A 112,222-nucleotide genomic window follows, 5' to 3' on the forward strand; every position below is an offset into this window, starting at 1 on the left:
CCTGGGTGTGTTTCGACGGTCGTCGGAGGGCGGGGGGCCATAGAGTCAGCAAACTGCGTTGCGATCGGCCCTGACTCAACATGTCATTGATTCAACCCGCACAAAATAACAAATGTTGTGGTTCTCTCCAAAGCCTGTCGACACACGGCGGACTTTACCCGACGCCCCCTTCTCGCGAGCGGCGGTATCTCAACAGCCGGCGTTGAAAGAGCGCCGCCCCTCTCACACGGCTCCACCAGACATAACCTCAGTCCTGAGGCGCTTCATTGCTTCCCGACCTTAGAGGAGATCTTCTCGCACCTTTTTCTCGCGAGTGGCGGCAATATCGAAGCGCGGCCCTAAATGCCTCGGCTGCCAAGTCGCATTTGCGCTTGGATGGACCATTGCTCTGAATGACAATTTCGGCCTGCTTGGTTGTCAAACCGTGCTTTGCCGCGAACTCGTCTGGGTCGTAGGTTTCCGTCCAGCGCGACCGCTTCACACCTTGCATCTTACCTCCGCGGTAACGAAATCGTGAGAAGCAAACGCGAGGCCGTTCATAAGGTTTCAGATGGATGTCGGAAGCCTCAACCCGGCTGGGCACCAGAGCCGTCTTTCTCCTCGGCATATAGGGAGGTCACCACGCTCTTGGTCTCTTTTCGTTCTGCACTCTCGAATGGCGGGCAACTTACATAGCCAGGGCTATGGCCTCGGCTAAAACCCTGCCGCGCTCACGAGCCTGGAGGCTGTAGAACGGCCCGGCAGCCATCTTGCTTCGGGGGGAAGTGGTGACGCAGCGCCGGGCCGAGGTGGTCCGGGAGTGGGTAGCCAAAACCCCGGACAGCGTTAACCATAGCGTCACGGCGGGCGATGGCAATTGTTAATTGGATCAGTCGAGCCACACTATCCGCAACTCGGGAGCGGCTCTGGGACCCAAACAGATGCCTGTCACCCCAGGCAACGGGATGGCGGGCATCTATCTAGCTGCTACCGACGAGGAAGGTGACGCATTTCCTCGCCGCACTGAGCGGTGATCATCGCTGGGGCCCTTGGCCATTTACGCGGTACTCATTTACTCACGAGAGATGCCCGTCACCCCGGCAACAGGGATGGCGGGCATCTATTCACTCTGCACTGCCGACGATGAAGGGACATTGCTCGCCGGCTCTATCAAATGATGCAGCGAGGCGAAAGTTTCAGCACAGGGACCAAAGCATCAGCCTATCCGACTTCGGTCGCATCGGCCTGAGGGAACCTTCCTACAGTGTCCCGGTTGAGTGTCGCGGCGTGTGTCTCCGGCACGAGGTTCACCCGCCGCGCTGGGGCGCTCCCCCACGGGAGCCCGTTCGACCCCCTCAGGCGAGCGGGCTCTTGCTTTCGCCCGACACCAGCCCGAAAGACCTCTGCAAGCGGACTAACTTCCTGGAACCTTTGTCCCTTGCCTAAGTTCGGTACCTTGGCGCCGCTATTATAAGCGACGCGTCGGGACGGCTTGTCGGCCTCCCATTCGGGAGAATTGGAGCTGCTGACGCCCCCAGCGGAGCCCCCGGCAAAGAGCCCGTCCCCTCACACCGGGCGGGCTCTTCAATGTACTGACGGCTTATATTGAAGAGCTTTTCAAATGAACAACTATACCGTTGAAACCATGTCGGGGATGGACGTGGTCTCACCGAAAGCAGCCGCTGAATGGGTGACCGGCCGAAACGTACAGGACAGGCGAGACGAGTCCGAATGGGTTCGCGTCACCGACGACACCAACCGAGCGGTCTACAAATTTGCCTTCAAATAGGGGAGACCTTCACCGCCAGAAGACAACGGAGCCGGCCAGCGCAGCCATGAGAGCGCACTATGATGCTGTGTTTTTCCGCTTCTGGACGGGTTTCCTTGGAGTGACGGCAGGCGCTTGGGATGCCTGCGCCAGCCTGGCAGCGCGCAACCGCTCTGTCTTGGCAGACCTTGCCGTCGCTTCAAGATCGACAATCTGCCGGGCGATGCGCGTGGTCGCATCGGTCTTGGCTTCTGTTCGGGATGGAACCGGCTTAAAGATACCAGCGGGAAGGGACTTCATTTTTCTCCTTAACCGAAAAGGCCGGGCAAAGCCCGACCTTCTCAAACGCGCCTCTGCGGCCAATGCCAGTACATCCGTGGTCAAAGGCCCCTAAGGCGCTGTGACTAGGCGGCTTGCAGGTTGTCGGCGGAGCTCTTGCCGGTGCGAGCATCCTTCACCACGTCAAAGCTAACCTTCTGGCCTTCGACGAGAGAACGCATTCCTGCGCGCTCCACGGCCGTTATATGAACGAACACGTCGGGCTGGCCATTGCCCTGCTCGATGAAGCCGAAGCCTTTCGTGGAATTGAAGAACTTTACCGTTCCAGTGGTCATTGCGATCTCCTTTCAAATCGACGCAAAATTAGGCTCGCTCGGCAAATGCCAAACGATGCAATTTCGAAATTGAGATGGAAGATCGTAGGAGCGCAGATTGCGCCAGAACAACGTTCGTTCAGCAAGATCGATTTAGAAGATATAACGCTCAATCCCGTCGGAGGCAAGGGCAGCGATTTAATACTGCCCGCGAAGCGCCTGCGATACGGTCGGGGACGCTCTGTTCGTGCGGGACATCGGTCACGCTTCCTACAGGAATCTCTCGCCCTCAGCCCGATGTTCAAAACAGAACCAGTGCGCCGCCTGCGCGGCGCTCAAAGCCTCATTGGCGTGTTAAGGAATTACCACTACGCGGTGCACAAGGCATTCTCGCCATCGATGAGTATGCAGGTTGTTCGGGTGATTTGATCCCAAACGGTGTATCCTAAGCTACGGGCCGGACCGGGACAAACGGAACGCCTCGCTCGAGATGCCGTTACGATCTATGGCACTTGCTGATGACATCGAGATGGTGCGTGGGCATGTCAGACTGGGCAGACGGCACATCGCCCAGCAGCGGGGACGCATAACCGAATTGGAACGGCTCGAACTGCCCACCGCCAAAGCGCTCGAATTCTTGGAACTTCTCGAAAGCATGCAGGACTTTCACGAACTGCACTTGTCGCGCCTGCTAGAGAAGGCGGCGCGTCCAGTCTAGACCTTGCCGATCGGTCCTTAACCAGGGGCTGGGACCAGTAAGAAGTAAGCGATTGCGGGACAGTTCGCGTGCACACCTCGACGGCTCGACCGCCCACTTTCCCCCTTCCACTTTCACGCGGCTGCGACCGATCAAACGGCGAGCGTTCTCGACAAGATGCTGGTCGTTTATCCAAGTAGGCATGACACCATTTAGTGCAGACGATTTTGGCTTCGCCTATATGGCCGGGACGAGCGACGGCTGGACGCTCCAAGGGCTGATGGACGCGGGCATGTCCGTCACGGGCGGCTGCTCGATTGCTATACATCAGAAACTCGATCTGGAGGCGCTACGCGACCGCTTCGGCGCTGATGCTCGGCTATGGAATGCCATCTTCAACCAAGAGAAAAAACACCCCGCCGCATTCACAGGGCAGCGGGTGTCGAATTTGGCAACAATGACTGGCGACAAAGGGATTAATCGCCAGTCCGAAAGCCAATGCGACAGCGGGCTATATGTTTCACGGTATGGACCTATGCGCGCGGTGACAGGGCTTCGGTCGTACCTAGCGGTCGGCTGTGTGCCCGAACTCGGAACGAATGGATAGAGGCACCGTTGAAAGGGTGCCGGCAGCTCCCGCTAAGAGCGGTTGAGCGCAAGCATCGGCTCCAGCGCTTGGCGGGTATGCGCTGGAGCCGTCTTGGTAGGAGTGAAGGAAATGCAAGACCCTCGCAACAGTGTCCTGGAAGCTCGTTGGCTTCTCGCCGTGCCCGCTTCGCTTGCCCTGACTGTGCTGCTGGCAGGGCTGTTGCTTTCCTGACCGACGCGGCTGCCTGCCCCTTGCCGTGGGGAGTTCAGCAAGCCTGGATTCAAGGGCCCAACTGGCAGGGTGGCGCACTCGCTACGCCGGCAACCTTCAGGTGCTGTGGGATCAGAGCAGCTTCTTTCGTCTCAGGAGCGTTCCAGCACCGTCCGCATGGCATCGGCATCAGCGGACCGACCTGCGACCGCCCCGCGGCCGCTCAGAATTTTCAATCCAAGCCTGAACCTGTTGGCTTTTCGGTAGTTTGGAAGCAGGAGGTTCCATGAACGAAGACACTGGCGATGGGGAGTTGGGCGACGGCCCCGACGAGATCCTAGACGATTGGCTAGAGAGGCAGATATTGCCGAAGAGCAAGCCCGCGAACTGATGGAGTTGAACGGGATCGACTGGAATGCCCTGCTTCGAGAGGCTCATTTCCTGAAGGCGCGGCATTGAGCGAACGCGGGGCAGAATTCTTTGGCGAATGGATTACCGACAACGTGTTGCGCGGCAGCGTCGGCGCTGACATCATTTCCGTCGCGGAATTGACGACTAAGCTATTCACCGATGCAAGGGTTGCCGGGATTTCTGAGCGCGAGATCGAGGAGGAAACCGGGAGCGCTTACGAGGCGATCCTGGCCGCGATCGTCGGCACCGAAGAAGTCAAGAAGACGGATTGACCCTTGGCAGCTAAGCGCTGTGCCAAGGCACGCCCCTCAACCGGCGTGCAGCGCTCGGTCTCCACGGGCCTAGGGGGCGCGGTTTGCCTGCCGCCGCCGCCACGTTCTATTGTCGGGATCGCGAGTCCGATGCTGAGCTTCAGAGCGGGTAAGTGATGGGCTCCCTTCAAGACGAAAGACGATCCCCCTCCGGGGCCCGGCCTATGGCGGAACATTGCGGGGATTCGGTGTTCTAAACCCGTTCTCGAATTCGCTGATCGTCGCTTCGCTGAGATTGGCCCTGGCGGCGAGCCGCACTCGCGACCAGTTCAATAGAACTCGTGCGGCTTTTAATTGTTGTCCTGAGAGTATTTCACGGCTGTCCATAGGCGTGGAACATTCAATGGGGCTAAAATGTTCCAGCCGCAAATGCTCTGTGTGCTTCCCGGCTAGAAACTCCTGGCGACCGTTGCAGCGGAAATTTCGGTGACCCGTACTGCGCTTCAAGAAGTTCGAAAGAGGGGATCAGCTTCGGACCTCAGTCGGATGCTAATTGACTCGAAGCTGACTTTTATCAGGTGTATCCTCTTCCCGTTGTTGGGTATCGGGGGTAGAGGGTAAACGATGCGTGGAAGCGAGCATTATGCTGCCCCGCTCAGGACAGCGGTATACGGAATAGTCGAACCAGCCGAGGTCAGCATTCTTGCAAAGGCCGTGAGTGATTACTGCTCAAGTCACAATATTGGACGCGTGGATGAGCGCGAAAACGTCGCGATCAAAGTCATGTGCTTGTTCGGACGCGGTGTGACTGACGCTGACCAGCTATTGGCAGAGCTCGAAAGGGTAGGCTAGGGCAACCTGGCGCTACTGGGCGCGCCCGGCCGCCAAATCCTGTGTCACCATGATAGCGGTCGGGGCGCCTAGACGGCTTCATCATTTTGCGAAGTCTGTGCGCAACGGCGGCTCTTCGACGCCGAACTCGTGGACGCTGGCGTGTCTTTCGTCGACGACGCGAAACCAGCGCTGGTGGTCAGTTCGGGCAGAAATTTGGCCCCCGGTGACTGCTCTGACGGCGCTCAGCGCGTCGGCAGCACGGGTCACGTGTCTCGCGATGACAGTTTCACCGGCCATCTCTTCAACATGAAATTGTGGCATGCTCGGCTCCGTTTCTGGAGCAACCGTGCCCAGTCGGGAAGGTTCCAGCCAAGCTCACGAAAATGTGACAGCCTGGCTCGGCAGGCCGCGCAAGGCGGCTCAATGCCACCAGACGCCGCTCAGGATGTTTCCCTCGTGGCTCTGATTGGCAAAAAGCCCGTCGCCGAGAGGGGGGAACAGACGCCGGGCTGAGCGGCAATCCCCAGTGACAGCTGGATAGGACCGCCTGCAGCTTCAAACTGGCAGCAAGAGCGCCCGTTTCATTAGGAACTGCAAATATGCTGACCCGCGAAGCCGCCTGGGAACGTTCGGTTCGGACAAAGCGTTCCCGCGTGAAGGGGAGGTCCAAAGTTCCTGCGAGACCGGTATGTGCAACGATTACGAGCAGCACATTGCTTGGGCTGAATACTGCCGCATGATGGAGTCGCTCGCGTTGCAGATCTCCAGCCATCAGACGGAGCTCGATCTGCCGCAAGCTGACGACATCCGCATAAACGACCCGGCGCCAATAATGCGCGTTGCCGGCGATGCAATCGAGCTGGCCTCAATGACCTTCGGCTTCCCGCCGGCCGGTCCCAAAGGCGGGCCGGTTTTCAATTTCCGCTCCGAGGGCCGACAGTTTGGCAACAGCAAGCGCTGCCTGGTTCCGGCTTCCGCATTCTTCGAATTCACCGGAACGAAATATCCGAAAGCGAAACACCGCTTCACCCTCAACGGCGCGCCGTTCATGGCAATTGCCGGGCTTTGGCGAGAGGCGGTCGGCAACAAGCCGCCCAGCTTCACGATGCTGACGACAGATCCTAGTCCGGATGTGGCGCCGTATCACAACCGACAGGTCGTGGTTCTTGAGCCGGAGAACTGGTCCGCCTGGCTGAATCTGACCAAAGCAGAGAGCGATCTGTTGCGACCGCTTCCTGCCGGGTCCCTCGCAGTTGAGACGGTTCGCCCAGAGCGACCGTAACCTGTTCGTCCAGCATCGGGCCCCAGCAATCGTGTATCTCCAGTTCTACCTCACCGGCATATTCACAGCCGATCTGCATAGGCTCCTGCCTGCCGATCACAGCAGCAACGCGGCCGCCGGACCCGCAACGCAGCCCCATTTCTGCCTGCCCGGTCTGCTCTTGACCCACGACAGGGTTGGCCTGAGATTGCGGCCAACAAGATCACTTTCGTGGGACCAGCTATGGTGAACTTGGAAGACCTCTACCGGATCTTGAGGACCGGGCATGTGCAGGCGCAGGGGATCGTGGATACCGTCCCGGTTCCTCTGCTGGTCCTGGACAGCGCGCTTTGCATCCAAAGCGCCAACCGTGCCTTCTTCCGAACCTTCAAAGTCGAGCGGTATGAAACCATAGGCAAGCACATCTACGAGCTTGGAGATGGTCAGTGGGACATTCCGGAACTGCGTCGCCTGCTCACGGAGGTGATCCCGAAAACCACGGCAGTTATAGATTACAAGGTTGAGCACGATTTCCCCGGGATCGGTCAGCGGACCATGCTGGTCACGGCGCGTACCGTGTTCAGTCCCGACGATGTCAGCACCACCATGCTGCTGTCGTTCGCCGATGCCACGGAGAGGACTCGTAGAGAGGCCGAGGTTGAGGTTCTCTTCGGTGAGCTTCGCCATCGAATGAAGAACTTGCTTGGGCTGGTGCGGGCACTCGCTAACCAGACCAAGGCCGAAGGCGTCTCGGGGGAGGAGTATCGAGACGCGTTTTTAGGCAGGTTGACCGCCATTGTTGACGCAAATGAGCAGGGGTTCATTGGCGGTGGTGATGGCAGCCTTGAAGCTCTGGTGTTGCGCACGCTGGAACCTTTTGCAGTCAGTTCCGACGCCATAGAGATCGATCGCGGACCGCCGGTGCATTTGAATGCCAAGCAACTGATGTCCCTCGGGCTTGCCCTGCATGAGCTGGCGATGAACGCTCTCAAATATGGAGCGCTGTCGAAGGCGGGCGGACAGGTCCACGTGCGCTGGGTTATTGAGCAAGGGGATGACCGGCTGCTGCGGCTCACCTGGTCGGAAAGCGGCGGCCCCGGTGTGGCCCCACCCGTCTCCACAGGCTACGGAACTCAGCTGATTCAGTACGCTGTCGCATACGATCTGGGAGGCAAGGTGGAACCAAGCTATGCGACGACGGGTTTGAACGTGGAGATGGCCATTCCGCTCGCGGGGACAAGGCAACAAAGATTGAAGGCCGGTGGAAAAGACGGTCCTGATCGTGGAAGATGAATACCTGATCGCGATGGACCTCAAATTCATGCTTGAGCGTCGTGGATGGCGTGTCATAGGCCCGGTTGCCACGGTCGCAGAGGCGTCACGCCTATTGGAAGTCGAATTGCCGTCCGTTGCATTGCTCGACGTAAATCTGGGCAACGAGCTGGTCACACCGCTGGCTGAAGAGTTGAGCAGCCTCGATGTCCCGTTCGCGGTGGCGAGCGCCTACGACAGGCCAGAGCTTGTCGGCGGGGCAGTTCTGGGGGATGCGCCCAACGTGGGAAAGCCAACAGCAGAGACGCGCTTGCTGGGCGTGTTGGCTAAATTGCTGGAACACTGATGTCGCCTCCTCGACGACGTGCTCGCCGTCTCTTTGGTCCAAACCTAGAGGTGACGTTCACCCTCTCCACGGTGCTCAAAACAAAACCAGTGCGAAGGCTGTCTCGGGCGGGCAAACCCCCAGCCGGCATCCTTCCCGCAGCCCTGGTGCTCGCAGACATGCCCGAGAGGGCCTCGCTCGCGTGTCTGGACAGGCTCGCCGGGGCGTGTCGGTTCATCGCTCATTTGTCGGATCCGGTTCGAAATACTCGAGGATGATGATGTAGCCGGATTCGACTGAGATCTTGAGGTCGTCAGGGAATTCGCGGTTCGTGACTTCATGCTCTGGCTGCCACATGACATTGACGACACGGCCGCCATTATCTGCGGCCTCGTTGAGTTTCATGTGCAGCACTTTCGCGTCGTCGGGACAGGTCTCGATCGAATAGCGAGTTGGCATGGCATTCTGCTCTGCGTGACCTGTGAGGACATGCTAAAAGATTCCACACGTGGTCTTGACGATCAAGGAAAATGTTCCTTTTTTGTTCTCATGCCTGAGACCTATGGCCCGAAGCGACGCGACTATCCGCTGTCGAACCTGAACGACACAATGCGCCTGGTTCGGGTGCGGTGCCGCTATTGCAAGCGGCAGCACAATTACCATCCGTCAGATCTGATCCAGGTCTTGGGCGATGTCGATGTCGACTCGCTCGCCTACCGTATGAAATGCCGAGAACGGCGCCGATCACGGTATGCTCGATATCGAGGCCTTCGTGCCGACGGGACGCGAGGGCATCGGCCTACGCATCCGGCGCCTGATCGCGATCAAGATTAACCGTGTTCCGGTTTGGAAAGAGGAAGGCCCGAAATGATCACCTACCAAATCGAACGCGCGCTCGAAACTCTGCTTGCCACAAACCCCGGACCGGTCTCGATCGCGGCCGGCATCGCCGCGCTACGCGCGATGGGGATCGAGGAGCCGGACCGCGATCTGCAATCGCTGGTCGGCACGTTCGCCGCCGAGCGCGGCAGGGCGATACGTTTTGACCTCTGAAGCCAGTAGGGCGACGACCATCACCGGCCTGCCCCTGAGTTTCAGGTGGGATATCAGGTGGGAGGCAAAATCGGGAAAAAGCTAACTGCTTGTTTTTTCTGGTCGGAGTGGCAGGATTTGAACCTGCGACCCCATCGTCCCGAACGATGTGCGCTACCAGACTGCGCTACACTCCGTGACCAGACGGCGGGCTTATAGCCGCCACTTTCCGATCCTGCAAGCGTCAATGGCTGCACTTGTGTCGCATTTCTCGGCTTTCACCCAGCTTGCCCGGATGGCATGCGATTTAGCCGTCGGATAAAGACCGGCTTAAAGGCTTTCGTGATAAGCCGCGCCCTTTACAGATCGGCATTCCGGCTCTCTGGAGTTTCGACCATTGACCTTCACGATTGTTGGCGAAGCCCGGCCCAACAGCTTCGAATTCGAGACCTCGGCGCTGATCAAGGCGTCGGGCTTTCGCGAGTACGACGCGCGCTGGTGGGTCGGCCATCCCGGCTCGACCAAGGCGCCGGAGCTCAATTTGATCGGCGTCCAGGCGCTCGGCATGGGTCTGGGCACGCTGATCCGGCGCTTGGGCGTTGGGCCGGATATCGTCACCGGCCATGATTTCCGCTCCTATTCGCTGTCGATCAAGCTGGCGCTGGTCTCCGGCCTGATGGCGGCGGGCGCCCGGGTGAAGGATATCGGCCTGGCTTTGTCCCCCATGGCCTATTTCGCGCAGTTCGCGCTCGATACACCCTCGGTCGCCATGGTCACCGCCTCGCATAACGAGAATGGCTGGACCGGCGTCAAGATGGGGGCGGCGCGGCCGCTCACCTTCGGTCCGGAAGAGATGGGCGCGTTGAAGAAGATCGTGCTCGAAGCCGACTTCGACCTCCGCGGCGACGGTGCCTACGAGTTCATGTCCGGTTTCCGGGAGCTCTATGTCGATGATCTTACCAAGGGCAAACACATCTCGAGAAAACTCAAGGTCGTTTGCGCCTGCGGCAACGGCACGGCTGGCGCCTTCGCGCCGGAAGCGCTGGCGCGTGTCGGCTGCGAGGTGATCCCGCTCGACGTCGAGCTCGACCATACGTTCCCGCGCTACAATCCCAATCCCGAGGACATGCAGATGCTGCGTGCCATCAGCGAGAAGGTGCTGGAGACGGGCGCAGATGTCGGACTGGGCTTCGATGGCGACGGCGACCGCTGCGGCGTCGTCGACAACGAGGGCAACGAGATCTTCGCCGACAAGGTCGGGCTTATTCTCGCGCGCGATATTTCATCGTTCCATCCGGGCTCGGCCTTCGTCGTCGACGTCAAGTCGACGGGGCTTTTTGCCACCGATCATGTGCTCAGGGCGAACGGCGCCACAACTGACTATTGGAAGACCGGCCATTCCTATATTAAGCGCCGCGTTGCCGGGCTCGGTGCCGTCGCCGGCTTCGAGAAATCCGGGCATTTCTTCTTCAACCCGCCTATCGGCCGCGGCTATGACGACGGGCTGATCACCGCGATCGTCGTCTGCCAGATGCTCGACCGCAATCCGCGGAACTCGATGGCCGATCTCTGCCGCGCGTTGCCGCTGACCTACGGTACGCCGACCATGTCATCGCAATGCCCCGACGAGGTGAAGTACGGCGTGGTCGACCGCGTCGTGGCGGATTTTCAGACGATGCACCGCGAAGGTGCTGACTTTGCCGGCCAGAAGATCGTAACGCTCATCACCGTCAACGGTGTGCGCGTCGTTGCGGAGGACGGCACCTGGGGCCTTGTGCGCGCCTCCTCGAACAAGCCCGAGCTTGTCGTGGTGGTGGAGAGCCCGGTATCGTCCGAGCGGCGCCGGCAGATGTTCGAAGCCGTCGACGCCGTGCTGCGCCGCAGTCCCGAAGTCGGCGCCTACAACCAGACCTTCTGACAGGGCAGCCATGAGCCAGCGCATCGTCAGTTTCGTCATGAGCGGCGGCGTCGGCTCGCGGTTATGGCCCCTGTCGCGCGAGGACAATCCCAAGCAATTCCACGACCTTTCCGGCGACGGTTCGATGCTGGCCAAGACCTTGCGCCGGCTGGCCGCGCGGCCTGAAGGGCAGACGCCGATCTTTCTCATCGCATCGGAGCGCCATGCCGACCGCGTCCATGCCGATCTTGCCGGCATTGATCTCGCCGGCGGCGGCCCATTGTTCGAGCCCACGGGGCGCAACACCGCCGCTGCCGTGGCGCTTGCCAGCCTGCGCACCCTCTCCGAATTTGGCGATGAGCTTGTTCTCGTGGTGCCCTCCGACCACGAAATCTCCACCGCGCGGCAGTTCTGGCGGAGCGTTGAAGCGGGTGCTGCGGCGGCGAGAACCGGTCGCTTGGTGGTGTTCGGGATTAAGCCGACGCAGCCCGAAATCGGCTATGGCTATATCGAGGTCGCGGCCGATCGCGACGGCGTGTTCGACGTCTCGCGCTTCGTCGAGAAGCCCGACCTCGCCACCGCGCGGGCTTATCTCGACGCCGGCAGCTTCTATTGGAATACCGGCATTTTCCTGTTTCGCGCCGGCGCCATGCGAGATGCCTTCGCCGCCTTCGAGCCCAGGATCTGGCAGGCGACGGAAGCCGCTTATCACGCGGCGACCAACGATCTTTCCGGGCTCTACATGCCGCTGGAACTTTACTCGGCGATCCCGTCGACCTCGATCGACTACGCTATCATGGAGCGGGCCAAGGACATCGCCATGGTGGCGGCCGGATTCCGCTGGAACGATCTCGGTTCGTGGCAGTCGCTGCTCGATGTCGGCCCGTCCGACAGCCACGGTAACGTCATTCTCGGCGATGTCGTCGCCATCGATTGCGAGAACTCCTACATCCGCGGCGACGGCCGGCTGCTGTCGGCCATCGGCATGAAGGACGTGGCCATCGTCTCGACGGCAGACGCCACCTTCGTGGCGCCGGTCAGCCACAGCCAGCACGTCAAGAAGATCGTCGAGCAGCTGGAGAAATCCGGCCGGCTGGAGACGAGGTTCACGCCGGCGCATGACCGCGTCATCGAGAGCGGCGCCTGGCGGCGCCGCGTTCGGCACTGGCTGTTCGAGGAGACGCTGCCGCTGTGGTCGAGGTCAGGTGTCGATGAGCGCCATGGCGGCTTCCATGAGGCGCTGGGCTTCGACACCGCGCCGTTGATGAAGCCGAAACGCATGCGCACGCAGGCGCGCCAGATCTATGCCTTCGCCGTCGCCAAGGAGCGCGGCTGGGACGGCCCGGCGGATCGGCTGATCGCTCATGGCCTTGACTTCATGGCAGGCCGGGGCCGCACCGACAAAGGCGGCTGGGTGCGCACGCTCAATATCGACGGCTCGGTCGCCGATCCGGTCGAGGATGCCTACGACCATTCCTGCGTGCTGTTGGCGCTTGCGCACGCGCATATGTCGGGTCATCCCGATGCGTTGCGGCTCGCCGAGGAAACGTTTGCTTTCCTCGATGCTCATCTCGAGGACAGCCGCATGACAGGTTTTCTCGAAACCTCCGACGGCGAGGGCGAGCGTCGCTCCAACCCGCACATGCATCTGCTCGAAGCCTTTCTCGCTTGGCACAGAGCCACTGGCGAGCGCGCCTACCTGCGCCGCGCGGCGCGCGTCATAGATCTCTTCCGCAGTCATTTCTTCGATGCCGAAAGCTGGACGCTGGGCGAGTATTTCGACGACGGCTGGAAGCCCGTGGCGGGCGAGAAAGGAACATGGACCGAACCCGGCCACCATTTCGAATGGGCCTCGCTGCTCGCCGATTTCGCCGCCCGCAGCGGCCAGGCCGAACTCACCGGCTTCGCCCGCAAGCTCTATGCCTCGGCTGTCGCCAACGGCCTCAACCGCGCCACCGGCCTTGCCTATGGCGCCGTCTCGCGCCAGGGCCTTCCGCTCGACACGGTCTCGCGCAGCTGGCCGCAGGCCGAGGCGATCAAGGCTGCGACCGCGCTCGACGGCTCGGGTGGGCCGGACCTCAAGCCGGAGATCGAGGCGCGCGTCGGCCACCTGTTCCGCTGGCACATCGACCCGGCGCCGCTCGGCCTCTGGATTGACCGAATCGACGAGCGCGGCCGGTCATTGGCGAGCGACGTGCCAGCCAGCATCTTCTACCATCTGGTTTGCGCGCTGACGCAGTATCTGGACGGGACGGCCGAGAAGGGGTGAGGGGGCAACTGGCGGCAACGCAGAAGCTGCCAATCTACCCTTGCGGGGGAGATTGCTGTCACTGCGGGCTTTTGGCCAATCGCCAAGTCAATACGGGCTCGCCACATCCCCCGTCTCGACATAGACCGCCTTCAGCTGCGAATAGTGCGCGAGCGCCGCCAGCGAGTTCTCGCGGCCGATGCCGGACTGCTTGACGCCGCCGAAGGGCATTTCCACCGGCGTCAGATTGTAGGCGTTGATCCAGCAGGTGCCTGCCTGCAGCTCGGCGATGACCCGATGGGCGCGGGGCAGGTCGCGGGTGAAGACGCCCGCAGCGAGGCCGAATTCGGTATTGTTGGCGCGTTCGATCACCTCGTCCTCGTTATCGAATTTCAGCACGCTCATCACCGGTCCGAAGATTTCCTCGCGCGCGATGCGCATGCCATCGGCCACGCCGGTGAACACGGTGGGTTCGATGAAGAAGCCACTTTCGAAGCCCTGCAGCGACGGCACGTTGCCGCCGCAGGCAAGCGTCGCCCCTTCCTCTCTGCCGGCGGCGATGTAGGAAACAACCTTTTCCTGCTGCGCCTTGTTGACCAGCGGCCCCATTTGCGTTTCCGGATCGAGCGGATCGCCGATTCGGATTTTTTTGGTACGCTCGGTCAGCCGCTCGACGAAGCGGTCATGCAGGCCCTTCTGCACGAAGACGCGCGTGCCGTTGGAGCAGATCTGGCCGGTCGAATAGAAATTGCCGAGCATGGCGCCGCCGATGGCGTTTTCGAGATCGGCATCGTCGAAGACGATCAGCGGCGACTTGCCGCCGAGCTCCATCGTGGCGTGCTTCATTTTCGAACCGGCAAGCGACAGCACCTTGCGGCCGGTCGGCACCGAGCCGGTCACCGAGACCTTGGCCACGACATCATGGCCGACGAGGCCGGCGCCGACATCGCCATAGCCCTGCACGACGTTGAACAGCCCGTCGGGCAGGCCCGCCTCGCTGTAGATTTCGGCCAGCGCCAGTGCCGAGAGCGGCGTGTTCTCCGACGGCTTGAACACCATGGCGTTGCCCATGCCTAAAGCCGGCGCCGACTTCCAGCCGGCGATCTGGATCGGATAGTTCCAGGCGCCGATGCCGACGCACACACCAAGCGGATCGCGCCTTGTGTAAGCAAACGGTCCGCCGAGATCGATCATCTCGCCGTTGAAGGCCGCCACTGCGCCGGCGAAATATTCGAGGCAATCGGCGGCCGAAGGCGCGTCCGCCACCAGCGTCTCCTGGATCGCCTTGCCGGTGTCCAGGGTCTCGATGCGCGCCAGGTCGGCATTGCGGGCGCGCAGGATATCAGCGGCGCGGCGCAGGATGCGGCCGCGCTCGACCGGCTTCATCCGGGCCCAGGCCGGCTGCGCCGCGCGCGCGGCCTCGATCGCCAATTCCAGCACATTCGGCGTCGCCGAGTGCAGCGTGGCGATGGTCTCGCCCGTCGCCGGATAGACCACCGGCAGCGGCGCGCCGCCTTCGTCCTCGATGTAGCGGCCGTTGACGTAGTGCGATGCCGTTGGCTGGGCGCGCATGGTCTTCTCCGTTGGTAATCGCCGGGGCGGGGGAGGGCGCCCGCCGGATCATGCGCTATCTGTCTGCCACCTGCCAGCGCGGATTGATCCAGGGTTCCTGGTTGGATGGCGCGAGCGGCGTGCGGCCAAGGATGTGGTCGGACGCCTTCTCGCCGGTCATGATCGACGGGGCGTTCAGGTTGCCGTTGGTCACCCGCGGGAAGATCGAGGAATCGGCAACGCGCAGCCCCTCGACGCCGATCACCCGGCATTCCGGATCGACGACGCTGGTCAGGTCGTCGGCGCGGCCCATCCTGCAGGTGCCGCAAGGGTGATAGGCGCTCTCGGCGTGATCGCGGATGAAGGCGTCGAGCTCGTCGTCGGTCCGCACATGGGCGCCCGGCGAAATCTCCTTGCCGCGGAAGCCGTCGAAGGCCTTCTGGCCAAAAATCTCGCGCGTCAGCCGGATGCAGTGGCGGAACTCGCTCCAGTCGTCGGGATGCGACATGTAGTTGAAGCGGATCACCGGTTTCGCTTTCGGATCGGGCGAGCGCAGGCTCACCGAGCCGCGCGACTTCGACCGCATCGGCCCGACATGCGCCTGGAAGCCATGCGACTTCGCCGCCGCCTTGCCGTCATAGCGCACCGCCGCTGGGATGAAGTGATACTGGATATCGGGGTAGTCGACACCGGCCTGCGAACGCACGAAGGCCGCCGCCTCGAAATGGTTGGTGGCGCCGAGGCCGGTCTTGAAGAACAGCCACTGCGCGCCGATCATTGCCTTGGAGAACGGGTTGAGCACCGAATTCAGCGTGATCGGTCTGGTCGCTTCCTGCTGGATATAAAGCTCCAGATGGTCCTGCAGATTGCGGCCGACACCCTGCCGGTCGGCAATGACCTCTATGCCGATTTCCTGCAGATGTGCGCCCGGACCGATGCCGGACAGCATAAGGATCTTCGGCGAATTGATCGACGACGCCGCCACAATCACCTCACGTCGCGCCTTAACGACCTGAATCTGTTTGTGAGCTTCGATCTCGACGCCGACGGCACGTTGATTCTCGATCACCACGCGCCGCGCGAAACCTTTGAGCAGGCTAACATTTTTTCGTTTGAGCGCCGGCTTCAGATAGGCATTGGCCGCGGACCAGCGGCGGCCGCGCCAGATGGTCTGCTCCATCGGCCCGAAGCCTTCCTGCTTCGATCCGTTATAGTCGTCGGTGAGCTCGAGGCCGGCCTGCCGGCCCGCCTCGAGGAAGGCGCCGTAAAGCGGGTTCTTGCGCGTGCCGCGCTGCACATGCAGCGGGCCGCCCTGACCGCGCCAGCCGTCCTCACCGCCGTCGGAATCCTCCATGCGCTTGAAATATGGAAGCACGTCGGCGAAGCCCCATCCGGCAGCACCCTGTTCGGCCCAATGGTCGAAGTCGCGCGCATGGCCGCGAACATAGACCATGCCGTTGATGGAGGACGAACCGCCGATCACCTTGCCGCGCGGGGTGGCGAGCACGCGGCCGCCGAGATGCGGCTCCGGCTCGCTGGCGAAGCCCCAGTCGTAAAGGCTCATGTTGAGCGGGATCGACAGCGCCGACGGCATCTGGATCAGCGGCCCCATATCGGTGCCGCCGAACTCGATGACGATCACCGAATGCTTGCCGTCTTCCGACAGCCGGTAGGCCATGGCCGAGCCGGCGGAGCCGGATCCGATGATGACGAAATCCGCTTCAAGCATTGTTCATATGCGCCATAAAGTCGGCGAGCGAGACATTGCCGCCGGTAGCCACCACAAGGACGGTTTTGCCCGCCACATCCACCTTGCCGCCGAGCAGCGCGGCAAGCGAGGCCGCGCCCGAAGGCTCCAGCACCAGCTTCAGCCGCTCGAAGGCGATCTTCATTGCATTCCGCACCGCGGCATCTTCGACGGTGACGCCGCGAACGCCGGCAGCACTCACCGCCGCGAAGGGCGCCTCGCCTGGCTTGCGCGCCATCAGCCCGTCGCAGATCGATCTCGGCCCGATCGGCATCGTCTCGATCGCGCCATGCGCCAGCGACAAGCCCATGCCGTTGAAGCCTTCCGGTTCGACGGCGATGATCTCGGTGTTCGGTGACAGATAATGGAAGGCGAGCGAAACGCCGCCGATCAGCCCGCCGCCGCCAACCGAGCAGAACACCAGATCGGCGTGGGCCTGCTTCGCCGCCAACTGGTCGAGCGCTTCCAGCCCGGCCCCTGCCTGGCCGGCGACGATCTCGGGATCGTCGAAGGGGTGGAGCAAGGTGAGGTGCTCGGTCTCGGCGATCTCGCGCGCCTTGGCGGCGGCAACTTCCTCGCGGGCACGCTCCCCATGATCGGTCAGCACCACGCGCGCGCCATAGCCGGCGGTCGCGTCGCGCTTGGCGGCAGGCGCGTCGATCGGCATGACGATGGTGACGGGAATGCCGAGCGCCTGGCCGGCAGCCGCAAGCCCTTGCGCGAAATTGCCGGAGGAATAGGCGACCACGCCCTTCCTCGCTTCGTCCGGTGACAGCCGCTTAAGGCGCCAATAGGCGCCGCGCACCTTGAAGGACCCCGCCCATTGCAGCGATTCCGGCTTGACGAACACCCGCGCGGCGCCGGCTTCCCTCGCAAGTGCGGGCGACTCCAACAGCGGCGTGACTTGCGTCGCCGTCGAGGTCACCGCATAGGCCTGCTTCAGGCGGTCGAGGGTGGGAACCAGAACGTCTGCCATCATTCGCCTCGCGGATATCGTTTGCTCTCTTCGAGGTTGTCGAGATTCATGTGATTGCGCATGTAGCGCTCCGAGGCTTTCTGCAGCGGCTGGAAATCCCAGGGGTAATAGGCGCCGTTGCGCAGCGCCGGGTAGACGACCCAGCGGCGTGCCTGGCTTTCGCGCACCGCGGCATCGAACGCGGCCATGTCCCAGCGCGCCCGGACCTTTTCCATGAACGCCGCCACCAGGGCAGCGTTCGCCGGATCCTCAGCGAGGTTGTTCCGTTCGAGCGGGTCGGCCTCCAGGTCGAACAGCTGCGGCGCGTCGAGCTCGCAATGGACGAATTTGTATTTGCCGTCGCGGATCGCGGCCAGCGGCGCATAGGAGCCTTCGGCGGCATATTCCATGACAACGGGTGCGGTGCGCGGCTTGCCGCCGAGCAGCGGCAGCAGCGACTGACCGTCGGTCCACGGCGCGATTGCAGCGATATCAATGCCGGCGAGGTCACAGAGCGTCGGCGTCACGTCGAGATTGGAGACGGGCGCCTCGATGAGGCCGGCTGGCACGCCGTTGCCGGCGATCATCAGCGGCACGCGCGCCGAGCCCTCGAAGAAGCTCATTTTGAACCACAGGCCGCGCTCGCCCAGCATGTCGCCGTGATCCGAGCAGAACAGGATGATGGTGTCGTCAAGCATGCGAGTGCGCTTGAGGACGTCCAGAAGCTCGCCGAGCTTATCGTCGACATAGGAAATGTTGGCGAAATAGCCGCGCCGGGAACGGCGCACCTGCTCGGACGTGATCTCGAAGGACTGATAGTCGCTTGCCCGGTAAAGGCGCTGCGAATGCGTGTCCTGTTCGTCATGCGGGATGAACGGCGTTTCGGGATCGAGCGTCTGGCAGTTCTCGTAAAGATCCCAGTACTGCCTGCGCGCGACATAGGGATCGTGCGGGTGCGATAGCGAAACGGTAAGGCACCAGGGCCGATGTCCCGCATCGTCCTGCTCGCGCGAAAGCTGGTACAGCTTTTGCTCGGCCAGAAACACCACCTCGTCGTCATACTCCATCTGGTTGGTGGTCTCGGCAACGCCGGCGCCGGTGACCGAGCCGAGATTGTGATACCACCAGTCGATGCGCTCGCCGGGCTTGCGGTAATCCGGCGTCCAGCCGAAATCGGCCGGATAGATATCGGTGGTCAGCCGCTCCTCGAAGCCGTGCAACTGGTCCGGTCCGACGAAATGCATCTTGCCGGACAGGCAGGTGTAATAGCCGGCGGAGCGCAGATGATGCGCGAAGGTCGGGATCGAGGAGGAGAATTCGGCGGCGTTGTCATAGACCCCGGTGCGCGACGGCAGCTGGCCGCTCATGAACGAGGCCCGGCCGGGCGCGCAAAGCGGCGAGGCGGTGTAGTTGTTGGCGAAACGCGCCGAGCGAGCGGCGAGCGCCTTGAGATGCGGCACGTGCAGGAAATCCGCCGGGCCGTCGGGGAAGAGCGTGCCGCTGAGCTGATCGACCATGACGATCAGGAAATTGGGTCGTTCGGTGGTCAAGGCAGGCTCCGTCCGCTGAGCTTGGTTTCGAGATAATCTTCGACGAGCGCGATCGCTGTCTGCGCATCGGGCACGCCGTCCTTCAGCGCGCGCCGAATGTAGAGTCCGTCGATCAGCGCCGCCGTCGCTTCCGCAGCGCGGTCCGCTTCGGCCCTCGGCAGAATGCCGGTCAGCCCGCTCATCAGGTTGGAATTGAGCCGCCGCGCATAGATACGAAGCAGCCGCCGCAACTCGGTCGATTTCTGCGCCTCGACATAGAAGGCGAGCCAGGCCGCGATGATCTCCGGCTGGAACTGCTCGTCGGAGAAACTGACCGCAACGACCGCCGAGACGCGCTGGCGCGGTGTCGCGGCGACGCGAAGCGCTCGTCTTGTATCGATGTTGAGCTCGGCAAGGATGTGCCGCATCGTGGCGAAGAGCAGCTCGTCCTTGGCGCCGAAATAGTGATGGGCGAGCGCCGACGACACGCCGGCGCGGCCGGCGATCTCCGACATGGTGACGTCCAGCGAACCGCGCTCGCCGATTGCCGAGATCGTCGCGTCGATCAGCGCCTTGCGGCGCAGCGGTTCCATTCCGATTTTCGGCATGCGATGGGTCCGGTTCGAAGCGAGATTATTTTTTATTGACGCATCAATCAATAAAAAATCGGCATCGGATCAATCGATCGTATCGCTCTGGCCCCATCCCTTCGGCTGGAAAACGGTTCACTACTGAACAATATTGAATGTCATGCCGCGACCGGACGTGGTAGGCTGCGCGGCAGATGGAGGCTGTCATGACCGCATGCATCGTCGGCTGGGCGCATTCGCGTTTCGGCAAGCTCGAAGGCGAGACGCTGGAGGGCTTGATCACCAAGGTCGCCGTGGACGCGCTCGATCATGCCGGCATCGGCCCTGACGATGTCGACGAGATCGTGCTCGGCCATTTCAACGCCGGCTTCTCACCGCAGGATTTCACCGCGAGCCTGGTGCTGCAGGCCGACGATCGGCTGCGCTTCAAGTCGGCGACGCGCGTGGAGAATGCCTGCGCCACCGGTTCGGCTGCGGTGAGACAAGGCGTCCGCGCCATCGATTCCAACGCCGCCCGCGTCGTGTTGGTGGTCGGCGCCGAGCAGATGACCACCACACCTGGGCCCGAGATCGGCAAGAACCTGCTGAAAGCCTCCTACCTGCCCGAGGATGGCGAAACGCCGGCCGGCTTTGCCGGCGTCTTCGGCAAGATCGCGCAGGCCTATTTTCAGCGCTATGGCGACCAGTCGGATGCGCTCGCCATGATTGCCGCCAAGAACCACAAAAACGGCGTCGACAATCCCTATGCCCAAATGCGCAAGGATTTCGGCTACGAGTTCTGCCGTCAGGAAAGTGAGAAGAACCCCTTCGTCGCCGGTCCGCTGAAGCGCACCGACTGCTCGCTGGTCTCGGATGGCGCCGCCGCGCTCGTGCTCACCGACACCGCGACGGCGCTGAAGATGCGCCGCGCCGTGACCTTCCGCGCCAATGAGCACGTCCAGGATTTCCTGCCGATGTCGAAGCGCGACATCCTTTCCTTCGAGGGCTGCGAGCGGGCTTGGGGCCAGGCGCTGAAGAAGGCCGGCGTCACGCTCGACGACCTCTCCTTCGTCGAGACGCATGACTGCTTCACCATCGCCGAGCTTATCGAATACGAGGCGATGGGCCTGGCGAAGCCCGGCGGAGGCGCGAAGCTCGCACTGGAAGGCGTGACGGCCAAGGACGGCCGGCTGCCGGTCAATCCGTCCGGCGGGCTGAAGGCCAAGGGCCATCCGATCGGAGCCACCGGCGTCTCCATGCATGTGCTCACCGCCATGCAACTGACCGGCGAGGCCGGCGGCATTCAGGTGCCTGGGGCAAAACTCGGCGGCATCTTCAACATGGGCGGTGCTGCGGTGGCCAACTACGTTTCCATCCTCGATCGGATCAGGTAGAAGCGGCCCGCATTGAAGCGGCGCCCGGCGCGCGCTTGCGGGAGGCAGCATGGCAAATCCGGTTCTGGTCGAAGTCACGCGCGGCGCGGTGGTCGAAAGCGCCCATCGCGGCGCGGTTTCTGTCTTCGACGCCGACGGCAAGCCTGTCTGGGAGATCGGCGATACGGCGCGACCGGTGTTTCCGCGCTCGGCGGTGAAGGCGATCCAGGCGCTGCCGCTGCTCGAATCCGGTGCTGCCGACGCCTACGGCTTCGGCGATCGCGAATTGGCGCTGGCCTGCGCCTCGCATTCAGGCGAGCCGGCGCATGTCGAACTGGCGCAAGCAATGCTCGCCAAGGCCGGTCTCGATAAGACGGCGCTCGAATGCGGCGCGCACTGGCCGTCGAGCCACGTTGCGACGATCGCGATGGCCCGCACCGGCAGCGCGCCCAACCCGCTCCACAACAATTGCTCCGGCAAGCATGCCGGTTTCCTCTGTACCTGCGTGCATTCCGGCATTGCCCATGGCGGCTACGTCAAGGCCGGCCATGCGCTGCAGGAGATGGTGCGCGACGCGATGCAATCGGTGACCGGCGCCGCGCATGATGTCGACCATTGCGGCACCGACGGCTGCTCGATCCCGACCTATGCAGTGCCACTGAAGAGCTTTGCGCTGGGCTTTGCGCGTATGGCGACGGGCAGGGGCTTTGCGCCCGAACGCGCCAAGGCGGCGAAGCGCCTGCTCTCGGCCTGCATGGCCGAACCGTTCCTGGTGGCCGGCACCGGTAAGGCGGACCTCGCGCTGATGCGGGCCGCGCCCGGCCGCATCTTCGTCAAGACCGGCGCCGAGGGTGTTTATTGCGCGGCCTTGCCCGAGCACGGTCTCGGCATCGCCTTGAAATGCGATGACGGCGCCAGCCGCGCCTCCGAGGTGATGATCGCCGCCGTGCTGGCCAAGCTGCTGCGCAGCGACGAAGCGCTCGCGGCAAAGCTTGCCGAACTCGCCAATCCGCCGGTCGAAAGCCGTATCGGCGCCAAGGTGGGCTTGCTGCGGCCGACGGCGGCGCTGGCCTAACTGACCTTGTTCCGCTCGACGGTCAGATGCGCGTAGCCGGTAAAGGTTGATCTTGCCAGATCGCCCGTCACCGGATTGGCCCAGCGCTGGCCGATGATGGCGCCGTTCTGCGCGGCGTCGATGATATTGTCCGAAATGACCGCGCTGCCGGAACCCTCGACGACGCTGACGACGATGCCCGTGCCGGACTTGCGGATGATGTTGCCCGTTGCAACCACATTGCGCAGATAAGGACCCCAGCCGAGCTGCATGCCGTAGAGGGGCGCGTTCTCCACGACATTGCCGCAGACGGAGGTTTCGGCCTCGGCGCTGATGCCGACGCCGAAGCCCGGCGGGTCGGCGGTGTAGGGGCCGACGGTCGAGAGGTTGCGCACGATATTGTTCGAGCACACGGCCATGCGGCCGCCTTCGTTGAAGTTTACGATCGAGATGCCGTTGGCGGCACCGTCGACCAGATTGTTGCTGAGGATCGCACCCTCGAAGGAGAATTCCGAATAAATCCCCGTCTCGCCCGAGCGCGAGCAGGTGTTGCCGGTGATCTGCAGATTGCTGGAGCTGTTGGCGCGGATCGCCGAGAAGGCGCAGTCCGACACGACGTTGGCGGAGATAATGACATTGCCGGCGCGGAAGGCGTTGATACCGTTGCCGTTCTGGCCGGTGCCGCCGCTCCTCGCGCCGATGCGCTGAACGCGGTTGCCGCTGACGATGGTGCCGTCCTCCGCCTGCTGCCAGCGATGCACCAGAATGCCGCCATTGGCGCAATCTGAGACGGTATTGCCCGAGATCTCCAGCCCGCCGGCCTCGACCGAATAGATGCCGGCGTCTGCCGCACCCGAAACATCGCAGCGCCCGATGCGGCCTGAAACATGTTCCAGCGCCAGCCCGTTCTTGCCGCTGCCTGTGACCTGGCAATTGTCGATGGCGAGATGCGCGACGCGGCGCAGATCGAGCAGCCCTTGCGTATAGTCGGCCAGCCAGCGGTTGCTGCCGTCCAGCACCAGCCCGCTGAGCTCGACATGCTCGGCCTGTTCGGCCATCATCAGGTGGCCGTTACCGCCATAGACGATGCGGGTCGCGCCCGGGACGCCCGAAAGGCGCACGCGGGCAGGCAGCTTCAGGTTGGAGACAAGATAGGTGCCGGGCGGAAGAAACACCGGCGCATCGCGGTCGCTGGCGTCGCCGAGCATCTTGGCGAAGGCCTTGCTCTGGTCGTCCAGCGCGCCCGGCTGCACGCCGATTTCGATGGCGTTGATCGAGCCGCGCATCGTGGCCTTCTCGATGCCGGGCAGCATCTTCGCCGATGCCTTGCCGGCAAGGAGGCCGGCAGCGGCGAGGCCGGTGGTGTGGGCAAGCAGCGTTCGTCTGTTCAACATCGGCACAGGTCCTGGCGTTTCGACCGCTCCATCGCAGGAATCGTGCCAAGGCAGGCTCGCAGGCAAACCGCTTGTGCAGTTGCCTCACCAAGCTTAAGTTCATGTTATGAGTAGAGCTTTCACCCGCGAGGAAGACAGTGAAAACGCCATTGCCGGGGTCGGCGAACGGCCGATCAGTCCGCACCGCAATCTGGTAACGGAGCGGGGACTCGCGATGATCGAAGAGAATCTCTCCGAATTGCGAGATCAGATGGCCAAGGCCGAAAGACGCGGCGATCGCGAGCGCCTCGCAATAGTGTCCCGCGACCTGCGCTACTGGACCGCGCGGCGCGAGAGCGCGGAGCTTTCGGTGCCGGAGTCCGGCAGTAATGTGGTCCGCTTCGGCATGGGCGTCACGTTGGAAAACGGCGACGGCAAGAAGGTCCACTGGCGCATCGTCGGCGAGGACGAGGCCAACCCGTCGAAAGGCAGCATCTCCCATGTCTCGCCGATGGCGATGGCCCTGTTCGGCAAGAAGGTCGGCGAGGTCGTTGCCGTCAACGGCAAGGAGTGGGAGATCGTCAAGCTGTCGGACAAGGCCGAGAACTAGGCCTTGAGCTTGACTGTATGGTCGCGGAAAAACGCCGCGGCTCCGGTCTCATCGATTTCGCCGGCGGCGACCATCATCACCAACTGGATAACATCCTGCTGTTCGGCTTCTACGCTTAACCCGTTGAAATAGAGAACCAAATCGGCCGCGGCAAAAGCCGTGCGCTTGTTCCCGTCAACGAAGGGGTGGTTCTTCGCAATGCCGAAGAGGTAGGCCGCCGCGAGTTCACAAAGATCGGGCTCGCCGTACGCTTCCTTCTGTTGGGGGCGGGCGAGGGCAGATTCCAGCATGCCCTGGTCGCGTATACCGGAGGCTCCGCCATGGAGGCGCAACTGCTCAGCGTGCATCGCCTCCACGAATTCTCGCGAATGATGCTCGGTCATTTAGCGAGCGCGCGGTAGGCAACCTCGTATTTCTTCATCCGTTCGCGCGCGATCTTCATCTTACGCTCGAATTCTTCGGCAGAGTCTTCAAGACGGCGCAAGCGCAGCTCCTGGCCCTCCTGAACGACGATGACGTTGTCGCCCGCCTTCAGGTTTAGCCGGTCGAGAAGCTCTTTCGGCAAAATCAGACCTTCGGAGTTGCCAATCTTTCGAATGGTGATGTTCATGGTAGGTCGTCCTGTTGCAACGGCAATTATAACTGGAGGGCCTGTTGTTGCAACGGAAATTATAACAACCGATTGGGATCTACTGACATGGTCGCCATCAAGAAGCGGGTTGAGGACGGGATCCTCTTCCTCTCTCGATTGGCGCATTAGCTGTGCCGACAAGCCTTAGCAATGAGTTGCGTTTGACCAGTTCCCGACACAGGGCATTCACTCGACCGACAGCAGCCTGTCCATCAGCCTGTCCGCCGCTTGCGGGATGACGGTCCCCGGCGGGAAGATTTCGGCCGCCCCAGCCTTCAGCACCGCGTCGTAATCCTGTGGCGGGATGACGCCGCCGGCGACGATCAGCATGTCGCCATGGCCGAGCTTCCTCAGCGCCTCCTTGAGCTCGGGGATCAGCGTCAGATGTCCGGCCGCGAGCGAGGACGCGCCGATGATGTCGACATCATGCTGCACCGCTAGCTTTGCGATCTCCTCGGGCGTCTGGAACATCGGTCCGACGGTGACGTCGAAGCCGAGATCGGCAAAGGCGCTGGCGATCACCTTCTGGCCGCGATCATGGCCGTCCTGGCCCATCTTGGCGACCAGGATGCGCGGCTTTGCACCGGACTTCTTCTCGAAGGCTTCGAGCTTGTCCTTGAGCCGATCGACCGCCGGATTGTCGCCGAGCGCGTCGCGATAGACGCCGGAGATGGTCTGCACGGTGGCTGCATGGCGCCCGAACACCTTCTCCAGCGCCAGCGAGATCTCGCCGACGGTCGCATTGGCCCGCGCCGCGCGGATCGCGAATTCGAGCAGGTTCTCGCCGCTTTCAGCCGCGCGGGTGAGGGCGGTTAGCGCATCCTCCAGGGCCGCGACGTCGCGCGTGCCTTTGAGCCGCTGCAGCTTCGCCAATTGCCGGGCCTTGACCTCGGCATTATCGATCTTCAGCACATCGACCTCGATGTCGGCTTCCGGGCGATGCGCATTGACTCCGACCAGCACCTGCTCGCCGGAATCGATGCGTGCCTGGGTGCGCGCCGCCGCTTCCTCGATGCGCAGCTTCGGAATGCCTTTCTCGATTGCCGCCGCCATGCCGCCGAGGTTTTCGACCTCCTCGATATGGGCGAGCGCGCGGGCCGCCAGATCATGTGTCAGCCGCTCGACATAGGCCGAGCCGCCCCACGGGTCGATCATGCGCGTGGTGCCGGATTCCTTTTGCAGGATGAGCTGCGTGTTGCGGGCAATGCGGGCCGAATGGTCGGTCGGCAGCGCCATCGCCTCGTCGAAGGAATTGGTGTGCAGCGACTGGGTATGTCCCTGCGTTGCCGCCATCGCCTCGATCATCGTGCGCGTGATGTTGTTGTAGGGATCCTGCGCCGTCAGCGACCAGCCCGATGTCTGGCAATGGGTGCGCAGCGACAGCGAGCGCTCGTCCTTCGGCGCAAAATTCTTCTTCATCAGGCTCGACCAGAGCAGCCGCGCGGCCCTGAGCTTGGCGACCTCCATGAAGAAGTTCATGCCGATCGCCCAGAAGAAGGAAAGGCGCGGCGCGAACCGGTCGATGTCGAGACCCGCGGTGACGCCGGCGCGCGCATATTCGATACCGTCGGCAATCGTGTAGGCGAGTTCGAGGTCGGCCGTCGCGCCCGCCTCCTGCATATGATAGCCGGAGATCGAGATTGAATTGAATTTCGGCATGTGCCGCGAGGTATAGGCGAAGATGTCCGACACGATCCGCATCGAAGGCTTCGGCGGATAGATGTAGGTGTTGCGGACCATGAACTCCTTCAGAATATCGTTCTGAATGGTCCCGGCGAGGTCCTTCTGCGCGACACCCTGTTCCTCCGCCGCCACGATATAGAGCGCCATGATCGGCAGCACGGCGCCGTTCATGGTCATCGACACCGTCATCTCGTTGAGCGGAATGCCGTCGAACAGCTGGCGCATGTCGAGGATGGAATCGATCGCCACGCCCGCCATGCCGACATCGCCGGCGACGCGCGGATGGTCGCTGTCATAGCCGCGATGGGTCGCGAGGTCGAAGGCGACCGACAGGCCCTTCTGGCCGGCCGCGAGGTTGCGCCGGTAGAAAGCGTTGGATTCCTCCGCCGTCGAGAAGCCGGCATATTGCCGGATCGTCCAGGGCTGCTGGACATACATGGTCGGGTAGGGGCCGCGCACGAAGGGCGGCAGGCCCGGATAGGTGTCGAGATTGGCCAGGCCCTTGAGGTCGCCCTGCGTGTAGAGGTGTTTCACGGCGATGCCTTCCGGCGTCATCCGCTGGCCCTTGAGCTCGACCGGCCCGCGGCGCGGCGCCGACCAGCCGATCTGGCTGAAATCCGGGATCATGAGCCGGCTCCGATCGACTGATCGATGCGAACTGGAAACAGCGGCTCACAGGTCGCCACACCCTCTGTCAGCGCGGGCCGGCGTTCGGCTTTCAATGTCTCGACGCGGCGCTCGCTGCCGGTGCGGAACAAGGTGGTGCCGATGATGCCGCGTTCACCGGCCCGATAGGCGACATTGCGCTTCGCGGCGGCCGTCTGCACACGGTTCTGGATATAGCCCTGCTGCAGGCTGTTGAGCACGCCGCCCTCGGCCTCGATGCGCTGGAATTCTTCCCAGGCCGCCGCGCAAAGACCGTCGGTCAGCGCCTCGACCGCTCCGGAGCCGCTGGCCGGATCGGCCACGTGATGGAGATGGCTCTCATGCGCCAGGATCAGCTGCGCGTTGCGGGCGACGCGGCGCGCAAAACCGGCCGGCAGTCCATGCGCGATGGTGTGCGGCAGGATCGAGACGGAATCAGCCCCGCCGGTCGCCGCGGCAAAAGCGGCAATCGTGGTGCGCAGGATGTTGGTTTCCGGATCCGCCATCGCCATCATGCGATAGGAGGTCTCGGCGTGGACGTTCGCCGTCGAGGCCGGGATCGAGCAGGCTTCCTGGATCCGCGCCCAGAGCTTGCGCAACGCCCGCACCTTGGCCATCGACAGGAACTGGTCCTGGTCCACGCTGAGGGCAAAGCCGATATAGGGCGCGGCATAGACCAGCGGCTGGCGCGCCTTCTCGAACATCCTGAGATAGGACACGGCGGAAGCCATCATCGTGCCGAGCTCCTGCGCCTCGGTGGCGCCGGCATTGTGGAAGACGCGGCCGTCCGCTTCGAGCAGCACGCCGGGCACGCCCATCGAGAAGAAATGCGCCAGCGATTGCGGCATTGACTCCTGCAGCGCCTCGATTGAGGTGCGCAGCCGTCCGGTGCCGGCGAAGATCGCCGCCGGGTCGATGCCGAAGGAAAGGTTGAGCTTCGCCGGATCGGAGCGGCGCCGGGTCAGGAAGGCGAGCAGCCAATCCGCCACGGCGCGGCTCCACGGATGCGCATCGATGCGCACCTGGACCCGGTTGAGCGGCACGCCGTCTAGCACCGTTTCCAGCGCCTCCGCGGTTCTCGGCAGGCCAAAGCCGAAGGCATTCGGCGCACCCTCGAAAACCAGCGACAGGCCGGTCGCGCCCTCAGCGATGTCCTGCAGCGCCTGGGCGCTGGCGCGGGCGATATCGGGATCGTCGATGCGCTGGCTGACGATCCATGGCGACTTCGGATTGGTGCGCACCAGCGGCTCGGCTGTCGTCGAACGCTCGCTGAGCGGCTCGATGCGGATGCCGTCATCGGTGTGCGAAACAAGCTTCTGTTCGAAAGCGCCGCCGGCAAGCGCTTTTTCCGCCAGCGCCAGCCAGCGTTTGGCGTCCGGGTCTGGAAGGTCGACATCCCTAGTCAAGGCGCCGGCGCCCATCGCACTCCTCGTCTATCGGCCGCATCAGCCACCAGTCTATGGTCCCCCGCCGCATATCACAATGCGACATCCGTCGCGGTTGTTCCGGCAGCCGCTAACCGATTGCCAAACATGCGCAAAATCCGCAAGCTAAGTAAGGTGGTTTCGCTGCCAGGGTCAAATTCGAATAGCGCCAAATTTGATGGTGGGCATTGTCGCCCGCCGATCGCGTTATTATCCTCCATGAGACCGGGCGTTTTTGGCGGAAGAGATTGCGGAGACCGGACATATGGCTGACCACACCAGCATCTTCATCGGCGCCAGCCGCAAGCCTGATGATTCCTACCAGCGCGCCGAGGAACTCCTGCTGCGCTACGGCAACCGCCACGGCCTGATTACCGGCGCCACAGGCACCGGCAAGACGGTCAGCCTGCAGGTCTTGGCCGAGGGCTTTTCAAATGCCGGCGTCCCGGTCTTCTGCGCCGACATCAAGGGCGACCTTTCCGGCATCGCCATGATGGGCGAGGCCAAGGATTTCCTGGTCAAGCGTGCAGAGCAGGTGAAGCTCGATCCCTATCAGTTTCAGGAATACCCGGTCATCTTCTGGGATCTGTTCGGCGAGCAGGGTCACCCAATCCGTGCCACCATCTCGGAAATGGGGCCGCTGCTTTTGTCGCGGCTGATGAACCTCACCGAAGCGCAGGAAGGTGTCATGAACATCGCCTTCCGCATCGCTGACGAAGAGGGCCTGCTGCTGCTTGATCTCAAAGACCTGCAGGCGCTGCTCGCCAACATCGCCGAGCGAGCCGACGAGCTCAGCGCACGCTACGGCAATGTCACCAAGCCTTCCGTCGGCGCCATCCAGCGCACGCTTCTGGTGCTTGAGCAGCAGGGCGCCGCGAACTTCTTCGGCGAGCCGGCGCTGCGCATCGCCGATTTGATGCGCACCACCCGCGACGGCCGCGGCGCGATCAGCGTTCTGGCCGCCGATAAGCTGATGATGAATCCCAGGCTCTACGCAACTTTCCTGCTCTGGCTGATGTCGGAGCTGTTTGAGGAACTGCCCGAGGTCGGCGATCTCGAGCGGCCGAAGCTGGTCTTCTTCTTCGACGAGGCGCATCTTTTGTTCGAGGACGCGCCGAAGGTGCTGGTTGATCGCGTCGAGCAGGTGGTGCGGCTGATCCGCTCCAAGGGTGTCGGCGTATATTTCGTCACCCAGAACCCGCTCGACATTCCGGAAAAGGTTTTGGCCCAGCTCGGCAACCGCGTGCAGCACGCGTTGCGCGCCTATACGCCGCGCGAGCAGCAGGCGGTGCGGACGGCGGCCGACACCTTCCGGCCCAACCCGGATTTCGACTGCGCCACCGCGATTACCCAGCTCGCCACCGGCGAGGCGCTGGTCTCGATGCTGGAGGATAAGGGCGTGCCGGCCATGGTACAGCGCACATTGATTCGCCCGCCGTCGTCGCGGCTCGGGCCGATCACACCCGACGAGCGCCGCAAGGTCCTTGCCGAGAGCCCGGTCGCCGGGCAGTACGATCAAGCGGTCGAGCGCGACTCGGCCTTCGAGATACTGCAGAAGAAGACCAGGGAGGCGCAGGAAGCCGAAGCGCAGGCGCAGCAGGCGGGCACCGGCGGCTCGCGCTGGACAATTCCGGGCTTCGACGATGTGTTGGGAGGGTCGGGCCGCCGGTCCTCCAACCGTCAGACAGTGGCCGAAGCCGCGATCAAGTCGGTGGTGCGTTCGGTGGGCTCTTCCGTCGGCCGCGCGATAGTGCGCGGGATACTAGGCAGCCTGGCGCGCGGGCGGTAGCGCCCAACTGAGGCGCGGCAATCAGAGGGCAGGGCGCTTGGCTACGGCAAGGCCGATGCCCAGCGCGATCATCGCGCCGCCGGACGCCTCCCGGAGCCGACGTATCATGCCGGACCGGCCTGCCGCGCCATCCCTGATGCGGCCGGCCGCGAAGGCGACCACGATATCGGCCAGCGTGTTGAGCGTCACCGACACGAAGCCGAGCACCATGAACTGCAAGGCGACGTGGCCGGCGCCGAAATCCAGGAATTGCGGAATGAAGGCCAGGAAGAAGGCGGCCGTCTTCGGGTTCAACGCCTCGACCAGCACCCCTTCGCGAAACGCTCGGCCAGCGCCGACCGCAGGCGTCGGCGCGCCACCTTCCAGCATTGTCTTTGCCTCGCGGCGGGCGGACTGGAAGGTGCGCAAGCCGAGCCAGACGAGGTAGACGGCGCCGATCAGCTTCAGCGCCGTAAAGAGTTCGGCGCTCGCGAGCACGAGGGCGGAAACGCCCAGGCTTCCGGCAAGCACATGAACCATGCCGCCCAGGCCTGTCCCGAAACTGGGGGCGATGCCTTCAGCGCGGCCTCCGGCCAGGGTGCGCGCGGCGACATAGAAGATGCCCGGTCCGGGCGTGATGGCGAGCAGCAGCGCCGCGGCGAAGTACAAGGCGAATTGTGTCAGGTCCGGCATGATCGGCTCGCTGGCAATTGGACTGGGTCGGATGTCAAGACGGGATCAGTTGGGCGACGTCGCGATCCGAAGGCCGGTCGCTCGCTGCTAGACCAGTGGCGACACCGGCGCGATCGGCCGCGTTTCGGTTCTGGCTCATCTTGCGCTTGCCTTGGAGCCGCGTGATCGGCATGCGCAAGCCGACAATGCCTTTGAGTTGCGCCTGGATGAAATCCGGCGGCGCATCCGATACGGACCAAGGCGAGGGGCGTCCGCCTTCATGGAGATTGGTCAGGCGCGTGACGATCTCGAGCAGCCTGTCGGCGTCCTCGAAGAAGTCGATCGGCCCATAGGCATGAACGGCCAGGTAGTTCCAAGTCGGCACTACCTTTCCGGTCTCCTGCTTGGTCTGGTACCAGGCCGGCGTCACGTAGGCGTCGGGGCCCATGAAGATCGCCAGGCCATCGCCCAGCACCGGTGCGCGCCACTGCCGATTTGCCTTCGCGACATGGCCGTAGATCGTGCCATGCTCGCCCTCGCTCTCGTTGAGCAAGAGCGGCAATGGCGTCGCCTGCGGTCCTTCCGCCGTGGCGGTGACCAGCGTCGCCAGCCGTGCCGCGCGGATCGTCGCCATGAGGCTCTCCCTGTCGTTATCGCGGAAGGCGGGCGGAATGTACATGGCGAAAACTCCTTGCATTGCATTTAAAGATGCCGGCAAGCTGGTTTGCTTGGAACATCCAGTTTTGAAGGTTTTCGGTGGTCCAGTTGGAACAGGAAGGCGTGGCGCGCCGGATCATCGCGGCGATCAAGGCGCAGATCCACAGCGGCGTTTACCGGCCCGGCGATCGGCTGCCGTCGTCGCGGGCCTTTGCCGCCGAATGGGGCGCGTCGCGAACCACGGTGACGGCGGCCTACAACCAGCTCGACGCCGAAGGCTATCTGATCATCCGGCAGGGCGCGCGTGCCATCGTGGCTCCGGGACTGGAGAGGCCGTCAGGGGCGGCTTCCATCGCGGCTGCCTCGCCACGCAACCTCTCGACGTTCGCGCGCAGGCTGCTGGCTCTGCCTTCGCCGGTGGAACAGCAGCCGGCCAAGGTTGCGGATTTCCGCTATGGCGACCTGTCCGGGGCGGACTTCCCGGTCCTGGCTTGGCGACGGGCCTCGAACAAAGCCATTCTGCGGCGCGGCGCGCGGCTGCGTTATGGCGACCCACAGGGATCGCTTGTTCTTCGCGGCGCCCTGCAAACCTATCTCTGGCGCGCTCGCGGCATCAGCTGCGCGCCGGACCAGATCGCCATCGTCAACGGCTCCCAGCAAGGGCTCGACCTCTGCGCGCGGCTGCTGCTCGACTCCGGCGACCCGTTCGTGATCGAGAATCCGGGCTATCTGCTGGCCCGCCATGCCTTCACGGCCGCGGGCGGCGTCGCCGTGCCAGTTGCGGTCGACGCTGACGGGCTAAGGACGGATGCGCTGCCGCCGGCCCGTCTGGCTTACGTCACGCCATCGCACCAGTTTCCGCTCGGCGGCGTGCTTTCGGCGACGCGGCGCCATTCCCTCCTAGCCTGGGCCACGGCATCAGGCGCCTATGTCGTCGAAGACGATTACGACGGCGAATACCGCCACGACATAGCCCCCATCCCGCCTCTGCAGACGCTCGATCCAGGCTCGGTCATCTATGTCGGCACGCTGTCCAAAACGCTCTCGCCCACCTTGCGGCTCGGTTATCTCGTCGTCCCCGCCGGCCTGCGTCGGGCCTTCAGCGAGGCAAAGCGCCTGACCGACCGGCATGCTCCGATGCTGGAGCAGGATGTGTTGGCCGACCTGCTGACGGGCGGCGCTTACGAGCGCCACGTCCGCAGCATCCGCAGGAAAAATGCCGAGCGCAGAGAGGTCTTGCTGCGGGCGCTCGCCGATCATATCGGGCCAAAGGTGACTGTTGCTGGGGCCGACACGGGCCTGCACGTCGTGGCCTGGTTGAACGGCTTCGATCCTGCGTGCGAGCCGGCGATCGTCGCCGACGCACGTGCTGCGGGGATCGGCCTCTATCCGGTATCGCCGCTCTATGATCCGGCCGAGCCGCGGCCCGAAACGGCGGGCTTCATCATGGGATATGCTGGTCTCGACGCGGAGGCGTTGCGCCGCGGCGTTGCGGTGCTGGCGGACATCCTCGCCAAGCACCGCTGACGAACGCCGGATCAAAAGATCTCGTCACTCTCCTGCGGCACCGGCCCCAGCAGGACAGAGTCGTCCGGCACGCCGTTGTCGATCGGAATGGCCCGGCGCTCGGGCATATCGGCCATCGGCTGGCCGACATCTGCTGTGACAACGACCGGCGTCTTGTTGGGCACGCGGTCATAGAGGTCGATGATGTCCTGGTTGATCAGGCGCACGCAGCCCGACGAGACCGACTTGCCGATCGACCACCATTCCGGCGACCCGTGCAGACGATAGAGCGTGTCCTGGTTGCCTTTGAAGAGGTAGAGCGCACGCGCCCCGAGCGGGTTCTTGAGTCCGCCGGGCATACCGCCGTTCTTGGCGCTGTATTCCGTCAGTTCCGGCTGGCGGGCGACCATCTCGTCCGGCGGCGTCCATTTCGGCCACTTCTGCTTCCATTGCACCACCGCATCGCCCGACCATTCGAAGCCGGCGCGGCCGAGACCGACGCCGTAGCGGATCGCCTGGCCACCCTCACGCACCAGATAGAGGAAGTGGTTGGTGGTATCGACGACGATGGTGCCCGGGCGCTGTCCGGTCGGATCTGGAACGATCTGGCGCAAATATCTGTGATCGATCTTGTTTACCGGGATGGCCGGCAGGTCGAAGCCGTTGTCGGACATCGGCCCATATATGGTGGCGTAGTCGCCGAGCGGCGGCTCGACAGAGGCCGGCGGTGGCGGCTGCACGGCTGCCGGGCGAGGACCGGTGGTGGAGCAGGCGGAAATCGCCGAAGCAGCGCCAAGGGCCGTGAGATTGAGGAAGCCACGGCGGCTGATGCGGAAGGAAGCGTCTGACATGGTTGCCTTTTCTAGGTCTTGAATTCGCAAGAATGCATGAATCCGCTGGCCGGCGCCGACAGCTGCAATAACAGTCGGCGGTGATAGGCGGTTCCAATTCTGGCCTCAGGGTGGACAAACAAAGGCGAAGCTGTGACCGCGACACATCTGTTGCGCTGCAGCAACAGCACCCTCAAACGCCTGCCAGAAGGCCTTCGAGCGAGGGCAGGATCAGCCCCGGCGGAAAATCCCGGTATTCGTCGGGCTGATTGGCGCGATTGATCCAGACGGTGCGGAAGCCGAACCTGGCGGCGCCCGCGACGTCCCAGCGGTTGGAGGACTGGAACGACACCGCCCCCGGATAGAGCCGCCAGCCAGTGACCACCATGTCGTAGACCGAAGGATCGGTCTTGAAGCGCTTGATCTCGTCGACCGAGAAGACGTCGTCCAGGATCTGGTCGAGGGCGGCCGATTTCACCGCCGCCCGCAGCATTTCCGGCGAGCCGTTGGACAGGATCGCGAGCTTCGCTCCCGCTGCTTTCAGCGCCTTCAATACCGCCGGCACTTCCGGATAGCAGTCGAGCCGCCAATAGGCTTCCAGCAGCCTTGCCCTGAGCGCCGGATCGGCCGACGGCACCTTGCGCAGCGCGAAGTCCAGCGCCTGCTCGGTCAGTTGCCAGAAATCGGCATAGGCGCCCATCAGCGTCCGCACCCAGGAATATTCGAGCTGCTTGGCGCGCCAGATTTCGGAGAGAAGCTGGCCGTCCGGCCCGATCTCGCCCGCATGGCGGCGCACGGCGGCGTGCACGTCGAACAACGTGCCATAGGCGTCGAAGACATAGGCTGCATGGTGCATAGGAAGAGTTTTGCGGCGCCCGGCCCTGCCGCGCAAGCGCTGATTGCGGTTAATGCATGTCGCCCAAAAGTGGGCAGCGGTTTTCGGAAAGGATCGCATAACACAAAACCCAACACACATGGCCCATCCCTTTCCGTGCCCCGTGCTTTAAGTGCCTCTGGCCTCAAGGATTTTTTCCGATGTCGGTTGACGCCGGCCGTCAAAGCGTCGTCCTATGGCGGCCGGAACTTATCCATACGGACGGCAAACGATGACACTAGCGGCGGCGGCGCAGTCCGCGACATGGACCTATGTGGACGGCGACTGGTACGAGGGCAATGTTGCCATTCTGGGACCGCGCAGCCACGCCATGTGGCTGGGCACCAGCGTGTTCGACGGCGCCCGCTGGTTCGAAGGCGTGGCGCCCGATCTCGATCGTCACGCCGGCCGCGTCAACGCCTCGGCGATCGCGCTCGGCCTGAAGCCTTCCATGACGACGGAGCAGATCGTCGGGCTGACCTGGGACGGCCTGAAGAAATTCGACGGCAAGACCGCCGTCTATATCAGGCCGATGTACTGGGCCGAGCATGGCGGCTATATGGGCGTGCCGGCCGACCCGTCCTCGACCCGCTTCTGTCTCTGCCTTTACGAGTCACCGATGATTCCGCCTTCGGGCTTTTCGATCGGCGTCTCGCCGTTCCGGCGGCCGACCATCGAGACCATGCCGACCAACGCCAAGGCCGGCTGCCTCTATCCCAACAATGGCCGCGCCATCCTCGAGGCCAAGATGCGCGGCTTCGACAACGCGCTGGTGCTCGATATGCTGGGCAATGTCGCCGAGACCGGCACCTCCAACATCTTCCTGGTTAAGGACGGCCATGTGATGACGCCCGCCGCGAACGGCACCTTCCTCTCCGGCATCACCCGCTCGCGCACGATCAACCTGCTCGGCGACTATGGTTTCAGGACCACCGAGAAGACGCTGTCGATCCGCGATTTCCTCGAGGCGGACGAGATCTTCTCGACCGGCAACCATTCGAAGGTGGTGCCGATCACGCGCATCGAGGACCGTAGCATTCAGCCTGGACCGGTCGCCAAGAAGGCGCGCGAGCTCTATTGGGATTGGGCGCATTCGACTTCCGCCGCCTGAGCGGATAAAAAGGCGTTCGGCGCTTCGTTCCGGAGTTGTCCCAACCCATTCCAGACCTATCTTAGTCCGGTAGTTTCACCGGACTTTTCCTGAGGGAGTACCATCCATGGCTTTTGAGTTGCCCGCTTTGCCCTACGACTACGAGGCCCTGCAGCCTTACATGTCGAAGGAGACGCTGGAGTATCACCACGACAAGCACCACAAAGCCTATGTCGACAACGGCAACAAGCTGGCCGCCGAGGCCGGAATGGGCGACCTGTCGGTCGAAGAGGTCGTGAAACAGTCCTTCGGCAAGAATGCCGGGCTCTTCAACAATGCCGCCCAGCACTACAACCATATCCATTTCTGGAAATGGATGAAGAAGGGCGGCGGCGGCAACAAGCTGCCGGGCGCGCTGCAGAAGGCCGTCGATGCCGATCTCGGCGGCTACGACAAGTTCAAGGCGGACTTCGTCGCCGCCGGCACCACCCAGTTCGGCTCCGGCTGGGCATGGCTTTCGGTCAAGGACGGCAAGCTCGCGATCTCGAAGACCCCCAATGGCGAGAACCCGCTGGTTCATGGCGCTTCGCCGATCCTCGGCGTCGACGTGTGGGAGCACTCCTATTACATCGACTACCGCAACGCGCGGCCGAAATATCTCGAAGCCTTCGTCGACAGCCTGATCAACTGGGATTATGTCCTGGAACTCTACGAGAAGGCGAAAGCTTGATCGACCCTTCCGAAAAGCCCCGGCATGACCGGGGCTTTTCTTTTGCCGGTGCAGGAGGGCAATTCCAGTCAAGAAAATCGTTGCGGCGCGGAGGGAATAATTCCACTGCATCGCCCGTTAACGTCTAGTCGCGAACTCTCTTCACCATGGAGCCAATTGAATGAGAAAGCTTGTCATCGCCATCTCTTTGCTCGCTTTTGCCGGCTCGGCCGCTTATGCCGACCCGATCAAGGATCGCCAGGCCCTGATGAAGGAACGCGGCAAGCTCGCCGGCCAGTTGTCCAAGGTCGTCAAAGGCGAGGAGGCTTTCGACGCCGCCGCTGTGCTGACGGCGCTAAAGGCGCTGGAGGCGAACGCCGAAAAATTCGATGCCGAGAAACTTTTCCCGGCCGGCAGCGACAAGGGCGACACCACGGCGGCGCCGAAGATCTGGGAAGACATGCCAGGCTTCAAGGCGGCCGGGGACAAGTTCCTGGCCGACGTCAAGGCGGCAGTGGCTTCGCCGCCGGCCGATGTCGATGCGCTCAAGGCGCAGCTCAACACCATCGGCGGCGACTGCGGCACCTGTCATGAGACCTACAGGATCAAGAAGGGCTGATCGCCTGATATGGCGTGGCTGAAGAAGCTCGTCGGCGCTGTCATCGTGCTGGGCGGCGCCGGCGCGGTCGCCGGCTGGGCGTTGTCAGCGCCCGTCAGGCTTGATGCCGCGACGGTCGCGCAGCTTGGCCCCGGTGATGCTGCGAAAGGCAAGCGCATCTTCTTTGCTGGCGGCTGCACATCCTGCCACGCCAAACCGGGATCCAAGGGTGATGCCCGCCTGGAGCTTGCCGGCGGGCTGGAGCTGAAGACGCCGTTCGGCACCTTCGTACCGCCCAACATCTCGCAGGATCAAAAGGACGGCATCGGCGCCTGGAGCGAGGAGGACTTCGCCAATGCGATGCTGAAAGGCGTTTCGCCCTCCGGCGAGCATTTTTATCCGGCCTTCCCTTATGCCTCTTATGCTCGCATGAAGCCGGCCGATATCGCCGACCTCTATGCTTTTATGAAGACGCTGCCGGCGGTCGCCGGCAAGGCGCCCGGCCACAAACTCTCCTTCCCCTTCAACATCCGTCGCGGCATTGGTCTTTGGAAGCGGCTCTATGTCAGCCCTGAACCGGTCATTGCCTTGCCCGGGGGCGCGCCCGACAAGGTGCTGGCCGGCCGCTATCTGGTCGAGGGCCCCGGGCATTGCGGCGAATGCCACACGCCGCGCGACTTTGCCGGCGGCGTCAAGAAGGCCGAATGGCTGGCGGGAGCCGTGGCCGCCGAGGGCTCGGGCGTGGTGCCCAATATCACCCCGCAGGGCGGCACGAAGGACTGGTCGGAGGCCGACATCGCCAACTATCTCGAAACCGGCTTCACGCCGGATTTCGATTCCGTCGGCGGTGCCATGGTCGACGTGCAGCGCAACATAGCTCAGTTGACGGCCGATGACCGCGCCGCGATCGCGGCCTATCTGAAGGCCGTCCCGCCGCATCCCAACAGCTATCCGGCGCGCAAGCCGGCGAGCTGACCGATGCATATCGGCTGCGCGACACCATCGATGCGATCTGCCTGTGATGTCTCAAGTCCATATTAGTTGACTTTAATAGTCATGTATCATACGCGCTTCGGCCAGTTTCCAGGCGGACCGAAGCCTTGCCCATGCACTCTCTCGACCTTGTGTCTGAATTCGCCCGTGGCGAGCAGCGCGCAGCACTTCTCTTCGCCGACGGGCGCAGCCTGTCTTATGCGGAGCTTGACGACCTTGCGCAGCACTTCGCCACACGTCTGGGGGATGAGGGAAAGCAGCTCGTCGCTATCTCAGCGGAACCCTCCGAGCATGCGGTCGTCGCCTATCTTGGAGCCCTGCGGGTGGGTCATGCGGTGGCCATGCTGCCGCCTTGCGACAAAAGGGTCTGGGACGATTTCCTGGCAGCCTTCCAGCCGGATTTCACCTATCGCCGAGCCGATGGCCGCTGGCGTCTCGTGAAGGAAGCCTGGCCCGCGAGGGACATTGAGCCGCTGCATCCCGATCTCGCGCTGCTGCTGATGACGTCCGGCAGCTCGGGCGCCGCCAAGGCGGTCAGGCTCTCCTATGCCAATCTCGAAGCCAATGCGCGCGCGATAACGACCTATCTCGAACTCTCGTCCGCCGACCGGGCCGCTCTCATGCTGCCGCTGCACTATTCCTACGGACTGTCGGTTCTCAATTCGCATCTGATTGCCGGCGGCAGCATCCTCTTCCCCGGTGTTTCCGCAATGGACGGCGATTTCCTCCAGATAATCGCCGACGGTGGCTGCACCAATCTGTCCGGCGTCCCGTATTCCTACGAACTCCTGGAACGGATGCGTTTCCGCGACGCTAAGCTCAAGGGTTTGCGCATGATGACGGTGGCGGGTGGACAGCTCAGCCCCGACGTCATCCGCCTGTACAGGGATCATTTGCGCGCCGTGGGCGGGCGTTTCTTCGTCATGTATGGTCAAACCGAGGCGACGGCGCGTATCGCTTTCGTGCCGCCGGAGAGCCTGTCCGACCGGGAGGAGCGGATCGGCGTCGCGATCCCAGGCGGCAGCCTCGGCCTTGTCGACGACAAGGGGGAGCCGGTCAGCCGCTCGGGCATCCCGGGAGAACTTGTCTATCGCGGCCCGAACGTCATGATGGGTTACGCCGAGCAGCGTTGTGATCTGGCGCGCGGGGCTGAGGTCGAGACACTGAACACCGGCGATATTGCCGTCCAGGACGAGCAAGGTTTCTTCCGCATCGTCGGGCGCAAGAGCCGCTTTGCCAAGATTGCCGGCCTCAGGATCGGCTTCGATATCATGGAGCAGGCGCTAGAGCGGGCGGGCATTGCGGCCGCGGTGCTCGGCGACGATCGAGGCCTACAGGCCTATGTGACCGGCCCCGGCTCGGCAGGCAGGGCACAGCGTATCCTGGCCGAAGTCAGCCGCTTGCCCGCCAATCTGGTTCGAGTTTCGACGCGTGTCGACCTTCCCAGGCTAGCCTCGGGCAAGATCGACTATGGCTGCCTGCAGCGCGAGATGTTGCTGGGACGGGCGGAAATCCGCTCCGAACGTGGCGGCGTGCCCGGAGCCTATGCCCGCGTATTCTATCCGCTTCCGGTGGGCCGCGCTGACAGCTTTGTGTCGCTCGGCGGAGATTCCCTTCGCTTCTTGCAATTGGCTCTGGAACTCGAACGGCTCGGCTTGGAATTGCCGGACGGCTGGGAACGGCTAAGTGTTGGAGACCTGACAAATCTTCATTCGGCGAAACGGTCTTTCATGCGGGACCAGGCAAACGAGACGCCTGTCGATATCGTGCTGAGGGCCTTCGCCATCCTGCTGGTGGTCGTGCATCACGAGACGCTGTGGCCTATCCCGGGCGGCTCCGGCATCATGATGCTGCTTGTCGGCTACAGCCTTGCGCGTTTTCAGTCGGTCCATTTGCTTGCCGGTCGGATCCGGCACGCGCTGAAACCTGCGATCAGCGTCCTGATCCCTTATTTTCTCATAGTCGCCGCTTACTCCCTCGCCTGGCAGGCGATCCCTTGGGCCTCGATGACCCTTACCGGCAACTTCGGCTATGCCGAACCGGAACGTCACGAGATGATCCCGTATCTCTACTGGTTCATCGAGGCCTATGCGCAGACGCTGTTGGTCTTCGCCCTCGCCTTTGCCGTTCCGGTTCTACGCAAGCTCGCCCAGGCTCGACCCTTTGCCTTCTCGATCGGACTATTGGCGTTTGCCGCCGCTGCGCGCTTTGCAGTCCCATTGTTCGTGGACTTAGGCAGCCGCCAGATCTTCGCGATCTACTGGGTCTTCCACCTTGCGGTCTTCGGCTGGTGCGCCGGTTTGGCCGACACTCCCGCCAGAAAACTCCTCGTGACCGCATTTGCCACTGCCGTATTGGGGTATCTAGCCTTTTGGGAGTCGGTCTGGCTGGGGACGACGGTCAAGTATTTGACGATCTTCGCGGCGCTCTCGGCTCTTCTTTACCTGCCGCGTGTTCGCCTGCCTGCTGGGGTGGGGCGGGTGGTTACGCAGATCGCCGTCGCGGCTTTCCCGATCTACTTGGTCCATCGCTTCGTCCCGGAGCTTTTGATGGCACCTGTCGCAGGCTGGCTCCCGGCTCCAAGCTTCCAACTGCTTGCGATCGCCGGCGGCGTCGCTTTAGGCGTCATCGCCGGCAAAGCCTTGGCCGCCATCCGACACCTGCGCGGCAGATTGGCCATGGAGCGCTTGCCGGAATTGCTCTCGGCGTGAGACGCTTCGACCGCGGTCGCTCCGATTACGCGTGGCGGTCGCCCAAAAAATCGAAGCCGTTTTCGAAGAAGTGGTTGTAGTCGCAGGTCAGTTCCTCGCCGGGCGCGATGTCGCGCAGCGCGTAGGTTTCCTCCGGCGAGGAGACGTCGCAGTTCGGCTCGTCGGCATGGTTCATGTAGCGCGCATCGTCCGCCTCGAAGACGATATAGTTCCGGTCGCGCCTGTCCGGATAGGAGTACCGATCGAGGTAGGACTTCACCGGACCGCTTTCGTTCTCATAAGTGTCGACCGAAATGCGCCGGTCGAATCTTGGATCGAGCTTCCAGATCAACGTGCCCTTTGGAATGCGGTGTTTGGCGAAGACACCGATGCCCTGGATGGGCGATTTGTCGAGATAGACGTCGACGAGCAGCATGACGAACCCTGCGAATGACGGATGGCGCGGCCCGAACCGGCCGCGACCAAAAACGAGGCGCATTGCGTAGCGCGAGGTGCTCGCGATTGCGAGGGAAAAATCAGGCCTTGCCGGTCACTTTCAACGCAAAGGCGTAGATATACGCGATCTCCTCCAGGCGCGAGAACCGGCCCGAGGCGCCGGCATGGCCGGACTCCATGTTGATCTTGAACAGCACCGGATTGTCGCCCGCCTTGCGGTCGCGCAGCCGCGCCACCCATTTGGCCGGCTCCCAATAGGTGACGCGTGGGTCGGTCAGACCTGCCAGCGCCAGGATCGGCGGATAGTCGAGCGCCGCGACATTGTCGTAGGGCGAATAGGCCGCGATCGTCGTGTAGTCCTCGGCCGAGGCGATCGGATTGCCCCATTCGGGCCATTCCGGCGGCGTCAGCGGCAGGCTGGCGTCGAGCATGGTGGTGAGCACGTCGACGAACGGCACCTCGGCGACGATGCCGCCAAAGCTTTCGGGTGCCATGTTGGCGATCGCCCCCATCAGCATGCCGCCGGCCGAGCCGCCCTGCGCGACGATGCGATCGTGCGACGTGTAGCGCTCGGCCACGAGATGGCGCGCTGAGGCGATGAAATCGGTGAAGGTGTTCATCTTGTGCCGACGCTTGCCGTCGTCATACCAGCCATAGCCCTTGTCCTTGCCGCCGCGCACATGGGCAATGGCGTAGACGAAGCCGCGGTCGACCAGCGACAGGCAATTGGTGTTGAATGCGGCGGGAACCGTGATGCCATAGGAGCCGTAGCCGTAGAGCAGGCAGGGCGCCGAGCCATCAAGCGGCGTGTCGCGATGGTGGATCAGCGAGATCGGCACCAGCTCGCCGTCGGCAGCCGGCGCCATCAGCCGGCGCGTGACATAATGCTCCGGATCGTGGCCCGATGGCACCTCCTGCGTCTTCAAGAGAACGCGCTCGCGGCTGCGCATGTTGTAGTCGAACACCTGTGCCGGTGTCGTCATCGACGAATAGGTGAAGCGCATGACTTCGGTGTCGTATTCGTAGGAGCCGGAAAGGCCGAGCGAGAAGGCCTCCTCGTCGAAGGCAATGAGGTGCTCCTCGCCGTTTGCCCGATCGCGCACCACGATGCGCGGCAGGCCCTCCTTGCGTTCCAGCCTGACCATGTGGTGCCTGAAGCCGAGCACCGACAGGATCAGCCGGCCGGGCTCGTGCGGCACCAGTTCCTTCCAGTTGGCCTGCACCGGATCTTCGACCGGCGCGGTCATGATCTTGAAGTCCTTGGCGCCGTCGGCATTGGTGAGGATGAAAAAGACGTCACCACCTTCCTCCAGGTCATATTGCAGGCCGGTCTCGCGCGCCGCCACCAGCTTCGGCTCGGCGAACGGCTCGTCGGCGCGCAGAAGCCGGTATTCGGAGGTTTCATGATCGTTGATGCCGATCATGATCCAGTCGTTGGAACGCGTGCCGCTGACGTCCATGAAGAAGCCGGCATCCGTCTCTTCGTAAATCAGCCGATCGTTCTCCGGATTGTCGCCAAGCGCGTGGAAGAACACTTTTGACGGGCGGTGGCTGTCGTCGAGGCGGGTGTAGAAAAAGCCGTCGTCTCCGGCATTCCACACGCCGCCGCCACCTGTATCCGGAATCCGATCGGTGAGTTCCTTGCCGCTGGCGATGTCCCGCACGCGCAGCGCGAAGAACTCCGAGCCCTTGTCGTCGAAAGCCCAGAGCAGCTTGCGATGGTCGGCCGAATGGTCGAATCCGCCAAGACGGAAATAGGGCTTGCCTTCGGCTTCCGCATCGCCGTCGAGCAGGATCTCCTCAATGCCGCCATCACGCGGCGTGCGGAAGTAGCGCGGTTGCTCGCCGCCGAGCTTGAACGACGAGCCATAGGCGTAGGGACCGTCCTTCATCGGCACGGTGGAGTCGTCCTCCTTGATGCGCCCCTTCATCTCGGCGAACAATTTGCGGCGCAGCTCGGCCGTGTCGACCATCAGCGTTGCCTGGTAGGCATTCTCGGCCTCGAGATGAGCGCGGATCGCGCCGTCGAGCAGTGCAGGGTCCCTGAACATCGCCTGCCAGTTGGCGGCCCGCATCCAGGCGTAGTCGTCGGTGCGGGTGATGCCGTGATGAACGTCGAAGATGGGGCGTTTCTCGGGCCGCGGCGGGATGGCGGTCGGGAAGACGGAGGTTCTGGTCATTGCGTCTCGCTGTGGAATTGCCTGAAATCTGCTTGAATGGCGAATGAACGCGTCGCTCAGCAGCGGTTCAAAGGGCGGGGTTCAAGGTGGTCTACACAAAGTAAGTCGAAAGGGGAAAAGATGAAATCCTATGTTCGAGCCGCCGTGGCTTTCGCTGTCGCTTCGGCGGTCCTGGCCTTTTCCGGCCAGTCTCATGCAACCGTGTTCGCGGCCTGGCAAGTGGCTGGCGTGCCGTTCGGCGACACGCTCAACGCGCGCAAGTATCCGTCAAACACATCGCAAAGACAGGCGGCCTATCCGAATGGCACCGTCTTGCAGATGACCGGCCGTTGCACGGGCGGGATAGATCTGCTCGACATTGCCGGCCAACCGCACTGGAAGCAGCGGCAGGCGATCCGCTACCGCTGGTGCGAGGTCTGGCACGATCCGGCGCAGAACGGTCATTTTGTTACCAGCTGGGTCTACGGCAAGTACATCAAACCCCACTGAGAGGTTCGTCGAGGCGACTTGGCTGTTCGACGCGAGGATGAATGTCCGCGCCATGATCCATAGGATTCTTCGCTCACCGGGCGGCAAAACATTAGTTTAGCCAAGCATAAAGAACCTGTTTTGACGCGACCAGAGGTGTAAAAGCGTGCTTGGCGCCACGTCAGGCTGCACTGGTCCGGCCAGAAAAATCTCGCTAAGTTACACGGCACACGAATTTTTGAGGCTGAATCGGCAATATTTGATGAATATCGCCGAATATAATTCAGTAGGTGAATTGACTTACTTGCAGCACAGGGTCATTAAGATGACGCGACGCGAATCGCAGGGCTTGCCTGCATGAATTTCGCGCGATGCCCGATCCAGAAAAAGGGCGCAGTCTAGAAAACAAACTCTCGTTGGGGCCTGAGCACAATGGATATCGTCGAAACACCTTCAAGGAATGGGGACGCGCTAATCGAGCTGACTGCCGATGTCGTCGCGGCCTATGTCAGCAACAACCCGGTGCCGGTCGGCGAACTGCCGAACCTGATTGCCGACGTTCATGCCGCGCTCGGCCGCGTCGGCGGCACGACGGAGCAGCCTTCGGCCGAGAAGCAGAAGCCGGCCGTCAACCCGAAGCGCTCCGTCCATGACGACTACATCGTCTGTCTCGAAGACGGCAAGAAGTTCAAGTCGCTGAAGCGCCACCTTATGACGCATTACAATCTCACCCCGGAAGAATACCGCGAGAAGTGGGGCCTGGACGCCAACTATCCGATGGTTGCTCCCAACTACGCAGCCGCCCGTTCGCAGTTGGCCAAGAAGATGGGCCTCGGCCGCAAGCCCAAGGGTCGCCGGTAGCAGCTTCCGCAAGTCGGCAAAAGCGACGGCGCCCGCGGGGCGCCGTTTTGCTTTTGAGGTATTTCAGGGATGTCTTGCTGCGAACGGGTGAACCCGCCGCAGTGCGGCTTGTTGCCGGGCTTGGGGCAGAGTCAGGCGGTTTGCTTCAAGGCGGCTTCGGCGTCGCGCTTGATGCGCTTGACCATCGAGCGAAGGCCGTTGGCGCGCTGCGGCGACAGATGCTCGTCGAGGCCGAGCTCTTTCAGCGTCACTTCCGCATCGGTGTTCTGGATTTCACTGGCCGGCCGGCCCGAGAACAGCGCCAGCATGATGGCGACAAGGCCGCGCACGATGTGGGCGTCGGAATCGCCGCGGAAGCTGACCACCGGATCGACGCCTTCTCCCTGCTCGGTGGTCAGCCACACCTGGCTGACGCAGCCCGGCACCTTGTTGGCCGGTGTGCGTTCCGCCTCGGGAAACGGAGGCAGCGCCTCGCCGAGCTCGATGACATAGCGGTAGCGGTCCTCCCACTCGTCGAGCAGGGAGAAATCGTCGCGGATCGTTTCGATCGAGGTCGTCATTGCCCGCATATAGTGACCCGGCGCCGCCACGTCACGGAAAAAGAAAGACGCCGCGGGCGTCGAGAGGTCGGGCGGGCCCGCGGCGTTAGAGCATTTCCAGAAAAAGCAATCTCAGTTCTTCGCCGTCAGCATCGCCGGAATGTTGACCTTGGCGGGCAGCACGATGTCCTCGGCGACGCTGCCGGTGGTCTCGCCAGACGTCTGCGCTACCTTCGCAGCGGGCGCGGCCGTCTTTTCCGACTGCTGGTCATCAAGCATGGCGGCGGCGATCTTGGCTGTCTCCTTGGCGCGCACGGTGATGGTGTGCATGGCCGATTTGCCGGTCTCGCAAACATCCGGCTTGCGCTCGCAGATGCCGGCAATGTCGCCGACCGCCTCGCGCGCCGCAAACAACGCCTGGATCGGCCCGACCGCCTCGCGGCCATCCTCGTCGGGGCCGACGCTGAGCGGCAGCGCCAAGAGCACCAGCGAAAACCAGAAAGCCATCCTGATCAGAAAGCCCATCTCGATGCCTCGTCGTGATCGGATCATGCATCCATCGGCATGATCTCTTTTTATGGACATGACAATGGCACGAAGGCGCGAAGCGTGGCTTGCGCCGAAGCCGCGAATTTTCTTCAAATTTTAGATGAATTGGAAAGGATTGGTTTTCGCTATTGATCTAACTCAAATCTGATCCACTGTATTAACTTTGAAATAGCCATCTATGCGGCTGTTTCAAAAGAAAAATTCTGGAAAGGGCGAGCATCGGCACTGGGTTTTCAGGAAGCCAGGCGAGCCGCGCTGTGGCTAACGCTCCATTTACCATGGCGGCAGATCGACGGGCTTTGGGGTGTCGGCGTCCCGATATTTGCCGCGGGCAGGGCGCTCGCCTTCTCTGCCTTATCCATTCCTTAAACGCTGGATGCGACTTTCAATCCAATCAAGAGTCACCTGCAGAAGCAGGGCAATTCACGACCGGGTCCGAGTGCGTTGAGTTCGATTACGGCCAGATACGTTCCTCTGCCTGGCGCGGTTGCCGCCGGCTGCGAACGCATGGTTCATCCGACCGTCACGGACGAGGCTGAGCGCCAGCGCCAGCGCCGCTTCATCGGCGTCATGCTCGCCACTCCCTTCCTCGCCGCGGGTGCGGCGGTGACGCTGGTCACCTCAAGTCTGGGCGCCGCCGTTACCGTGGCTGCGATCTTCGGCGCTTTCGGTCTGTGCTGGTTCGCAGCGCTTCTGGTTGCCGCCACCGGACGCATGACGCTCGCCGGCCGTGCCTCGGTGGCGACGGGCGGCCTCGCGCTTGCTGGCGCAATTGCCGCGGCGGGTGGTCTGGCGTCGCCAGTCGCGCTGCTTGCCGTGGCTTTGCCGGTCGAGTCTTGGTGGATCGCCGGGTCGCGCCGCGCAGCAATTTCGGGCGCGCTGGCGGCATTCGGCGCCATCCTGCTGCAGCCTTTCGCAAACCAGTTCCTGCCGCTCGGCGAGTCCGCGATCGCCGGTTGGCACTGGCTGCTGCCGCTTACCTGGGCGCTTACGCTCCTGCCGCGCGCGGCGGCCTTCGCCAATCCCGCCGACGCGCGTCAGGCTGAGCCTGCGGTGGACCGTCTCGAAGAGACGATCGATGCCGTCGTGCTGCGCGTCGGCCGCCAGGGCGAGGTGCTCGACGCTTCGGCCAAGGCGCGTTCCATTCTGAAGTTGGCGCCGGAGCTCCTGCTCGGCGCGGGCTTGTTCGAGCGCGTCCATCTTTCCGATCGCGTCGCCTATCTCACCGCGCTCGCGGACATGCGCGAGGGCGCGCCGAAGCGCCGGCTCGACCTGCGCATCCGCTTGCCGCGCGACGGTGGCGGCTCGGCCGACAATTTCCGCCCGTTCCGCCTTGAATTGCTGCGCGGCGCGCGAGAGCAGGACATCTTCACCTTCGTCCTTCGTGAGAATGACGAGATCGCCGCGCTCCGCGAAGAGCTTGCCACGGCGAGGGAGGCTGCGGCTGCCGCCGAAGTGGCCAAGGGGCGTTTCCTGGCGGTGGTCAGCCACGAGCTGCGCACGCCGCTCAATGCCATCATCGGCTTCTCCGACATGCTGCTGCACGAGATGTTCGGCGCCTTCCGCGATCCGCGCCAGAAGGAATATGTCGCCCTGGTCAGGGAGTCCGGCCAGCATCTTTTGTCCGTCGTCACCTCGATCCTCGATGTCTCGCGCATAGAGGCAGGCGCCTATGCCACCGAGCTCGAGCCGTTCCGCTTCGCCGATGCCGCCGACATGTGCCGCTCGATGATGCGGCCCCTGGCGGAGGCCAAGAGCATCGCGCTTGGCGCGCAGATCGCGCCTCACGCCGGCGAGATCAATGCCGATCGCCGCGCCGTGCAGCAGATCCTGATCAATCTCGTTTCGAACGCCGTGAAGTTCACGCCTGATGGCGGCAGCGTGGTGATCGGCGCCAAGCGGGTCGGCTCGCGGCTGCATTTCTGGGTGAGTGACACCGGCATCGGCATCGCCGACGAGGATATGGCCAACCTCGGCAAGCCGTTCATGCAGATCCAGAACGACTATACGCGCCGCTTCGAGGGAACCGGGCTCGGCCTGTCGCTGGTCAAGGGGCTGGTGGCGCTGCATGAGGGCACGATGTCGATCGAGAGCGCCCCGGGCGAAGGCACGACGGTGACGATCAGCCTGCCGGTGAACGGACCGAAGCGGCGCTCGGGCGCGCCGGCCGACGTGCTGCCGGTGCCGATTGCAAAGCCGAAGGGGGATGCAAATGGGGACAGCAATGGCTCGCTCCGCAAGACGGCCTAAAGTGGTCGAACCCGAGCGCGGGTTGCTTGCCGAGAGCGCTGGGGCGCTCGGCCAGATGATCTCGCGCAATCCGGTTCTGGTCGGCGGCTCGACCGCCTTCCTGGTGACGCTCTTCTACGTTTCGGCCAACGCGCTCTGGTACCAGCCTTTTCCGCACACGGGCGCCTTCTTCGCCACCAGGAGCATCGAGAATTTCCCGCATGCCGTCTCGGATGAGCCGGAGACCACCATCAACATCGTGCGGCAGGCGCAGCCCGCTCCCAAGCCCGATCCGGTCGTCCAGCAGGTGCAGGGCATATTGAAGGACCTCAATTTCTACGACGGCACCGTCGACGGCCTCACGGGCCCAGCCACGCGCAAGGCCATCCAGGCCTATCAGCTCAAGGTCGGGCTGCCCGCCTCCGGCGATGTCGACGGCGCGCTGCTCGATCAGCTTGGCGCCAGGCAAACGACTGCGGCCATTCCGCATCCGGCCCCGAGACCGGCCGATAGGGCGACGGCCCAGGCCGCCGGACCAGCGGCCATTCCGGTCGCCGCCCAGGCCAGCGGCGCAACGCAGGCGCCCGACGCCCGCATCGTCAAGATCCAGGCTGGCCTGAAGGCCTTCGGCAATGACGATATGCAGCTCGACGGCGTCGTAGGCGCCCGCACCAAGTCTGCGATCAAGGAATTCCAGGCGCTGTTCGGCCTGCCCGAGACCGGCGAGCCGGACGAAGTGGTCTATGCCAAGATGCGCGAGATCGGCCTGACAAACTGAGGGCTGCCGGCTTTTCGGTTCCATTGCCGATGCTGTAAGGAACCGGGCATGCCATCCGGAACCCTGCCATGCGCGTGACTACCGATCTGTGGGTATCGGCCCTTCTGCGCCGTGTCTTCACCGCCGGCGGTTTTGCTGCCGTGGTCAAGCGCGGCGCGACCGAGGCCGGCGCCGTCTTCGTGTTGTCGCGCGACCGGCTCGGCGAAGTGGCTCTGTACGGACCGGCGCCGCAAACGAGCTACGATTCGGCCAAGCCCGACGAGCGCTTCTTCACCTTGCTCGATTCTGGCGACGATAGCTCGGCATTCGATGCAAGGCTGGAAAAGGAAAAGAGATTCGATCCCGACATCTGGGTGGTCGAGATCGAGGCCGGCTCCGTTCCGGTCGAGGAGCTTGTGTCCGTGAAGGCGGAATAGAGGCGGCGGCCCGGCGTCCCGACCGGCCACGGAAACGCTGTGCACTTCCCTGGAATTGGGTCAGGACGCCTTGCGGCCGGCGGCCTTGTCATCGCTGTTCGATGCGTGGCGCCCTGTCTCGATGGCATTGCCGCGGATCGCCCGAGACAGCGTTTCGGCTTTCCAGGCCCGCACCTTGTCGAGCGCTGCCTCGCGATGCAGCAGCCGATAGCGGTCGAGGAACAGACGGATTGCCTGGGGATGCGGAAACTCGCCGGGATGGACCGCGACCGCGATCAGGAAGGCCCTGTCTTCGCTTAGGTCGAGCGCCTTGAGCGCCGCAAGCAGCGCTGCGTAGCCCGATTGCTCTGTGATTGAGCGGGCTGTGGCAAAATCGATGTCGAGCGCATCGGCAAGCGCTGTCTGGAAGAAAGCAAGGTTGCCCGTCAGCGCCGTCTCGCGCAGCTTCAGATAAGTCGGCTGTCCGAGGAACAGGTTGACAGCGGCACTTTCGCCGGCGGGCCGCATCATCGAGCGCAGGCGTCGCCGCGCGTTTTCCTCAGGCACGCCGGGATTCGGGCGGTTGTCTTCTGTTGCGGAAGCTGGCGCCGGTTTCACCGGCGCGAGCTTCGTGACCGTCTCCGGCGGCCGCGTGTTGACCAGCGTCGGCTTCTCCAGCGCGCGGATCAGGTGGGCGATGGTTGCGTTGAGTTCCTTGCGGCGAGCGATTGCGCGCGCGTGCGGCAGGCCATGGCGGCCGATCAGCGCGATGAGGTCGATGTCGCTCAGCGCGTCCGAGCGGGTAAGCAGCGGCGCCGCGATCTCGACCGGCTCCTCGGCCAGCCGCCGCACCAACGCGGCCGGCGCATATTCGCATTCGGAAAGGGCGGCGGCGACATAGCGGCGCGATTCGACCGACACTTCGTCGAACAGCGGCAGCGTCAGATCCTCGAGTTGGGCGATTTCGCGCCGCGACGGGCGCGTCAGCGAGCAGAAGGCCGACACGGCGGCGCGGAACAGCCTTTCGGCTTTTCCCGCTTCGGTCCGGATAGCGATGTGCCTGAAATCCGAAGAAGACACGGAGGATACGCCCGATACTCGACACAGACCCGGCCCCGCGCCTCCGGCCGGGCCGGTTTCGCGTCTCCAGGGAACAAACATCAAATTAGCCGCGATCCGTTAGCGCTCCGTTAACCCTCTGCCCGCCTTAATCGACTTTGGAGGCGTTGCGTTGTGCTCCGGTCAAACCGAGAGGAATACGCGAACCATGGGCATGGTCTTGTCTTTCGTGCCGCGAGCGGCACCCGTCAATCGAGTAACCCACGACACCGACACGGCAGCGGCTGTCATCATCTTCCCCGGCGTCCGCTATGAGCCACAGCCGCAGGTCGGCGCGGCGCGTCCGGACGGCCCGGACAAGCCTGGGTCGCCACGGCCACTAGTGCCGCATCACTGAGCTGACTCTTCAGTATTCCTGCAGCTCGCAGGCACTCTGTTCGAGAAAGCGCGACACGATCGGCTTCCAGCTATCGTCCGGCACGAAGGCGCGGACGACAAAGATTCCCTCCTCGATCGGCGCCTCGACAAAGATCGCGCCCTGCAAGTCCTCGGGAAGATCGCGCCGCACGTCGATCATCTGCGCCGGTGTCAGCACCACGGCATCGAGCTTCTCGCTGTTCGCATTGTGGTCGTTGAAGGAATAGATGTTGTGGCCGCTGCGGTCATACACCGAGGCCGACCAGAACGGCACGTCGCCGGGCGCCCGGATCCGCACCAGCCCGTCGGCGAGATTGAAGCGGCAGGCGGCCGCGTAGAACATGGGGTCGACCGACTTCACCACAGGCGCACCAGCGACCTCCGCGTCCAGGCGCGTCATCTTGTAGAGGTCGGAGGCCATTGCCAGCCGCGACCAGGCATCGCGCTCGGAAAATTCCGGCACCAAAAACAGCACCGCGATATGCACGATACCGGCGCCGAGCAGGCCGAGGACCAGGGCGTGCAGCAGGCTACGCATGGCAGCCCGCCTTCAGAATGCGCGGCAGCGTCACGTCGGAAAGCCCGGTGCTGCTCGCGATCGGCGTGTCGTAGAAGGTCAGCACGAAATACATCTTGCCGAAGCCAGCCGTCAGGAGCCAGTTGCCCGGGGCAGGGCGGTCGCCGACGGAGATGACGACCGAATTGTCGGGCCGGCGCAGCACTTCGTAGGATTGCAGGGCCGCCTGTCTCGCCTTGCCGGTGTCGATGACGCCAAGCGACTGGTCGGCGGCATAAAGCGTCCAGAACCGGGCCGTCGGGTAGCCGCCTTCGATCGAATAGGCGCATTCCCGCTTCAGCGGCTGGCCGGCTGCGTCGCGCTCGGCGACGAAGGACAACCCCTCCGCCCGGCCGAGCGCCAGCACGCCCTCACGCGCCACGCGCGCCTTGGAGTAGGGGTCGGAGCCTTCCGTGCCGATTTCAGGAAAAGCTGTCCATTGGCCGATGCGGATCGCGCCGACGCCGTCCTGCGCGTTGAGCGCGTACCAGACGCTGCCGCCGCCAAGGCCGATGGCCATGGCAAGCGAAAGCAGCGTGAGGGAGACGGTCTTGAGCATGGAAGGCCGGAACTGAGGAGGTTGCCCGGGATATCGCGGCGCGGGGCCTCGTGGCAAGCCGGCTTGCCTTGGGCATGGCGATATTCAGGTGGTTGCGGCCTGCAGTAGTATGACGTTCCCATGTCGGCGACCGGCCTGTCACGGACAAGTCCGCACCGCGCCCCTTCTGATTCTCGGCGGCGCTGCACGTAGCCATCCAATCACTGACTTGTCAGGCGCCGATCCGATGCCTGTGCTTGAAGCCGCCGCCATTTCGTTCCACATCGGTCGGGATGATGGGCGAGACAGGAGAGCGGCGTCGGAATTTGGCGTGGGCTTTGCCCGCATCGCTGATGCTGCATGCGCTGATCGCAGCGTTTCTGGTCTATACCTTGCCCAAGCCGGCCCAACAGCCGGATGAGGAACAGCCGGTCAATGTCGCGCTTGTGCCTCCGCCCGAGCAACCTAAGCCGAAGCCTCCGCTCGCACCGCAGCCGAAGGAACTCAAGGCCAAGAAGCCCCCGGAACCGAAAGCCAAAAAACCGCCCGAGCAAAAAGTCGAAAAGCCTCCAGTGCCGGAAAAGCAGCCGCCGAAGCCACCGCCGATCGCGGTGCTAAAGCCCGTTTTCCAGTATGGCAACAAGGACACCGGCCCCAGGAAATCCCTGGATGGAGCCGGCAACCGGGACAACACGCCGTCGCCGGCCAAGGATAGCGATACCAAGCCGCCCGCCGTGGCGAAGCCTGCACAGAAGCAATCTGCCGCGCCGGCAGATGCCGATCAGCCGGCGGATCAAAGCACGGCTGACGAGAAGCCGGTAATCGCCGCGACGGACGCCGAGCCCACGCAAAGTGAGGAGAAGGCAGCCCAGGACACGGATAAACGGCAGGCTGCCGAGCAAGAGGCAGGAGCGCCAACCGCCGAAAAGCAAACAGCCGCGGCGCCGACGCCGATGGATGCCAAGAGCGGCGATAGGGTCGATCTTCCGGCCGTGACCGAAAAGCAAAAGCCCAAGCAAGCAAATGCGCTGAAGTTCAGGCCCGCGAAGGTCTCGAAGTCCCGAAGCAAGAGCGCCGGGACGCCAGGTTCCACCAACGCCGCCGTTGCTGCGTCGCCGATCTATTCCGGCCTTCCGGGTGTTCGAAAGCTCTATTCGCAGGGCGCTACCGGCGACGCGCTGGCCACAAGCTCTATGAGCGAGGTGCCTCGCGACCAGCGGGTTGCCAATCTTTGCGGCAGCGTTTTGAACGAGGAATTGCAGGGCGCCTCCTATTCTCCCAAATGGCTGCCATCCATTCCGCTGAAGGTGGGCAATGTCCTTAACCCTCCGGTGGCCGCCTTCAGCACGGCAACCACATGGTACCGCCTGAGCTTCCGGTGCGAGGTCGACGCCGATGCGACAAGGGTCTTGTCGTTCAACTTCCGTGTCGGGGCTGAGATCCCACCCGGCGAATGGGCCGGGCTGAGATTGCCTAGTCTCCGCTAAGTATTTCACTCGAAAGTGGGACCGGTTTCGGGGCAAGCGCATGCGTCGAACGAAGGTTCAAAGCGCGGACAGCGTCTCCGGCAGGGTAGGTGCGTTGAGAGCGGGTGCCGCCTGGAAGGCTTTGGTCATTGCCCTCAGCGTCTGCGTGGTGCGGCTGGAAAGCACTGGCGGGCGCTCGGCCTCTGCCTGCGCCGCGGCATCAGCGGCCTCCTTCTTCGCCTCTTCCTCGGCCTTGGCCTCCGGGTCGACCCAGGGATGATCGAGGCCAGGGATCGGCTTCAGATCGATGTTCTGGTGTGCATAGGCCATCAGCCGCTGCCAGACCATCGCCGGCAGCGACCCGCCGGTCATGTTGTTGGTCGGCGTGAAATCGTCATTGCCGAGCCAGACGGCGGCCGTGTAGTTGCCGGTGAAACCGACGAACCAGGCGTCTCGGTAGGACTGCGTGGTGCCGGTCTTGCCCGCGACGACGATGTTGGGAAGCTGCGCGCGCCGCGCCGTGCCGATCGCCGGCACCGCGGCCAGCATGGTGTTCATGTATTTCAGAGCTTTTTCCGACAGCACACGGTGCGGCGGCGGCGCGTCCTTGGCCCAGTCATAGACGACGTCGCCGGTGCGGGTAACGAGCTGCGTGATGCCGTGCCGGGAACCGACGAAGCCGTTCTGCGCGAAGACGCTGTAGCCTGTCGCCTGGTCCATCACCGTCATGAGGGACGTGCCGAGCACCATGGTCTTGTGCGATTCCAGCGGCGATTCGACACCCATGGATTCGGCCATCGCCTTGATCGGCCCGATACCGAGATAGTCCTTGGCGAGCCGCACCGGCACGGTGTTGATCGACTTGGCGATAGCCGTGAGCAGCGTGACGTTGCCGGCCGAGCCGCCATTGTAATTGTGTGGCGACCAACTGCCCCAACTGACGGCGCCGCCGGAAACCACCGAGTCCGGCGTGAAGCCGTGCTCCATCGCGGTGGCATAGACATAAGGCTTGAACGACGACCCGGTCTGCCGCAGCGCCTTGGTGGCGCGGTTGAACTGGCTGGCGCCATAGTCGCGGCCGCCGACAATGGCGCGCACCGCGCCGTTGGTCTCGATCACCACCACCGCGCCCTCGGTAACGTTGTATTCCTTGCCGAACTGGCGGAGATGGAATTCGACCGACTCTTCGGCCGCTTTCTGGATATTGGCGTCGAAGGTCGTATGGGCGACCAGCGAGTGTTGGCCGGGCTTGGCGATCTTCTTGACCTCGTCGAAGGCCCAGTCGAGGAAATAGTCGGGGCTCTTCTGCTCGCCGCGGTCGACGACATCTGCCGGATGCAGCCGCGCCTGCAGCACCTGGCCCTCGGTCATGAAGCCGGCGTCGACAAGGTTGGAGAGCACCACATTGGCGCGCGCACGGGCGGCCGGCAGGTTGATGTGCGGGGCGTATTTGGTGGGCGCCTTGAACAGGCCGGCCAGCATTGCCGCCTCGGCGAGGTTCAGGTCCTTGACGCTCTTGCCGAAATAGAAATCCGCCGCCGCCTCGATGCCGAACGTGCCGCCGCCCATATAGGCGCGGTCGAGATAGAGCTGGAGGATCTCCTTCTTGGAGAGATTGGCCTCCAGCCAGAGCGACAGGAAAGCTTCCTTGATCTTGCGCTCCAAGGTGCGCTCGTTGGACAGGAACAGGTTCTTGGCCAGCTGCTGGGTGATGCTGGAGCCGCCCTGGACCACCGAATTGGCGCGCACATTCTCGAAGATCGCGCGCGACAGGCCGAGAACGTCGATGCCGTAGTGATCGAAGAAGCGGCGGTCCTCGGTCGCCAGCACCGCCTTGATGACGATATCCGGCATCTCGTCGACCGGCACGGAATCGCGCTGGATGATGCCGCGCTGGCCGATCTCGTTGCCGTAGCGGTCGAGGAAGGTGACGGCGAAATCGCCCTGGTTGCGCCAATCGCCGGCGGTGATCTCAAACGCCGGCATGGCCAGCGCCAACAGCACCACGAAGCCGCCGGCTCCCATGGTGAACCCTTCGCTCAGCACCTCGATGATGGCGCGCCGCCAGCCATGCAGGCGGAAGCGGCGGGAAAAGATGGTTGCGGCCTCCCAGAATTCGCGCGCTTTGAAGCTGATCTCGTAGAGCGAGGAATCGAGCCACGCATCGACGGCAAGAGCCGCCGAGGCGATCCGGCCTCTTCTCTTGCGTGGTTTCGAAGGAGTTGGCATTCCAGACTTCCGCCCCAATGCGCTTTCGCCCGAAAACAGCATGCGGGCAGTTTCAGGTGGCACCCTGCCAAACTATTCGACCATTTTATCACTGCTCACAAGGGCAGCGAAGCCACAGCACAAGCTTTGTTGAATGGAGGTCAATCGGCCGTGAACGGCGGGTAGTCATCAGCGCGCCGCGATGAAGCGCATGAAATGCGCCACATCCGCTTCGGTCGGCTCCTGGCCGGTGAAGGAGCGCAGATAGGCGGCGAGATGGCTGACGCGGGCCTCGACCGGTTCCTTGAGGTCGAGCACGTAATAGCCGATCTGCATGTAGTAGAGCACACGCGCTCGGATGAAGGCGTCCTCGTCGTCGTAGCCGTGCCGGCGGTACATGTCGCGGATGGCGCTGAGGCGCTCGTCGTCGGCCTGGTCGATCATCTGCCGCACGTCTGCCGAGCGCCTCGCCCATTCGCGCACGGCGAAATCGAGCCTCGGGTCGAAGAGGCGCTCGTCGGCCCAGCATTCGAATACGTTCATCACGCCCATGATGATGGTTTCGGCGGGGCGCCGGGCGCGCTCGACGATCGCAGTGGTGTTGGTGTCGTGCCAATGCTTGAGCAACTGGTCGAGCAGATCCTGCCGGCTTTCGAAATACCAGTAGAAGCTTGAGCGCGACACGCCGAGCTTCTGGCCGAGGGTGAGCACGCGCACGCTCTCGATACCGTCTGAAACCAGCGTCTCAAGCGCCAGATTGATCCAGTCCGAGCGCGTGACCTTGATGTTGCCGAGAACCGGTTCGGCCTGCGGGGCGGTCATGATCATGGCCGCACAATAGGCATGGCGGGAAGCGGCGCGCAAGCGATCTGTACACTTGTGTCTAGACACTCCTGTACAGGACGTGTATCGTAAGGCTCTCCAACGAGAGGGAGAGGCTCGTGAAATCGCATTACCGGGCAGTCGTCATCGGGGGAGGCGTGGTCGGCGCCTCGGTGCTCTATCACCTGACGCGCTTCGGCTGGAGCGACGTGGCGCTTATCGAGCGCGCCGAGTTGACGGCCGGATCGACCTGGCACGCGGCGGCCGGCTTCCATGCGCTGAACGCCGATCCCAATGTCGCGGCGCTGCAGGACTACACGATCAAGCTCTACCGCGAGATCGAGGCCGAGTCCGGCCAGGATGCCGGGTTGCACATGACCGGTGGCGTCAACATGGCAAGCGATCCGCAGCGCTGGGAATGGCTGAAATCGGCCTGGGCGGTGTTCCAGTCGGTGGGCATCGAGACGGCCCGCCTGGTGACGCCCGAGGAGATCAAGGAGATCTGCCCGATCGTCGATGTCAGCGATGTGCTGGGTGGCCTTTACGATTCCAACGAAGGCCATCTCGACCCTTACGGCACGACGCACGCCTATGCGGGCGCCGCAAAGAAGCGCGGCGCCGATGTGATCCTGCGCAACCGCGTGATCGAGCTCAGGCAGCGCGCGGACGGCGGCTGGGATGTGGTTACGGAGAAGGGCGCGATTGTCGCCGAGCATGTCGTCAACGCCGGCGGCCTGTGGGCCAAGCAGGTCGGCCTCATGGCAGGCGTCGACCTGCCGGTGACGCCGATGGAGCACCATTATTTCGTCACCGAGGACATTCCGGAGGTCGCTGCCCTGGACAACGAGCTCGGCCTTGCCGTCGATCTCGACGGCTTCTCCTATCTTCGGCAGGAGCGCAAAGGCGTGCTGCTCGGTGTCTACGAGCAGAACCCAAACCATTGGAACATGGACGGTGCGCCCTGGGACTACGGCATCGAGCTGATCCCCGAGGACATCGACCGCATCAGCCCGGAGCTTTCGAAGGCGTATCAGCGCTTCCCCTGCCTGGCCAAGGCGGGCATCCGCAAATGGGTCAATGGCGCCTTCACCTTCACCCCCGACGGCAATCCGCTGGTTGGCCCGGTGCGTGGCTTGAAGAACTACTGGGTCGCCTGCGGCGTCATGGCCGGCTTCAGCCAGGGTGGCGGCGTCGGCAAGTCGCTGGCCGAATGGATGATCTACGGCGAGCCGCAGGCCGACATCTTCGGCATGGACATCGCCCGCTACGGCGCCTTCGCCGCCAACCGCGAGTATCTCAGGCAAACCACGCGCCAGTTCTACGCCCGTCGCTTCGTCATGACCTTCCCCAACGAGCGGCTGCCGGCGGGCCGGCCGCTGAAGCGGCCCGGCGCCTACGACGGCATGAGCGCGGCCGGCGCCGAGTGGATGGCCTCATGGGGGCTGGAAATCCCGGCCTATTTCGCGCCAATGGGTTTTCGCGAGGAGACGACGCTGAAGCGCTCCAACGCCTTCGACATCGTTGGCGATGAGGTGCTGCAGGTGCGCCGCGCCGCCGGCCTCGTCGACACCACGGCCTTCTCGCGCTACGCCGTGTCCGGTCCCGGCGCCGAGGCCTGGCTCGACCGGCTGCTTGCCTGCAAACTGCCGAAGCCTCGGCGCGCGAAGCTTGCCCCGATGCTCGGCCATGACGGCAGGCTGAAGGGCGACCTTACCGTGCTCAACTGGGGCGGCGGCGACTACTGGATCATGGGCTCCTATTACCTGCGCGAATTCCACATGCGCTGGTTCGAGGCGCACATGGCGGACGGCGTCTCGGTTAACGACATCTCGGACGCGATGTCCGGCTTCCTGGTGACCGGGCCGAATGCAAGGAAGGTCGTCGAACGCACCACGCACCAGGACGTCTCCGCCAAAACCCTGCCGTTCATGGCCTGCGCCGAGTTCGACATCGGCATGGTTCGCGCCCGGGTCGCCCGGCTGTCGATCGCCGGCGAGCTCGGCTTCGAAATCAATTGCCCGGCCACCCTGCACGGGACGCTGCGCGAGACGCTGCTCGCCGCCGGCGAAGATCTTGGTCTCGCCGAGATCGGCTACTACGCGCTCAACGCGCTGCGGCTGGAGAAGAGTTTCGGCATCTGGTCGCGCGAGTTTACCCAAGGCTACACGCCCGGCCAGACCGGCCTTGACCGGTTCGTCGCCTTCGACAAGGGCGATTTTGTCGGCCGCGAAGCAGCTCTCAAGGAGCACAAGGCGGGCGTCGCCCGGCGGATCGTGACCCTGGAAGTCGATGCCGTCGACGCCGACGCCAGCGGTTTCGAGCCTGTCTGGCACAAGGGCCGGCGCGTCGGCTTCGTCACTTCCGGCGGCTACGGCTACACGGTTGGCAAGAGCGTCGCCCTGGCGTTGCTCGATGACGATTTCGCCGGGGAGGGGACGCAACTTTCCGTCCACATTGTCGGCGTCGAACGGCCGGCGCGCGTCATCGCGGCCTCGCCCTACGACCCCAAGGGCGAGGCAATGCGGCAATAGGGAGGATTGGGCATGATTGATGAGGCCGCACGCGATCAGAGGCGCGAACGCCGGCGCGGACGCACCGGCGAGGCCGGTAGCGAGTCCAGCCGCCGCCCGAACTATCGTTCGCTGAAGAACCCCTTCCTGCCGCAGCCGGTCTTTTCCGACGATCAGGTCGCCGCAATCCACGACACGGCGCTGCGCGTGCTGGAAGAACTCGGCATCAAGGTGCTGCTGCCGGAGGCGCGCGCCATTCTTGCCAAGGCCGGGGCCCTGGTCGACGAGGACAGCCAGATGGTGCGGATCGGCCGCGACATGGTCGAGGCAGCCTTGGCGTCCGCGCCGCGCTCGATCCCCGCCTATGGCGGCGCCCGCTCCCGTGACCTTATCCTCGAGCTTGGGTCCATGACATTCCTCGCCGGCTCCGGCGCGCCCAACGTCACCGATCTCGAGCGCGGAAGGCGGCCGGGCACGCTCGCCGCCTTCGAGGAATTCATGAAGCTCCTGCAGCATTTCGACGTGCTGCATATGCTCGGCCCTTGCATCGAGCCGCAGGACGTCGACACGCGCTTTCGCCACTTTGCCACCGGCCGCGCGCAGCTCACCTTGTCCGACAAGTTTCCCTTCGTCTTCGCGCGCGGCACGCCGCAGGTCGAGGACAGTTTTGAGATGGTCCGGCTGGCGCGCGGCCTCTCGGAGGACGAATTTCGCAACGGCGCCTTCTGCTACACCGTCATCAACACCAATTCGCCGCGCCAGCTCGATATCCCGATGGCGCAAGGCATCATCGACTTCGCCAGGTTCGGCCAGGTGTCGATCATCACGCCCTTCTGCCTGGCGGGCGCCATGGCGCCGATCACGGTCGCCGGCGCGCTGACCCTGCAGCATGCGGAGGCGCTGGCGGGGCTGACGCTCGCCCAGATCGTGCGCCCCGGCGCTCCGGTGGTCTATGGCTCGTTTTCCTCCAATGTCGACATGAAGTCGGGCGCGCCGGCCTTCGGCACGCCGGAGCACATCAAGGCGACCTTGGGCGCCGGCCAGCTCGCGCGCTTCACCGGCTTGCCTTGGCGTTCCGGCGGCGGCAGCGCCGCCAATGTCTCCGACGCGCAGGCGGCGCATGAGACGCAGTTCGCGCTATGGGGCTCGGTGCTTGCCGGCGCCACCGTCTGCATCCATGCGGCAGGCTGGCTGGAGGGCGGCTTGAGCGTCTCGTTCGAAAAGCTGATTACCGACATCGAGGCGCTGCAGACGGTCGCCGAGCTTTGCGCCACGACACCGGGTGATGCCGACGCCATTGGTTTCGACGCCATTGCCGAGGTGCAGCCCGGCGGCCATTTCTTCTCGGCCGCCCACACCATGGTCCGCTACCGCACCGCCTTTTACGAACCGCTGGTGGCCGACTGGTCGAATTTCGGCAACTGGACGCAATCCGGCGGCAAGACCGCGACGGAGCGCGCCACCGGCATCTGGAAGCGGATTCTTTCCGATTTCCAGCCGCCCGCATCCGCTGCCGCCACCGCCGGCGTGCTCGACGATTTCATCGCACGTCGCACCGAAGAGGGCGGCGCGGCACCGGTGTCGTGAGGTCAAGGCAGCAGGGCAACCGCTGTACGCGAATAGGTCTTGTCGCTGACTTGATCGAGCATGAAGGCCGCCACGTCGGCGCGCGCCAGCGTCGGCAACAAGGATCTGGCCCGGATGCCGTGGCCGTGGCGGAACCGGCCGATGGCTGGACCGTTGCCGAGCTTTGGCGGTCGCACGATCGTCCAGTCGAGGCCGGACTGCGCGATGAGCCTTTCCTTCGCTTCGTGATCCGCCGCTTCATGGCGCAGCACGAGCGGCACGAGGATGCCGCCGAGCAGTGGCCCCAATTGCCGCCGGCTGTCGCGGACGCCGAGGAAGGACTGATAAATGAGCCGGGTTGGCCCGCTCCGTTGCATCGCCTCGACGATGAAGCCGATACCGGCAATCACCGCCGCGTCGTGCTTCAGTGGCACGCCGACACCGAGGCAGCTCAACACCGCGTCGTGACCGGCAATCGCGCCCTCCACCGCCTTGCAGTCGGCGACGTCTCCGACGATCACGCTCAGACGGTCGTGGCTGATGGCGAGCTTGCGCGGGGTGCGGACGAAGGCGGTGACCAGATGGCCTTCCGCCAGCGCCGCCGAGACGAGGGCGCGGCCGGTCGCGCCCGAGGCGCCAAAGATCAGAAGTTTCATCTCCGGCCTCCCTGGCCAGTCTGCCCCGCTCGTCAGCCAGGCTTGCGCCCTGCGGCGAAAGCGACCGGCGCCCCAGCCGGGCAGCAGCCTTGTGTAGACGTAGTCGCATTGCTCCACCAGACCCTGCGCGGCGCCTCCCTCAAAAACCGTGTCGCCCCACATCGTGACACGCGTGATGCCCTGCATGCCCGCCGAACCGGAACCGCGCATGGTGCGGCTCGCCCCCGAAACTCTCGGCAGCCGCCCGGTTTTGCTTGTCTATCGCCGCGAGATCGGTGATGAGGCGCCTGTGCGCCGTCATCCGTTTCGTAACTGTGGTGATCAGGGATCAGGCAACGGTGATCAGCGGCAAGGCTTGATGGCATTGCCTCAAGACGCCGTCCGACGATCTGGCGAAACGGGTGCAAGGCGGCTACGCTGCGATGAGGACAAGGCAGGCGAGAGGAACCACATATGACGGCGCCTGGCGATTTGATGCAGGCCTTGTTCCTGCGATTGAAGACCGATGCGTCGCTGTCGGCGCTGCTGGGCGGCGCCGGCCTGCTCGAGCGCGCCGACGCCAAAGCCGCATTTCCGCACGTCACCTACGGCCGCACTAGCGCCTTCGACCTGGACACCGGCGCCGACGACAACGACGACCAACTCATCACGCTCCACATCTGGTCGAAGGCGCAGGGCGAGGCCGAGACGCGGCTCATCATGGACAGCATCAAGGCGCGCCTCGACGGCGCGGCCCTCTCGATCGGCCCGCGTGGCCAGACGCGGCTGTCGCTGGAATTCGCCGAGGCGCGCTATGACGACGACCTCGCGGTGCACCACGGGCTGCTGCGCTTCCGCGCGCTGACGCAAGAAAGTGCCTGAGAGACCAGCTTTTCCTTCAGCAATTCCAGGAAAGGTGCGCAGCGGTTTTCCGTCCGGAAGTACAAAAAAAAGGAGTTAGAGCAATTCCGCGTTTCCTTGAAACGATGGACTTCTCTAGAGCTGGGCCTGGATGGCGGCCTTGTCGATGACGGACCAGACCTCGCGTATCCGCCCGTCCTGGATTTCATAAAAGACGTTCTCCGCGAAAGTGACTCGCCTGCCGTTCACCGCCAGGCCGAACAGCATGCCCTTGGGCCTGCAGTCGAAATGCAGACGGGCCGCCACGCGTGGTGGCTCTGAAACCAGAAGCTCGATGTTGAAACGCAGATCGGGAATGGCCTGAAAATCGCCTTCCAGCATGCGGCGATAGCCCGAAAGCCCCACCGTCTCGCCATTATACTGCACCTCCTCGCCGACAAACTGGCCGAGATTGTCCCAATCCTGTTCGTTGAGGCAGGCAATGTAGCCCTTGTAAAGACTGGCAAGGTCGTCATGGCTCATGGCATTCTCCCCGTCCTCAACTGCTTCACGGCGCAAATTAGAGCATATGCTAGCCGCGAAAACCGTAGCCGCGCCCGTGATTTTCCGGCTATCAATCCATGCTGGTCCTGATGGGCCCAGGCAGTTGGACTCGCATTTGTTCGTCTCGCGGGCAGGGGGTATGGCGGGCATGGATTTTCGGCCGTTCACCGTTCATTTCATGTTCAGCACAAATGCGTTAGTACCGTGATCATGAAAACGTTCCGCTCCCTTACTCGCGCCGCGACGCTGGCGCTTGCCGCAGCCGGGATTTTTGCGTCGCAGGCGACGGCGATGCCGCCCGTCGAGCCATCGGTCGATCAGCCGCTCGTGCTTGCTGCCAGCGACTGCTATGCAATCGGCCAGCAGATCGCCGCGCAGAACGGCGGCACGCTCGCCAAGGCCTCGCAGGCCACGCGCGGCGGACAGCAGGTCTGCGTGATCGTGGTACTGGTCCCGGGCAAGGAGGGCCAGCGGCCGCGCCGTACCGAGATCGTGGTGCCGCTGGACTGACGCCCAATTCCCTTTAACAGGCTTAAGTTTCCTGGCCGGCGGAATCGGCCTATACCTCCACCCTTCAACAGGCTACGAACCATGCGCGTGCTCGTCGTCGAGGATGACAAGGATCTCAACCGGCAGCTTACGGATGCGCTGGTAGATGCCGGCTATGTGGTCGACCGCGCCTATGACGGCGAAGAGGGGCATTTCCTCGGCGACACCGAGCCTTACGACGCCGTCGTCCTCGACATCGGCCTGCCGCAGATGGACGGCATCAGCGTCGTCGAGCGCTGGCGCCGCGGCGGGCGCAAGATGCCTGTGCTGATCCTGACCGCCCGCGACCGCTGGAGCGACAAGGTTGCCGGCATCGACGCGGGCGCCGACGACTACGTCACCAAGCCTTTTCACATCGAGGAGGTGCTGGCCAGAGTGAGGGCGCTGATCCGCCGCGCCGCCGGCCATGCCTCGTCCGAGCTCACCTGCGGGCCGCTGAGGCTCGACACCAAGGCCTCCAAGGCCGACGTCAACGGCGTGCCGCTGAAGCTCACTTCCCACGAGTTTCGGCTGCTTGCCTATCTGATGCATCATATGGGCGAGGTGGTATCGCGCACCGAATTGGTCGAACATCTCTACGACCAGGACTTCGACCGCGACTCCAACACCATCGAGGTGTTCGTCGGACGGCTTCGCAAGAAGATGGGCATCGACATGATCGAAACCGTGCGAGGCATGGGCTATCGCATGCGAGAGCCGGAGGCGTGACGCGGAACCGCTGAAGCCGACGATGAGAACGTGGCTTTCAAAGCTGCGGCTCTGGCCGCGCTCGCTGACCTTCCGCGTCATCGCCTTTTCCACGATTTGGGCGATCCTGACGCTCGTCGTCATCTTCACGCTCATAACCACGCTCTACCGCCAGGCCAGCGAGCGCGGCTTCGACAGTCTGCTTTCGGCGCATCTGTTCAACCTGATCGGCTCCGTCGGCATTTCCGACAATGGCGCGCTCATCGGCTCGCCCGACCTTGGCGATCTGCGCTTCTCGGAGCCGAATTCCGGCTGGTACTGGTCGGTCGAGCCGGCCTCCGAAGACGTTCACGGCGAACTCCATTCCTCCTCGATGACCTCCTCGATCCTGTCGCCGAGCGTCGCCGAGGTGCCGTTCAACGCGAACTTCCAGCGCAGCTATTCGACCGAGGGCATCAAGGGCGAGGAGTTAGAGGTTTTCGAGAGCGAGTTCGTGCTCGATGCCAAGAACCGCGCCGCGCGCTTCCGCGTCATGGGCAATCACAGCGAGCTCGAGCAGGAGATCGCGAGCTTCCAGCGCCGGCTGCTCACCTATCTGTCGCTGTTCGGCGTCGGCATGATCGCCATCAACGCCATCGCCATCCTTTTCGGCTTGCAGCCTTTGCGCCGCGTGCGCAATGCTTTGGCGATGGTGCGCGAGGGCACGGCGCAGCGGCTCGACGGGCGCTTCCCGGCCGAGATCGAGCCTCTGGCCAGCGAGACCAATGCGCTGATCGAGAACAACAGGCGCATCGTCGAGCGTTCGCGCACCCAGGTCGGCAACCTCGCCCATTCCCTGAAGACGCCGCTTGCCGTGCTGATCAACGAGGGCCGCGCGCTCGGCGGCGCCAAGGGCGAGCTCATCGCCGAGCAGGCTGCCTCGATGCAAAAGCAGGTCGACCATTATCTGCAGCGCGCCCGCGTCGCCGCCCAGCGCGACAGCGTCGTCTTCCGCACGCCGGTGGCGCCGCTGGTCGAGCGCATGGTGCGCGTGCTGCGCAAGCTCAACCCGCAGACACAGCTTTCGCTGTCGCAGCCTGCCGCCGGGATCGTCTTTGCCGGCGAGCGCGAGGATCTTGAGGAATTGCTCGGCAATCTCCTCGACAATGCCATGAAATGGGCGAAAAGCGCCGTTGCCGTCTCGGTCGCCACCGTTGCGGGAAGCCCCAACCTTTTTGAAATCGTTATAGAGGACGACGGCCCCGGCATTCCCGAGGACAGCGCGCGGGAAGTGTTGAAACGCGGCAAGAGACTCGACGAGACGAAGCCGGGAACGGGGCTTGGATTGGCCATTGTCGCCGACCTCGTCAACGAGTATGGAGGCGCCCTGGCGCTGGAACGGTCCAGCATGGGCGGCTTGAGGGCAGTGGTAAGATTGCGGAGCCTTCAATAATGTTTTTATCGATTTCCGTGCGGCCGCTCGCGGCCAAATTTCCGACAAATATCAATACTATGGGCTCGCTATCCTTCCCGCTGGCGCGGTTCCCGATCCATCTCGCTCCAGAAGTGCTTTTCGCCCAAGAAGCCCATCCCGCTCAAGAGAACCGGTTGCTGGCATGAAGATTCGCGTTGCGCTCGTTTCCGCCCTGATGGCCGTGTCGGGCTGCACCACGCTGGGCAGGACCGGCCCGACCTCTCCGGTCACGCCCGTCGCCACGCCGCCGGCCGCCGGTAAGGTGGGAGCCGGCATCGTCGCGGCCATGAATGGCGGGCTCATCGGCGGCTCGATCGGTTCGGGTCTGAGCGATGCCGAAAAGCGCAAAGGCCTCGAGGCCGAGTACAAGGCGCTGGAATACAACGCCAGCGGCCAGAAGGTGACGTGGAAGGGCGACAGCTCGACCCATTATGGCGAGGTCGTTGCCGCCCAGCCCTACCGGGTCGGCTCGCAGGACTGCCGCCAATACACCCACACCGTTTACACGAGCGGTTCGGGCGTCACGGCGCGCGGCACCGCCTGCCGCAATGCCGACGGCAGCTGGACGCCGCTGACCTGAATTAGCAACGATCGGCGCAATTTGACATTGATCAAGGACGGCCGGCGCGTCTGCCGCCAAAGCGTCGCAGGGCGTCCGTGTTGGCAGGGCAGGGCTCTGCCTTTATTGGAATAGCCATGCTGTTCTGGGTCATAGCTGCAATCCTTACGCTGGGCGCCAGCCTGGCGGTGCTTTTGCCGCTGGCCGGCGGCACGAAAGCCGCATCGACAGCCGGCGATCACGATCTCGAAGTCTATCGCGACCAGCTTTCGGAACTCGACCGCGACATGGCGCGCGGTCTCATCCAGCCGGGTGAGGCGGAGGAAGCGCGCGCCGAGATCGGCCGCCGCATTCTGCGTCTCGGCTCGGACAGCCAGCCAAACGCGCGAGCGCCGCGCCCTTCGCGCGCCGCAAGGCTGGTCGCCACCGCCGCCGTGCTGGCGGTGCCGCTGGTCAGCTGGGGGCTCTACGGCTCACTCGGCTCCCCGGATCTGCCCTCGCAGCCGCTGGCCGAGCGGCTGGCCAAGAACCCTGCCGAGTCCTCGGTCGACGAGTTGGTTGCCCGCGCCGAGGCGCATCTCGCCGCCAACCCTTCGGACGGCAAGGGCTGGGACGTGCTTGCGCCGGTTTATCTGCGCCTACAGCGCTACGCCGACGCGGTGACCGCCTATCGCAACGCCATCCGCCTCGACGGCGACAGCGCCGTGCGCCAGGCCGGCCTTGGCGAGGCGATCGCCAACGCTGCCGGCGGGATCGTCACGGCCGAGGCTCAGGGCGCCTTCGACGCGGCCTTGAAGCTCGATCCCGCCAACGCCAAGGCCAATTTCTATCTGGCGATGGGCCTGGCCCAGGAAGGCAGGAAGGCGGAAGCCGCCGCCGCTTGGCAAAAGATGCTCGGTCAGCTTGCGCCCGATTCGCCCTGGCGCAGCGCCGTCCAGCAGGCGCTCGCCGAAACGGCCGAGCCGCCGGCGGCGGCAGGCAAGCCGGCGACCGGCCCGGATGCCGGGCAGGTCGAGGCGGCGCAGCAGATGGCGCCGCAGGACCGGCAGGTAATGATCGAGACCATGGTCGCCAGCCTCGACGACCGGCTGAAACAAAATCCGCGCGACGAGGAAGGGTGGATGCGGCTCATTCGTTCCTATGTCGTGCTCGGCGAGGCCGACCGGGCCCGCGACGCGCTCGGCCGCGCGGTTGCCGTCTTCGGCGCCGACAGCGAGCAGGCCAAGAAATTCACCGCCTTTGCCGCCTCCCTCGGCGTGACGGCGACGGAGTAGGCCATGACGCGCAAGCAGAAGCGATTGTCGGTGATCCTCGCAGGGCTGGCCTTCCTCGGCGCTGCTGCCGGTCTTATCTTCTACGCGCTCGGCCAGAAGGCTTCGTATTTCTACATGCCTGCCGACCTCGCCGCCGCAACCGTCCAGCCCGGACAGCGCATTCGCCTTGGCGGGCTCGTCGAAAAAGGCACCATCGTTCGCGGTCAGGGCGCGACCGTCGCCTTCTCGGTCACCGATGAGCAGAAATCGGTCAAGGTCACCTATACCGGCATCCTGCCCGACCTCTTCCGCGAGGAGCAGGGCGTCATCACCGAGGGCGCTTTCGGCCCGGACGGCGTCTTCGTCGCCGATAGCGTTTTAGCCAAGCACGACGAGCGCTATATGCCCAAGGAAGTCGCCGACGGCTTGAAAGCCAAGGGCGTCTGGCAGGAGAGCAAGAGCCAATAATGGTTGAGACCGGACATTTCGCGCTCGTCCTCGCCTTCGCGCTGTCGCTGGTGCAGATGCTGGTGCCATTGGTCGGCGCCCGCGCCGGCAACCAGCGGCTGATGGCGGTCGGCGGCCCGGTCGCGGTCACCGGCTTTGCGCTGACCGCGCTGTCCTTCACCGCTCTTGCCACCGCCTATGCCGGCTCCGATTTCTCGGTGGCGAGCGTCTGGGAAAACTCCCATTCGCTGCAGCCGATGATCTACAAGATCACCGGCACCTGGGGAAACCACGAAGGCTCGATGCTGCTCTGGGTGCTGATCCTGACCTTCTTCGGCGCGCTCGTCGCTGTCTTCGGTTCCAACTTGCCAGCGACGCTCAAAGCCAATGTTCTGGCCGTGCAGGGCATGATCGGCGCCGTCTTCTTCCTGTTTATCCTGGCGACGTCCAATCCCTTCATCCGGCTGAACCCGGCGCCGATCGAGGGCCGCGATCTCAACCCGATCCTGCAGGACCTCGGCCTCGCCATCCATCCGCCGCTGCTCTATCTCGGCTATGTCGGTTTCTCGATCTGCTTCTCCTTCTCGGTCGCAGCCCTGATCGAAGGCCGCATCGACGCCTCTTGGGCGCGCTGGGTGCGGCCCTGGACGCTGGTCGCCTGGATGTTTTTGACCGGCGGCATCGCCATGGGCTCCTATTGGGCCTATTACGAGCTTGGCTGGGGCGGCTTCTGGTTCTGGGACCCGGTCGAGAACGCTTCCTTCATGCCCTGGCTCGCCGGCACGGCGCTCCTCCATTCGGCAATCGTCATGGAAAAGCGCTCGGCGCTGAAGATCTGGACGCTGCTGCTTGCCATCCTCACCTTCTCGCTGTCGCTGCTCGGCACCTTTCTTGTCCGCTCTGGCGTGCTGACTTCCGTGCATGCCTTCGCCACCGATCCGGCGCGCGGCGTCTTTATCCTCTGCATCCTGACGCTGTTCATCGGCGGCTCGCTGGCGCTGTTTGCGCTGCGCGCTTCCACCCTGACCGCAGGTGGCCTGTTCCAGCCGATCTCGCGCGAAGGCGCGCTCGTGCTCAACAATCTGTTCCTGACCACGGCGACCGCGACGGTGCTCGTCGGCACGCTCTACCCGCTGGCGCTTGAGGCCATCACCGGCGGCAAGATCTCGGTCGGCGCGCCCTTCTTCGACCTGACCTTCGGCCCGCTGATGCTGCCGCTGCTCGCCATCGTGCCGTTCGGTCCGCTGCTTGCCTGGAAGCGCGGCGACGTCCTTGCCGCCTCGCAGCGCCTGATGGCGGCCTTCGGGCTGGCGATCGCCGCGATGCTGGTCACCGGCCTGTTCATCGATGGCGCCTCGGTCTTCGCTGCGCTTGGCGTCGGCCTCGCCGTCTGGCTTGTCGCCGGCGCGCTGACCGACCTTGCCGTCAAGTCGGGCATCGGCTCGGTGGCGCCGGCCGACGTGCTGAGACGCTTTGCCGGCCTGCCGCGCTCGGTCTTCGGCACCGCGCTTGCCCATCTCGGCCTCGGGCTCACCTTGCTCGGCATCGTCGGCACGCTTTCGTTCGGCACGGAGAAGATTCTCACCATGCGCGCCGGCGAGACGGTGGAACTTTCCGGCCACACGCTGCGCTTCGAGGGACTGTTTCCTCAGAAAGGCCCAAACTTCACCGAGCAGCGCGGACGCTTCCTGCTGATTGGCGCCGATGGCAATGCCGATGGCGAGATCACCTCGGCAAAACGCCTCTATCCGGTGCGGCAGACTGTAACGACCGAGTCCGGCATCAGGACGCTGGGTGTGAGCCAGCTCTATCTGTCGCTCGGCGATGAGGGCAAGGACGGCTCGGTCGTCGTGCGCCTGTGGTGGAAGCCGTTGGTGACGCTGATCTGGGACGGCGGGCTGGTGATGATGGCGGGCGCCGCCATGTCGCTGCTCGACCGGCGCCTGCGCGTTGGCGCCCCCGCGAGGCGCCGCAAGCCGGCTGCCGCTGCCTTGCCCGCGAGCCCGACATGAAAGCGAAGTTTTCGCTCGCCCCGCTGATCCTCCTGCTGGCGTTGGTCTTCGCCGGCACGGCACAGGCGGTGAAGCCCGATGAGGTGCTGCCCGATCCGGCGCTGGAGGCTCGCGCACGCGCGCTTTCCGAAGGCTTGCGCTGCATGGTCTGCCAGAACCAGTCGATCGATGAATCCGACGCCGATCTGGCCCGCGACCTGCGCATCCTCGTGCGCCAGCGCCTCGTCGCCGGCGATACCGACCAGCAGGTGATGGATTACATCGTGTCGCGCTACGGCGAGTTCGTGCTCTTGAAGCCGCGCTTCAGCCTGCGCAACGCGCTTTTGTGGGGCACCCCGGCGCTTTTGCTTCTGGCCGGCGGCATCTTCATCGTGCTCAGCACCCGTTCACGCCGCGCGCCGGGCAGCACGCTCAGCGCCGAGGAACAGGCGGCGCTGGACAAGCTGCTGCGCGATTAAAGCGCCAACATTACAAAATTTTCATATATCGGAAATGGCGCCGTAATGTGCGCCTCACTAAGTCTCTTTTCCGAGGATGCTCTCCTGAGCGCATCCACTTCGAAAGAGGAAACGAGACCCATGAATATTGCCCCCGATTCATATTCAAGCACCCGCAAGCGCCTGATGGCGGCTGTCGCGTCCCTGGCCGTGATTGGTGCTGTCGGCGCAGGCGCGCTTGCCACCGGCACTGCGCCCGTGCTGGCCGATGCTGTGCGTGTCGAGGCTCCGCAGGTTCCGAGCTTCGCCGACGTCGTCGAGCGCGTCTCGCCGGCGGTGGTCAGCGTCAAGGTGAAGGCCAAGATCCAGCCGACGGCCGATGACGGCTCCGACGATCAGAACGGCTTCGACAACCTGCCGGATAATCCGCAGCTGCGCCGCTTCTTCAGGGAGTTCCGCGGCTTCGGCGATCAGGGCGGCCAGTTCGGCATGCCCCGGTTCAACCACCGCAACCACGGCAATGGCGAGCCGCGCCCCGTGGCTCAAGGTTCGGGCTTCTTCATTTCTGAGGACGGCTACCTCGTCACCAACAATCACGTGGTTTCGGAAGGCTCCGACTTCACCGTCGTCACCAATGACGGCAAGGAGCTCGACGCCAAGCTGATCGGCACCGATCCGCGCACCGACCTCGCCGTGCTGAAGGTCGATGGCGGTGGCAAGTTCACCTATGTCGACTTCGCCGACGACTCCAAGATCCGCATCGGCGACTGGGTCGTGGCGGTCGGCAACCCGTTCGGCCTCGGCGGCACCGTCACCGCAGGCATCGTTTCGGCCCGCGGCCGCGACATCGGCGCCGGCCCCTATGACGACTTCATCCAGATCGACGCCTCGGTCAACCGCGGCAATTCGGGCGGTCCGACCTTCAACCTCAACGGCCAGGTGATCGGCATCAACACCGCCATCTTCTCGCCGTCGGGCGGCAGTGTCGGCATCGCCTTCGACATTCCGGCCTCGACCGCCAAGCAGGTGGTCGAAGACCTGATGAAGAACGGCTCCGTCCAGCGCGGCTGGCTCGGCGTCGAGATCCAGCCGGTCACCTCCGACATCGCCGAGTCGCTCGGCCTGAAGTCGGACAAGGGCGCGCTGGTTTCGAGCGCGCAGGACGCTGGTCCCGGCAAGAAGGCAGGCATCGTCGCCGGCGATGTCATCACCCAGGTCGACGGCAAGGACGTCGCCTCGCCGAAGGAACTCGCCCGCATGATCGGCGCTTATGCGCCGGGCAAGTCGGTTGATGTTACTGTCTGGCGCAACGGCAAGAACGAGACGGTCAAGGTGGACCTCGGCACACTGCCTTCGAGCGACAAGCAGGCCTCGAACGAAGACGGCAACAAGCAGGCGGCTCCCGCCAAGGCCGATACGCTCGCCGATCTCGGCCTCACCGTCACCAAGTCGGAAAACGGCAAGGGCCTGGTGGTCACCGATGTCGATCCGGACAGCGATGCGGCCGACCGCGGCATCCAGCCCGGCGACGTCATCACCTCGATCAATTCGAACGAGGTGAACACTACCGACGACGTTTCCAAGGCCATGACCGATGCCTCCAAGTCGGGCCGCAAGGCCGTGCTGATGCAGATCACCCGCGACGATAGCAACCGCTTCGTCGCGCTGCCGGTCGGCAAGGGCTGATCTGAGAGAGCGGTTCAATCGCTCCTCGAGAACGCAGAACCGCTCTAACTCTCTGTTTGACGCAATTCCGGACGGAAACCCGCTTCACGCCTTTCCTGGAATTGCTCAGCGACTTTTCCTTGCGGCGGTTTCAACACCCCCGAGCCGCCGCCGGGAAAACATGGGGCCGAGCACGTCAGTCAGTCACCGTGTTTCGCTCCTGCGGCAGCGGGTTTCCCATCACCCGCTGCCGCTTGCCAAGCACGGTGCCCGCAAGTGGGTACCGGTCTGGGATCACGACATGCGGCTGGCGAACGCAAAGGCGCTGAGTCATGGCTGCCCCTCAACCTTCCAGTGAAATCGCGTATAACGGCTCCATGAAGATTCTCGTCATGGAAGACGACCGCGAGGCTGCGGACTACCTGCAGAAAGCCTTCGCCGAGGCGGGCCACACCGCCCATGTCGCCGGGGACGGCGAGACCGGCTTCGCGCTTGCCGACGCCGGCGACTATGACGTGATGGTGGTCGACCGCATGATGCCGCGCCGCGACGGGCTGTCGGTGATCGCAGCGCTCCGCTCGCGCGGCAACACCACGCCGGTGCTGATCCTGTCGGCGCTGGGCGAGGTCGACGACCGCGTCACCGGGCTGCGCGCCGGCGGCGACGATTATCTCACCAAACCCTACGCTTTTTCCGAATTGCTTGCCCGCGTCGAGGTGTTGAACCGTCGCGCCGGCGCCCGGGAAACCGAGACCGTCTACCGCGTCGGCGATCTCGAGCTCGACCGTCTGTCGCATTCGGTCAAGCGCGCCGGCCGCGAGATCACGCTGCAGCCGCGCGAGTTCCGCCTGCTGGAATATCTGATGCGCCACGCCGGCCAGGTGGTGACGCGCACCATGCTGCTGGAAAATGTCTGGGACTATCATTTCGATCCGCAGACCAACGTCATCGACGTTCATGTCTCGCGCCTGCGCGGCAAGATCGAAAAGGGTTTCGACAAACCGATCCTGCACACCATCCGCGGCGCGGGCTACATGCTGAAAGGCGGCTAGAGCATGATCCCAAACCGAAAGTCAGGGAACGTTTCGGAAAAGATGCTGCAACAAGGGGTTACCGTGCAGCCAATCGTCATCCTGATCTAGGCGCACATGGCTCTTTCCCTGCCGGCCATCATGAAGACGACGGCGGCCCGGCTCTCGGCGCTTTACCTTCTGCTTTTCGCTCTCTGCGCCGTGCTGCTCGTCTTTTACATGACGTCGCTCTCGGCGCGCATGCTGACGGCGCAGACCCAGGACACGATCAATGACGAGATCCTCGGCTTGGCTCGCGCATACAAAAATGGCGGCCTGCCGTTGCTGGTGCGCGTGGTTGAAGCCCGCTCGCGCCAGCCTGGCGCCAACCTCTATCTGATCGCCGACGCCAACGGCCAGATCCTGACCGGCAATGTGCAGAGCCTGGAGCCGGGAATCATCGAGACCGAGGGCTGGACGACGGAGCCCTTTTCGTACCATCGCTTCGGTGAGGGCGAACTCGACCGGTTGCGTGGTGGTGGCACCGATCAGAGCGCGCCGTCCCCGGGCGACAGCAGCGCTCGGTCGGAAGGCGAAGAAGGCCACAACGCTATCGCGCTGGTGCTGCGACTGCCCAATCAGATGATCTTGCTGGTCGGCCGCGATCTTGGCGAGCCCGAGCGCTTCCGCGCCGTCATCCGCCGCGCGCTGATGCTGGCGCTAGGCATGATGGGGCTCGGCGGCCTCTTGATCTGGTTCTTCGTCGGGCGCGCCGCGCTGAAACGCATCGACAGCGTCTCCGACGCAAGTCGCCGCATCATGGGCGGCGACCTTAGCGGACGGCTGCCGGTGACCGGCGCCGGTGACGAATTCGACCGCCTGTCCGAAAACCTCAACACGATGCTTGCCCGTATCGCCATGCTGAACGAGGGGCTGAAGCAGGTCTCCGACAACATCGCTCACGATCTGAAGACGCCGCTGACCAGGCTGCGCAACCGCGCCGAAGCCACCCTTGCCGGCAAGCGCAAGACGACGGACTACCGTCAGGCGCTGGAGGGAACGATCGCCGAGTCCGACCAGCTCATCAAGACCTTCAACGCCATCCTGATGATCTCGCGGCTGGAGGCCGGCTATTCCTCCGAGACAACCGGCCCGGTCGACCTCGCCGCCACGGTGAGCGATGTCGTCGAGCTCTACGAGCCGGTGGCGGAAGAGGCGGGCGTCGTGCTGGAAACCGCGGTGCCGGAAGCGGTGACCATCAACGGCAATCGCGAGCTGATCGGCCAGGCGCTGTCGAACATCGTCGACAACGCCATCAAATACTCGACCGGCGCCGCCGAGAGCCCGAAGGTGCGGGTCACGCTGGAGCGCATCGGCGGCGAGGTCAAGCTCGCCGTTTCCGACAATGGCCTTGGCATTCCCGACGATGCCGACCGCGCCAGGGTCACCGAGCGTTTCGTGCGGCTGGAGAAGAGCCGTTCGCAGCCGGGCTCGGGCCTGGGCCTTAGCCTCGCCAAGGCGATCATGACTTTCCACAACGGCAGGCTTGATCTTCTGCCCGCCAATCCCGGATTGTCCGTAGTCATGAGTTTCCCGGCCCGGGAGACGCATTGATGGCGGCAAGGATGGCAAAAAAGAAGATCGATACGGAATGGCAACTCCGACCGACGCTGGCGCTTCGCCCGCTCGGCGGCGACCATGCCCGGAGGGAATTGTCCGAGATCGCTGACGCGGCCGAGCAAGACGGCCTTCCGCGTCTGGCCGCGTTCCTCGCCGGCCAGGGAGCACTGCAGGAATTGCTCGCCGCCATCTTCGACCTGTCGCCGTTCCTGCGTGATACGGCCCGCCGCCGTCCGGCCATTCTCGACAAGCTGTTCGACCAGACGATCGAAGCGCGTCTCAACGAGATCGGCGAGGCGGTCGATCGCGCTGCACGGGCCGACAATGTTTCGGAATCGAGCCTGATGATGGAACTCAGGCAGTTCAAGGCCGAAGCGCATTTCCTGATCGCGCTGGCCGATCTGTCCGGCGAGGCCGAAACCGCGCTGACGGTGCGCCGTCTGAGCGACCTGGCGGATGCTTGCACACGCGCCGCCGTCGATTTCCTGCTGCTCGACGCGCACGGGCAGGGCAAGCTCAAGCTGCCCCATCCGGAAGACCCGGCTCGCGGCTCGAGCTGGATTGTGCTCGGCATGGGCAAGCTCGGCGCGCATGAGCTGAATTTTTCCTCCGACATAGACCTCGTCGTCTTCTTCGATCCGGAGGCGCCGGCGGTGGTCGATCCGCTCGATGCGACGGAGCTGTTCTCGCGCCTCACCCGCCGTCTCGTGCGCATCCTGCAGGACCGCACCGAGCATGGCTATGTCTTCCGCACCGATCTGAGGTTGCGCCCCGATCCCGGCTCGACCCCGCTGGCGATCCCGGTCGAGGCGGCGCTTCGTTATTATGAGGCCCGCGGCCAGAACTGGGAGCGCGCCGCCATGATCAAGGCGCGGCCGGTGGCCGGAGACCTTGCCTCGGGCTCGGCCTTCCTCAAGGAATTGCAGCCCTATGTCTGGCGGAAATACATGGATTACGCCGCGATCGCCGACGTCCATTCGATCAAGCGCCAGATCCATGCCCACAAGGGCCACGGCGAGATCGCGGTGAAAGGCCATAACGTCAAGCTCGGCCGCGGCGGCATCCGCGAGATCGAGTTCTTCGTCCAGACGCAGCAGCTGATTGCCGGCGGCCGCTTCCCGGAACTGCGGGGCCGCGAAACGGTGCCGATGCTGGACGCGCTCGCCGCACGCGGCTGGATCACCGCCGATGCGCGCGATGCGCTCACCCGACAATACTGGTTCCTGCGCCGTGTCGAGCATGCCGTCCAGATGGTGGCCGACGAGCAGACACATGTCCTGCCGGAAGAGGACGAGGAACTGGAGCGTATCGCGCTGATGCTCGGCTTCACCGGCGAGGCGGAATTCGCGGAAGCTTTCCGCGCCTCGCTGCAGCAGGTCGAGCGCCATTATGCGGCGCTGTTCGAGACGGCACCCGAACTGTCGGCCGGCGTCGGCAATCTGGTCTTCACCGGTGATGTCGACGATCCCGACACGCTGCAGACCTTGCATCGCCTCGGCTTTCAGCGGCCGAGCGACATCTGCCGTGTCATTCGCGGCTGGCATTTCGGCCGATACCGCGTCACCCAGTCGGCGGAGGCGCGCGAGCGGCTGACGGAACTGACGCCGGCGCTGCTGAAAGCCTTCGGCCAGACGCGCCGCGCCGACGAGGCGCTGATCCGCTTCGACGAGTTCCTCGCCGGCCTGCCGGCTGGCATCCAGCTCTTCTCGCTTTTGCAGTCCAATCCGGCACTGCTCAAGCTGATGGCGACGATCATGGGCGCCGCTCCGCGGCTCGCCGCCATCATCACGCGCCGCCCGCATGTGTTCGACGGTCTGCTCGATCCGGCGTTGCTCGCGGAACTGCCCGACCGCGCCTACCTCTCGGCGCGGCTTGCGGCCTTCATCGAGGGCGACCGCGCCTATGAGGATGTGCTTGACCGGCTGCGTATCTTCGCCTCCGAGCAGAAATTCCTGATCGGCGTGCGGCTGCTTGCGGGCTCCATCGATCCCGGGCGCGCCGGTCGCGCCTTCTCCGACCTGGCCGACCTCACGATCGAAGCGGCGCTCAACGCAGTCATCGCCGAGTTCGCGTTGCGCCATGGCAGGATTGCCGGGGGCAGGGTCGCGATCCTCGGCATGGGCAAGCTGGGCAGCCGCGAGCTCACTGCCGGCTCGGATGTCGATCTGATCCTGCTTTATGACCACGATGCGGATGCGGAAGACTCCGATGGCGAGAAGCCGCTGGCGCCCTCACACTACTACACCCGCATGACGCAGCGGCTGATCGCCGCCGTCTCGGCGCCGACGGCCGAAGGCGTCCTGTATGAGCTCGACCTTCGCTTGCGCCCCTCCGGCAACAAGGGGCCCGTCGCCACCCATGTCGACGCCTATAAGAAATATCAGCGGCAGGATGCCTGGACCTGGGAGCATATGGCGCTGGCACGAGCACGCGCCATCGGCGGTGACGCAGCGCTTTGCGCCGAGGTCGAAGACGAGGTTGCGGCGGTTCTTGCCCAGCCGCGCGACGGCGCCAAGGTGAAGGCGGATGCCTCCGAGATGCGGGCGCTGATCGACACGGAAAAGCCGCCGCGCGATCTCTGGGACATCAAGCTGATCCCCGGCGGCCTGATCGACCTTGAATTCATCGCCCAGGTCGCGGTCATCACCGGCGCGGTCGAGGCTGGTAGGCGGGCAACCGCGACGGCGGAAGTGCTGGCGCGGCTGGCCCCCGGTTACGCGGCGCCTGATGTTCGGCAGGAGCTTTGCGAGGCCTGGAGGCTCTATCTCGCGCTGACCCAGATGATCAGGCTCTGCCTTACCGGCGAGTTCCAGCGCGACGATGTTCCGCCGGGGCTTTCTGATCTGCTTCTGGCGGCCACCGACCTGCCGGATTTCGGTGTGCTCGAAGCGCATCTCAAGGAGACGTCGCGAAAGGTTCGGAAGGATTTCGAGCTTCTGCTTCGCGCGGGAGCGTCGATCTCGCGCGGTTAATCCACGCGTCATTCCCTGGCGCCGGCGTTTCGAATTTCAGCGCGCCAACTAAGCCGCCACCTTGACCATGGGCGGCGCCTTCTTCAGCGGGATGCGGACCGACACGATCGTGCCGACGCCTTCGGTGGAGCGAATCTTCAGCGCGCCCCCCTGCAGTTCGGCGAGCGAACGCGAGATGGCGAGGCCCAGGCCGGAACCGGTGTGGTTCTTGGAGAACTGGTTTTGCACCTGCTCGAACGGCCGCCCGAGCTTGCTCAGCGCCTGCTTCGGGATACCGCAGCCATTGTCCTCGATGGTGAGCACCAGCGCGCCTGAGGCGCTGCGCGCCCTGACCGTGATCTTGCCGCCCTGTCCGGTGAACTTCACCGCGTTGGAGAGCAGATTGATTGCGATCTGCTTGATCGCGCGGCGGTCGGCGTAGAGCCGCATCGCATCGGCGATGCGCGTCTCTACCGTGATCGACTTCTCCGCCGCCTGCAGCGAGATGACGCGAACCGTTTCCCTGATCAGCGGGCAGAGGTCGATTTCCTCGCGGTCAAGCGAGAACTGGCCGGCCTCGATCTTCGACATGTCGAGAATGTCGTTGATGACGCCGAGCAGGTATTTGCCGCTGCCGTTGATGTCGCTGGCATATTCCTCGTAGCGCTCGGAACCAAGCGGTCCGAACAGGCCTTGCTGCATCAGCTCGGAGAAGCCGATGATGGCGTTGAGCGGCGTGCGCAGTTCATGCGACATATTGGCGAGGAATTCGGACTTCGCCCGGTTGGCGGCCTCGGCGCGCTCGGTTTCCTTCATGTATTTGCGATTGAGCTCGACAAGCTCCTTGGCGCGTTCCTCCTCGGCGCGGCGGGCGAGGCTAAGATCGTGGATCGTCGCCATCAGGCGGCGCTCGCTGTCGACCAGCTTTTCCTGATGCAGCTTGATCTGGGTGATGTCGGAGCCGACCGAGACGATGCCGCCGTCTCTGGTCCTGAGCTCGTTGACCTGCAGCCAGCGTCCGTCGGCAAGCTGGCGCTCCAGCGTGACACCGCCATGCGGCCCGTTGGCGTTGGCCAGCCTGCGCTCCGAGGCGAAGGCGAGCATGCGCTCCTCCAGCATGTCGCGGGTCGCGCCCGGCATCACGTCACGGTCCGAGAGCCCGTTGTCCTGCTGGAATTTGGAGTTGCACATGATCAGCCGTTCGGCGGCATCCCACAACACGAAGGATTCGTTGATGTTCTCGATCGCCGTGCGCAGCCGCATGTCCGCCGCTTCCGAGCGCAGCGCGAGATGCCGCTGCTCGGTGACGTCGACGGCGATGCCGATCAGCTGGATCTCGGGCGCTTCCGGGTCGATCACCTGGGCGCGGGCGCGCATCCACACCCACTGCCCGTCGGCGTGGCGCATGCGGAACACCTGGTCGATATGGTCGATCTCGCGCTCGACGATGCGGTTGGCGAGCTCGAAGAGGTCGCCGTCGTCGGGATGGATGATCTCGTCGACCTCGCCGAAGGACAGCATCGTATCGCAGGGCTCGTAGCCCAGCATGTCGTACATCGAGCGCGACCAGTACATCTTGCCGCGCACCATGTCCCAGTCCCACAACCCGCAGCGGCCGCGCACCAGCGCCATGTCGATGCGCTGATGCGCTTCGAGATAGATGCGGTCGGCCGCCTGGGCGCGCGCCGCTTGGCCGAAATAGGCGTAAAGGATGACGATCAGCACGCCGGCCGTCAGCACGAACAACGTGACGTTGAGCGACACCGTCTTGCGCCAGCTGTCGAACACCGCCTCCTTGGGCACCAGCACCGCCGCGGCGTTGTTGCGGTCGCCGGTGAGGCTGACGGCGGCGAACCAGTCCTTGCCGCCGATGCTGACATCCATAACGCCGGCGCGGTCGCCGAACATGAACAGCGGCTGGCCGCCGAGCACGAGGCTGTCCAGCGAGCGTCCCTGCCAGCCGGTCGACAATGGCGATACCGCGAGGATCTTGAAAGCGCCGTCGGTGATGGCCAGCACGTGGCTGCGGCCCATGGCACCCTGGCGGCTGGTCTTCTCCAGAAGGTCCGTCGCATTCACGCCGGCTGCGTTCGGGTCGGCCGTAATCGCCTGTGCCATCTGGCCGGCGGCTAACGCCAGCACCGACTTGGCGTCGCGTTCGACCTCGTCGCGGTCGTTCACCAGCGACAGGAAGCGCAGTGCGGCGATGACGATCAGGAAGATGATGATCAGTGCGGGGATGGAGCGGCGCAGCAGCGGTTCCGCCGCCAGCAGCCGCTGGTAGGCGGGTTCGGCGATCAGACGCGCATTGCCGGCAGGCCCGCCGCTCCTTGCCTCGCGACGCGCAAAAGCTCTCCCTCCGGGCGCGCCCCACGCGTCCGTCTTGGCCATAAATGGCACTCCCCGATTTGCCGCATACTTGACGATCCGGCTACGCCGCACGTCCGAATCGTCAATAAGGAATCAAAGGTGATTCGCCTTGTCCAGAGGCGCGGCCAAAAAAGATTAAAAGTTGATTGAAATTCGTCGAAACTGCTGATCTCCCCCACGAGGGAGATTGCTAATCACACCAGCGTCCGCTCCACGATGTCGCGCAGGTCGGCCGACAGGTTGTCGGCGTTCGCGATCTGCAGCAGTGCCTGCCTTGCCTTGTTCTGTCGGACCGGTTCCAGCGAGCGCCAGGACCTGAGCGCCGTCGCCAGCCGTGCTGCCACTTGCGGGTTGCGCTTCTCGACCTCCAGCACGGTCTCGGCGAAGAAGCGGTAGCCCTGGCCGTCGGCGAGATGGAAGCCGGTCTGGTTGGCGCTGGAGAAGGTCCCGATCAGCGAGCGCACCCGGTTCGGATTCGCGATCGAGAAGGCAGGGTGCTGCATCAGCGCGCGCACCTTTTCGACGGTCAGCGGTCCCGGCACTCCGGCCTGGATCTGGAACCATTTGTCGAGCACCAGCGCATCGCCGCTGTATCTCGTTTCGAAGGCCGACAGCGCCTCCTCGGCTTGCGCGGAGCCGGCATGGCGGTGCGCCAGCACGGTCAGCGCCGCGGCGCGGTCGGTCATGTTGGTGGCGGCGTTGAAATGCCGCGCGGCAAGCGCCGCGCCTTCGGGCAGGAGCGACAGGTAATCGAGCAGGATGTTGCGCAGCGCGCGGCGCCCAGCGCTTGCCGAGTCGGGCGTGAACGGACCGTTGTCGGCCAGGCTGGCGTAAAGGGCCGAGAAGATCTCGCGATTCGCCATGGCAATCGTCCGCGCCAGCGCCTCGCGGGCGACGAAAATGGCGTCGGGATCGATGCCCTGGCCGATGTCGCGCGCAATATCGGCCTCGCCGGGCAGCGACAGAGCCAGCGCCCGGTAGGCCGGCTCCAGCGTCTCGTCGCGGGCAATGCTTCCGGCAAGCTCGGCGAGCTTTGCGTCGAAGGCCGACTCTTTGCCGCCCAGCAGCTGGCGGAACGCCGCTATGAGCGCGTCGGTGAGCAGCGTGTTGAAGGCCTGCCAGCGCGAGAAAGGATCGCTGTCATGGCTGGCCAGGAAGAACTGGTCGTCGGCCTTCTGCTGCACCGAGAGCGTGATCGGCGTCGAGAAGCCGCGGTTGAGCGACACCGAAGGTCGCTCCGAAACCCCCGAGAAGCGCACCGTGTGCCGCCGCTTTCGGACATGGATGATGCCGTCCTCGACGGTGGCGCCATCGACGGCTGTCCAGGCGACAGGCTTGCCGCCGGCGCCGACCAGGCCGAAGGCGAGGGGAATATGCATCAGTCGCTTGCGGCTTTCCGACGGCGTCGGCGGCACCGACTGTTCGATCTCCAGCGTGAATGCCTTGGCCGCCGCATTGTAGGAGGAACTCACCGTCAGGTTCGGTGTGCCGGCCTGATGGTACCAGAGCGCGAACTGCCCGAGGTCTCGGCCCGAGACGTCCTCGAACACTTTGAGGAAGTCCTCGATCGTCGCCGCTTCGCCGTCATGCCGCTCGAAATAGAGGTCCATACCGGCTCGGAAGGTTTCCGCTCCGAGGATGGTGCGGATCATGCGCACCACTTCCGAGCCCTTCTCGTAGACTGTTGCCGTGTAGAAGTTGTTGATCTCGCGGTAGCGGCGCGGCCTGACCGGATGCGCCAATGGCCCCTGGTCCTCGGGGAACTGATGCGCGCGCAGCGTGCGCACCTCGGCGATGCGCTTTACCGCGCGCGAGCGCTGGTCGGCCGAGAATTCGTGGTCGCGGTAAACCGTCAGCCCTTCCTTCAGGCAGAGCTGGAACCAGTCGCGGCAAGTGATTCTGTTGCCTGTCCAATTGTGGAAATATTCATGCGCGATGATCGCCTCGATATTGGCGAAGTCGGCATCGGTCGCCGTCTCCTCGTCGGCCAGCACATATTTGTCGTTGAAGATGTTGAGGCCCTTGTTCTCCATGGCGCCCATGTTGAAGTCTGACACGGCGACGATGTTGAAGACGTCGAGGTCGTATTCGCGGCCGAAGACCTCCTCGTCCCATTTCATCGAGCGCTTCAGCGCATCCATCGCGTAGCCGGCGAGCCGCTCCTTGCCGGGCTCGACATAGATTCCGAGCTCGACCTTGCGGCCGGATAGGGTGGTGAAGCTTCCCGCGACCTTGCCGAGCGCGCCAGCCACCAGCGCAAAGAGATAGGAAGGCTTCGGGAAGGGGTCGTGCCAGACGGCATAGTGCCGGCCATCCGCGAGCGCCCTGCTTTCTACGGGGTTGCCGTTGGACAGCAGCAGCGGCGCCTCGTTGTGCGGCGCCTCGATGCGCACGGTGTAGACCGAGAGGACGTCTGGACGATCGAGGAAATAGGTAATGCGGCGAAACCCCTCCGCCTCGCATTGGGTGCAATAGACATTGTTGGAGCGATAAAGGCCCATCAGCGCCTCGTTGCTGGACGGCGCGATCTCGGTCTCGAGACGAAGCTCGAAGCGCCGTGCCGCCGGCGGCGTCGGAATGATCAGCTGGTCGGGCGTAGCCTGATAGTCGGCTTCCGGGAGTACCTGCCCGTCGATGGCAACGCTGAGCAGCTTCAGCCCGTCGCCGTCGAGTGCCAGCGGCGCGGAAGCGGCGACCCCCTGGCATCGCTCGACGGTGAGCACGGCAGTGACGCGGGTGGCATCCGGAGACAGACGGAAATCGAGGCTGGTCCGCGGAATGAGATAGTCGCTGGGGCGGTAGTCTTCGAGCTTGAAGACATGGCCGGTATCTGTGCGCATTCCGTCGTTTTTCCTATCAATTCGGGTGGGCAGCAGGCTTTGCTGGTGGGGGAATTCTAAAGTCCGCGTTCTTTACACCAAACGGTCACTCGACAAAACTGCGCCAAGGTCTATTTCTGGGCTTCGTTTTCCGACCATCGTCACGAGGCAAGATGACCGTCGATCATGCCGTCGGCCACAATATGCTGCGCGGCATTGCGCTGAAGATTGTCTCCGTGGCGGTCTTTGTCGGCATGCAGACCTGTATCAAGGCGGCCGGCGCCGTGCCCGCCGGACAGATCGTCTTCTTCCGCTCCTTCTTTGCCATCTTGCCGATCATCGCCTTTCTGGCCTTCAAGGGCCAGCTCGCCACCGCATTCACCACGAAACGGCCGTTCAACCACATCGCGCGCGGCGTCGTCGGCGTCGGCGCTATGGGGCTCGGCTTCTTCGCGCTGACCAGGTTGCCACTTCCCGAAGCGATCACGCTGAATTATGCCCAGCCGCTGCTGGTCGTGGTGTTCTCTTCAATCTTCCTGGGCGAGACGATCCGCGTCTATCGCTGGAGCGCGGTCGCCTTCGGCCTCGTCGGCGTGTTGATCGTTTCCTGGCCGGAACTGACGCTGTTGAATTCCGGCGAGGCGCTCGACGACCAGGAGGTGCTTGGCGTCATGGCGGCGCTGATCGCCGCGACGATCTCGGCCGTCGCCATGCTTCTGGTGCGCAATCTCGTGCAGACCGAGAAGACGGCGACCATCGTGCTGTGGTTTTCCTCGACGGCGAGCGTGCTGGCGCTGCTCACCCTGCCTTTCGGCTGGCAGATGCTGACGCCGATGCAAGCCGCGCTGCTTGTCATGGCAGGCTTCTGCGGCGGGCTCGGCCAGATCCTGATGACGGCCGCCTACCGCCACGCCGAGGCTTCGGTCGTGGCGCCTTTCGAATATAGCTCGATGATTCTCGGCGTCGTCATCGGCTATCTTGTGTTCGGCGATGTGACGTCGCTCAACACGCTGATCGGCGGCGTGATTGTGGTTGCCGCCGGCATCTTCATCATCTGGCGCGAAAGGCAACTTGGCCTCGAGCGCACGCGCACCCGAAGGGCGACGCCGCCGCAGGGGTAAGCCTACGAAGCGGCCGTCCGCTCCTTCGCCAGCCACACCAGCACGGTCCGCGTCTGGTCGTCGGCGGGGAAGAAGGATTCGATCGCCAGCTCCGACAGCGTCACGTCGAGCGGCGTGCCGAAGACGGTGATCGTGCTGATGAAGGACAGCACCTGATCGCCATGCGCGAGCCTGAGCGGATGGACGATGCCGCTTGGCTCGACGGGCGCCGGCCGGCTGCTCCTCAGCCCGGACGGATAGCCGCGCAATTCCTTCTCCAACTCGATCAGCATGGAGTCGCCGGTGGCGTCGTTCTGGTGCTTGAGGCGCTCGAGCAGATGCGCGCGCCATTCCGCGAGGTTGACGATGCGCGGCGCGACGCCACCGGGATGCAGGCTGAGCCTCAGCACATTGACCGGCGGCTTGAGCAGCCACGGCTCCGAGACGTCGGCCAGGAACGGGCCGATCGCCGCGTTGGCGCAAACGAGGTTCCAGTGCCGGTCGACCGCCAGCGCCGGGAAGGGCTCGTGGCCCTTGAGCACCGTCTCGACCGCAGCCATCGCCGGCGCCAGCGTCGTATCGGTCAGCGGCCTTTCGCTGAAGCTCGGCGCGAAGCCGGCCGCGAGCAAAAGCTGGTTGCGCTGGCGTAGAGGAATGGCAAGCTGCTCGGCCAGATGCAGCACCATCTCGCGCGAAGGCTGGGCGCGGCCGCTTTCGACGAAGGAGAGATGCCGCTGCGAGATATCGGCTTCCATGGCGAGGTCGAGCTGGCTCATGCGCCGGCGCGTGCGCCACTCGCGAATGAGGCTGCCGGCGGAGACGTCGGGTGTTGTCATGGGGGATGAGTAGGCCGGCGAGGGGAGTAATTCAATTACCTGAGAGGTTATCGCTCCCCTTCTCCCTTGTTGTGGGAGAAGGGAAGGTGCTTCACCCCAACGCCCTCAGTTTCGCCTTCACCTCGAGAAAATCCCGCCACGCCAGCTTCTTGTGTGCAGGCGTGCGAAGCAGATACGCCGGATGCAGCGTCGGCATCGCTGGAATGGCAATGCCCGACTGGGTTGTGTGGACGCGCCAATTGCCGCGCAGGCGCAGGATGCCCTCGGTCGTGTTGAGCAGCGTCTTGGCGGAAGGGCCGCCGAGATTGACCAGCACCTTCGGATTGACCAGCTCGATCTGCCTTTCGATGAACGGGCGGCAGATCTCGGTCTCGTGCGGCGTCGGCGTTCGGTTGCCCGGCGGGCGCCACGGGATGACGTTGGCAATATAGGCCGATGTCCGGTCGAGGCCGATCGCTGCCAGCATGCTGTCGAGCAGCCGTCCGGAGCGGCCGACGAAGGGCAGCCCTTCGAGGTCCTCGTCGCGGCCCGGCGCCTCGCCGACGAGCATCAGGTCGGCATTCGGGTTGCCGTCGGCGAAGACCAGGTTCTTGGCGGTGAATTTGAGATTGCAGCCGTCGAACGCCGCCATCTGCTGGCGCAGTTCGTCAAGCGTCGAGGCGCTCGCCGCCAGCTGCCGCGCGAGCTTGATCTGCCCCTCGTCGGGGACCGTGGCGGTGGTGAGCGTCGGGCGCCGCGGCGCATCGGGCACTTGGCTTGCGTCAAGTCCCGTCGATGCCGCCGGCCGTTCCGCCGCCCGGCCTGCCTCCAATCCGGGCTCCGATGCCGGCCGCTCCAGGGGCATGCTTTCACGCGCGGTTGCGGCCTGCGCCGGCGCGCGCTCGGCTTGCTTCGGCTTGGCCTCGGCGAAGCGGTTGACAGGTGTGTCTTCCAGCGCCTCGTCAACGCCGGCGATGGCATAGAAGGCCAGCAGCTCTGCGATATCGATCGGGTTGTTGGGGGAGGCGGCAGTCATGGCGCCACCATCGTCCGCGCGGCAAAGATTTGCAACCGCCGGGAATTCGCCATTCAGCGCAATGTCTGTCAGCCCGTCGGTATGCGCGGATCCTGCACTAGGAAAAATGTCCAGCGCGGCGTGTAGTCGGTGATCAGGAACTCGAACGTCGCCGTCTTCAGCGGGTCGACCTTGCCGTTCTTGAACAAGAGCCGGTCATAGGGTTCGAACTGGCGGTCGAAATCGGCGAAGTTGCTCGAGACGATGTTGTCGGGATTCTTGTTGCGCTGGTCGAAGGAGAGACCGTCGCCGAACACGCTCGGCTGGTCGAGGATTTCCTGCAGCTCGAACTGGAACTCGACCCAGGGCAGGGAGCTGTTGTTGAGCACGTCGATGCGCATGTACATAACCCCATTGGCCACGTTGCCGGCCCTGCCGAAGGCTTCGATCGGCCGGATCGCGCGGATGGTCAGCGTCACTGGCGTCGCCGAATTCAGCTCCTCGGTGATGACCAGCGGGTCATCCTTGGTGCCAATTCCGGAAGCGCCGGTGATGCGGAAGCCGCCGAGCTCGTCGGAAAAGGAGTAGGCGCCGGCCGCCCAGACTTTTTGCGGATCGGCCTGGGCGGCGCCGAGCGAAAAGAGGAGCGGAAGAACCGCGCGGCAGAGCACGCCGAGCGTGAAGAGTAAGCGCTTCAATGAAAAGCCGATTGGCTCGGGAGTGCGCATGGGGCCAAGTATTGCCGATAAGCAAGCCGTCGAACAATTAAAAACGTGCCGGACAGGCCTGGCCTTCCAACTGCATGGCCCTGGCCTATGCTTCGCCGTCGCCTGTCCGATGGCCGTTTCGTATGGAACACCGCGACTTTTTGTCGAAATCGGCTTTGTCACGTCAGCGCCGGTTTCGCGTCGCGAATTGATGCGCTATGCAGCGCGTGAGCCAGCAAAATGCGAGAATAGGGCAAGCCAGCGAGGGGCAGATGAGCGAAATCGAACGCGAGAGCATGGAATTCGACGTGGTCATCGTCGGCGCCGGTCCGGCCGGCCTTGCCGCGGCGATCCGTCTGAAGCAGCTCAACCCCGACCTTTCCGTCGTCGTGCTGGAAAAAGGCGGCGAGGTCGGCGCCCATATCCTGTCCGGCGCCGTCGTCGACCCGATCGGCATCGACCGCCTTTTGCCGGGCTGGCGCGAGGAGGAAGGGCACCCTTTCAAGACGCCTGTCACCGACGATCATTTTCTGGTGCTCGGCCCCGCCGGGTCCTTCCGCCTGCCCAACTTCCTGATGCCGCCGCTGATGAACAATCACGGCAATTACATCGTCTCGCTCGGCAATGTCTGCCGCTGGCTGGCGACCAAGGCCGAGGCGCTCGGCGTCGAGATTTATCCGGGCTTTGCCGCGGCGAGCCTTGTCTACAACGAAGCCGACGCCGTGACCGGCGTGATCACTGGCGACATGGGCGTCGAGAAGGACGGCACGCATGGCCCGGCCTACGCCCCCGGCATGGCGCTGATGGGCAAATACGTGCTGATCGGCGAGGGCGCGCGCGGCTCTTTGGCCAAGCAACTGATCGACAAATACCAGCTTGCCGACGGCCGCGAGCCCGCCAAATTCGGCATCGGTCTCAAGGAACTCTGGCAGGTCAAGCCTGAGAACCACAAGCCGGGGCTGGTGCAGCACTCCTTCGGCTGGCCCCTCGACATGAAAACCGGCGGCGGCTCCTTCCTCTACCATCTCGAAGACAACCAGGTGGCGGTCGGCTTCGTCGTCCATCTGAACTATAAGAACCCCTGGCTCTCGCCCTTCGAGGAATTCCAGCGCTTCAAGACTCATCCGGCGATCAGAGGCACCTTCGAGGGCGCCAAGCGGATCGGCTATGGCGCGCGCGCCATTACCGAGGGCGGCTGGCAATCGGTGCCGAAGCTTTCATTCCCGGGCGGCGTGCTGATGGGCTGCGCGGCCGGCTTCGTCAACGTGCCCCGCATCAAGGGCTCGCACAATGCGGTGCTGTCGGGCATGCTGGCGGCCGAGCATGTCGCGGACGCCATTGCCGCCGGCCGGGCCAATGACGAGCTCGCCTCCTATGAAGACGCCTGGCGCGGCAGCGACATCGGCAGGGACCTGAAGAAGGTGCGCAACGTCAAGCCGCTGTGGTCGCGCTTCGGCACCATCGTCGGTGTCGGCATCGGTGGTCTCGACATGTGGCTGAACACGCTGTTCGGCTTCTCGCCCTTCGGCACGCTGAAGCACGGCAAGGCCGACTATGCGACGCTCGAGCCCGCCTCCAAGCACCAGAAAATCGCTTATCCGAAGGCGGATGGCGTCTTGACCTTCGACCGGCTCTCCTCGGTGTTTTTGTCCAACACCAACCATGAGGAAAATGAGCCCGTGCACCTCATCGTCGGCGACATGGCGCTGCAGCAGCGTTCCGAGCACGACGTGTTCGCCGGGCCATCGACCCGCTACTGCCCGGCCGGCGTCTATGAGTGGGTGGACAAGGACGGCAATGCCGCTGCCGACCCGTCCGCCAAGGACGTGCGCTTCGTCATCAACGCGCAGAACTGCGTCCACTGCAAGACTTGCGACATCAAGGACCCGAACCGGAACATCAATTGGGTGCCCCCGCAAGGCGGAGAGGGGCCGGTCTACCAAGGCATGTGAGCCCCACGTCTGGCCGCGCCGGCTCGCCAGCCGCCATCCTGCGGCTGGCGAGAGCCGGGTAACAGGCGGCACCTACGAGCAATACCGGTTGCGACGGCGCAACCTCAAGGCTGTTGAATCCGCTGCCTGCTTGTGTTCCCTTTCCCTAAGGATAGGGAGGAGACGGTTATGCGCATGGCGGTTCTGACATGCCTTGTCGCTCTCGGCGCGCTCTGCGCGCCGCAGGCTTCGGCCGGCACCAGGGTGCTGGTCCAGACGCGCACCTATGACATTGCCGGCAATTCGGGCGCGGCGCTCATCGAGGCGATGGGCAGCAAAGGTCCCAAGCACGGCTTCATGACGCATGCCATCGCCCAGACCGCCTATACGGCCGACTGGGAGCTTGGCGTTATCCAGGACAAGGGCTCGTGCCGGATACGGCAGGCAAACGGAACGCTCAGTCTCTTCTACACTTTCCCCCGCTTGGCGTCGCCAGCCACGCCTGCATTGAAGAAGCGCTGGAACCGGTTCTTCGCCGGCGTGCGCGCCCACGAGGGAACCCATGGCCGCATTGCCCGGGAAATGATGCGCGTCACCGATCGCTCGATCACCGGTCTTAGGGTCGCTAACGACCCTTATTGCTACAAGGCGCGCAGCGAGGCGCGCCGGCGCATCCAGGCCGTCTATGCCGAATACGAGGCCAGGCAAAATGCCTTCGATGCCCGCGAGCACCGCGAAGGCGGTCATGTCGAGCACCTCGTCGCTGCTTTGATCAGGCCTTAGCGGCACAAGCAGAAACCGGCGATGCGGCGGGAAGCAATGCGACGCTAACCGCCCGTGTTGCCAAGTTGTGCGTTTGCCGCCAGCGCCGACTGATGCTCGTCCTCGGGCTGTCGGCCGTCGGACCGCAACGAGAACTCGATCAGCACCGGCAAGTGGTCGGAACCGGCGTCTTCCAGCCGCGTCGCCGAGTGGATGGTCACGGCGCCCTTGCTGAACACCTGGTCGATCGGCAGGCCGGCGAAGCGCCGGATGAAATCCGGTAGCTTCCGATGGATCCAGGTCGGCCCGGCCGACGGCATAACGCTCAGTCCGCCGAGCGAGGCGACACGACGCACTGCAGCGCTCCACGGCACGGCGTTGCAGTCGCCGGCCATGATGGCGGTTTCGCCGAGCGCGGCAAGCGGCCCCGCCAGCTCGCCGATCTGCCAGTACTGCTCGCGCGGCCACGGCCAGCTCAAATGGATTGCCGCGACATCGACGCCGGTGCCGCCGAAATCGATCGTGGCGGTAGCCATCGCGCCGCGCGGCTCGCAATGCGGCGCCGTGCCGGCGGCAAAAGGCCGTCGCGAGAGCAGCGCGACGCCGAACACGCCGTTGGGGTAGGGGCAGAGGATGCGGTACGGATAGGCGCCGGTGATATAGCCGAGCTCTCTCGTCCACATTCCCGACACCTCGTCGAGGGTGATCACATCAGGGTTGGTGCGGCCGATCAGCGACAGCACCTTCTTGGGCGTCGGATTGTCGAAGCGAAGATTGATCTGCAGCAGGCTATAGACGATACGGTCGGCAGGTTTGGCGACCGCCTGCTGCGGCCACAACCTGGGCAGCGCGCTGGCCGTCGTGGCGAGGCAGGCGAGGGCGAAGAGCAGCGCTGCTGCCGCCTGCAGCCGGTAGGAACTGGCAAGCAGCGCCACCGCCAGCAGCGCCGTGAGCACGCTCAGGTGAATACGAAAATGCGAGAACGAATCGAGGGCCGGATGCAGCGCGCCGAGGAATCCGGCCAGCAGCGCGGCCGTGAGTGCCGTCATCGCCAGGAATGCCACCCCAGCCGTCATGTTTGAGCGCGCGCCGCCTGTTGTCATGGTCAGTCGTGTTCTGCCGAATGTCGCCGGCATCTTTTTGCAGCGACATACTCTCGCTCAGGCCTGCTTATCGGCAAAATTGCGGCCCGGGCAAGACGATGAGTTGCCTCGGCTACTGGAAAGCAGTCTCGGAGAAGCTTCTCAACTTGCGCGAATGCAGCCGCTCCATCGGCATTTCGGCCAGCTTCTCCATCGCCCTGATGCCGATGGTGAGGTGCTGCGCCACCTGCCGCTTGTAGAATTCCGTCGCCATGCCGGGCAGTTTCAGTTCGCCATGCAAAGGCTTGTCGGAGACGCACAGCAGCGTGCCGTAGGGCACGCGGAAGCGGAAGCCGTTGGCGGCGATCGTCGCCGATTCCATGTCGAGCGCGATGGCGCGCGACTGCGAAAGGCGCTGCACCGGTCCGCGCTGGTCACGCAGTTCCCAGTTGCGGTTGTCGATGGTGGCGACGGTGCCGGTGCGCATAATGCGCTTGAGATCGTAGCCGGAAAGTCCCGTTACCTCGGCGACCGCTTCCTGCAGCGCCACCTGGATCTCGGCCAGCGGCGGGATCGGCACCCAGACCGGCAGGTCGTCGTCGAGCACATGATCCTCGCGCACATAAGCATGGGCCAGCACATAGTCGCCCAGTGCCTGCGTATTGCGCAGGCCGGCGCAGTGGCCGAGCATCACCCAGGCATGTGGCCGAAGCACCGCGATATGGTCGGTGATGGTCTTGGCATTGGACGGGCCGACGCCGATATTGACCATGGTGATGCCGCCATGGCCCGACTTCTTCAGGTGGTAGGCCGGCATTTGCGGCAGGCGCTGTGGCGGGGTGCCTTCGCTCGCCGCGCCGGCCCCGGCCTTAGTCACGAGGTTGCCCGGCTCGACGAATTCGCTGTAACCGCCGCCGCCGCTCTCCATCAGCTCGCGGGCCCGCGCCACGAACTCGTCGATGTAAAACTGGTAATTGGTGAACAGCACGAAATTCTGGAAATGCTGCGGGCTGGTCGCCGTGTAGTGCGTCATGCGGTGCAGCGAATAGTCGATGCGCTGGGCCGTGAACGGCGCCAGCGGCCTCGGCTCGCCGAACGCCACCTCGAAAGTGCCGTTGGCGATCTGGTCGTCCGTGCCGTCGAGATCCGGCACGTCGAACAGGTCGCGGATCGGCCGCCTGATCCGCTCGGCAGCCGTGCCATCGACATAGGTGCCCTCCAGGAAGGCGAAATGCAGCGGGATCGGCGTCGTCGATTCCGACACCGTGACCTGGACGCCGTGATTGCGCATGATGAGCCGAAGCTGCTCGACGAGATAGTTCTCGAACAGCTTTGGCTGGGTGATGGTGGTGGCAAAATGCCCGGGCGTCGGCATATGGCCGTAGGCCTGGCGCGAGTCGATCTGCGTGAACGAGGTGGTGGTGACGCCGATCTGCGGATAGAAGGCCCGGTAGCGCCTGCTCTCGTCGCCGCCGGCGGCGAGCTTGGCGAAGGAATCGCGCAGGAATTTGGTGTTGCGGTCGTAGAGCGCCTCCAGCGCCGCGACCGCCTTCTTGGCGTCGTCAAAACTCTGCCTGCCGAAAGGCTCCGGCATGACGACCGATTCGATGGCTTGGGGGTAGATTCGCTTTTCCATGGCCCAATATAGGGATTTGGAAGAGCGCTTGGGAGGGGGAGGCGGGCGCGAAGCCCGCCTTGCGGAGTATTTTTCTCTGGCCGTGTCAGCCACGCTGCAGGCTGACCAGCAGCACGAAGCCGATGCCTGCCTTCTTCGGCGTTGGCGCCTCGATGACCGAACCGGCGTCGGCGCGCATCATCGGCACCGCCAGCACAGGAGCGGCAAGCACCATCAGGATGAGCATCGCCCGCGGCAGGAGCCGAAGAGCTTTGAGGGTGGAGGCAGCGATGCGGTTCATGGTGGTCGTTCCGGTTTCGAGTATTGGTCGTTTCAGCGGCCGAAATGGTTCATGCAGTCCAGCCGGCAGGTATCGGCCATTCGCGGTGAGCGCGCCGGACGGCCGGCTTCGGCCACGAGGATGGCGAAGAACATGCCGAACAGGCTCATCAGCAGGCAGACGATGGTGAAGCGGCGGACAAGCATTGGTCTCTCCTTCAATGGCGAGGAGAATGCCCGAACGCCTCTGAACCGGTTCTGAGACCGATATTCATCTGCCGTTCAAATTGGCTGATGGGGTCATGACCGGCCGAAGGCCTGCGAAGTGCCTTGTCCAGCGTTGCGCTCAGAAACGGCGCTCAAAAAGAAAACGGGGCGCCGGGCCCCGTTTTTGTATCGTCATCCGTTCGACTGTCAGAGCTTGTGCCAGGTCTGGGTCTTGCAGATCAGTCCGCCCAGAACGCAGCCGCTCATCTTTAGCGAGGTGCCGGAAAGCGTCGCCTTGCCGGAATAGGTCTTGTCGGTTTCGGGGTCCGTTATGGTGCCGGTGTACTTGTTGTCGCCGGCCGCCTTGAAGGAGCCGATCGTCTTGCCGGCATATTTGCCGGACTTGAGCGTGATGGAAAACGCCCCGCCGCCGGCGATCGCCGCCGTCGATCCGGCCTGCGTCTTCCAAGCGCCCTCGATCGGGTCGGCCGACGCGGCGCCTGCCATCATCAAGGTGGCCGCCAGGGCCAGGCTGACTTTTCGAAACATGCTTGTCCTCCCTTTAGGGTTCCGGCGGGCCTCGTCCCGCCTCTCTGTCCCTTACGCAAACGTAAAGCTAATCCAGCCATCGCCAAAACGAAAGCCGTGCCGCGACGGAAGCTTGTAAGGATTTCGGCCGCGTCGGTCGCTGGAAATGAACGGATGGCGAAAAAGGCTTCGGTTTCCGTGGTTAGCGAAGTCTTGATTCCCGCGCCTCAAATTTTCGACGAATTTGGCGCAGATCGGCTGAATTGCTGGATTCCTATGCTTAACGGTTCTTCGCGTTTACCTCTTGTTTTAGCTTTGTTTTCTTCAAATTAAGCAAGCCATTTAACGACGGATTCAAGGCGAGCCGTCATCCTCGAAAGCATCGAAAGAGCGGCCCGCCCAGGGGAATTCCAGGGACAGAAGGAGGCAGCTCTCGGGAGCAGACAGGGGATTGAAATGGCACGCTTTGAAATGCTTGAAGCCGGCTTCGGCGCCATGGGGGCAACTGCCCAGGCCGACATTCTTTTCGAACTGGGCATGATGTATGCGACCGGCCGCGATTGCGAGACCGACGTCATTGCCGCCCACAAATGGTTCAACATCGCCGCGATCAAGGGATCGCTCCGCGCCGCCGAGCTGCGCTCGGAATTGTCGGCATCGATGTCGAAGGCCGAGATCGCCAAGGCGCTGCGCGAAGCGCGCGAATGGATGACGATGCACTGATTTTGCGGGGTAAGGGCCGGAGCTCTTAAGGGACAAGGCCGCAAAAGGCCGGTTAACCAGACCAAGAACGCGGCAGGTCAACGAACTCAAGCCGTGCGACAACACAGGGAAGCGAGCGGGTTCAGGTGCGCGGGGCGCCGGGAAGCTCGACTGCAAAAGCCGCGACCGGCCGGGACAAGGCCGGCGCGGCTTTTGCATTTGCGCAGTCTCCGGCTGTATGGGAACGGCGGCTTGGCCCAAGAACTCCCCGTCGGAATGAACCAAATCCCGATACATTGTGCTCTCGACAGTTCCGGCGAAGGGTGAAATTGTCCCGGCTCTCTGGAAGAAGCGTGGCCGGAACGGCCGCGCGCAAGTGGAGGAGTTCTATTGTCATGAAAAGATTGGGTATTTTGAGCGCGGCCGCATTGGGCCTGACGATGAGCGCATCGGTTGCCTTCGCCGACGACATCACGATTTCGGTGGTCGGCCCGATGACCGGGCAGCTCGCCAACATCGGCGACCAGTTCAAGCAGGGCGCGCAGGCCGCGGCGGATGCCATCAATGCCGCCGGAGGTGTCAACGGCAACAAGATCAAGATCGACATCCAGGACGACCAATGCGATCCGAAGCAGGCCGTGTCGGTCGCCAACCGTATCGTTGCCAACGGCGTCAAGTTCGTCGACGGCCATGCCTGCTCGGGCTCGAGCATTCCCGCTTCCGCCGTCTACGCCGAAGCCGGCACCCTGATGATGAGCCCGGCCTCGTCGAATCCGGAACTGACCGACGCCGCGGCCAAGGCCGGCTGGCCGACGATCATGCGCCTCTACACGCGTGACGATGCGCAGGGCGCTTTCATCGGTCCATGGATCGCCAAGAAATATGCCGGCAAGAACGTCGTCGTCCTGCACGACAAGAGCGCCTACGGTCAGGGCGTTGCCGATGCTGTCAAGGCGACCATGAATGCCGGCGGCCTCAAGGAGGTCGACTATGAAGGCATCAATGCCGGCGAGAAGGACTATTCGGCTTTGGTCACCAAGCTGAAAGAGCTCAAGGCCGACGTCGTCTATTTCGGCGGCTACCATCCGGAGGCCGGCTTGATCCTGCGCCAGGCAGCGGAGCAGAACGTCAAGTTCCAGCTGATCATGCCGGACTCGATCGCCTCGCCGGAATTCTGGCAGATCGCCGGCCCGGCCGGTGAAGGCACAATGTTCGTCTTCCCCTCGGATCCGCAGTCGAAGCCGGAAGCGAAGGAGGCCGTGGCCAAGATCAAGCAAGGCGGCTTCACACCGGAAGGTTTCACGCTGTTCTCCTATGCAGTGATCCAGGCGGTGGCCGAAGGCGTCAAGCGCGCCGGCACCGACGACCCGGCCAAGGTCGCCGAGGCGCTGAAGGACGGCAAGCCGATCAGCACCGTGGTCGGCGACGTGATCTTCGACGAGAAGGGCGACCTGAAGAACGCCAGCTACGACATCAACCAGTGGCACGACGGCAAATACGCGCCGATCAAGCCGTAATTCGTTCTGCAGATCGATTGGAAATGGCCGGGATTTGTCCCGGCCGTTTTCGTATGTGCCTTGGCACTGATTTGGAGGCCAGTTCGGCGCTCTACGGCGCCCCCCTGGAGTTCTGCCGCCCCAGCCAGTTTGTCCCGTTGCCGATCCAAGGCGACCGGCAGCTCAGCCCCGTGCGTCCTCGAACCGCACCAGCACCGTGCCGTCGCTCACTTGCGCGCCTTCGGCCGCGATCTCGGCAATCACCCCATCATGGGGTGCGGCGATCGTGTGCTCCATCTTCATCGCTTCGAGGATTAGGAGCGGCTGGCCCTTGATAACGGTATCGCCCGCTGCCGCGCGCACCAGCTTGACCAATCCCGGCATCGGCGCGCGCAGGCTGTCCGACGCGGCCGCGGCCTCATCCGCCTTGGCCAGCGGATCCGGCACCGTGAATGTATATCCGACCGCTCCTACGAACACCGTGACATGGCCCGGCCAGCGCGCGCTGCGCGGCATGCTCCTGAGGTCGTGCGCGTTGATCGCGTCATGCGGCGCCTCCAGCGCCACCTGGAAGCGGCCGTCAGGCCGCGCCGATACCCGGGCCAGGATGTTCTCCTCGCCGTAACGCAACCGGGTGCGGCGCGCCAGCGTATGGAAATGCGCATAGCCGGCGAGCGAGGACCACGGATCGGCGGCCGGACCCGCCGTGCTTGCGTCGGTCGCTGCCAGCGCCGCCGCGGCGATCGCTTCATCGCTTGGCGGGGGAACAGCGACGAGAGCATCCTGATGCCGGCCGATCAGGCCGGTGTCGATATCGCCCGCCGCGAAATCGGCGTCGGCGGCGAGTGCTGCAAGGAAGGCGGTGTTGACCGTCGAGCCGGCAACTTCGGTTCGGGCCAGCGCCTTGCGCAGCGCGCCAAGCGCGGTGGTTCTGTCCCTAGCGTGCACCACCAGCTTGGCGATCATCGGATCGTAGAAGGGCGAGATCGCATCGCCGGCCCGCACGCCGGTCTCGATGCGCATGGCGGCATCCTCCGGCGGCGTGTCGGGGAATTTGAGATGATAAAGCGTGCCCGTCGCCGGCAGGAATCCCTTGGCCGCGTCCTCGGCGTAGATGCGCGCCTCGAAAGCATGTCCGGCAAGGGCGATCTCGTTCTGCGCCTTCGGCAGTTTTTCGCCGGCGGCGACACGAAGCTGCCATTCGACCAGATCGACGCCGGTGACCATCTCGGTGACGGGATGCTCGACCTGCAGCCGTGTGTTCATCTCCATGAACCAGAAGCGGTCGGCTTTGAGGGCCTCGGAAGCATCGACGATGAATTCGATCGTGCCGGCGCCCGAATAGCTGATTGCCTTGGCGGCCTTCACCGCCGCTTCCGTCATCGCCTTGCGCAGCGCCGGCGTCATGCCGGGGGCGGGCGCCTCCTCGATCACCTTCTGGTGGCGGCGCTGCGCCGAGCAGTCGCGCTCGAAAAGATGCACGACATTGCCGAAATTGTCGCCGAACACCTGGACTTCGATGTGTCGCGGCTTGTCGACATATTTTTCGACCAGAACGCGGTCGTCGCCGAAGGCAGCCTTGGCCTCGCGCCGCGCTCCGGACAGCGCCTCGGAGAAGTCGTCCGGATGGTCGACGCGCCGCATGCCCTTGCCGCCGCCGCCGGCGCGCGCCTTGATCAGCACCGGGTAGCCGATCTCGCGCGCTTTTGTGGCAAGCAGCACAATCTCCTGCGCTTCGCCGTGATAGCCGGGCACCACCGGAACGCCGGCCTTTTCCATCAACCGCTTGGCGGCATCCTTCAGCCCCATGGCGCGGATCGAGGCGGCGGACGGGCCGATGAAGATGAGGCCCGCCGCCGTCACCTGGTCGACGAAGTCGGGGTTCTCCGACAGGAAGCCGTAGCCGGGGTGGATTGCCTCGGCGCCTGTGGCAAGCGCCGCGGCAATGATCCTGTCGCCGCGCAGATAGCTGTCACCGACCGGCGAGGGGCCGATATGCACCGCCTCGTCGGCCATCTCGACATTCAGCGCTCGCACGTCGGCATCCGAATAGACGGCGACTGTTCGCACGCCGAGCTTGCGCGCGGTGCGGATGACGCGGCAAGCGATCTCGCCGCGATTGGCGATCAGGATCTTGCCGAACATGGATCATCCCGAGTTTGCGACGGGCAGCGCCAATTCGGCAGGCGCGGGCCTACTTCGATGCGGCGATCTCGCAGGCGCCGCCCGTAGTCACCTTGTAGTGCGCGCGCGTGGCCAGGCAGGATTTCATCGCCAGCTCTTCCGCAACCTTTTGGGACGGCGCATTCAGGTGTCCACCACAGATGATGTAAGACGACATGATCCGGGCATAAGGCGTGGTCGCGTAGGCTGAATGGCCGCTCGCCGCCAGATAGGCCTTGTATGCCCTGTTGCACGGATCCTTGGGATTGCGTGGGATGTAGGGTGGAAAGCGCTTGTCCCCCTCGCTTCCAGCCAGCGACCCGGCGACGACAGCGCCGCACGAGGCGCATATAAGCATTCCTGCAAGTATCGACGCGGATGCTTTCCGCAGATATTCTCGTATCATTTTTACCCCATCCCCATGAGACAATGCAGGATGAGCAATATCGAATATTTGCCGGCGTCGCTAGATGGTCACTCAAGAATCTCGATCTCGTGAACGGGTGGAACGTCTTTGTCATAAAGTTCAGGCTCCCCCAATCGCAGCAACGGCTGAGCTGTATAGTCTGGCAGTCAGATCGTCGAAGCAGCAGAAAGTTACCGTCTCGGGGATGGCGTTTTCGCCTAGAAAAACAGCAACCGTGCCGACGGCTACTTCGGTAGCCTGATCTTTCGGATAGCCGTAGATGCCGGTCGAGATCGCCGGAAATGCTATCGTTCGACAGTCTTTACCGGTGGCAATCTCCAGCGAGCGCCGATAGCAGGAGGCGAGCAACTCCGCCTCGCTCTCGCCCCCGCCGTGCCAGACCGGGCCGACAGTGTGAATGACATAGCGCGCCGGCAGCCGGTAGCCTTTCGTCAGTTTGGCATCCCCGGTCCTGCAGCCGTTCAGCGTGCGGCATTCGGCGACCAGCTCCGGCCCGGCGGCGCGGTGGATAGCGCCGTCGACACCACCGCCGCCGAGCAGCGAGGAATTGGCGGCATTGACGATGGCATCGACCTTAAGCCTGGTGATGTCGCCGGTATGCACGCGGATCCTATCGCTGACGCCGCTCATCGTCACATCCTGAACACGCCGAACTTCGTTTCCTCGACCCCGGTATTGAGCGCCGCCGAGAGGCTGAGCGCCAGCACCTCGCGCGTCCTGGCCGGATCGATGATGCCGTCGTCCCAAAGCCTTGCCGAAGAATAGAGCGGGTGACCCTCATGCTCGTATTTCATCAGGATCGGCTTCCTGAATTTCGCTTCCTCTTCGGCGCTCCACTCACCGCCCTTGCGCTCGATGCCCTCGCGCTTGACCATGGCGAGCACCGTCGCCGCCTGCTCGCCGCCCATCACCGAAATGCGCGCATTCGGCCACATCCACAGGAAGCGGGGCGAATAGGCGCGGCCGCACATGCCGTAATTGCCGGCGCCGAACGAACCGCCGATGATCACCGTAAGCTTCGGCACGCGTGCCGTGGCGACCGCCGTGACCAGCTTGGCGCCGTCCTTGGCGATGCCGCCGGCCTCATACTTTCGCCCGACCATGAAGCCGGTGATGTTCTGCAGGAAGATCAGCGGAATGCCGCGCTGGCAGCAGAGCTCGATGAAATGCGCGCCCTTCAGCGCGCTTTCCGAGAACAGCACCCCATTGTTGCCGAGGATGCCGACCGGCATGCCGTGCAGATGCGCAAAACCGGTGACCAAGGTGGTGCCGTAATTCTGCTTGAACTCGTCGAACTCGGAACCGTCGACCAGACGCGCGATCACCTCGCGAACGTCATAGGGCTGGCGCAAATCAGTCGGCACGATGCCGTAGAGTTCATGCGGATCGTGAAGCGGTGATACTGGTTTCTGTAAGTTCAGGCTTACGGCCTTGTTCCGATTCAGGTTCTTGACGATGCGTCGGCAAATGGCCAGCGCGTGCTCGTCATCCATGGCATAGTGGTCGGCGACGCCGGAAAGCCTGGTGTGGACCTCGGCGCCGCCGAGCTCCTCGGCGCTGACGTCCTCGCCGGTGGCAGCCTTCACCAGCGGCGGGCCGCCAAGAAAAATGGTCGCCTGGTTGCGCACCATGATCGTTTCGTCCGACATCGCCGGCACATAGGCCCCGCCCGCCGTGCAGGAGCCCATGACGCAAGCGATCTGCGGGATGCCGGCTGCCGACATGTTGGCCTGGTTGTAGAAGATGCGGCCGAAATGCTCACGGTCGGGGAAGACCTCGTCCTGGTTGGGCAGGTTGGCGCCGCCGCTGTCGACCAGGTAGACGCAAGGCAGCTTGTTCTGCAGCGCGATCTCCTGGGCGCGCAGATGCTTCTTCACCGTCACCGGATAATAGGTGCCGCCTTTCACCGTCGCGTCGTTGACGACGACCATCACCTCCCGGCCTTCGACACGGCCGATGCCGGTGATGATGCCGGCCGACGGAATATCCTCGCCATACATCGACCATGCCGCGAACTGGCCGACCTCGAGAAAAGGCGAGCCGGTGTCGAGCAGTTGCGCCAATCTTTCGCGCGGCAGCAGCTTGCCGCGGCTTTGGTGGCGCTCGCGCGCCTCGTCCGAGCCGCCGCGCTCGATGCCCGCCGCCTTCTCGGCGATATCGTCGACCAGCGCCCGCATGCGCTCGGCATTGGCGCGGAAGCTTTCCGAGGAGGGGGAGATTTGGGTTTGGAGTGTGGCCACGTTAATCCTCACACCTCTTGATGCCGCAACGCAACCAGTGTAACAGCCCGCACCCGGATGCTGCGTGCGCAGCGCGGCATCTTTTGTACGAATGACACCTCAGGAGGCGACGATGAAAGGCATCGATATGCGTTTCACCAAATGTCTCCCCTCGGCCATGGCCTGACGCCGCCGAAGGGCGGCTTTCCACGTCCCGGATTCGAGCAAAAGGAACACGGCGCCTGCAAGCGCTGTGGGTGTCACTATGTATGTGCGGTTTGTAACGCCGCTGATCCATCCGAAGAGCCGGGTAGAGAGCGGCTTTTTCCATGCGTCCTGGTACTTGTACCGGAATGGCTGCCCGGACTGGATCCATGGCGAACTGGAGGATTAGTTCGACTGGTTCAATCGGCATTTGCCCATTCCTGGCCGGGTTGGGCGGCATTTCAAGCGCCGTGAGTCGATTTGGGGCGTCTGCTGGTTCCACCCGAACGCCAAGGAAGCCATCAGCCGTGCGCGCTATTGCGCCTGGCTGATCGAGGAGGGCGGCTTGCCTGTGCGCTCGATCACGTCCCGGCGCGAGCGTGAGGTTCTGTGGCGCGATGAGCATCAGATCGTCGCCAAGCCGACCGACGACCTGCCCAAGGCGTTCGGCCGAGGTGACGGAGGGAGACATCACACTCCCTCCGCCATGATCTCGCGGCCGATCAGCCAGCGGCGGATCTCGCTGGTGCCGGCGCCGATCTCGTAGAGCTTGGCGTCGCGCAGAAGCCGCCCGGTCGGATAATCGTTGATATAGCCGTTGCCGCCGAGCAGCTGGATGGCATCGAGCGCCATCTGCGTCGCCTTTTCGGCCGCGAAGAGCACGCAGCCGGCGGCGTCCTTGCGCGTGGTCTCGCCGCGGTCGCAGGCACCGGCCACGGCGTAGACATAGGCGCGCGCCGCGTTCATCGTCGAATACATGTCGGCAAGCTTGCCCTGCACCAGCTGAAAACTGCCGATCGGCTGGCCGAACTGCTTGCGCTCATGCACGTAAGGCACCGCCACGTCGAGGCAGGCCGCCATCAGCCCGATCGGCCCGCCGGAGAGCACGGCGCGCTCATAGTCGAGGCCCGACATCAGCACCTCGACGCCGCGCCCTTCCTCATGCAGCACATTCTCGAACGGCACCTCGACATTCTCGAAGACGAGCTCGCCGGTGTTCGAGCCGCGCATGCCGAGCTTGTCCAGTTTTTGGGCCACCGAAAACCCGGCAAAGGTTTTTTCGATGATGAAGGCGGTGATGCCGCGCGAATTGCGCTCCGGATCGGTCTTGGCATAGACCACCAAGGTCTCGGCATCGGGTCCGTTGGTGATCCACATTTTCGAACCGTTGAGCACATAGCGGTCGTTGCGCTTTTCGGCGCGCAGCCGCAGCGACACGACGTCCGAGCCTGATCCGGATTCCGACATTGCCAGCGCACCGACCTTTTCGCCCGAGCAGAGCGCAGGGAGGTATTTCTCCTTCTGTGCCGGCGTTGCCCAGCGGTTGATCTGGTTGACGCAGAGATTGGAATGCGCGCCGTAGGAGAGGCCGACCGAGGCGGATGCGCGGGAAATCTCCTCCATCGCCACGACATGCGCGAGATAGCCCATACCGCTGCCGCCGAACTCGGGATCGGCGGTGATGCCGAGCAGGCCGAGCGCGCCGAGCTCCCCCCACAGATGTGCCGGGAATTCGTTGGAGCGGTCGATATCGGCCGCGATTGGCGCGATCCTGTCTTGTGCGAAGCGCCTTACGGTATCGCGCAACGCCTCGATGTCGGCATCAAGCCCGAAGTTCAGCGTATTGGTGTACATGGCGTTCCTCCCGGCGCATGAACCCGAAATCGACTTCGATAAGGATAATGCGCGAAATCAAAGTGCCGCGGCCTCCTTTGCGCGTCGGACGGGACGCGTTGCGCTGCCGGCGCCGATCTTCGCGCCGACGAGCCGCCTTGTCATCGAAAGATATGTCGTGGTGACTTCAGAGATCGACAGCCGCTCGCCCGGACGGAACCAGACGATGACGCCGGTCATCATCTGGATCAGCGCCATGGCGGTCAGGCCGACATCATCGATCTCGAAGATGCCGGCGTCGGCGCCGTCGCGCAGGATCGCGCGCAATTCCTTCTCATAGGCCGTGCGCATCTTGAGGATCTGCGTCAGTCGCTCATGCGAGAGGCTGCGCAATTCCATGTTGGAGACATGTGTGGCGCGGCGCCGCTCGATATGGAAGGCAATGTGGTTCTCGACATAGGCGGCGAGCCGCGCCGCCGGATCGGCCGCTGCCGGGCGCGCGTCATCCCAGGCCTTGAGCAGGCCTTCCATATGCTCGCGCATCAGCGTGAACAGCAGATCCTCCTTGGTGGGAAAATAGCGATAGAGCGCGGCGGCCTGCACGCCGACTTCGGTCGCCAGCTGGCGCATCGACATCGCCTCATAGCCGAGCCGCGCGATCAGGCCGACCGCCGCCTCGCGAACGGCCGCCTCGGTTTTTTCGCCATCTGAACCCGTGGTGCGTGCCATGTTTGCCTCTGCGAAGCAGATAATAAAACGAACGTTCAATTAATTCAAGCGGGCAAGCGAAGGTGTTCAGGCCGAAGGGCAATGGCCTGCACTCGGTCTGACGCAAGCCTCGGCTGGATCTGTAGAGCGGAGCGACTTAATCGCCGCGGAAAGCGCGGCTCGCCTGATCGGTCAGGGGCTTAAGCAGATAGGAAAGCACCGTGCGGTCGCCGGTTCTCAGGAACACCTCCGCCGGCATTCCCGGCTTCAGTTCCAGCGATCCCGCCTGTTTGAGGCTGCTTTGCGTCAGCACGATGCGCACCGCGTAATAGGCGACCCCGGCTTTCTGGTCCTCGATGAGGTCGGGCGAGATACGGTCAACCTGGCCCTCGACTTCCGGCGTGATCTGCTGGCTGAAGGCCGAAAGGCGAAGCGTGGCGTTCTGTCCGATGCGCACCTGGTCGATGTCCTGCGGCGCGACGCGCGCCTCGACCACCAGCGCGTCGGCGCTCGGCACGATCTGCATGATCGCCTCGCCGGGCGCGATCACGCCGCCGATCGTGTGCACGGCCAGCTGATGCACCCGGCCCGATTGCGGGGCGCGGATATCGATCTGCTTCAGCGTTTGCTCGGCCGCGATCTGACGCTCGCGCAGTTCGCTCATCTTGCCGTCGATCTCCCTCAGTTCGCCCGCCACTTCGCTGCGCAGGTCCTGATCGATCTGGATGATCGCCAGTTCCATCTCGCTGATGCGCCCGCGCGTCTGCGCGGCGGCGGCGATCAACTGCCCGTTTTCGCCGTCGAGCCTTGCCTCGGCGCGTTCGCGATCGGCCAGACGCGAGATCGGCACCAGCTTCTTTTTCCAGAGGTCCCGCATGCCCTCGAGCTCGATCTTGGTGAGGGATATCTCCTGCTGCTTGCTCCTGAGCTGGGCCTCGATACCCGCGATCTCCTGACGGAACTGCACGATGCGCTCGCGTAGCTGTGAAATCTTGCCCTCGCGCGCCTGCCGCCGCAGCGCGAACAGCCTGTTCTCGCCGTCGATGAGATGACCGATCTGAGGGGCATGCGCGTTTCCCGACAGCTGCTCGGGATAGAGCACCGCCTGGGCGCCGTCGCGTTCGGCAATCAGCCGGGCGCGGCGGGCAGAGAGCTCGTCGAGACCGTTGTCGACGATGGCGAGATTGGCACGCGCCACCGTGTCGTCCAGCCGCACCAGGACGTCGCCCGCCTCGACCGTGCTGCCGTTCTGCACGTTGAGAGCGCCGACGACGCCGCCTTGCGGATGCTGGACGGACTTCACGTTCGAGCCGACGACCAGATGGCCGCCTGCGACCACGGCTCCGGCAAGACTGCTTGATGCCGCCCAAAGGCCGAGCCCGCCGACAAGCAGCGCCGCTGCGATCGCTCCCGCCCGGACGTTCCTGCGAATGGCCTGACGCAAGCGCTGCTGCTGGGGCGAAGCACCTTCGATCGGCTTCGAACCGCGGTCGAGCAGCGCGATCGCGCGCGCCCTGGCGGACAATGCGATGTCGCGCACCACGCGCAACGCATCGGCTTTGAAATAGGGAGTTGCCGACCTCATCTCAGCCCGCCGATCCGACCGCATGCAGCGGTTTCGTCGCCGGCTGCAAAGCCTGCCGTGCGATCTCGCTCTTCAGCCCGAATGCCTGCTGCCTGCCGCCATTCAGCACCAGCAAGTGGTCGAGCGCGGCGAGGGCGCTGGGACGATGCGCGACCACGATGACGATGCCGCCGCGCGCTTTGATGCCTTCGATGGCACGCGTCAGCGCTTGGTCGCCCGCGGCATCGAGGTTGGAATTCGGCTCGTCGAGCACGACGAGGAACGGATTGCCGAACAGCGCGCGCGCCAGGCCTACACGCTGACGCTGTCCGGCGGAAAGTGCCGCGCCGCTCTCGCCGATCTCGGTTTGATAGCCTTCGGGCAGGCGCAGGATCATGTCGTGCACGCCGGCAGCCTGGGAGGCCTCGATGATCGCCTCCGGCATGGCGTTCTCGTCGAAGCGGCTGATGTTCTGGGCGACCGTACCGGCGAGCAATTCGACATCCTGCGGCAGATAGCCGATATGGCGGCCAAGCGCCTGCGCCGGCCACTGCTCGATTGCAGCGCCGTCGAGACGGATCTTGCCGCGCATCGTGGGCCATACGCCGACGAGCGCGCGCACGAGCGAGGATTTTCCGGAGCCGCTCGGGCCGATCAGGCCCATGCCGGAGCCGGCGCCGAGCGAGAAGTCTATATCCTCCAGCAGGATGCGCCGTCCACCAGGCGCCGTCACCCCGACGGTTTCCACAGCGAGTGTCGCGTTTGGCGCCGGAAGCTCCATGCCGCCATCGTCGACCGGAAAGGCGGCAAACAGATCGACCAGCCTCTGCCAGCTCTGGCGCGCGCTGAGGAAGTGCTTCCAATACGCGGTGGCGAGCTCGATCGGCGCCAGCGCCCGCGATGTCAGGATTGAACTGGCGATGATGATGCCGGGCGTGGCCTGCTGGTAAATGACCAGATAGGCGCCGAGCGCCAGGACCATCGACTGCAGCATCATGCGCATGATGCGCGAAGCCGCACCCAATGCGCTCGTCAGGTCGCTCGCCTGCGCCTGCGCCTCGCGGAAGGCGTTGTTTGCTTGGCTCCAGCGCCCGGCCAGCCTCTCGCCCATGCCCATGGCGGCCAGCACTTCGGCGTTGCGGGCGCTCGCCTGCGCGAGCGCGCCGCGCCTTGTGCCGAAGCCGGACATTGCCTTGGTCGGGGCGCGGACCAGGCGATCGGTGAGCCCCGTAAGCGCGATCAGCAGCAGCGCGCCGATGAGCGCCGCGACGCCGATCCACGGATGGAAAAGAAAGCAGATCACAACATAGAGCGGCATCCATGGCAGATCGAACAGCGCACCCGGGCCGGGGCTGGAAAGGAAGCCGCTGACCTGGTCGAGGTCGCGCAGCGCCTGCAGACCTTCGCCGCGATCAGGCGTTCTGAGCGGCAGCCGCACGAGGCAGTTGAAGACGCGGCCGGCGATGAGCTCGTCGATGCCGGCGCCGATGCGTGTCAGCACGCGCGCACGGATCGCTTCGAGGACGCCCTGGAATGCATAAAGCACGGCGACCAGAATGATCAGCGCCACCAGCGTCGGCACGCTGCGGCTAGGCAGAACGCGGTCATAGACCTGCAGCATGAACAGCGAACCGGACAGCATCAGCAGGTTGATGAGGCCGCTGAGGCCGGCGACGGCCGCATACGGGCCGCGGAAGGAGGCGAGCGCCTTGCGAAGCTCGGAAGGTTTCAGGTCAGCTAAAGGCGAGCGTGTCAGATGGTGTTCCCCCCGAAAAACCGCGCCCGGCTTGAGGCGGGCTGGCGGGCCGCGATCGAGGCGCGGCCCGCGGTGAATGGATCAGCCGACGAGTTCCGTCGTCTGATGGTCGGAATGGCCGGCAATCTGCGCCAGGATCTTGGTGATCGCGGACTGCGCCGCATCGGCCGCGTCGGCAAAGACCGGATTGTCGGCCGGCAGGTGGTCGTGCAGCCCCGCTGCCGCCCGTTCCACAGCCTGCTGGACATGGTCCAACGGATCCGGCGCGTTGTCCGGATTGGCGTGCGAGGCGTGACGGAACAAGAATTGGTCGCTGTCCAAGGCCACCGCATCATGCTTGGGCGCGTCGGTGGAGTCGGTGAGACCAGGCGTGCCCCGGTCGCCAACAGGATGCTTGCCGAAGAAGTCGGCGAGCCAGTTTTTGGTGCCGTTGCCCGTGTTCGGTCCGCTGGTCGGCGCGGCCGGGGCGTGGCTTGAATCGGATCCTGAATCTTCTGCCGATGCCGTCGCCGCGAGCGTGCCCGATTTCATTGCCGGGTCGATCAGGTCGCGCTTGACGTTCTTGGTGCCGATTGTCGCCGTCTGCGTCGAAGTGGCGATATTGGCGCCAGAAAAAGTGACGTTATAGGTGCCGGGCTTCAGCGCTAGATCATAGCCGCCGGCGGCCGAGGTCGTGGTCTTAAAGGTCTGGCCGGCTGAGTTCCTGGCGGTCACAGTGATGGTGCCCAGCCCTTCGCCCGGATCGTAGAAACGGTCGCCGTCCTTGTCGTCGAAAGCGACGCCGGTGAGGAAGAGATCCGTGCCGCTCTTGGCGAAATCCTCGGTGACGAAGGCGCTGCTGCGGCCCTTGTAGTCGCCGACCTCGAAGGCGAGCCCAACTTCACGGAAGTTGGAATTGAGGATGTTGGCCCGGTGCCCGGGAGAATTCATCAGATTGGTGTGGAGAAGCTTGACCTCGTCGACATAGCCGGTCGGCGCGCGGGTCGTTGCCCAGGCGATGTTCTCGCCCGTGGCCCATGAGCCGCTCAGCGTATAACCGGCATTCGTCATGCGCGTCGTCGGCGACGAACCCCCGGAACCGGTGTGGGAGAATGTGTCGGTGGCCAGCATCCACTTGTCGTGGCCCTCGGCGGCTTCGCTGAGATCGTTGTCGAAGGCCAGGGGCTGGGCGCCGGTCTTGGCGCGCTCAGCATTGATGAGCTCGAGCAGATACTGCTCGTTGGCACTGTGCTGCGGCATCGGATATCCCCGTTGATACTGTTTGGTGAGCCCCCTGATCTCCGTCACCCGCCTTTCCGGCTATGGAGCAAATATGTTCATCATGCGGCGCTAAAGTAACAAATCGGAATATACGCACATATATCGTGTGCGTATCGCACCAGAAGCAATGTCGGACGGTTTGCCGATCGGTGGATGGAAGCTGATTTCGGCGGACTTGCCTAGGCGATGATCCTGAAGTCGATAGGTGCACTGTCGTCCGTGCGTTCTTCGACCTCGACCCTGATGACCGTCGCGCCCCTAGGCCCCCGCCACAGCCGATCGACCATCGAGTCGATCGCTGCGTCGGCGCCGGCGATGAGCGCCGTGACCGAACCGTCGTGCTCGTTTCGCACCCAGCCCGTCAGTCCGAGGCGCACGGCTTCGTCCCGCGCCCAAACCCGATAGCTGACCCCTTGCACCTTGCCGGAGATGCGCGCCCGAACGGTTCTCTTCTGCTCGACCATGCTCGTCTCCGCCTTCGAAGCCTTACGGAATCCGGCTCGGCGCCGCGCAAACGCAACGGCTGTGGATCGCCGTTAGTTCCCCCGCGCCGTCGCCAGCGCGCCAGGCAATTCCTCGGCGAAGATGTCGAGCTCATGGTCGAGGCCGACGCTGACCCGGATGCAGCGGTCGAGCCGCGGCGCCATCGGCTTGCGGATGAAGACGTCGCGCGAGAGCAGCGCCTGCATCACCTTCAGCGCGAAGGCGCCGTCGCGGCCGCAGTCTATGGTGACGAAATTGGTCGCCGAGGGCAGCGGCTTCAGTCCGTTTTCCTCGGCGATGGCCGCAATGCGCCGGCGCCCCGCGGCCACGCGCGCCACCACCGAATTCAGATAGTCCTGATCGGCCAGCGCCTCGAGCCCGGCGATCTGCGCCATGCGGCTGACGCCGTAATGGTTGCGGATCTTTTCGAAGTCGCGGATCACTTCCCGTTCGGCCACCGCATAGCCGCAGCGAATGCCGGCAAGCCCGTAGGCCTTGGAGAAGGTGCGCATGCGCACGACGTTCGGCCGCGCGACGTCGATCGGCGGCAGCGCCGATGCCGGTCCCAGCTCGCCATAGGCCTCGTCCAGCACCAGCATGGTGGTTTCCGGCAGCGCCTCGATGAAGCGGACGAGGTCCGGCGCCTCCCACCAGCTTCCCATCGGATTGTCCGGATTGGAGAGATAGACGAGCGGCGCTCGTTCCCTGGCGACAGCGGCAAGCAGCCCGTCGAGGTCCTCCTTGTCGTCGGCGTAGGGAACCGTCACCAGCCGGCCGCCGACGCCGGCGATGTGGAAGTTGAAGGTGGGATAGGCGCCAAGCGAGGTCACCACCGCGTCGCCCGGCGCGACATACATGCGCGCCACAAGGCCGAGCAGTCCGTCAATGCCTTCGCCGACCACCACGTTCTCGACGCCGACATTGTGATGCGCGGCCGCCGCGACTTTGAGGTCGAAATTGTCGGGGTCGCAATACATCCACTGGTCGCGCGCAACGCTCTCCATGCGGGCAATCACGCGCGGCGAGGGGCCAAAGCTGCTCTCATTGGCGCCGATGCGGGCGCGGAAAGGCCGGCCGCGCTCGCGCTCCTGCGCCTCCGGCCCGACAAACGGCACCGTGGTGGGAAGCGCGCCGACGATCGGCGTAAGGGAAGGGCGCGGGCGCATGGCAATAGCTCGGTTGAGAGGAGGCTTCTTGCTAGCGTGGGCGAGGGGTGGGTGCAAGCTGCGCGAACGCAATCAATGGGGCGCAGCGTGGCTTGGGCTGGATTCGTGCCACTCTTTTTGATAGCGAGGCACCATGAACAATCGTCTACCGCCCGCCTGGTCAAAACATCTCAAGCCCGGGCCCACGCCGAAACCGAGATTGCCGCAGGTAAGCCTGCCGAAAGCCAATTCGCCCTCTCGCGCGCAAGCCGACGAGCTGCTGTTAAAGCAAGCCTATGAGCATCAGCAGGCCAAACGGCTCGATGAAGCACAGGACTTGTGTCTTCGGGTTCTGGCCCGTACGCCAAACCATCCCCTCGCCCAATATATCCTTGGAACCGTATATTTGGGCTATGACGACGAAAAGGCGTTGCGATATTTCGCACGCGCTGTCGGGGAGGAACCTAACAACCCCTACTACCATCTTAGCCTCGGCGAGGCCTATGCAAAGGTAAGTGAATTTTCCGCTGCGATCAAACATATCCAGTATGCCTTGGAACTGCAGCCGGACCTTGTCGAGGCACTTTGTGCTCTGGGGCGCGTTTACACCCAATTCGACAAACCCGACTTGGCTTTGCCGCTTTACGAAAAGGCGCTGAAGATTAACCGGGATCATCCCAGGGTGCGGGTGGGGATGGCCGCGGCGCTCACCGGCCTGGGACGCATGGACGATGCCGCCCTCTATCTGAAAGAGGCGATCGAACATCGCGTCGACATACCGGCTGCGTATTATGACTTGGTCCAGACCCGAAAGTTCACCCAAGAGCCCGCGGAACTTCAGTCCATCCTTCGCGAACTCGGCAATCCGAGACTTGCTTCGGAAGCCACGCAGATTCTCCATTACGCGGCCGGCAAGGTGCTGAACGACCTCAAGCGCTATGGAGATGCATTCGACCATTTCAACAAGGCGAAACAGGCTTCCGGTTACAAATTCGATATCGACTTGCATCGACGCTGGGTCGATTCGCTGATCGAGACCTTCACGCCGGACATGTTCGCTGCCAGGGTGGGCTACGGGAACGCTTCCGAAGTGCCGGTATTTGTGGTTGGCATGCCCCGCTCGGGGACGACCCTCACCGAACAGATATGCGCCAGTCATCCCGACGTTCATGGTGCTGGGGAACTGAGCAAACTGAGGCGAACCGCGAATGCGATTGGTCTCAGAACCTCGTCGGCTGATGATTTGAACCAGTCGATCATGTCGATCACGGAAGACCTGTCCAAGACGTTGGCCGAGGAGCACCTCTCCTATCTGAGAGAACGCGCTCCTGCCGCCCTTCGCATAGTGGACAAGATGCCACATAATTTCGAGCTGATCGGCCTAATTTGCCTCCTCTTTCCCAACGCGCGCATAATCCACTGCCGTCGTGACGCTATCGACAACTGCGTGTCTTGCTTTGTCCTGAGATTCACCGAGGGGCACAGCTACAATACGGATCTGGAAGCGCTGGGCCTGTATTATCGTGAATATGATCGCCTCATGCAGCATTGGAACAAGGTTTTTCCGGGTCGCATCTTCGAGAATCGCTATGAAACTCTGGTTGAGGATCAGGAAGCGCAGTCACGCCGCTTGATAGACTATCTTGGGCTGCCTTGGGACGATGCGTGCCTGCGCTTTTTCGACAGGGATGGTTCGGTCAACACCCCCAGTCGTTGGCAGGTTCGTCAACCGATCTATAAATCGTCCGTAAAGCGCTGGAAGAATTATGCGCGCGAAATCCAACCCCTGATCGAAGCGTTGGGTGACCTTGCCGACGTCTGATTTCGATGTTGAGCCCGAAAGTGGCGTCGGTTTCGGGACAAGGACACACGCAAAATCAAAAATATAAAACGAAAAGCCTGTTCTGCAGCACCGACAAATCGGCTTTTTCCTGTCACGAGACGGGAAATGCTGCCTGGCAGGGCAATCAGGGCAGCGCCGCCACCAACCTGTGATTGCTAGAGGGGGCGTGTCGAAACGGGTTCCCGCTGGACTTTGTTTCGTTGGGAGTCGCACTCCAATCTGAAAGCATCGCTCTTGCCCCGATCAGCCTGCCGGCACTGTGGAACGAGAGAGCGATCTGGCGCGACGATGGCACTCCTTCTGCAGCGTCGACAACAGAAAACCCGGCGGCTGCCCGCCGGGTTCCGTTGCGACCCTGTGGAGATCTTAGAAATCGCGCTGGAAACGGATGATACCGCCGACGCTGTTCTTCTTGGTGGCACCGGTCCAGTTGGAATTGTCCAGATCGCCGAACCTGCCATTGTGGAGGAAGTCAACTTCGGGCGTGATAGTGAGTCCGGGAACGACGGTGTAGGCAACGTTAGCTGCAATACCGTAGTTCTTGAACTGATCGCCCGACACCTGGAGGTTGAAGGAGGCCTTGTCGCTGAACTTGTAAGTGCCGCCGGCCCAGAAGCCCCAGTGGCCGCCCCACGGCTTGTAGAAGGAGCGAGCGAGTCCAACATCGCCAAGCTTGCCGTCGCTGCCGTAACCGAACATGCCGAACAGCGACAGTTCATTGGTCACGTTCACATCCAGGCGAACCTTGCCGGATACGTTTTCGTAGTTGCTGTCGTAGGCAACGACACCGACGATGTCGCCCCAGCCCTGCGTGTACTTCACGCCGCCGACGACATGCGGAACATAGCTGTCGATCGTGCCAATGGCCCCATCATATCGACCCGAACCCTCTTCCAGCGAGACCACCGCCGAGAAGCCGTTGCCGGCATCGAAGTAGTACTGGATTTCATTGGTCTGGAAGCCGCCGTAGGGGACCAGCGTGTCGTTGATGACGTTGCCGGCGTAACCGACGAAGGTGTCGAAAGCCGATTCGTCGAGACCGACGCGCAGTCCACCGAGCTGAACCCAGGCGAAGTGCAGGTCGAAGGTCTTGTTGCCGGCTTCGTTGTACTCAAAGTCCCCGTTGCGGTTGCCGAAATTCATGCGCATTTCGGTGTAGGTCTTCAACGTGCCGAGCTCGGTTTCCTGGCCGGTCCAGGTCTTGAGCGTGAAGCGGGTGTTTTTGAACCATGTGCCCTGGTCCTTGCCGGTTACGACATCGCTCGTGCGGGCGCCGTCGAACGAGCCGATGTCGCCACCAGCGGCGTCGTAGCGGACATAGCCGCCGATGCGCAGGCAGGTCTCGGTGCCGGGGATATAGAAGTAGCCGGCGCCGTACACGTCGCAGATCTTGACGTATTCAGCCGGTTCCGGCTCGGCGACGGTCACCGCGTCGGCGGCGCGAGCACCGGAAACTGCGATCAGGGCCGCAGCTGAGCCGAGAAGAAGGCTCTTGATGTTCATTTTCTGACCTCCAGTCAGAATCGAACGGACAGCGTCGATTTCACTCGACTGTCACCGGTGTCAGTGCTTTGTTATTGTTGTATTTTTTTCCGAGTGGCCGCTACCACAGACGTTTGCTGGCGAACGCGTGCCCGGATCCCGATTTGAGATAGCGCTCGAACGAAGTCGCCTTTGCTCGGCTTGAAAAGGCCATGTAGGTCACGATTCGCCACGGGAGAAATTTGGAAGTGTGACTGGACTTTCCGGCGTTATGCTCAGCAATTCGTCGCCGATGTTATGCCGAAATAACGCTCGCCTACGAAAGCCTCGCTCTCAATCAGGTATACGCACCACACGGACCGGCCCTCCTTCGCCAAGGCTTCGGAGGGCATCCTCTCCGCCATCCTGCTTCGCACGAGACTGTAGGGCTTGTCCTGCGAAGCGCGCAGCGCGAAGCAGGATGGCGGAGAGGATGGGATTCGAACCCACGAGAAGCTTTTGACCTCTACTCCCTTAGCAGGGGAGCGCCTTCGACCACTCGGCCACCTCTCCGTCGCGCCGCTGGATAAAGAAAAGCATCGGCACAATCAACATTCCCGCGCCGTAATCACTGAAAATTCCGCGCGGGGCAGCAGGATGAGTGTTCCCATGCGGCGATTCCATGGCGATTCCCTGCCCGGCGACTCGCACGCTGGCGCCGCAATTTCGGCCGCTCATCGCCGGATTCGACCGGCCGCAAGGCCTTAATG

Annotated in this window: 103 protein-coding genes, 2 tRNA genes and 1 pseudogene; 51 read left to right on the top strand and 55 right to left on the bottom strand. The window is 63.8% G+C overall.

Going from position 1 to position 112,222, the window contains the following annotated elements:
- The first annotated feature begins 1,600 nt into the window (after positions 1-1,600).
- The gene (locus tag A9K66_RS30065) at positions 1,601-1,768 is read left to right on the top strand and encodes a hypothetical protein (RefSeq protein ID WP_156751014.1); all 168 of its coding nucleotides are present in this window, start codon (positions 1,601-1,603) and stop codon (positions 1,766-1,768) included.
- Positions 1,769-1,825: 57 nt separating this feature from the next.
- Here the strand turns inward: A9K66_RS30065 and A9K66_RS29115 are convergent, their stop codons facing one another.
- Together A9K66_RS29115 and A9K66_RS05505 are read right to left on the bottom strand one after the other, a co-directional pair.
- Entirely contained in the window at positions 1,826-2,047 is a 222-nt protein-coding gene (locus A9K66_RS29115; protein ID WP_082953730.1) for a hypothetical protein, read from the bottom strand.
- 104 nt (positions 2,048-2,151) lie between these two features.
- Positions 2,152-2,361 carry a cold-shock protein gene (locus A9K66_RS05505; RefSeq protein ID WP_067320803.1) on the bottom strand — a complete coding sequence of 70 codons (210 nt, stop codon included), beginning with the start codon at positions 2,359-2,361 and terminating at the stop codon, positions 2,152-2,154.
- Positions 2,362-2,406: 45 nt separating this feature from the next.
- Between A9K66_RS05505 and A9K66_RS30070 the strand changes: the two genes are divergently transcribed.
- The 4 genes from A9K66_RS30070 (at position 2,407) to A9K66_RS05520 (ending at position 4,519) form a co-directional block, all read left to right on the top strand.
- Positions 2,407-2,769 (top strand): hypothetical protein, encoded by a 363-nt coding sequence (locus A9K66_RS30070; protein ID WP_156751015.1) that lies wholly within the window; start codon positions 2,407-2,409, stop codon positions 2,767-2,769.
- A gap of 76 nt (positions 2,770-2,845) precedes the next feature.
- Complete coding sequence (locus A9K66_RS05510) at positions 2,846-3,058, top strand: hypothetical protein (protein ID WP_067320807.1); 213 nt, start codon at positions 2,846-2,848, stop codon at positions 3,056-3,058.
- 181 nt (positions 3,059-3,239) lie between these two features.
- The gene (locus A9K66_RS05515) at positions 3,240-3,644 is read left to right on the top strand and encodes a hypothetical protein (protein ID WP_156751016.1); all 405 of its coding nucleotides are present in this window, start codon (positions 3,240-3,242) and stop codon (positions 3,642-3,644) included.
- A 647-nt stretch (positions 3,645-4,291) separates the two neighbouring features.
- Positions 4,292-4,519: a DUF768 domain-containing protein gene (locus A9K66_RS05520; protein ID WP_067320813.1), complete on the top strand. Its 228-nt coding sequence runs from the start codon at positions 4,292-4,294 to the stop codon at positions 4,517-4,519.
- Positions 4,520-4,720: 201 nt separating this feature from the next.
- Here A9K66_RS05520 and A9K66_RS31005 read toward each other — a convergent pair whose 3' ends face one another.
- Together A9K66_RS31005 and A9K66_RS05525 are read right to left on the bottom strand one after the other, a co-directional pair.
- Positions 4,721-4,885 carry a helix-turn-helix transcriptional regulator gene (locus A9K66_RS31005; RefSeq protein ID WP_245307402.1) on the bottom strand — a complete coding sequence of 55 codons (165 nt, stop codon included), beginning with the start codon at positions 4,883-4,885 and terminating at the stop codon, positions 4,721-4,723.
- Positions 4,886-5,431: 546 nt separating this feature from the next.
- Positions 5,432-5,653, bottom strand: a complete 222-nt coding sequence (locus tag A9K66_RS05525; protein WP_156751017.1) for a hypothetical protein — start codon at positions 5,651-5,653, stop codon at positions 5,432-5,434.
- A gap of 367 nt (positions 5,654-6,020) precedes the next feature.
- Here A9K66_RS05525 and A9K66_RS05530 point away from each other — a divergent pair, with 367 nt between their 5' ends.
- The 3 genes from A9K66_RS05530 to A9K66_RS05540 all read left to right on the top strand — a co-directional run bounded on the left by A9K66_RS05530 (position 6,021) and on the right by A9K66_RS05540 (position 8,211).
- Positions 6,021-6,614, top strand: coding sequence for an SOS response-associated peptidase (locus tag A9K66_RS05530; RefSeq protein ID WP_067320819.1), 594 nt, complete (start codon positions 6,021-6,023; stop codon positions 6,612-6,614).
- Between the two features lie 222 nt (positions 6,615-6,836).
- Positions 6,837-7,886, top strand: coding sequence for an HWE histidine kinase domain-containing protein (locus A9K66_RS05535; protein WP_348626417.1), 1,050 nt, complete (start codon positions 6,837-6,839; stop codon positions 7,884-7,886).
- Positions 7,855-8,211: a response regulator gene (locus tag A9K66_RS05540; protein ID WP_067320822.1), complete on the top strand. Its 357-nt coding sequence runs from the start codon at positions 7,855-7,857 to the stop codon at positions 8,209-8,211. Before A9K66_RS05535 ends, A9K66_RS05540 begins: the two co-directional genes overlap by 32 nt.
- 213 nt (positions 8,212-8,424) lie before the next feature.
- Here A9K66_RS05540 and A9K66_RS05545 read toward each other — a convergent pair whose 3' ends face one another.
- On the bottom strand, positions 8,425-8,649 hold the full coding sequence (locus A9K66_RS05545) for a hypothetical protein (RefSeq protein WP_067320825.1): 225 nt from the start codon (positions 8,647-8,649) through the stop codon (positions 8,425-8,427).
- A 408-nt stretch (positions 8,650-9,057) separates the two neighbouring features.
- On the opposite strand from A9K66_RS05545, the gene A9K66_RS05550 reads away from it, so the two are divergent.
- Positions 9,058-9,243, top strand: a complete 186-nt coding sequence (locus A9K66_RS05550; RefSeq protein WP_067320828.1) for a hypothetical protein — start codon at positions 9,058-9,060, stop codon at positions 9,241-9,243.
- Positions 9,244-9,342: 99 nt separating this feature from the next.
- On the opposite strand, the gene A9K66_RS05555 is transcribed toward A9K66_RS05550, so the two are convergent.
- A tRNA-Pro gene (locus tag A9K66_RS05555) sits at positions 9,343-9,419 on the bottom strand.
- 200 nt (positions 9,420-9,619) lie between these two features.
- Here A9K66_RS05555 and A9K66_RS05560 point away from each other — a divergent pair.
- The gene (locus tag A9K66_RS05560; protein ID WP_067320831.1) at positions 9,620-11,140 is read left to right on the top strand and encodes a phosphomannomutase/phosphoglucomutase; all 1,521 of its coding nucleotides are present in this window, start codon (positions 9,620-9,622) and stop codon (positions 11,138-11,140) included.
- Positions 11,141-11,150: 10 nt separating this feature from the next.
- A complete protein-coding gene (locus tag A9K66_RS05565) occupies positions 11,151-13,388 on the top strand; it encodes an AGE family epimerase/isomerase (RefSeq protein ID WP_067320834.1) in 2,238 nt (745 codons plus the stop codon).
- 87 nt (positions 13,389-13,475) lie between these two features.
- On the opposite strand, the gene betB is transcribed toward A9K66_RS05565, so the two are convergent.
- From betB to betI, 5 genes are read right to left on the bottom strand one after another with little or no spacing between them, the layout of a single operon-like run.
- The gene (gene betB, locus A9K66_RS05570) at positions 13,476-14,939 is read right to left on the bottom strand and encodes a betaine-aldehyde dehydrogenase (protein WP_067320837.1); all 1,464 of its coding nucleotides are present in this window, start codon (positions 14,937-14,939) and stop codon (positions 13,476-13,478) included.
- 55 nt (positions 14,940-14,994) lie between these two features.
- Positions 14,995-16,647, bottom strand: a complete 1,653-nt coding sequence (gene betA / locus A9K66_RS05575; protein WP_067320840.1) for a choline dehydrogenase — start codon at positions 16,645-16,647, stop codon at positions 14,995-14,997.
- Positions 16,640-17,644, bottom strand: coding sequence for a threonine/serine dehydratase (locus A9K66_RS05580; protein WP_067320844.1), 1,005 nt, complete (start codon positions 17,642-17,644; stop codon positions 16,640-16,642). Before A9K66_RS05580 ends, betA begins: the two co-directional genes overlap by 8 nt.
- A complete protein-coding gene (gene betC, locus A9K66_RS05585) occupies positions 17,641-19,170 on the bottom strand; it encodes a choline-sulfatase (protein ID WP_067320852.1) in 1,530 nt (509 codons plus the stop codon). The genes A9K66_RS05580 and betC overlap by 4 nt, the downstream gene beginning before the upstream one ends.
- On the bottom strand, positions 19,167-19,757 hold the full coding sequence (gene betI / locus A9K66_RS05590; protein WP_067320854.1) for a transcriptional regulator BetI: 591 nt from the start codon (positions 19,755-19,757) through the stop codon (positions 19,167-19,169). Before betI ends, betC begins: the two co-directional genes overlap by 4 nt.
- A 188-nt stretch (positions 19,758-19,945) precedes the next feature.
- On the opposite strand from betI, the gene A9K66_RS05595 reads away from it, so the two are divergent.
- Positions 19,946-21,112: an acetyl-CoA acetyltransferase gene (locus tag A9K66_RS05595; RefSeq protein WP_067321232.1), complete on the top strand. Its 1,167-nt coding sequence runs from the start codon at positions 19,946-19,948 to the stop codon at positions 21,110-21,112.
- Positions 21,113-21,161: 49 nt separating this feature from the next.
- Positions 21,162-22,166, top strand: a complete 1,005-nt coding sequence (locus A9K66_RS05600; protein WP_067320857.1) for an asparaginase — start codon at positions 21,162-21,164, stop codon at positions 22,164-22,166.
- On the opposite strand, the gene A9K66_RS05605 is transcribed toward A9K66_RS05600, so the two are convergent.
- Positions 22,163-23,539 (bottom strand): TIGR03808 family TAT-translocated repetitive protein, encoded by a 1,377-nt coding sequence (locus A9K66_RS05605; protein ID WP_067321235.1) that lies wholly within the window; start codon positions 23,537-23,539, stop codon positions 22,163-22,165. The two genes, A9K66_RS05600 and A9K66_RS05605, sit on opposite strands and share 4 nt — an antisense overlap.
- 106 nt (positions 23,540-23,645) lie before the next feature.
- Between A9K66_RS05605 and greA the strand changes: the two genes are divergently transcribed.
- Positions 23,646-24,128 carry a transcription elongation factor GreA gene (gene greA / locus A9K66_RS05610; protein WP_066997710.1) on the top strand — a complete coding sequence of 161 codons (483 nt, stop codon included), beginning with the start codon at positions 23,646-23,648 and terminating at the stop codon, positions 24,126-24,128.
- Here greA and A9K66_RS05615 read toward each other — a convergent pair.
- The 4 genes from A9K66_RS05615 to A9K66_RS05630 form a co-directional block, all read right to left on the bottom strand.
- On the bottom strand, positions 24,125-24,511 hold the full coding sequence (locus A9K66_RS05615) for a type II toxin-antitoxin system death-on-curing family toxin (protein ID WP_067320860.1): 387 nt from the start codon (positions 24,509-24,511) through the stop codon (positions 24,125-24,127). The genes greA and A9K66_RS05615 overlap by 4 nt on opposite strands.
- The gene (locus A9K66_RS05620; protein WP_067320863.1) at positions 24,508-24,738 is read right to left on the bottom strand and encodes an AbrB/MazE/SpoVT family DNA-binding domain-containing protein; all 231 of its coding nucleotides are present in this window, start codon (positions 24,736-24,738) and stop codon (positions 24,508-24,510) included. The genes A9K66_RS05615 and A9K66_RS05620 overlap by 4 nt, the downstream gene beginning before the upstream one ends.
- Positions 24,739-24,945: 207 nt before the next feature.
- A complete protein-coding gene (gene scpA / locus A9K66_RS05625) occupies positions 24,946-27,069 on the bottom strand; it encodes a methylmalonyl-CoA mutase (protein WP_067320866.1) in 2,124 nt (707 codons plus the stop codon).
- Positions 27,066-28,508: a methylmalonyl-CoA mutase family protein gene (locus A9K66_RS05630; RefSeq protein ID WP_067320870.1), complete on the bottom strand. Its 1,443-nt coding sequence runs from the start codon at positions 28,506-28,508 to the stop codon at positions 27,066-27,068. The genes scpA and A9K66_RS05630 overlap by 4 nt, the downstream gene beginning before the upstream one ends.
- Positions 28,509-28,776: 268 nt before the next feature.
- Between A9K66_RS05630 and A9K66_RS05635 the strand changes: the two genes are divergently transcribed.
- Complete coding sequence (locus A9K66_RS05635) at positions 28,777-30,300, top strand: helicase HerA-like C-terminal domain-containing protein (protein ID WP_067320873.1); 1,524 nt, start codon at positions 28,777-28,779, stop codon at positions 30,298-30,300.
- A 21-nt stretch (positions 30,301-30,321) separates the two neighbouring features.
- On the opposite strand, the gene A9K66_RS05640 is transcribed toward A9K66_RS05635, so the two are convergent.
- Positions 30,322-30,972 carry a LysE family translocator gene (locus A9K66_RS05640; protein WP_067320876.1) on the bottom strand — a complete coding sequence of 217 codons (651 nt, stop codon included), beginning with the start codon at positions 30,970-30,972 and terminating at the stop codon, positions 30,322-30,324.
- A 34-nt stretch (positions 30,973-31,006) separates the two neighbouring features.
- Positions 31,007-31,630: an FMN-binding negative transcriptional regulator gene (locus A9K66_RS05645; protein WP_067320879.1), complete on the bottom strand. Its 624-nt coding sequence runs from the start codon at positions 31,628-31,630 to the stop codon at positions 31,007-31,009.
- A gap of 86 nt (positions 31,631-31,716) precedes the next feature.
- On the opposite strand from A9K66_RS05645, the gene A9K66_RS05650 reads away from it, so the two are divergent.
- Positions 31,717-33,135, top strand: coding sequence for a PLP-dependent aminotransferase family protein (locus A9K66_RS05650; protein WP_067320882.1), 1,419 nt, complete (start codon positions 31,717-31,719; stop codon positions 33,133-33,135).
- An 11-nt stretch (positions 33,136-33,146) separates the two neighbouring features.
- On the opposite strand, the gene A9K66_RS05655 is transcribed toward A9K66_RS05650, so the two are convergent.
- Both A9K66_RS05655 and A9K66_RS05660 read right to left on the bottom strand, forming a co-directional pair.
- Positions 33,147-33,965, bottom strand: coding sequence for a L,D-transpeptidase (locus tag A9K66_RS05655; protein WP_067320886.1), 819 nt, complete (start codon positions 33,963-33,965; stop codon positions 33,147-33,149).
- A 172-nt stretch (positions 33,966-34,137) separates the two neighbouring features.
- A complete protein-coding gene (locus tag A9K66_RS05660; RefSeq protein ID WP_067320889.1) occupies positions 34,138-34,800 on the bottom strand; it encodes a haloacid dehalogenase type II in 663 nt (220 codons plus the stop codon).
- 250 nt (positions 34,801-35,050) lie between these two features.
- Here A9K66_RS05660 and A9K66_RS05665 point away from each other — a divergent pair, with 250 nt between their 5' ends.
- From A9K66_RS05665 to A9K66_RS05685, 5 genes are all read left to right on the top strand, one after another.
- Positions 35,051-35,929: a branched-chain amino acid aminotransferase gene (locus tag A9K66_RS05665; RefSeq protein WP_067320892.1), complete on the top strand. Its 879-nt coding sequence runs from the start codon at positions 35,051-35,053 to the stop codon at positions 35,927-35,929.
- Between the two features lie 106 nt (positions 35,930-36,035).
- Complete coding sequence (locus A9K66_RS05670; protein WP_066997682.1) at positions 36,036-36,638, top strand: superoxide dismutase; 603 nt, start codon at positions 36,036-36,038, stop codon at positions 36,636-36,638.
- Between the two features lie 160 nt (positions 36,639-36,798).
- The gene (locus tag A9K66_RS05675; RefSeq protein ID WP_067320896.1) at positions 36,799-37,236 is read left to right on the top strand and encodes a cytochrome c; all 438 of its coding nucleotides are present in this window, start codon (positions 36,799-36,801) and stop codon (positions 37,234-37,236) included.
- A gap of 9 nt (positions 37,237-37,245) precedes the next feature.
- Positions 37,246-38,190 carry a cytochrome c gene (locus tag A9K66_RS05680; protein ID WP_067320899.1) on the top strand — a complete coding sequence of 315 codons (945 nt, stop codon included), beginning with the start codon at positions 37,246-37,248 and terminating at the stop codon, positions 38,188-38,190.
- A gap of 131 nt (positions 38,191-38,321) precedes the next feature.
- Positions 38,322-40,919 (top strand): AMP-binding protein, encoded by a 2,598-nt coding sequence (locus A9K66_RS05685; protein WP_067320903.1) that lies wholly within the window; start codon positions 38,322-38,324, stop codon positions 40,917-40,919.
- Between the two features lie 25 nt (positions 40,920-40,944).
- On the opposite strand, the gene A9K66_RS05690 is transcribed toward A9K66_RS05685, so the two are convergent.
- A complete protein-coding gene (locus A9K66_RS05690) occupies positions 40,945-41,334 on the bottom strand; it encodes an SET domain-containing protein-lysine N-methyltransferase (RefSeq protein WP_066998147.1) in 390 nt (129 codons plus the stop codon).
- 100 nt (positions 41,335-41,434) lie between these two features.
- On the bottom strand, positions 41,435-43,534 hold the full coding sequence (locus tag A9K66_RS05695) for a S9 family peptidase (protein ID WP_067320906.1): 2,100 nt from the start codon (positions 43,532-43,534) through the stop codon (positions 41,435-41,437).
- 120 nt (positions 43,535-43,654) lie between these two features.
- On the opposite strand from A9K66_RS05695, the gene A9K66_RS05700 reads away from it, so the two are divergent.
- Positions 43,655-44,023: a hypothetical protein gene (locus A9K66_RS05700; RefSeq protein ID WP_067320909.1), complete on the top strand. Its 369-nt coding sequence runs from the start codon at positions 43,655-43,657 to the stop codon at positions 44,021-44,023.
- A gap of 411 nt (positions 44,024-44,434) precedes the next feature.
- A complete protein-coding gene (locus tag A9K66_RS05705; RefSeq protein WP_067320912.1) occupies positions 44,435-44,863 on the top strand; it encodes a MucR family transcriptional regulator in 429 nt (142 codons plus the stop codon).
- A gap of 131 nt (positions 44,864-44,994) precedes the next feature.
- Here A9K66_RS05705 and A9K66_RS05710 read toward each other — a convergent pair whose 3' ends face one another.
- Positions 44,995-45,423 (bottom strand): SufE family protein, encoded by a 429-nt coding sequence (locus A9K66_RS05710; protein ID WP_066997661.1) that lies wholly within the window; start codon positions 45,421-45,423, stop codon positions 44,995-44,997.
- 111 nt (positions 45,424-45,534) lie between these two features.
- Positions 45,535-45,927 (bottom strand): DUF5330 domain-containing protein, encoded by a 393-nt coding sequence (locus A9K66_RS05715; RefSeq protein ID WP_067320915.1) that lies wholly within the window; start codon positions 45,925-45,927, stop codon positions 45,535-45,537.
- A 531-nt stretch (positions 45,928-46,458) separates the two neighbouring features.
- Here A9K66_RS05715 and A9K66_RS05720 point away from each other — a divergent pair.
- The 3 genes from A9K66_RS05720 to A9K66_RS05730 all read left to right on the top strand — a co-directional run bounded on the left by A9K66_RS05720 (position 46,459) and on the right by A9K66_RS05730 (position 49,374).
- Positions 46,459-48,201 carry a PAS domain-containing sensor histidine kinase gene (locus tag A9K66_RS05720; protein ID WP_067320918.1) on the top strand — a complete coding sequence of 581 codons (1,743 nt, stop codon included), beginning with the start codon at positions 46,459-46,461 and terminating at the stop codon, positions 48,199-48,201.
- Complete coding sequence (locus tag A9K66_RS05725; RefSeq protein ID WP_067320921.1) at positions 48,176-48,958, top strand: peptidoglycan-binding protein; 783 nt, start codon at positions 48,176-48,178, stop codon at positions 48,956-48,958. Before A9K66_RS05720 ends, A9K66_RS05725 begins: the two co-directional genes overlap by 26 nt.
- A gap of 68 nt (positions 48,959-49,026) precedes the next feature.
- Complete coding sequence (locus A9K66_RS05730; protein WP_067320924.1) at positions 49,027-49,374, top strand: DUF1491 family protein; 348 nt, start codon at positions 49,027-49,029, stop codon at positions 49,372-49,374.
- 60 nt (positions 49,375-49,434) lie between these two features.
- On the opposite strand, the gene A9K66_RS05735 is transcribed toward A9K66_RS05730, so the two are convergent.
- Positions 49,435-50,433 carry a DUF2336 domain-containing protein gene (locus A9K66_RS05735; protein WP_067320926.1) on the bottom strand — a complete coding sequence of 333 codons (999 nt, stop codon included), beginning with the start codon at positions 50,431-50,433 and terminating at the stop codon, positions 49,435-49,437.
- A gap of 187 nt (positions 50,434-50,620) precedes the next feature.
- Between A9K66_RS05735 and A9K66_RS29130 the strand changes: the two genes are divergently transcribed.
- Complete coding sequence (locus A9K66_RS29130; protein WP_082953733.1) at positions 50,621-50,809, top strand: hypothetical protein; 189 nt, start codon at positions 50,621-50,623, stop codon at positions 50,807-50,809.
- 9 nt (positions 50,810-50,818) lie between these two features.
- On the opposite strand, the gene A9K66_RS05740 is transcribed toward A9K66_RS29130, so the two are convergent.
- Positions 50,819-51,367, bottom strand: a complete 549-nt coding sequence (locus tag A9K66_RS05740) for a DUF1254 domain-containing protein (RefSeq protein ID WP_067320929.1) — start codon at positions 51,365-51,367, stop codon at positions 50,819-50,821.
- A complete protein-coding gene (locus A9K66_RS05745) occupies positions 51,360-51,944 on the bottom strand; it encodes a DUF1214 domain-containing protein (protein ID WP_067320932.1) in 585 nt (194 codons plus the stop codon). The genes A9K66_RS05740 and A9K66_RS05745 overlap by 8 nt, the downstream gene beginning before the upstream one ends.
- Positions 51,945-52,216: 272 nt before the next feature.
- Here A9K66_RS05745 and A9K66_RS05750 point away from each other — a divergent pair, with 272 nt between their 5' ends.
- Positions 52,217-53,410, top strand: a complete 1,194-nt coding sequence (locus A9K66_RS05750) for a DUF930 domain-containing protein (RefSeq protein WP_067320935.1) — start codon at positions 52,217-52,219, stop codon at positions 53,408-53,410.
- A gap of 57 nt (positions 53,411-53,467) precedes the next feature.
- On the opposite strand, the gene A9K66_RS05755 is transcribed toward A9K66_RS05750, so the two are convergent.
- Positions 53,468-55,618, bottom strand: a complete 2,151-nt coding sequence (locus tag A9K66_RS05755) for a penicillin-binding protein 1A (protein ID WP_067320938.1) — start codon at positions 55,616-55,618, stop codon at positions 53,468-53,470.
- Positions 55,619-55,786: 168 nt separating this feature from the next.
- Positions 55,787-56,425, bottom strand: a complete 639-nt coding sequence (locus A9K66_RS05760; RefSeq protein WP_067320941.1) for a TetR/AcrR family transcriptional regulator — start codon at positions 56,423-56,425, stop codon at positions 55,787-55,789.
- A 113-nt stretch (positions 56,426-56,538) separates the two neighbouring features.
- Here A9K66_RS05760 and A9K66_RS05765 point away from each other — a divergent pair, with 113 nt between their 5' ends.
- Both A9K66_RS05765 and A9K66_RS05770 read left to right on the top strand, forming a co-directional pair.
- Positions 56,539-58,950 (top strand): FAD-dependent oxidoreductase, encoded by a 2,412-nt coding sequence (locus A9K66_RS05765; protein WP_067320946.1) that lies wholly within the window; start codon positions 56,539-56,541, stop codon positions 58,948-58,950.
- 12 nt (positions 58,951-58,962) lie between these two features.
- Complete coding sequence (locus tag A9K66_RS05770; protein WP_067320950.1) at positions 58,963-60,516, top strand: trimethylamine methyltransferase family protein; 1,554 nt, start codon at positions 58,963-58,965, stop codon at positions 60,514-60,516.
- A 2-nt stretch (positions 60,517-60,518) separates the two neighbouring features.
- Here the strand turns inward: A9K66_RS05770 and A9K66_RS05775 are convergent, their stop codons facing one another.
- On the bottom strand, positions 60,519-61,337 hold the full coding sequence (locus A9K66_RS05775) for an NAD(P)H-binding protein (protein ID WP_197507457.1): 819 nt from the start codon (positions 61,335-61,337) through the stop codon (positions 60,519-60,521).
- A 267-nt stretch (positions 61,338-61,604) separates the two neighbouring features.
- Here A9K66_RS05775 and A9K66_RS05780 point away from each other — a divergent pair, with 267 nt between their 5' ends.
- A complete protein-coding gene (locus tag A9K66_RS05780; RefSeq protein ID WP_067320953.1) occupies positions 61,605-62,012 on the top strand; it encodes a DUF3168 domain-containing protein in 408 nt (135 codons plus the stop codon).
- A 114-nt stretch (positions 62,013-62,126) separates the two neighbouring features.
- Here the strand turns inward: A9K66_RS05780 and A9K66_RS05785 are convergent, their stop codons facing one another.
- Complete coding sequence (locus A9K66_RS05785; protein WP_067320956.1) at positions 62,127-62,513, bottom strand: ester cyclase; 387 nt, start codon at positions 62,511-62,513, stop codon at positions 62,127-62,129.
- 231 nt (positions 62,514-62,744) lie between these two features.
- Between A9K66_RS05785 and A9K66_RS05790 the strand changes: the two genes are divergently transcribed.
- The 13 genes from A9K66_RS05790 (at position 62,745) to A9K66_RS05845 (ending at position 77,198) form a co-directional block, all read left to right on the top strand.
- On the top strand, positions 62,745-63,044 hold the full coding sequence (locus A9K66_RS05790) for a hypothetical protein (RefSeq protein ID WP_067320960.1): 300 nt from the start codon (positions 62,745-62,747) through the stop codon (positions 63,042-63,044).
- Between the two features lie 81 nt (positions 63,045-63,125).
- Positions 63,126-63,791 carry a response regulator transcription factor gene (locus tag A9K66_RS05795; RefSeq protein ID WP_067320964.1) on the top strand — a complete coding sequence of 222 codons (666 nt, stop codon included), beginning with the start codon at positions 63,126-63,128 and terminating at the stop codon, positions 63,789-63,791.
- Positions 63,792-63,813: 22 nt separating this feature from the next.
- Positions 63,814-65,202 carry an ATP-binding protein gene (locus A9K66_RS05800; protein ID WP_067320967.1) on the top strand — a complete coding sequence of 463 codons (1,389 nt, stop codon included), beginning with the start codon at positions 63,814-63,816 and terminating at the stop codon, positions 65,200-65,202.
- On the top strand, positions 65,202-65,369 hold the full coding sequence (locus tag A9K66_RS30075; RefSeq protein ID WP_156751019.1) for a hypothetical protein: 168 nt from the start codon (positions 65,202-65,204) through the stop codon (positions 65,367-65,369). The genes A9K66_RS05800 and A9K66_RS30075 overlap by 1 nt, the downstream gene beginning before the upstream one ends.
- Positions 65,366-65,803, top strand: coding sequence for a hypothetical protein (locus A9K66_RS05805; protein WP_066997605.1), 438 nt, complete (start codon positions 65,366-65,368; stop codon positions 65,801-65,803). The genes A9K66_RS30075 and A9K66_RS05805 overlap by 4 nt, the downstream gene beginning before the upstream one ends.
- A 116-nt stretch (positions 65,804-65,919) precedes the next feature.
- Positions 65,920-67,056 (top strand): c-type cytochrome biogenesis protein CcmI, encoded by a 1,137-nt coding sequence (ccmI, locus tag A9K66_RS05810; protein ID WP_067320970.1) that lies wholly within the window; start codon positions 65,920-65,922, stop codon positions 67,054-67,056.
- Positions 67,057-67,059: 3 nt separating this feature from the next.
- Positions 67,060-67,503 (top strand): cytochrome c maturation protein CcmE, encoded by a 444-nt coding sequence (gene ccmE / locus A9K66_RS05815; RefSeq protein WP_067320973.1) that lies wholly within the window; start codon positions 67,060-67,062, stop codon positions 67,501-67,503.
- Complete coding sequence (locus tag A9K66_RS05820) at positions 67,503-69,494, top strand: heme lyase CcmF/NrfE family subunit (protein ID WP_067320976.1); 1,992 nt, start codon at positions 67,503-67,505, stop codon at positions 69,492-69,494. Before ccmE ends, A9K66_RS05820 begins: the two co-directional genes overlap by 1 nt.
- On the top strand, positions 69,491-69,952 hold the full coding sequence (locus A9K66_RS05825; protein ID WP_067320980.1) for a cytochrome c-type biogenesis protein: 462 nt from the start codon (positions 69,491-69,493) through the stop codon (positions 69,950-69,952). The genes A9K66_RS05820 and A9K66_RS05825 overlap by 4 nt, the downstream gene beginning before the upstream one ends.
- 120 nt (positions 69,953-70,072) lie before the next feature.
- Positions 70,073-71,617 carry a Do family serine endopeptidase gene (locus tag A9K66_RS05830; protein WP_067320983.1) on the top strand — a complete coding sequence of 515 codons (1,545 nt, stop codon included), beginning with the start codon at positions 70,073-70,075 and terminating at the stop codon, positions 71,615-71,617.
- 356 nt (positions 71,618-71,973) lie between these two features.
- Positions 71,974-72,648: a response regulator transcription factor gene (locus A9K66_RS05835; protein WP_066997584.1), complete on the top strand. Its 675-nt coding sequence runs from the start codon at positions 71,974-71,976 to the stop codon at positions 72,646-72,648.
- A gap of 96 nt (positions 72,649-72,744) precedes the next feature.
- Complete coding sequence (locus A9K66_RS05840) at positions 72,745-74,220, top strand: HAMP domain-containing sensor histidine kinase (protein ID WP_067320986.1); 1,476 nt, start codon at positions 72,745-72,747, stop codon at positions 74,218-74,220.
- On the top strand, positions 74,220-77,198 hold the full coding sequence (locus A9K66_RS05845) for a bifunctional [glutamine synthetase] adenylyltransferase/[glutamine synthetase]-adenylyl-L-tyrosine phosphorylase (protein WP_067320989.1): 2,979 nt from the start codon (positions 74,220-74,222) through the stop codon (positions 77,196-77,198). The genes A9K66_RS05840 and A9K66_RS05845 overlap by 1 nt, the downstream gene beginning before the upstream one ends.
- Positions 77,199-77,246: 48 nt before the next feature.
- Here A9K66_RS05845 and A9K66_RS05850 read toward each other — a convergent pair whose 3' ends face one another.
- Both A9K66_RS05850 and pepN read right to left on the bottom strand, forming a co-directional pair.
- Positions 77,247-79,568: a PAS domain-containing sensor histidine kinase gene (locus A9K66_RS05850; protein WP_067320992.1), complete on the bottom strand. Its 2,322-nt coding sequence runs from the start codon at positions 79,566-79,568 to the stop codon at positions 77,247-77,249.
- 173 nt (positions 79,569-79,741) lie between these two features.
- Positions 79,742-82,387 carry an aminopeptidase N gene (gene pepN / locus A9K66_RS05855; RefSeq protein WP_067320995.1) on the bottom strand — a complete coding sequence of 882 codons (2,646 nt, stop codon included), beginning with the start codon at positions 82,385-82,387 and terminating at the stop codon, positions 79,742-79,744.
- 152 nt (positions 82,388-82,539) lie between these two features.
- Between pepN and A9K66_RS05860 the strand changes: the two genes are divergently transcribed.
- Complete coding sequence (locus A9K66_RS05860) at positions 82,540-83,487, top strand: DMT family transporter (RefSeq protein ID WP_067320999.1); 948 nt, start codon at positions 82,540-82,542, stop codon at positions 83,485-83,487.
- Between the two features lie 2 nt (positions 83,488-83,489).
- Here the strand turns inward: A9K66_RS05860 and A9K66_RS05865 are convergent, their stop codons facing one another.
- The 3 genes from A9K66_RS05865 to A9K66_RS05875 form a co-directional block, all read right to left on the bottom strand.
- On the bottom strand, positions 83,490-84,302 hold the full coding sequence (locus A9K66_RS05865; protein ID WP_067321002.1) for a helix-turn-helix transcriptional regulator: 813 nt from the start codon (positions 84,300-84,302) through the stop codon (positions 83,490-83,492).
- Between the two features lie 91 nt (positions 84,303-84,393).
- Positions 84,394-85,317 carry a uracil-DNA glycosylase gene (locus tag A9K66_RS05870; RefSeq protein ID WP_067321005.1) on the bottom strand — a complete coding sequence of 308 codons (924 nt, stop codon included), beginning with the start codon at positions 85,315-85,317 and terminating at the stop codon, positions 84,394-84,396.
- Between the two features lie 68 nt (positions 85,318-85,385).
- On the bottom strand, positions 85,386-86,024 hold the full coding sequence (locus A9K66_RS05875) for a hypothetical protein (RefSeq protein ID WP_067321008.1): 639 nt from the start codon (positions 86,022-86,024) through the stop codon (positions 85,386-85,388).
- Between the two features lie 251 nt (positions 86,025-86,275).
- Here A9K66_RS05875 and A9K66_RS05880 point away from each other — a divergent pair, with 251 nt between their 5' ends.
- Positions 86,276-87,955, top strand: a complete 1,680-nt coding sequence (locus tag A9K66_RS05880; RefSeq protein ID WP_067321012.1) for an electron transfer flavoprotein-ubiquinone oxidoreductase — start codon at positions 86,276-86,278, stop codon at positions 87,953-87,955.
- Between the two features lie 168 nt (positions 87,956-88,123).
- Positions 88,124-88,717 (top strand): DUF922 domain-containing protein, encoded by a 594-nt coding sequence (locus A9K66_RS05885; RefSeq protein ID WP_066997555.1) that lies wholly within the window; start codon positions 88,124-88,126, stop codon positions 88,715-88,717.
- Between the two features lie 44 nt (positions 88,718-88,761).
- Here the strand turns inward: A9K66_RS05885 and A9K66_RS05890 are convergent, their stop codons facing one another.
- From A9K66_RS05890 to A9K66_RS05905, 5 genes are all read right to left on the bottom strand, one after another.
- Positions 88,762-89,745: an endonuclease/exonuclease/phosphatase family protein gene (locus tag A9K66_RS05890; protein WP_245307403.1), complete on the bottom strand. Its 984-nt coding sequence runs from the start codon at positions 89,743-89,745 to the stop codon at positions 88,762-88,764.
- Positions 89,746-89,911: 166 nt separating this feature from the next.
- Positions 89,912-91,372, bottom strand: a complete 1,461-nt coding sequence (locus A9K66_RS05895) for an AMP nucleosidase (protein WP_245299647.1) — start codon at positions 91,370-91,372, stop codon at positions 89,912-89,914.
- Positions 91,373-91,499: 127 nt separating this feature from the next.
- Positions 91,500-91,694 carry a hypothetical protein gene (locus A9K66_RS05900; protein WP_067321018.1) on the bottom strand — a complete coding sequence of 65 codons (195 nt, stop codon included), beginning with the start codon at positions 91,692-91,694 and terminating at the stop codon, positions 91,500-91,502.
- Between the two features lie 32 nt (positions 91,695-91,726).
- On the bottom strand, positions 91,727-91,879 hold the full coding sequence (locus A9K66_RS30675; protein WP_164747131.1) for a hypothetical protein: 153 nt from the start codon (positions 91,877-91,879) through the stop codon (positions 91,727-91,729).
- Between the two features lie 207 nt (positions 91,880-92,086).
- Positions 92,087-92,428 carry a DUF2147 domain-containing protein gene (locus A9K66_RS05905; RefSeq protein ID WP_067321021.1) on the bottom strand — a complete coding sequence of 114 codons (342 nt, stop codon included), beginning with the start codon at positions 92,426-92,428 and terminating at the stop codon, positions 92,087-92,089.
- Positions 92,429-92,863: 435 nt separating this feature from the next.
- On the opposite strand from A9K66_RS05905, the gene A9K66_RS05910 reads away from it, so the two are divergent.
- Positions 92,864-93,130: a sel1 repeat family protein gene (locus tag A9K66_RS05910; protein WP_066997543.1), complete on the top strand. Its 267-nt coding sequence runs from the start codon at positions 92,864-92,866 to the stop codon at positions 93,128-93,130.
- 374 nt (positions 93,131-93,504) lie between these two features.
- Positions 93,505-94,626 carry an ABC transporter substrate-binding protein gene (locus A9K66_RS05915; RefSeq protein WP_067321025.1) on the top strand — a complete coding sequence of 374 codons (1,122 nt, stop codon included), beginning with the start codon at positions 93,505-93,507 and terminating at the stop codon, positions 94,624-94,626.
- Positions 94,627-94,788: 162 nt separating this feature from the next.
- On the opposite strand, the gene A9K66_RS05920 is transcribed toward A9K66_RS05915, so the two are convergent.
- From A9K66_RS05920 to A9K66_RS05975, 11 genes are all read right to left on the bottom strand, one after another.
- On the bottom strand, positions 94,789-96,750 hold the full coding sequence (locus A9K66_RS05920) for an acetyl/propionyl/methylcrotonyl-CoA carboxylase subunit alpha (protein ID WP_067321029.1): 1,962 nt from the start codon (positions 96,748-96,750) through the stop codon (positions 94,789-94,791).
- A 49-nt stretch (positions 96,751-96,799) separates the two neighbouring features.
- A complete protein-coding gene (locus tag A9K66_RS05925; RefSeq protein WP_067321032.1) occupies positions 96,800-97,174 on the bottom strand; it encodes a hypothetical protein in 375 nt (124 codons plus the stop codon).
- A 120-nt stretch (positions 97,175-97,294) separates the two neighbouring features.
- On the bottom strand, positions 97,295-97,825 hold the full coding sequence (locus tag A9K66_RS05930) for an O-acetyl-ADP-ribose deacetylase (RefSeq protein WP_067321035.1): 531 nt from the start codon (positions 97,823-97,825) through the stop codon (positions 97,295-97,297).
- 2 nt (positions 97,826-97,827) lie between these two features.
- Positions 97,828-99,435, bottom strand: a complete 1,608-nt coding sequence (locus A9K66_RS05935) for a carboxyl transferase domain-containing protein (protein ID WP_067321039.1) — start codon at positions 99,433-99,435, stop codon at positions 97,828-97,830.
- A 654-nt stretch (positions 99,436-100,089) separates the two neighbouring features.
- Positions 100,090-101,253, bottom strand: a complete 1,164-nt coding sequence (locus A9K66_RS05945; RefSeq protein WP_067321045.1) for an isovaleryl-CoA dehydrogenase — start codon at positions 101,251-101,253, stop codon at positions 100,090-100,092.
- A gap of 57 nt (positions 101,254-101,310) precedes the next feature.
- Positions 101,311-101,961 carry a TetR/AcrR family transcriptional regulator gene (locus A9K66_RS05950; RefSeq protein WP_067321049.1) on the bottom strand — a complete coding sequence of 217 codons (651 nt, stop codon included), beginning with the start codon at positions 101,959-101,961 and terminating at the stop codon, positions 101,311-101,313.
- Between the two features lie 136 nt (positions 101,962-102,097).
- Positions 102,098-103,525 carry an HlyD family type I secretion periplasmic adaptor subunit gene (locus tag A9K66_RS05955; RefSeq protein WP_095823693.1) on the bottom strand — a complete coding sequence of 476 codons (1,428 nt, stop codon included), beginning with the start codon at positions 103,523-103,525 and terminating at the stop codon, positions 102,098-102,100.
- A 1-nt stretch (position 103,526) separates the two neighbouring features.
- A complete protein-coding gene (locus A9K66_RS05960) occupies positions 103,527-105,236 on the bottom strand; it encodes a type I secretion system permease/ATPase (protein WP_245307407.1) in 1,710 nt (569 codons plus the stop codon).
- A gap of 105 nt (positions 105,237-105,341) precedes the next feature.
- Positions 105,342-106,499, bottom strand: a complete 1,158-nt coding sequence (locus A9K66_RS05965; protein ID WP_067321054.1) for a CAP domain-containing protein — start codon at positions 106,497-106,499, stop codon at positions 105,342-105,344.
- A 200-nt stretch (positions 106,500-106,699) separates the two neighbouring features.
- Complete coding sequence (locus A9K66_RS05970; protein ID WP_067321058.1) at positions 106,700-106,984, bottom strand: acylphosphatase; 285 nt, start codon at positions 106,982-106,984, stop codon at positions 106,700-106,702.
- 72 nt (positions 106,985-107,056) lie between these two features.
- Positions 107,057-108,169, bottom strand: a complete 1,113-nt coding sequence (locus A9K66_RS05975) for a pyridoxal phosphate-dependent aminotransferase (RefSeq protein WP_067321062.1) — start codon at positions 108,167-108,169, stop codon at positions 107,057-107,059.
- A gap of 133 nt (positions 108,170-108,302) precedes the next feature.
- On the opposite strand from A9K66_RS05975, the gene A9K66_RS05980 reads away from it, so the two are divergent.
- The gene (locus tag A9K66_RS05980) at positions 108,303-109,970 is read left to right on the top strand and encodes a sulfotransferase (protein ID WP_067321065.1); all 1,668 of its coding nucleotides are present in this window, start codon (positions 108,303-108,305) and stop codon (positions 109,968-109,970) included.
- Positions 109,971-109,990: 20 nt separating this feature from the next.
- Complete coding sequence (locus A9K66_RS30080) at positions 109,991-110,143, top strand: hypothetical protein (RefSeq protein WP_156751020.1); 153 nt, start codon at positions 109,991-109,993, stop codon at positions 110,141-110,143.
- Between the two features lie 214 nt (positions 110,144-110,357).
- On the opposite strand, the gene A9K66_RS05985 is transcribed toward A9K66_RS30080, so the two are convergent.
- The 3 genes and pseudogenes from A9K66_RS05985 to A9K66_RS05990 form a co-directional block, all read right to left on the bottom strand.
- The gene (locus tag A9K66_RS05985; RefSeq protein WP_067321068.1) at positions 110,358-111,494 is read right to left on the bottom strand and encodes a porin; all 1,137 of its coding nucleotides are present in this window, start codon (positions 111,492-111,494) and stop codon (positions 110,358-110,360) included.
- A 100-nt stretch (positions 111,495-111,594) separates the two neighbouring features.
- A pseudogene (locus A9K66_RS30085) lies at positions 111,595-111,829 on the bottom strand (GIY-YIG nuclease family protein).
- 105 nt (positions 111,830-111,934) lie between these two features.
- Positions 111,935-112,025: transfer RNA gene (locus A9K66_RS05990), tRNA-Ser, on the bottom strand.
- Positions 112,026-112,222: the final 197 nt, after the last annotated feature.

It is taken from the genome of Mesorhizobium sp. AA23 (genome assembly GCF_001672435.1).
Classification (GTDB): Bacteria; Pseudomonadota; Alphaproteobacteria; order Rhizobiales; family Rhizobiaceae; genus Mesorhizobium.

Excerpts from the sequence above, each read along its gene's own strand:
- A9K66_RS30065 (WP_156751014.1), top strand. The coding sequence starts at position 1,601 with ATGAACAACTATACCGTTGAAACCATGTCGGGGATGGACGTGGTCTCA.
- A9K66_RS29115 (WP_082953730.1), bottom strand. The coding sequence starts at position 2,047 with ATGAAGTCCCTTCCCGCTGGTATCTTTAAGCCGGTTCCATCCCGAACA.
- A9K66_RS05505 (WP_067320803.1), bottom strand. The coding sequence starts at position 2,361 with ATGACCACTGGAACGGTAAAGTTCTTCAATTCCACGAAAGGCTTCGGC.
- A9K66_RS30070 (WP_156751015.1), top strand. The coding sequence starts at position 2,407 with ATGCCAAACGATGCAATTTCGAAATTGAGATGGAAGATCGTAGGAGCG.
- A9K66_RS05510 (WP_067320807.1), top strand. The coding sequence starts at position 2,846 with ATGGCACTTGCTGATGACATCGAGATGGTGCGTGGGCATGTCAGACTG.
- A9K66_RS05515 (WP_156751016.1), top strand. The coding sequence starts at position 3,240 with ATGACACCATTTAGTGCAGACGATTTTGGCTTCGCCTATATGGCCGGG.
- A9K66_RS31005 (WP_245307402.1), bottom strand. The coding sequence starts at position 4,885 with ATGGACAGCCGTGAAATACTCTCAGGACAACAATTAAAAGCCGCACGA.
- A9K66_RS05525 (WP_156751017.1), bottom strand. The coding sequence starts at position 5,653 with ATGCCACAATTTCATGTTGAAGAGATGGCCGGTGAAACTGTCATCGCG.
- A9K66_RS05530 (WP_067320819.1), top strand. The coding sequence starts at position 6,021 with ATGTGCAACGATTACGAGCAGCACATTGCTTGGGCTGAATACTGCCGC.
- A9K66_RS05535 (WP_348626417.1), top strand. The coding sequence starts at position 6,837 with ATGGTGAACTTGGAAGACCTCTACCGGATCTTGAGGACCGGGCATGTG.
- A9K66_RS05545 (WP_067320825.1), bottom strand. The coding sequence starts at position 8,649 with ATGCCAACTCGCTATTCGATCGAGACCTGTCCCGACGACGCGAAAGTG.
- A9K66_RS05550 (WP_067320828.1), top strand. The coding sequence starts at position 9,058 with ATGATCACCTACCAAATCGAACGCGCGCTCGAAACTCTGCTTGCCACA.
- A9K66_RS05565 (WP_067320834.1), top strand. The coding sequence starts at position 11,151 with ATGAGCCAGCGCATCGTCAGTTTCGTCATGAGCGGCGGCGTCGGCTCG.
- betB (WP_067320837.1), bottom strand. The coding sequence starts at position 14,939 with ATGCGCGCCCAGCCAACGGCATCGCACTACGTCAACGGCCGCTACATC.
- betA (WP_067320840.1), bottom strand. The coding sequence starts at position 16,647 with ATGCTTGAAGCGGATTTCGTCATCATCGGATCCGGCTCCGCCGGCTCG.
- A9K66_RS05580 (WP_067320844.1), bottom strand. The coding sequence starts at position 17,644 with ATGATGGCAGACGTTCTGGTTCCCACCCTCGACCGCCTGAAGCAGGCC.
- betI (WP_067320854.1), bottom strand. The coding sequence starts at position 19,757 with ATGCCGAAAATCGGAATGGAACCGCTGCGCCGCAAGGCGCTGATCGAC.
- A9K66_RS05595 (WP_067321232.1), top strand. The coding sequence starts at position 19,946 with ATGACCGCATGCATCGTCGGCTGGGCGCATTCGCGTTTCGGCAAGCTC.
- A9K66_RS05600 (WP_067320857.1), top strand. The coding sequence starts at position 21,162 with ATGGCAAATCCGGTTCTGGTCGAAGTCACGCGCGGCGCGGTGGTCGAA.
- A9K66_RS05605 (WP_067321235.1), bottom strand. The coding sequence starts at position 23,539 with ATGTTGAACAGACGAACGCTGCTTGCCCACACCACCGGCCTCGCCGCT.
- greA (WP_066997710.1), top strand. The coding sequence starts at position 23,646 with ATGAGTAGAGCTTTCACCCGCGAGGAAGACAGTGAAAACGCCATTGCC.
- A9K66_RS05615 (WP_067320860.1), bottom strand. The coding sequence starts at position 24,511 with ATGACCGAGCATCATTCGCGAGAATTCGTGGAGGCGATGCACGCTGAG.
- A9K66_RS05620 (WP_067320863.1), bottom strand. The coding sequence starts at position 24,738 with ATGAACATCACCATTCGAAAGATTGGCAACTCCGAAGGTCTGATTTTG.
- scpA (WP_067320866.1), bottom strand. The coding sequence starts at position 27,069 with ATGATCCCGGATTTCAGCCAGATCGGCTGGTCGGCGCCGCGCCGCGGG.
- A9K66_RS05630 (WP_067320870.1), bottom strand. The coding sequence starts at position 28,508 with ATGGGCGCCGGCGCCTTGACTAGGGATGTCGACCTTCCAGACCCGGAC.
- A9K66_RS05635 (WP_067320873.1), top strand. The coding sequence starts at position 28,777 with ATGGCTGACCACACCAGCATCTTCATCGGCGCCAGCCGCAAGCCTGAT.
- A9K66_RS05640 (WP_067320876.1), bottom strand. The coding sequence starts at position 30,972 with ATGCCGGACCTGACACAATTCGCCTTGTACTTCGCCGCGGCGCTGCTG.
- A9K66_RS05645 (WP_067320879.1), bottom strand. The coding sequence starts at position 31,630 with ATGTACATTCCGCCCGCCTTCCGCGATAACGACAGGGAGAGCCTCATG.
- A9K66_RS05655 (WP_067320886.1), bottom strand. The coding sequence starts at position 33,965 with ATGTCAGACGCTTCCTTCCGCATCAGCCGCCGTGGCTTCCTCAATCTC.
- A9K66_RS05660 (WP_067320889.1), bottom strand. The coding sequence starts at position 34,800 with ATGCACCATGCAGCCTATGTCTTCGACGCCTATGGCACGTTGTTCGAC.
- A9K66_RS05665 (WP_067320892.1), top strand. The coding sequence starts at position 35,051 with ATGACACTAGCGGCGGCGGCGCAGTCCGCGACATGGACCTATGTGGAC.
- A9K66_RS05670 (WP_066997682.1), top strand. The coding sequence starts at position 36,036 with ATGGCTTTTGAGTTGCCCGCTTTGCCCTACGACTACGAGGCCCTGCAG.
- A9K66_RS05675 (WP_067320896.1), top strand. The coding sequence starts at position 36,799 with ATGAGAAAGCTTGTCATCGCCATCTCTTTGCTCGCTTTTGCCGGCTCG.
- A9K66_RS05680 (WP_067320899.1), top strand. The coding sequence starts at position 37,246 with ATGGCGTGGCTGAAGAAGCTCGTCGGCGCTGTCATCGTGCTGGGCGGC.
- A9K66_RS05685 (WP_067320903.1), top strand. The coding sequence starts at position 38,322 with ATGCACTCTCTCGACCTTGTGTCTGAATTCGCCCGTGGCGAGCAGCGC.
- A9K66_RS05690 (WP_066998147.1), bottom strand. The coding sequence starts at position 41,334 with ATGCTGCTCGTCGACGTCTATCTCGACAAATCGCCCATCCAGGGCATC.
- A9K66_RS05695 (WP_067320906.1), bottom strand. The coding sequence starts at position 43,534 with ATGACCAGAACCTCCGTCTTCCCGACCGCCATCCCGCCGCGGCCCGAG.
- A9K66_RS05700 (WP_067320909.1), top strand. The coding sequence starts at position 43,655 with ATGAAATCCTATGTTCGAGCCGCCGTGGCTTTCGCTGTCGCTTCGGCG.
- A9K66_RS05705 (WP_067320912.1), top strand. The coding sequence starts at position 44,435 with ATGGATATCGTCGAAACACCTTCAAGGAATGGGGACGCGCTAATCGAG.
- A9K66_RS05710 (WP_066997661.1), bottom strand. The coding sequence starts at position 45,423 with ATGACGACCTCGATCGAAACGATCCGCGACGATTTCTCCCTGCTCGAC.
- A9K66_RS05715 (WP_067320915.1), bottom strand. The coding sequence starts at position 45,927 with ATGGGCTTTCTGATCAGGATGGCTTTCTGGTTTTCGCTGGTGCTCTTG.
- A9K66_RS05720 (WP_067320918.1), top strand. The coding sequence starts at position 46,459 with ATGGTTCATCCGACCGTCACGGACGAGGCTGAGCGCCAGCGCCAGCGC.
- A9K66_RS05725 (WP_067320921.1), top strand. The coding sequence starts at position 48,176 with ATGGCTCGCTCCGCAAGACGGCCTAAAGTGGTCGAACCCGAGCGCGGG.
- A9K66_RS05730 (WP_067320924.1), top strand. The coding sequence starts at position 49,027 with ATGCGCGTGACTACCGATCTGTGGGTATCGGCCCTTCTGCGCCGTGTC.
- A9K66_RS29130 (WP_082953733.1), top strand. The coding sequence starts at position 50,621 with ATGGGCATGGTCTTGTCTTTCGTGCCGCGAGCGGCACCCGTCAATCGA.
- A9K66_RS05740 (WP_067320929.1), bottom strand. The coding sequence starts at position 51,367 with ATGCGTAGCCTGCTGCACGCCCTGGTCCTCGGCCTGCTCGGCGCCGGT.
- A9K66_RS05745 (WP_067320932.1), bottom strand. The coding sequence starts at position 51,944 with ATGCTCAAGACCGTCTCCCTCACGCTGCTTTCGCTTGCCATGGCCATC.
- A9K66_RS05750 (WP_067320935.1), top strand. The coding sequence starts at position 52,217 with ATGATGGGCGAGACAGGAGAGCGGCGTCGGAATTTGGCGTGGGCTTTG.
- A9K66_RS05755 (WP_067320938.1), bottom strand. The coding sequence starts at position 55,618 with ATGCCAACTCCTTCGAAACCACGCAAGAGAAGAGGCCGGATCGCCTCG.
- A9K66_RS05760 (WP_067320941.1), bottom strand. The coding sequence starts at position 56,425 with ATGATCATGACCGCCCCGCAGGCCGAACCGGTTCTCGGCAACATCAAG.
- A9K66_RS05770 (WP_067320950.1), top strand. The coding sequence starts at position 58,963 with ATGATTGATGAGGCCGCACGCGATCAGAGGCGCGAACGCCGGCGCGGA.
- A9K66_RS05775 (WP_197507457.1), bottom strand. The coding sequence starts at position 61,337 with ATGCAGGGCATCACGCGTGTCACGATGTGGGGCGACACGGTTTTTGAG.
- A9K66_RS05780 (WP_067320953.1), top strand. The coding sequence starts at position 61,605 with ATGACGGCGCCTGGCGATTTGATGCAGGCCTTGTTCCTGCGATTGAAG.
- A9K66_RS05785 (WP_067320956.1), bottom strand. The coding sequence starts at position 62,513 with ATGAGCCATGACGACCTTGCCAGTCTTTACAAGGGCTACATTGCCTGC.
- A9K66_RS05790 (WP_067320960.1), top strand. The coding sequence starts at position 62,745 with ATGAAAACGTTCCGCTCCCTTACTCGCGCCGCGACGCTGGCGCTTGCC.
- A9K66_RS05795 (WP_067320964.1), top strand. The coding sequence starts at position 63,126 with ATGCGCGTGCTCGTCGTCGAGGATGACAAGGATCTCAACCGGCAGCTT.
- A9K66_RS05800 (WP_067320967.1), top strand. The coding sequence starts at position 63,814 with ATGAGAACGTGGCTTTCAAAGCTGCGGCTCTGGCCGCGCTCGCTGACC.
- A9K66_RS30075 (WP_156751019.1), top strand. The coding sequence starts at position 65,202 with ATGTTTTTATCGATTTCCGTGCGGCCGCTCGCGGCCAAATTTCCGACA.
- A9K66_RS05805 (WP_066997605.1), top strand. The coding sequence starts at position 65,366 with ATGAAGATTCGCGTTGCGCTCGTTTCCGCCCTGATGGCCGTGTCGGGC.
- ccmI (WP_067320970.1), top strand. The coding sequence starts at position 65,920 with ATGCTGTTCTGGGTCATAGCTGCAATCCTTACGCTGGGCGCCAGCCTG.
- ccmE (WP_067320973.1), top strand. The coding sequence starts at position 67,060 with ATGACGCGCAAGCAGAAGCGATTGTCGGTGATCCTCGCAGGGCTGGCC.
- A9K66_RS05820 (WP_067320976.1), top strand. The coding sequence starts at position 67,503 with ATGGTTGAGACCGGACATTTCGCGCTCGTCCTCGCCTTCGCGCTGTCG.
- A9K66_RS05825 (WP_067320980.1), top strand. The coding sequence starts at position 69,491 with ATGAAAGCGAAGTTTTCGCTCGCCCCGCTGATCCTCCTGCTGGCGTTG.
- A9K66_RS05830 (WP_067320983.1), top strand. The coding sequence starts at position 70,073 with ATGAATATTGCCCCCGATTCATATTCAAGCACCCGCAAGCGCCTGATG.
- A9K66_RS05835 (WP_066997584.1), top strand. The coding sequence starts at position 71,974 with ATGAAGATTCTCGTCATGGAAGACGACCGCGAGGCTGCGGACTACCTG.
- A9K66_RS05840 (WP_067320986.1), top strand. The coding sequence starts at position 72,745 with ATGGCTCTTTCCCTGCCGGCCATCATGAAGACGACGGCGGCCCGGCTC.
- A9K66_RS05845 (WP_067320989.1), top strand. The coding sequence starts at position 74,220 with ATGGCGGCAAGGATGGCAAAAAAGAAGATCGATACGGAATGGCAACTC.
- A9K66_RS05850 (WP_067320992.1), bottom strand. The coding sequence starts at position 79,568 with ATGGCCAAGACGGACGCGTGGGGCGCGCCCGGAGGGAGAGCTTTTGCG.
- pepN (WP_067320995.1), bottom strand. The coding sequence starts at position 82,387 with ATGCGCACAGATACCGGCCATGTCTTCAAGCTCGAAGACTACCGCCCC.
- A9K66_RS05860 (WP_067320999.1), top strand. The coding sequence starts at position 82,540 with ATGACCGTCGATCATGCCGTCGGCCACAATATGCTGCGCGGCATTGCG.
- A9K66_RS05865 (WP_067321002.1), bottom strand. The coding sequence starts at position 84,302 with ATGACAACACCCGACGTCTCCGCCGGCAGCCTCATTCGCGAGTGGCGC.
- A9K66_RS05870 (WP_067321005.1), bottom strand. The coding sequence starts at position 85,317 with ATGACTGCCGCCTCCCCCAACAACCCGATCGATATCGCAGAGCTGCTG.
- A9K66_RS05875 (WP_067321008.1), bottom strand. The coding sequence starts at position 86,024 with ATGCGCACTCCCGAGCCAATCGGCTTTTCATTGAAGCGCTTACTCTTC.
- A9K66_RS05880 (WP_067321012.1), top strand. The coding sequence starts at position 86,276 with ATGAGCGAAATCGAACGCGAGAGCATGGAATTCGACGTGGTCATCGTC.
- A9K66_RS05885 (WP_066997555.1), top strand. The coding sequence starts at position 88,124 with ATGCGCATGGCGGTTCTGACATGCCTTGTCGCTCTCGGCGCGCTCTGC.
- A9K66_RS05890 (WP_245307403.1), bottom strand. The coding sequence starts at position 89,745 with ATGACGGCACTCACGGCCGCGCTGCTGGCCGGATTCCTCGGCGCGCTG.
- A9K66_RS05895 (WP_245299647.1), bottom strand. The coding sequence starts at position 91,372 with ATGCCGGAGCCTTTCGGCAGGCAGAGTTTTGACGACGCCAAGAAGGCG.
- A9K66_RS05900 (WP_067321018.1), bottom strand. The coding sequence starts at position 91,694 with ATGAACCGCATCGCTGCCTCCACCCTCAAAGCTCTTCGGCTCCTGCCG.
- A9K66_RS30675 (WP_164747131.1), bottom strand. The coding sequence starts at position 91,879 with ATGCTTGTCCGCCGCTTCACCATCGTCTGCCTGCTGATGAGCCTGTTC.
- A9K66_RS05905 (WP_067321021.1), bottom strand. The coding sequence starts at position 92,428 with ATGTTTCGAAAAGTCAGCCTGGCCCTGGCGGCCACCTTGATGATGGCA.
- A9K66_RS05910 (WP_066997543.1), top strand. The coding sequence starts at position 92,864 with ATGGCACGCTTTGAAATGCTTGAAGCCGGCTTCGGCGCCATGGGGGCA.
- A9K66_RS05915 (WP_067321025.1), top strand. The coding sequence starts at position 93,505 with ATGAAAAGATTGGGTATTTTGAGCGCGGCCGCATTGGGCCTGACGATG.
- A9K66_RS05920 (WP_067321029.1), bottom strand. The coding sequence starts at position 96,750 with ATGTTCGGCAAGATCCTGATCGCCAATCGCGGCGAGATCGCTTGCCGC.
- A9K66_RS05925 (WP_067321032.1), bottom strand. The coding sequence starts at position 97,174 with ATGATACGAGAATATCTGCGGAAAGCATCCGCGTCGATACTTGCAGGA.
- A9K66_RS05930 (WP_067321035.1), bottom strand. The coding sequence starts at position 97,825 with ATGAGCGGCGTCAGCGATAGGATCCGCGTGCATACCGGCGACATCACC.
- A9K66_RS05945 (WP_067321045.1), bottom strand. The coding sequence starts at position 101,253 with ATGTACACCAATACGCTGAACTTCGGGCTTGATGCCGACATCGAGGCG.
- A9K66_RS05950 (WP_067321049.1), bottom strand. The coding sequence starts at position 101,961 with ATGGCACGCACCACGGGTTCAGATGGCGAAAAAACCGAGGCGGCCGTT.
- A9K66_RS05955 (WP_095823693.1), bottom strand. The coding sequence starts at position 103,525 with ATGAGGTCGGCAACTCCCTATTTCAAAGCCGATGCGTTGCGCGTGGTG.
- A9K66_RS05965 (WP_067321054.1), bottom strand. The coding sequence starts at position 106,499 with ATGCCGCAGCACAGTGCCAACGAGCAGTATCTGCTCGAGCTCATCAAT.
- A9K66_RS05970 (WP_067321058.1), bottom strand. The coding sequence starts at position 106,984 with ATGGTCGAGCAGAAGAGAACCGTTCGGGCGCGCATCTCCGGCAAGGTG.
- A9K66_RS05975 (WP_067321062.1), bottom strand. The coding sequence starts at position 108,169 with ATGCGCCCGCGCCCTTCCCTTACGCCGATCGTCGGCGCGCTTCCCACC.
- A9K66_RS05980 (WP_067321065.1), top strand. The coding sequence starts at position 108,303 with ATGAACAATCGTCTACCGCCCGCCTGGTCAAAACATCTCAAGCCCGGG.
- A9K66_RS05985 (WP_067321068.1), bottom strand. The coding sequence starts at position 111,494 with ATGAACATCAAGAGCCTTCTTCTCGGCTCAGCTGCGGCCCTGATCGCA.